Genomic DNA, 115343 nt, shown 5'->3' with positions numbered 1-115343 from the left:
CAACCGCAGGTCATTCTCCGTATTGAAGAAAGTTTCGGGACTGATGGAATCTTTAGGGAATTGATCCAACTGGTCACCACAGGCTGTGAATACCAGCCCGACAAACAATAGATATAGTATCTTTTTCATCTTTACTCTATATTAAAAAGTTAAATCTAATCCGACAGAAATTGTTTTGGATAAGGGATACGTACGGCCGTTGCTATCGGCAATAGGCTGTTCGGGGTCGATATAATCCGTTTCAAAGGGAGTCCAGGTAAACAAGTTCTCCCCGCTCACATATAAACGGCAGCGTTGTACGCCGACCTTTTTCATCCAGACTTCCGGTAATGTGTAACCGATCATCAGGTTTTTTAATCGCAGATAGCCGATATTTTGCAAGTATTTATCGTTTACGGCACCTAACGGGCCGGAAGTTCCTAACGCTTCATATCCCCGTAAAACCGGGAAATAGGCATCTTTGTTATCCTCCGTCCAGATTAGACTATTAAAATCTTTCGGAAGAAATGAATAATAGGGACGGGAATAGGGTCCCCAGAACTTATCCGCATTAGTTCCCGGATACCAGTTAAGCTTTCCTATCCCCTGAAAGAATACAGACAAATCGATATTATTCCAACTGAAATTGGTATTGATGCCATAATTATAACGAGGTTCCGAATTTCCTATCTTTTCCAAATCCCCGTGATCGTCCAGGGTATTCTTCCCTTTATTAATTATACCATCTCCATTGATGTCCACAAATTTGATATCACCGCCGCGAAGTTTGGCCCATTCTCCCGAAGCATTAAAAATCCGGTCTCCAACAGCTGTTTGATCTATTTTCCAGGCGGCCGCCTCTTCATCCGATTCAAAGAATCCGGCTATACGGTATCCCCAGATTTCACCCCATTCTTTCCCTACGTAATTATTTGACAGGAGATTGGTCGGATTATAAAATTTAGTAATCTCCGACTTGGAATCACCCAGCATGAAAGTTGCCCCATAGGTAAAGGGCTTGCCGGCAACATTAAACTGATCTTGCCAGGAGATGCTGATCTCATAGCCTTTCGTCCGTAAGTCGCCCGCATTTTGTTTCGGGGAGCTGGCGCCATAAACAGCAGGTAACGTTTCTCCGGCAATCAGCATGTCTTTCGTATCACGGATATAGGCATCCCCGGTAAATGACAGGCGGTTGTCCAGCAAACTGAAATCAAGGCCGATATTACTCGTGGTTGCCTTTTCCCAAGTCAAATTGCCTGCAATAGGTGCAGGGGCGCTGACCGTTTGCGTTTTATTTCCATCCATGACCCAATTGTTTAATCCCATACCCAGCATGGAGAGGTAAGGATAATAGTTGGCCGAGGTATTGCTGCTTCCAATCAACTGGTTGCCCAACGTACCGTAAGAAGCCCTGATCTTCATATTACTTACAATTTCCTTGGCCGGTTTGAAGAAAGATTCCTCACTGATTCTCCAAGCAGCTGATACGGAAGGGAAAAAGCCGAATCGATTTCCCTTTTTATAACGGGAAGTCCCGTCATAACGACCATTCACTTCCAATAAGTAGCGGTCGTTGAAACTGTAATTCACTCGGAAGAAAGCACCGAACAGAGCGTATTCATAGGATCCTCCTGAAACTTCCACATCTCCGGTTCCAAGGTTCAGGTCGTTCAAATCCTGGGAAAGCAGGTTTTTCCTTGACGCGACAAGTTGGCTATGTTTCTTGTTTTCATAGTTAATACCTCCCATGATCGAAAAATCATGTTTGCCGATGCTATTCGAATAATTTGCGTACGCATTAAAGACATGCATCGGATCCAGCCAACGGGTTTGTTTGTATTTGTCCGTATTATAATTGGGAACGTCCTGCAAAATGCCCGGTTGGATCGAGTATTTAATCACGGTCGAACGATACCAATCATCTGAAATGTATTGGGAATAAGTATAATCAGCATTGATCTTTAAATTTTTGACAGGTTCAAAGACTACTCCCGTTGTAGTAGTCAATTCATGAATCCCTTCCTCTCCTTTCGAATGGCCGTCCGCCAATAAAGCGATCGAACCGTCACCGATTGAATAATTATTTTTTAATGTATTATAGCTCGCTGTTCCGTCCGGATTAAACGGTGCGTAAGCAGGTAAGGCATGAACCGTAATATTGACAAAATTTGGATTTCCACCTCCCTCTTTTCCGTAATATCGATAGCTCTTATCATAATACTGTGTATTATTTGTAATCTTCAGGAAAGGAAAGATCTGGGCATTGATTTTGCTTCGAAAATTAAACGATTGGAATTTATCCGTATTGATTTTCATTACACCGTCTTTCGTATAATAATTACCCGAAAGCATAAAGTTCAATTTTTCATTACCACCACTCACATTTACGTTATGTGACCAGGATGGTTGGTTTTTCGTAAAAAAGGTATTCCACCAGTCGTAATTCCCATAATAATTATATATATCTTTCCCATTCACATTTTTAATGACCGTCCAAGGACGTGAAGGATTTTCCGTTTTGTCATACCGACGCGCCTCCAATTCGGCATAATCTTCTTCGGAATAACGGGTATAAGTATTACCGGTTACACGTAGGAAAGCTTCGTCGTTCAACATGACCGACTCATAACCGTTTGTCATAAAATCCGTGCTTACCGTCGGGCTGGAAGAGGCGAAATAACCACTATAAGTTACGCTCATTTTCCCTTCTTTTGCGCTTTTAGTCGTAATTAAAACAACTCCGAAAGCACCGCGCGCACCATAAATCGCGGAAGCAGCCGCGTCCTTTAATACGGAAATGGATTCGATATCGTTCGGATTCACACGGTTCATGTCTCCGGGGATACCATCAACCAGTACGAGGGGGCCTCCACCGTTCAAGGAAGTTAATCCGCGCACGTTAATCGAACCACCCAGTCCGGGTTCGCCGCCACTGAAAGTAATATTGACATTCGGCATCTTACCTTGTAAGGCCTGGGAGACATTCGATATCGGACGGCTTTCCAGTTCTTTTGCCGTGATCTGTTCCACAGCTCCCGTCAGATTCACTTTCTTCTGTACGCCGTAACCCACAACTACTACATCTCCCAACATTTTTGCATCTTCTTCAAGCACAATGCGGAGCGTACTTTGGTCCTGAATTTTAATTTTCTTAGACTTATAACCTACATACGAAACTGAAATTTCGGATGGAACCGGCAGGGATATTGAAAAATTTCCATCAACATCGGAAGAAGTCCCCGTCGTTGTACCCGGCAGGACGATAGAAGCTCCGATAATAGGTGAATTATTCGCATCCAGCACAATCCCTTTAATGGTCTTGTGTTCTTGTTGGTCAATGTCTTTTGTATAAGAATCCGTTGACTGAGGTTGGAAAACTTCCTGAGATCCGATATCTGCTGTTTTATCGGATCCGGCCTGTACCGGAAGATAACCTGCGCATAACCCTACTGACAACCAACTACTGATTATCATCCTTTTAGTCCTAAAACCCATAATTTTTTTAATTAATAATTATTTACTTGGTAAACCTATCTAACTCGGCAAACCCTATCATACAAGCACCTAAACATTACCCTATGAATTTGCATCCATAGTTTTGACTCGGCAAATGTAAAGGCTAATCATTACGGGGGAAATACAGAATTGTTACATTATCGTTAACAATTTATTCGTTTTTTAACTAAAACATTGTTAAGTACATTATAGACAACAAATACAAATCCGGATATCTTAATTGTAGATTGCCCGTCTTCTCCTTTGTTATTATTTTACATTCTATTTCATTTTGGAGAATAAGTTTTCCGTTTTTCGGAAGTACGGATATTGTTCTTCAAAAATATGCCCGTCACAGTCATATACTTCGGGCAGGAACAATACGAGATGTTAAAGCGCATCCATACTGGGCAAATAAAAAACCGAAGCATGTATTGCTACATGCTTCGGAGTAATTATCAAACTTAGAAATTTAGCAAAAGCTTTTGATCAAACAATCTTTGCAAGCCTTTTTAATCTTTGGTAAAACGGATATCGGCGAGGTAGAGGACGACTTCCTTCGAGGCGTTGTAGGTAAAGGCTTCGCTCGGCTCGTGTCCGATATTGAATACTATGACGCGGTTGCGGCGGTTGGAGGTCGGACCGCCGTCATTTGCCGTCATGTCTATCACATACTCTTTCCAATTATTGCGGATGTCGGTATTTGAAATCTTATCGCAATCGACGCCCCAATTTTCCTGACCATAGATACTCTGATTACCGAAGTTCCACAGATAGTTCATCGGACGAATCCATGGTGCGAGAAAGTTGCCGTTATAGCCCGTCATGTCGTCAGCCTTCGTACCACAGAACATCTTGAAGCGCAGTTTCTTATAGCGCTGATTGTCATAGCGGTATTCTTGGGGCAGACTCATACACATCGACGCCGAGCGCATCTTGATGACGCACCTGTAAATATTCTTGCCGTCACTTTGGATGAGTTGCGAGAGTTGCAGATTGACCGGGTCGCCGTTGACCTTCTCGTTTTGAGAGTCGAACTTGCCGCAGTCGGTCAAGCCGGCGCGCGGCAGGAAGTCGCCCGAATAGTAACTGGTCATTTCCCAATTGTTATCGACCGGCTGCCCTTTGACAAAGAACTGCGGTTCAATGAAAACCTCTTTGGGAAAGATAGGGTCGTCGGGCTGCACCAGTTCCACTATACCCGCACCAACGAGTTTCACAAGGTCGGGATTAGCCTCGAAGTTGAGCGAGTTGGGGATATAGCGGATTTTGGTTATCTGACCCGATTCCACAAGGCTCAGCAGCAGAGGCAGACCTGCTATATTAATATCGGCAGGTTTATCGACCCGGGCCATGAAGGGTTGCCAGGCTCCGCCGCCGCATTGTGTCTTGACGCCATTACGGTCATAGGTCAGCGTTGGCAGCACGTTCTGCAAGCCTGCGCCCGTAAGGTCGAGTTCATGCAGGTTGGGAAAGTAGAGTAGGTCGGCAAACGAGGTTACATGCAGCGGATAGGTCAATTTGGTAATTGCTGCGCATGCGGCTGAAGTAAACGTCGAGACACCGTTAGCCTTCAGGATAACCGGTTCCGAGGGGGTGAAAGTTGTCAAAGGTGAGGGAGTAGTAACGGTTAATGGTTGTGTAACTGTTATGGTATCCAGAATCTTGCCACCTTCGGTCATGATGGGAACGATACGATAGGATATGTCCACCGTTACATCCTCCTCGGATGCAAGATTATTGCATACGAAGAATGTGCCGGTCGTGCTGCCGGTTTGATCAGAGCCGTTCTTGTCCTTGTAGGAGTATGAAAGCCCGTAATATTCGAGAACCGGCGAGTTCAGTCCGTTGGGCCAGTCCACCACCATGGAGGTAGGCGTGATGGTCAGTTTGGGAGTAGAAACACCTATCAGTTCGGCGTCTTGCGAAGTAAAGGGTATGACGGCTACCTCCTGTGGAATAGAGTAGTTGCCAAACTCGTCTTCGGTATAAACCTTGATACGATAAAGTTTCGATTCGGTCAAGCCGGTAACGTTGACCCACGAGAGGACTTCGCCCTGAGGGTATTTCTGACCGTCATATTCGACGATAGTTTGCTTGGCTTTACCCATTTTTAGTTCGCTCGAGGGGATGCGCCCCTGCTTGAGCAGGTCGATTTCAACGCGTTCATAGCCTATCTTTACTAATGCAGTGTCGTAAGAAGCGGGATAGACTACTTCGCCTGCATACTTCTCGATGTTGTCGTATTGACCCGAACAAGATGCCAGCGTTAACACCGCAATCGTTATTATTGATATTAATATTTGCTTCATATAAAATTAATATTGAAGTTTGAATTTATATTTTTTGTCCACTAATTTTCAATAATTTGCACCAATTAAATTAGTATTAATTCGTGGATTCAAGATTTTCGTGGATTCAGTAATTATTTAACTTTTTTGCCGTAGAGGGTAAGTTCGGACATACAGTTGGCTCCTGTGGAGGAATAGTTGTCGTCGAAACAATGCAGCCCTTCGTAGCGGAACCAGCGCGTCGAAACGGTGTATTGCGGATCATTGGGATAGAAGTACGCCTCGTCGCCTGCCTCGCCTGCCTTGACAAACTGCAGTTCATTGGTGAAACTCGGTATGGCTGTGCGCTGAGTCGAAATAGAATCCCATTGCATGGTAGTTTCGTTAAAGACCCAAAGGCGGAACTCACCGCAGTTCTCAGATTGATAGTACTGTCCGCGGCTGACATTATCAAGCCCGCCAGAGTGGCGCTGAACAGTTATGATACGGCTCAGCTGGTAGTAACCGCCAAGGTCGATAATAATATTCCAGGGCATGTTACCATCTTTCGAAAAGCCGGTGCGTCCGCGTCCTGCCGTATGGAAAAAGTTGAGATTATCGCCCCGGTCGATGATACCGTCTATCAGTTTCGACATACGTCCTTCGAGATTGTTGCCGAACATTGCCGGTATGCCGGTATTGATAACCACTCCGTTGCCTATCGTTATTGTCGAATCGTTTGCCTCCGGTATTTTCCAAACCGACTTGTCAAGTTCAATATCTTCGAGCAGGGTTATGTTGCCGTATGACTGATATTCGGTAGCGTTACCGTACTGGTCTTCTACCTTGACCTCTACCGATATGGGGTCTTGTGGGCCAAGTTTAAGACCGGAAATAAACCTGCGCTCTTTGAGTACGTTCGACGAATAAACCTGTGTCAAGTCGCGTTCCTGGCCGTCCTGATTGAACTTGAAATGGATATAGATATTGACGACCTTTTCGAGTTCATTTTCCCAGTCAACAAGGAAAGAGGAGAAACCCGGCTTAACCGTTATCGAGCGCTGCACGCGGGTAACAGCCGATTCGTTAGGTATAACCTGGACTTCGACAGGCTTCGAGCGGTTGCCTGCACGGTCAACTCCATAAAGCCTGACAGTGTGCGGATTGGTATCGCCAAAACCCAGTACGTCAAGCGAATCAAGATAGAACGAAGAAGTAAACAAAAATGTTTTACCCGCATCGTTAGTATATTCGGCGTCAACGCTGAGCAGGTCTTCATCCGTAGGAATGGTATAATGGAAACGAGCGCCGCCATAGAGGGGCTCCCAAGTAATACCGGTAGGCTGTCCGGGAGGCGTCGAATCGTCCAATCCCGGTTCATAGCGGCTTGTTTCCTTGCACGCTCCCAATCCGATCGCCATCATCAATAATAATAATAAATATTGTTTAGTCTTCATATAACATTAATTTTAAATTTTCATCCATTCATCTTTTTATCCAATAATTTTCGTGGATTCGGAGGGGTTACCATCCCGGGTTTTGTATCAACTTGCCGTTAGTATTAAGCTCGTTCAGGTCGATAGGCCAGAGATAGTCGCGGGTGGTAAAGCGCCGATTCTGGATGACACCCAGCACGAAGAAGGTCGCGGCGCTTGAACCTTTGTAGTTCCAGCCCTGTATTGGTGTCGAGAACTCCGTATGGGCTTTCTTGTAGCGCCACATATCCCAGAAGTGGCTACCCTCGAAAGCAAACTCGATCGCGCGTTCTCGAAGGATTATTTCCCTCATGCCCAACTTGGTCTTGTGATAGTCTTTGGTCTTGGCATTGGCTGACGACCATGCTTCTTCGACCGTCGGTATGCCGGCGCGTTCGCGTATCTTGTCAATTTCGTTCCATACCTCTTGGTCCGGAACGTCCTTTATCTCATTCAGTATCTCAGCCTTCATCAGATAGAGGTCTGCCATACGGATAATCGGGTAAGGGTATCTGACAACGCGCTGCCAGCTCGATGAGCGGCTTTCGGGATGAACAAGTTTCTGAATGCCTACACCAGTGCAGAGGAAGTCGGTCGAATTGACGCTCGGATTGTATCCTCCGCTTCGTCCCTGCATCATATAGGTCGGGATAATCTCGAAGTGCGAGCGGAAATAGCCGCCGGTGATGCCCAGATTGGCATAAAAGCGGAGTTCGCGGTGCGTATAGAGATTAATCGTCGTCTCGTTGGGCTGCAGTAATCCGGCTATCGAGGGATAATCGGGGTCTTCGGCGCCTGCAGTGGTTACCACATCATGGCGGGCGTTGTAGTTGAATGAGTTATCCTGGTCTATAGGCAGACCGTTCTCTGTATAATAGCGTTCGGTCATGCGATAGGTCGAAGCCATCCACTGCCATGAAAATCCGGCTGAGTTAAAGTCACCTTCCGAGATACCTACATCGGCAGGAAGACGGATATTAGTGGAGTTCGACAGTTCGCCGTCGTCATAAACGCTGATATTGGAGTTGCCCCATATCAATTCATCGTTCCAGGGGTCGACTATCAGCATGCGCAGGTCATAATAGGTCTTCATCTTCCCGGGATTAAGATTATAGAAGGAAAGATCTTTGGGATAAACGCTCTTGGGATAATGGTAAAGTTTCTTGCCGTTAGCCTCGCAACTCGTTATAGCGTCATTGACGGCTGTCAGCGCATCCTGCCATTTCTCTTTGGTACGAGCCTCGCTGTCGTTAATCGGGAAGTAAGGCTTGTTGTCAACGGGATCGAGAAAATCGTCATAGAAGGCACGGTTACCGCTAAAGAAGGGGCTGGCGCGGAAAAGCAGTATGCGAGCCTTTATAGCCTTTGCCGAAATCTGGTCAACCATACCGAGTTGCAGATTGCCTGAAATTTCTTTTAATCCAGGTATCGCCTCATCTATCAGGTTGATGATATAGTCGAAACAGTCGTCGATTTTCGAGCGTGAGAAGAAGAGTTGATCCGCAGTTGCGTCCGGCATTATTACAACATCTGACAGAATGATAGGTCCGTACTTCTGCAGCAGCAGGAAGTGATAATAGGCTTTGAGGAATTTGGCTTGCGCCGTCCAGTCGGCGCGCTCAACATCTGTCATGTTGCGAGTATCCTTGATATACTGCAGGAAGACATTACACGAACGTATGGCTTCGTAATACCTCTTGCCTCCGCCGCTACCGCTCCAGTTGCCGAGTTGAGGATCGCCGGTCGTTTGCAGACCGCGCATGATGCGTTCGGCACGCAGGGAGCCCGCATTGTCCTGAACAGAAGCATCGATACGTCCGATAAATTCATCGCCTAACGACCACATGGTAGTATGCGTCATGTTGTCGGCGGGAAGATAACTGTATATTTTCGCAAGTCCGTTCCATGCATCTTCTTTTGTAGCAAATATGTTTTCCAGCTTCATCGTATTGTCGGGAACAACTTCGAGATAGTCGGAACATGAACCCAACGATACAGCCGCTAATATTGTCAGTATATATTTATAATATCTTTTCATTTTGCTTATGGATTAAAGATTAGTTAAAATCAAATTTCACTCCTATATTAAAACGCCTGTTAGGCGGATATCCCAGGCCGTTACCGCCCATTTCCGGATCCCAAAGTTTGAAACCGCTGAGTACGAATGCGTTCTCTATAGCTAAATATAGGCGTACATTGGCTATTCTCAATTTATTGAGAGAGGCTATGTTGTATCCGAGTTCCATCGTTTTGAGGCGCATAAATGAAGCGTCACGCAGCCACCATGTGGACTGTTGCGTATTATTACTGATAAGCTGGGTCGAAAGGCGGGGCCAGAATGCATGAGGATTGGGGTTGGTTTCGCTCCAGTGGTCGTCGGCTATCAGGGGTAATGCATTACGATAATAGACGAAGGGGGCTATACCGGTGGGTTTAGGCACAGCTTCGTTGTTGTATACTCCCGAATTGATAAACATCGAGACGCGGGCGTTGCCCTGGAAGAAGAATGAGATATCCCATTTCTTATAGCCTACGGAAAGACCGTAACCATACTGTATTTCCGGGGTAGTAGGATAGCCTATGGCTACGCGGTCATTGCTGTTGACTACGCCGTCTCCATTGACATCCTTATACTTGATATCGCCTGCCATATACTCGCCGAAGTCCTGTTTGGGCGAGTTGGCTATTTCTGCCTCGTCCACAAACAGACGCTCGGCTATTAAGCCCCATTGCTGGCTGTTATTATGCCCTACGCGTTTCAGATACTCGTCAGGATAGTTTTTTTCGTCAAGTTCGACCAGTTTGTTGGTAGCATACGTCAAGTTGGCGCGTGCCTGCAACCAGGTGTCGTTGTTGAAGAAATACTGTGCGTCCATCTGTGCGTCCACACCTTGTGAATTCATCCTACCCACGTTGCCGCTGATGGCCGCCTCGAGACCAGTCGAGGAGGGGAAATTCTCGCGAGTCATATAGATATTGTCGGTATAGGTCTTGAAAACATCCACCTGAAGCTTAATAGCCTCGTTCTTCAACAGGCTCAGCTCTGTTCCCAAATTGTATTTCGTAGAAGTTTCCCATGTTATATTCGGGTTAGCGTAACGAGAAACGTTATAGCCATCGTAATAATTCATGAATGTTTCACCCCAGCGATAGGATGAGCCGCCTCTCAAAGATCCTATTGACACATCCGAGAGGAAGAAGAAACGTCCGCTTCGTCCGGCAATGGCGTCGTTACCGCCCTTACCCCAGGATGCTTTCAACTTCAGGAGGGATATCTTATCCTTCAGGCCTGAGAAAAACTTCTCGTTCGATATCAGCCATGCGCCGGCAACCGAAGGGAAGAAACCGAACATCTTCGAGCCGGAAAATTTCTCGGAACCGTTATAACCCCATGAGAAATCTACGAAGTAACGGCTGTCGTAGTCGTAAGTCAAACGACCCGATACGCCAGCGTTTTTCTCGGGCAAAGTTTCGTAAATACTCCTTGAGTTACCACCGGTGATGAGGTTTTCCTGCATGATTCCTACTATGGTTACGCCTGTATTGTGAACGTCGTTGAACTTCCTGTCCCATGACAGGATGCCTTCGTAGTAATACTTGCCACTGGCATCGCGCGTAGGATTAACGTCGCCAAGATAGGGCTGGCCGCTTGTCGGATTCAAGGGGAACAATGTATGTACGCCTGTTATCTGGTTATAATCTTCAAGGGCGTAATAGTAGGGTATGTAACTACGAGTAGACGTATATTCGCTCCAACTGTCGGCTGCCATCTTGATGCTCAACTTCAGGTTTTTGGTGATAAAGTCGAGATCCTGCTTCAATGTCGCCATCAGGCTCAGATTGGTCTCGTTCTTGTCTTTATATCCGGATACCATGTTAGCATAAGGATTTAACTTGTACGAAGAGCCTACGAGTGTGCTACCGAATAGTATGTGCTCAGCATACATGCGTTCTTCGTCAGGTTCATAGACGGCAGGAAAATCCACCGGATTGGACATCATTATCTGCTGGAACAAGTCGGTAGCGTCAGCCGCCGGTCCCGTGTAACGCTCGAAACGCCCTGAAATACGAGTATCAAGGGTTGTTGTCGGGGTTATCTTAAAAGTAACGTTACTGCGCATCTGAGTGCGCTTGATGTCGATGTTATTGTTGAAATTGTTACGCTTGTCGACTTTCAACAAACCTGTTTCGTGATCGAACGAACCTGCAAGATAATAAGTCGCTACCTTGCCGCCACCCGATACGTTGAGGTTTACCTTCTCGTTCCAGGTCGACTGATTAAACATCTCGTCGTACCAGTTGACGTTGGGATATATCATCGGGTTCTCGCCGCGTATGGTGGCCTGTATCTTCTGCTCGTCGTAATAGTTGCCGAGCAGCGGATTGCGGGTTATCTGCGCCTCGTTATACAGGCGCATGTACTGTACTCCGTCGAGGTACTCGATCGTGCGGGTCGGTTGGGCAAGGTTTGATTCAGCACGGATATTTATCCTTGACGTGCCCTCTTTACCCGACTTCGTTACTACCGATATGATACCGTTAGCGGCGCGAGCGCCGTACATAACGGTTGCCGAAGCGTCCTTCATGACCGAGAAACTCTCAAGGTCGTCGGGATGCAGGCGGGCAAGGTCATCGCTTGTCGATTCGAATCCATCAATCAGTATCAAGGGGGACGCCGAATAACCGAAAGTTCCGACGCCGCGCACGAAGAATGCCGCATTATCGGCTCCCGGCTCGCCGGAGGTCTGATACGAGATGATGCCTGCAATCCTGCCCGCCATAGCGCTTGTCAGGTTAGAGGACGGTACGCGGAGATCGGAAGCTTTGACCGTCGTGATAGACGATACAACGCTCTGCTTCTTCTGCTGACCGAAAGCTACCACAGTTACTTCTTCTAACTCGCTGGCGTTGCTTTCCATGGTAAGGATAATATTGTTCTTGCCATTAAAAGTGTAAGTCAAGTCCTTCATACCAAGAAAAGTAGCCACCAACTTGGTGCCTACCGTAATATTAGGAAGTTCAAAATTGCCATCCCCGTCGGCCATGGCTCCTTTTGTACTGCCGACAACAGTAACAGAAGCGCCGGGTAAGCCCTCGCCCGTATTGTCCAGGACCTTTCCCTTTAGTGTTACTCCGCCTTGCGCCATTAGGGCTACCGAGCAACAGAACATCATCAAAAGACATAATAAATGCCTAATAATACCTCCCTTTCTCGGCGTACAGGAGGTTAACTTTACAGGGATATCCGGATTATAAGGTTGTCCATTTCCTCCGGTGTCACTATCCTTATAGAAAAAATCAATAAAAGGATAGGATGGGGACAGCATGAAAATTTTTGTTTTCATAAATTAGATTTTAAGAGTTTATAATAGTTTCGATCAGGTTACAATCCATTTATTATCATTCTTGAGAAGCCGCTAAGGCCCTATATATGGTATCTGGTATGGATCGGATGGCAAGACTGCTGTTGGAAAACGTTCATGGATATTCACAAGGTTAGCTGATAACAGGTATATCATAATAAATAGATTTAATGTTCCAAAGTAAAGGAGAGAGATGCCTATTACCTATCAATAGATGTAATATAATATCGAAAACAAGACTGATATTATCAGCTTTTATATAATATAATATTATTATTGCAAATAAATTTTTTATTCAGTCTAAATGTTTATTTTTGTGTAAAAACAACTTCTTATATAGAAGTTTATGGAAGAGACAACAGCCAAAAAATGCAATCAGGGCGCCAACATCCGCCGATGGAGAGAATGGCGGAATGTAAAGCAGGAAGTACTTGCAGAGCAAATTGGGGTATCACAAGCCACTCTTTCCGGATATGAAAAACGCGACAAATTGGGACAGAAAACATTAGATAAAATAGCCAAGGCACTGGACATCCCTGTTGAGGCCATAACCGAACTTGAACAAGGCACTTCTATTAGCATCGTATCAAGCACTTTGCATGATAATGCCGGATCAATAATAAATTATCCAACTTTTAATCCCATTGATAAAATCGTAGAACTTTATGATAAACTTTTGCAGTCGGAAAAGGAAAAGGTAGAGATGTTGCAGGAAATATTGAAGGAAAAGAAATGATCTGAAAGGGTATGGTCTAATCTATACTTTATTATATGAGAATAATAGAAACAGGACGTTTGATTCTTCGGCCGATAACGGAAAATGATGCGGAAGCCATATTTGAATATAGCCAAAGCGAAAATGTGGGTCCTAATGCCGGATGGAAACCGCATGCCAATATCGAAGAAACTCATGAAATTATGAAACTCATTTTCCTGGATAAAGAAAACGTTTGGGGAATGGTATTAAAAGAGACGGGAAAGCTATTTGGTTCGATTGGATTAATACCTGATCCTAAAAGGGAAAACGACGGAACACGAATGCTGGGATATGCTATTGGCGAGTATTATTGGGGCAGAGGTTATACAACCGAAGCTGTACGGGCTTTGATAAATTACGGTTTTTACGAATTGGAACTTGATCTTATCTCCGCGTATTGTTACCCCTTCAATGAAAAGTCAAAGCGAGTATTGAAGAAATGCGGATTCGAATATGAAGGTAAGCTTCATCTGGCTGAAAAACGTTATGATGAAGAAATTCTTGATAACGAATGTTATGCAATCAAGAAGCCAATGTCCGCCGAGAATGGCGGAATGTAATATTCGTCGCAACGACAGCCAATAAAATCAAAAGAACTCCCGACCAACGAACCATATCGACAGATTCGCCAAGAATAAAGGCGGAAGACAAGGTTGCAACAGGAAGTTCTGCAGAACTAAGGATAGCTCCGATCGAAACCCCTACCCTCGGCATGCCGATAGAAAATAACAGAGGTGGAATCACGGTGCCCAACAAGGCCAAACTGACTCCCCAGAGATATAGTCCGCCTCCATAAACGCCATTGAAGAAGAATAAAGGAGGAAAAATAACCCATGTAATTATACATGCTCCGGTAATCATTAGGGCACTTTTTTTCAATGCAGGCAGATCATTACCGATACGGCCGCTTGTCATAAGAAAAAGAGCATAACAGGTAGCTGCAAGAAAACCATACGCAAGACCTTCCAAATTGAGAACAATCTCTTCGTTGAATAGACCTCCGGCTAATAATGTTCCAATAAAAATTATCCCGGCTAATAGGAGTTGCTTCTTAGTCGGTTTCTTCCTAAAAACGATCGCTTCAATTAGTATGCTGATCCATAAATATTGCATTAACAATATGATCGCAACGGAAGCCGGTAAAAGTTTAACCGATTGATAATAAAAGATCCCGACCAAACCCGTGAAAGTACCGGCTAATGAAACTTTCCACCATCCCGTTCGTTGTATGATGTCTCCGGTAGAATTTTCTTTGCTTTTTCGTCGTAGACTTACTAAATAGAACAGCCAAAGAATAACCATCCCCGAAAAAGATTGCGTCCCGGTAATTTCCCCCAGCGTATATCCTTGTGCATACGCAAACTTTACAATCGTCGAAAGCAATCCAAAACTGGCAGCTCCGACAAAAACCAATAAACCTCCTGTAATCTTATTCCTTCTTTCGTTCATGACTATATCACACAAAAAAGGATACCCGCCCTCGGATACCCCTTCCATCAATTATTCGTTCGAATAAATACAGACATACCGGCATTTATTCGTTTTGGTCCGACAAAACTAATAACAATTAATCATCAAAACAAATCCGTCCCGTAGAAAAGAATTTTAATAATGGTGATGCTGAAACAAACTAACGAGCAAAAATTAAGCAATTACTAAATATTACCCTTATAAACAAACTCTTATTCAAGCTAAATGTTTATTTTTGCATAAAGAGGAATTCATTATATATATAATCATGGAAGAGACAGCAGCTAAGAAATGCAATCAGGGCGCAAACATCCGTCGATGGAGAGAATGGCGGAATGTAAAGCAAGAGGTACTCGCTGAACAGATCGGAGTATCACAAGCCACTCTTTCCGGATATGAAAAACGGGATAAATTGGAACAAGAGACCTTAGATAAAATTGCCAAAGCACTGGGTATTCCGGTAGAAGCAATTACCGAACTCGAGCAGGGAAGCGCTATTAATATTTTTTCAGGAACATGGAATGATCATGCATCCAATTCCGTTAATTATAATCCAACCTTCAACCCTATTGATAAAATAGCCGAACTTTACGAACGCCTTTTGCAGTCGGAAAGAGAAAAAGTAGAAATGCTACGGGAAATATTGAAGGAAAAAAAATAATCAAATAAAAAAGCAAGGCGGAAAGAGAGTGAATATAAACGAAATCATGGAGTCTGTTTGTGATCATCCGTAAATATTTTCAAATTGACAATCTTAACTTCTTTACCGAAAGAATCTAAAAAGCGCTGTACCACCCTGAAAATCCAGTACACTCAATGGCTTGATTCAGTATACTTCTATGTTGTAATCCAGTGCACTCATTTATAAAATCCAGTACACTGGATTTTTTCCGTATAAATCAGTACCTCAAAAGTTGGACAAAAAACTTTTGAGATGCACTTCGCTTTTCGGACAGCCCCTTATTTTGTGAGAATATCGTTAAAAACTCTTTCGTTCTGGGGAGTATATCAAAAAACGGAACAGAATAATTCTATTGTAAAGTTTTTGTCGAAAAATAATTCAACAATACTTCCAATAGTTCCCGAAAGCGTTTTCATAGAATAGAGATATCCGAAAAACAGTAAATAAAGTAACTTAACGTCATTAAAATTCCAAGCAATATTCATTATATTTACAAGCATCAATCTTAATCTAAAATAGTAAAAAGAAAGAATCATGCAATTTAAAATAAGTTTATTAAACGCCGATTTTTCGTATCCGATATTACCTATAAATTATCAATATCCGCTCTCTTCTGCGTTATATAAAATCATGTCAAAGGGAAATAAGGAATATGCGGAGTTTTTACATGAAACGGGTTATGGCAAGGGATATAAGCTATTTACCTTTTCTCAAATCAATAGCCTATTCAAGCTAAAGGGTGATCGCCTCTTCCTGCAAAGCAATGAACTGACATTTATTGTATCATTTCACCTCCCCCAAGCGATGGAAAGTTTCATCAAAGGGCTTTTCCAATCGGAAACAATAGATATCGCCGACCATACATCAAAAGCAAGTTTTACTGTAAAGTCAATTGAAAGTTTACCTAATCCACTACAGAAATATGCTAATTACGAAATTGTCTCCGTTCCTTTGAGAATACTTTCACCCATAGTCGCAGGTTCGAAGAACGAGAAAGATAACTATTACTTTCTCTCACCAGAGGATCCTCTTTTTCCCGAATCTTTAGTTTATAACTGGCGGAACAAAGTAGCGACATGTTACGATGAAGGGACAGCCCAAACGGCCATCCTTCTTTTGGAAATAATACCAACAAAATATCCCTTCAAATCGCGATTGATGGCCATCAAAGCCGATACTGCCGAAGAAACAAAGATCCGTGGCTGGCTCAATTTCACCTTGAAGGCCACAGGAGAAAAACGATTTGTGGAACTGCTGGTAAATGCCGGAGCCGGTGTATATAACGCGATGGGCTGCGGATGTGTAGAGGTAAATGAATATAAAAAACAAAATATATGATACAGGAACTAATCAATTTTACGGCCAATTTGGATGAGAACTTCAAGGTATTAGGTTCTCTCCCTAAGGAGGGGTTGCATATTTTATTAAAAATTGTAACGGACAATTTGGGGCAAACTAAAATTGATACTACAGACATTGAGTATGAACTTTTCTCAAAAAAACAAAAAGAAGAAGTTTCAGAGTTTTTGAATAAGTGTAAGACTCTTCAACAAAATGCTTGGTGTATCAATACCAACAAATGTCTTGACTTGCCGACAAAAGCCATTCATACCTGTTCTCCTTTTGCTGTTGCATTTAAACGGGAGCATTTGGAAGGTGGTGCAAAATATAAAGCCAATGCAGGTAAGAGAAAGCCACAGATTTATGAACGTTTTGATGCCTACTTCAATAAAGCTCTTGAACTGTTTGAGAATAAAGAAGAATCAGAAAAGTATGAGATATTCAAACAGCTTTTTACTCATAATACATTTTCTATTTTTCTTAAAAGGATAGAAGATAATTTTTCGGGTCAACGTAGTGAATTGGAGTTGGAATTATCCGAGATGAAAGAACAATTAAAAAATACATCTGACAAAACTCTGAAACAAGAAATTAAGGAAAAAATCGTTACCATAGAACAAAAACTTCTTAAAGTGAAGATTTTAGATGACAGCGACTATATTCTTTTCTATCTTGAACTTCCAATAGAAAAATACCTTCAGATACATAATAAGTATTTAAAAGATAATCTTTTTACTGTTCCTAAATATACTATACCTGCTAATGAAAATGGATTAATTTATGGCAGTAGTAATTTTATGAATGGTTTAAATGGCAATATGCCTTTCTTAATGCATCAAACTGCATTGTTTGATATTAATGGGCGTATTTCAAATATTGATGCCAAACTTCTTTATGAATTGCAAAATATATTTTCCAATAATACACTGCCTAAACCATTACCTATATTTATCTATAAAGAAGAATTACAACAAAAAGTTATAGGCATATTCAAAGATAGTGGATTCAAATTCGGATATAAAGAGATCATTGAAAAATTAGCTACAAAGAACAGTGATGATATCAGCAACTATTATCTGCTAAATTGGCAAAACACAAAAGATGGTTTGGTGTTTATGGATTTCGATTTTGTGACCAAATTTGAATATAAAATCTCAGAGCCGATTGCAATACTTAATTTATTTGGCATTAAGGAAAAAGGGGAAAAAGAGTCCAAGCAGTATGCTGTATTAAAAAATATCTTCGAATTTGAACAACAGATATTCAAACCTCTTATTCAAAACAAGGATCATCGTATTGATTACTTTGGAGATTTAAACAAGAAAGACTATGAAAAACTCGATTTAACTTTTACATCTTATTGCAAATACAGAAAAGCCATTTACGATTATATATATAAATCTCAAAAACACACAATTGAAGGTCATAATTTTGATGAAATGGTTTTTAGCTCCATAAAAGATGATATAAAAAACAGTAACGGATATGGGGTTAAAGACAAACTTAATAAATGGTACAGTTTATATGAATATTTCAATACTAATAATAAAATCAATATGGTAAACAAATTAAAAGAATATCAGGACTTTGTGGCTACCATCATTGCCAATGAACCATTGACTGATATAACCGACGAAAAATTTGCCTTTGCAGCCGGGCAGGTTATTGATTACATTTTGAGTAAGAGTAAATCGGCTGACACAAGCTATAATTTACTTGAGCCCTATTTGCAACAATCCAAATGTGAAGAGTTTAAACGAGCTATTGCCAACGATTTCGGTAGATACAAACACGAAAACTTTTCAAAAAAATTTGAGAAAGTAGCCGCTTTTGTTTTGAGCTATGAAACATCTTCTAATCTAAAACATCTATTGCCTCAACTTTTATCTGGAGTATTTTCTAAAAATCAATTATTCAGTAACAACCTATAAAACTTCACAAATATGTCCACCACATTTAATAATCGTGTATATGGCGCAGCCATAATCAAATCAATCAATTCAAATTACAATGCCGACTTTTCCGGCCAACCTAGAAAATTACCTAATGGAACAGTTTATGCAACGGATAAAGCATTAAAGTATTCTATCCGTAATTATTGGAAAAATATTCTGAAAGAGAATGTGTTTTTCTTTAAATCTTATGATGATATGATGAAACCAAGAACCCTTGATGAAAGATATCTTGAATTGTTTAAAGATTTCAAACGAGATATCACATCCGATAAGTATTGCCTGTTTCAATTTGATGGAGATAATATTAAGGGGTTAATACCCAATCAACCCAAATCAAAAAATGTAAAGGACGTATATAAAGGAGTTGATGAAGAAGATGAACTGAACTCTATCAAAGAATTTTTAACAATTCTCTCAACTAAAAAAATTCAAATATCCACTTTGAATAATGTAAACAAAGATAATTTAGAAGAAGATACAAATATCTTTTACATTGATAACAATGGAAAATATGTAAAGGTCTTGGAGGATGAATTTATAGTAAAAAAGGGAGTCGATATGCTCTTAGAAAATATGGGAGGTGGAGTTAATAGAACTTTAACTTTAAAGGACCTATTGTCGTGTTTAGATGTCAGACTGTTTGGAGCGACTTATGCCGGTCAAACTAATATATCAGTTCACGGGACTTGTCAAATTACACATGGATTAAATAAGTTTACAGAAAACGTTATTTATTCCGAACAAATTATGTCGCCGTTCAAAAATTCTAATAGCGCAAGCGCGGATAGTACTATGACTACCTTAGGCACACAATCACGTCTACAGGAAGGTCATTATGTACATCATTTTTCAGTTAATCCCCAAAACATTGAAGAAGATGTAAAACGAACAAATTCAGAAAGTCTTACCCCAGAAGACATTGACAAACTAAAAGAAGGATTAAGAAGAGGAGCAACTTATTATGATTCTGCGGCAAAAGCAGGGACGGAAAACGAACTTCTACTGTGGATTCAATTAAAACCGGGATCAAAACTCGTTCTACCTTCTTTTGTCAGCCTGATTGACGTGAATGAGAACAAGGAAATCGATTTATCTAAAGTAAGCGCTTTGTTGTCGAAAGAACACATAAAAACCGAAATAGAAAAAATAGAGATTTATTACAACAAAGCAAATACAGAGGTATTAGCAGCACCGGCCGGTGCTGAATTTTCAGAACTGTAAATCAAGTGCAAATGAAATTAATATCCTTTGATTTAAAAGCGGACTTTGCCTTTTTTAGAAAACCGGATACAAATGCCACGATTAATTTGTCTTACAATATTATTCATCGACCTGCGGTGTTGGGTATTTTGGGGGCAATTTTAGGACTTGAAGGATACAAAGAAAAAGGTAAGTTGCCTCAATATTACGAAGTATTGAAAGATGTAAGAATTGGAATAGAGCCATTGAATCATGAGATGGGGAACTATGCCAAAACTACTATCAAATATTCCAATACAGTGGGCTATGCCAATAAAGGGACAAATTTTCTGACAGAAGAGCTAACATTGGTAAATCCAGAATACCGAATTTATCTTTTATTAGACGAAGACGATAAATATCAAAAGCAATTGATTAGTTCGATACAGAAAGGATATGCAGAATTTATTCCTTATTTGGGAAAAAATGAGTTTACAGCTTGGTGGAATGCGGAATCCTATAAAGAATATTATTTTACTGAAAAGCCAATTGAAGGTGAAAGGGTAAAAATTAAAAGTATATTTTACAAAAAATATATATTAAAGAATAACACTGAAGCGCCATTCCCAGACTTATTAAACTTTGATGACGAAGAAACTCCATTCATTTATTTTGAAAGGTTACCTAAAGGTTTTGATTTGGCACTAATGCAATATGACATTGCAGAGTTTGCATATTCTAATTATTTAATCAAGAATGCCCAACAACTCGACAATTTACTTTTTATTGATGAACTAAATGCTTATGTCCAACTGCTATAAAACTATTTCAGATATTATTAATAATTTACCTGTATTGAGTAAAACATTACTCAATGCGGGTAATTATTATGCTCACACACCGAAAGAGAATAATGTAGTAAAAGAGACACTTGCAGAACATCAGGGATTGGTTAATAAGTATTTTATAAATCTCGTAAAGCATCATCAATTAGATAAAACTATTGACAAACTTATTAGCGGATTAAAAGCTAATATAGATTTAGCAACAGGTAACTATATCAAATCTCTTTTTGTTGATGCAATTGTTTTCCATGACTATGGGAAAATAAACGAACACTTTCAGTTTGAGAAAATGAATAATGATTCATTTAAAGAATCGACTTTTGATCAAAGCCCAATTAGTTCAAACCATTCCTCATTAAGTGCATTTATTTATCTTGGAAAGCATCTGAATGAAATTGTATTTGACAGGAAGCAAGATCCGTTGCTTGTGGTTTGTTGTTTATTTTTTGCATATGCTATTTTTAAACATCATGGAAAATCTTTCGACGATAATTATGTCTCTACAATTGAATTTACAGAACTAAAAGCAAAAAATAACTGGAAAGAAGTACAGAACTTTCTTACTTCTTATCTAACAACTTATCAATTCAAGATTCATCCCAATATTATCAAACTCATAGGGGACGAAAGATTATTAACGAATAGACCATTTACAGATTATATTCATTCATTTGAACTTTATGCTCTTTGCCGTCTTAATTTTTCCCTTTTAACAGCATCTGACTATCTAGCAACAAATGAATATATGAACTCCTTGCCTGTTAAAGATTTTGGTATTCTTACTAAAGAAAGGATAAGCGAATTATATGACAATGTCAGCAAAAGGGAATGGATTGACAAAGAACAAACAAAGGTAAATTACAACAAAGCAACTTATGACGCTTTAGAAAATTATGAATTTAAGAATCCAAAACAGAAAAGTGGTGAAAATCTGAATGTTCTTCGTAAAGAAATGGCCATTGAGGTTATAAAAAATATAAGACGGCACCATCGAAGTAACCTTTTTTATATAGAAGCACCTACGGGAGGTGGTAAAACCAATCTTTCCCTATTGGTTACCATTGAATTGTTAAAAATATACGAAGGACGATACAAAAAGGTTTTTTATGTGTTTCCTTTTACAACTTTAATCACACAAACCTATGCCGTTATTCGGGATATGTTGGGACTAAAAGAGGAAGAAATTATTGAACTGCATTCAAAATCGGGCTTGAAATCCGGTTCTGGAGAAGACGATAATTATGGAGACAAACGATTGAATTATATTAATTACTTATTTGTAAATTATCCTTTTTGCCTTTTGTCACATATCCGCTTCTTTGATATACTGAAATCAAATGAAAAAGAAGCCAATTATTTGTTGCACCGATTGGCAAATTCTATCGTTGTAATAGATGAATTACAATCGTATAATCCATCACAATGGGATAAGGTTACATACTTTATCAGACAATATGCCGACAAGTTCAACATCAAATTTATTTTAATGTCGGCAACATTACCCAAATTGGATAAATTGAATGTAATTAAGGAGAATGTAAACAATTTTGTTTATTTACTTCCTAATGCAAAAGAGCTCTATTTCAATAATCCGAATTTTGCCGGTCGTGTCAATTTTAATTTTGATTTATTCAATAAAAAAAACCTTTCCCTACAAGAATTAGCCGATAAAATTATCCAATCTTCTATTGATTTTCTTCAATACGATTTTGGTAAAGCAAAGCCTAAAAACAGTGTTTATACTATTGTAGAATTTATATATAAACAGGCTGCGACAGATTTTTATTCAATTATCCATAAGTATAATTTTTTTGATGAAATATTTGTATTATCAGGAACAATACTTGAACATCGTAGAAAAGAGATTATCAATTATTTGAAGAATTCGGCAAATAGGAAAAAGAAAATTATTTTGATAACCACTCAGGTTGTTGAAGCAGGAGTAGATATTGATATGGATTTAGGGTTTAAAGACCGTTCGATAATTGATTCGGATGAACAGCTAGCCGGTCGTATAAACAGGAATGTAAACAAGGAACATTGTACACTTTATCTTTTTAACTACAATAAAGAATCCACTATTTACGGAAAAGATTTGAGGTATGAAATAACAAAAGGACAGATAAAAGAACAGGAATACAAACGAATTATTGAACAAAAAGATTTCGATTCTCTTTACAACAAAATATTTGAAGACAGAAATAAATGGAATGAAAATGAAATGGCAGCGAACTTTAGTGAATATGAGCACTCTATTCAAAAGCTAAAATTCAAAACCGTCAATGACGACTTTAAATTAATTGAACAGCTAAATTTGTCTTGCTTTATTCCGTTGAATCTTCCTACTATAATTAATGGAACGAACGAAAAAAGTTTTGATTTTATATTTAATAATTCGGAGTTACTCTTTCTTGAACAAAACGGTATTTATCCCAACGGACAAAATGAAATCAAAGGAGAAGAAGTCTTTAATTTATATATTAAATCAATTCATAATAAGATTGAATTTACCCAACAGCAGATTAGAAACAAAGTATTGCAAAGTATAATAAACAAGTACACTTTCTCAATATTTGCCAGTCCTACAATAGAAAACGAGTTAGTCCATTTTTATGATAAGGACAAATCGGATTATGGTTATATCTACATAGAAAGATGGGAAGAAATTTATTCAATTGAACAAGGCCTTGATGCTAAAAAATTAGTAGGAATAGAAGAAACTCAATTTTTGTAAAATTATAACCATGCACATTAATGCCACTTTAATCGATCTCTATCATGTTTGCAAGCGCGAATGCTGGCTTCATGCCAACGGAATCAATATGGAGCAAACAAGTGAAACCGTATATGACGGAAAGTTGATTCATGAAACAAGTTATGCAGATAGAAGTCGCAAATACAATGAAATAGATGTCTCTGCACAATACCATGGCATTGATTTGTATGGAAAAATAGATTTTTATGATACCCATAACAGAATTATTCATGAAACAAAAAGGAGCGATAAGGCGGAAAAGGCTCACGAATGGCAGGTGAAATATTATATGTGGTTATTGCAATTAAATGGTATACAGGACGTAAGTGCAATTTTGGAATATCCTCAGTTGCGTCAGACATCTCAGATTGAACTAACTGAAAATGATATAGAACATTTGAAGAATGCAATTATAGAAATAACTCAATTAAAAGACATGAAAGAGTGTCCGCCAACCATTAAGAAACCAATTTGTAAGAATTGTTCCTATTATGAACTTTGCTATATCAACGAAGAATGAAAAAGACTTATTACCTATTCAATCCCGGGCGTCTGAGCCGGAAAGACAATACGCTTAAATTCACGCCGGTGGATGAAAACGGAGTGGAAAGTTCTCCGAAATATATACCAATTGAAGGGGTTTCGGACTTCTTTTGTTTTGGGAGCCTCGATGCGAACAGTGCCTTATACAACTTTCTTGGGAAAAATGGAGTTTCCGTGCATTTTTTTGATTATTACGAGTATTATACGGGTTCATTTTCCCCAAAAGAATACCTGTTGGCCGGGAAAATGCAGATTGAACAAACCAAACGCTATCTCGATAAAAGGAAACGGATGGACATTGCCCGCAGATTTATTCAAGGTGCAGCTTTCAATATGTCGAAAAACCTGAAATATTATATCAACCGTGAAAAAGAACTGACCCCTATTTTGGAAGTAATGAACGAATATACTTCATTGATTGATGGTACAACGGCGATAGACGAATTGATGGGCGTAGAAGGCAATATCCGGCAAACATATTACATGGCTTTCGACGAGATTATTTCAGCTGACTTCAACATGGAAAACCGGAGCAAACGTCCACCAGAAAATGAGATTAACGCGATGATTTCGTTTGGGAATACCTTGTGTTACAGTCTGTGTCTTAGCCAGATTTATCATACGCAACTAAATCCGACCATCAGCTTTTTGCACGAACCCGGATATAGGCGGTATTCGCTTGCCTTGGATATTTCCGAGATTTTCAAACCTTTGCTTGTGGACAGGTTGATTTTCCGCTTATTGAATAAAAAAGAAATACAGTCAAAAGATTTCGATCATCAAATGAACTCTTGTTTATTGAAAGATGCCGGACGTAAAAAATTTGTCCGGGCCTGGGAGGAGCGTATCAACGAAACTTTCAAGCATCCTGTCCTGAAACGGCATGTGAGCTACAAGCATTTGATCAAATTGGAATGTTATAAACTAACAAAGCATATTCTGGGCATGGAGGAATATAAACCTTTCAAATCGAGATGGTGAGATAACAGTAATGGAATAACTGAGTAATAGAGTTATCCAGTTATTCAACCAATTAGTTAATCAATCATTCTATTTATATGTATGTAATTTTGGTATATGATGTTGGGGAGAAACGTGTAGGGAAAATGTTGAAACTTTGCAGAAAATATTTACACTGGGTGCAAAACTCTGTATTCGAGGGAGAGATAACCGAAGTAAAATTAAAGGAACTGACGATAAAAGCAAAAGCCATTATGGACGTTGGGGAAGACAGTATGTTAATTTTCAAAAGTCGAGATGAAAAATGGCTTGAGAAAGAAGTTGTTGGGCTTGAGAAAAATGAGCTGGACAATTTCATTTAGAAACTTGTCAGATTGTTGTCGACTCTCTACCAAAGCGCTCTTTGACATATTGTTTGAGCTTATATAAATATTTATAATATTTATACACAATGGATTATAGAGATAGTCGATGCCCCAGACTTTTCGGGCTATTCGTGATCGACTAATTGAAGTGCTATTTTTCTTGCATCGCATCGATGTTACAGCTATTTTTGACATATATTTGTGGCTGTTCTGCAACGGCTTTTAATCGAACCTTATGGAATTGAAATATCAAATGCAATCAGATGCCTCTGCAGAATTAGGCATCTTTTAATCGAACCTTATGGAATTGAAATGAAAAAAGATATCGAAGGAGGGGAAGTTAAATACACTTTTAATCGAACCTTATGGAATTGAAATCGCTTACCGGACTTCGCATCTTGTTCATCCTGGTATGACTTTTAATCGAACCTTATGGAATTGAAATTTTCTTTTCCTCCATTCTTTTCAATTTATCGCACCCTTTTAATCGAACCTTATGGAATTGAAATCAGTAGCAGAGCCGCAAGCCTCCACAGTAGCAGAGCTTTTAATCGAACCTTATGGAATTGAAATCAGAAGATGGCACAAGTAAATAAATTGGTTCCCTCTTTTAATCGAACCTTATGGAATTGAAATATACATGCATTCAGATTTCTACTAAACTCGGATTCTGACTTTTAATCGAACCTTATGGAATTGAAATCAGATTCTTTCTTTTCACAGAAATACGGTGGAGCCAAACTTTTAATCGAACCTTATGGAATTGAAATCAATCAAACAAATGCAGATGGATCATGTCGATCCGCTTTTAATCGAACCTTATGGAATTGAAATACAGATGTCTTTGCGGGCGTGAATGTTTGGTACGACACTTTTAATCGAACCTTATGGAATTGAAATTGGGCTAAACCTGATAGGTTTGTGGTCGATAAAACTTTTAATCGAACCTTATGGAATTGAAATTTATCGATACAGCCGGCAAGATGCTTGACTACATGCTTTTAATCGAACCTTATGGAATTGAAATTCATGGCGAGTGTAAACAATACCTGTATGATTGAACTTTTAATCGAACCTTATGGAATTGAAATTCGTGGGATATATAATCAAGTCTTGGGCCTAAACCCTTTTAATCGAACCTTATGGAATTGAAATTTCACAAAACCGAAGTCAAGGCCTATCCATCTACCCTTTTAATCGAACCTTATGGAATTGAAATTCGTTAGAGATTTACTCTAACAAATCTTCTAATTCTTTTAATCGAACCTTATGGAATTGAAATATTTAAGTGCCCGAGGGATTGGTAATTATATAACACTTTTAATCGAACCTTATGGAATTGAAATTTGGAGTCAAAAGAAAGGGGTATCCATCCTATTTTACTTTTAATCGAACCTTATGGAATTGAAATTACATGGTGCTTTGCCCGTCTCTTTAGGCTCCTTAACTTTTAATCGAACCTTATGGAATTGAAATTTCCGGGAATATCCTTATCCGAAATATCATGCTTCTTTTAATCGAACCTTATGGAATTGAAATCCTTTTTTTACGAAATACAGGCCATCTGGATCACCGGCTTTTAATCGAACCTTATGGAATTGAAATTTTTTTATCGCCTTGCATGATTGCAAACAATCTAACACTTTTAATCGAACCTTATGGAATTGAAATATTAAAGATTGTAAAACCTTAATTATCAGCTCCACACTTTTAATCGAACCTTATGGAATTGAAATCCTGAGATGTTGTAGGAAATATAACGGCGAATAGCACTTTTAATCGAACCTTATGGAATTGAAATCTGGCTATAAGTCTTCCAGTACAAGCGAACGATATTGCTTTTAATCGAACCATAATGGAATTGAAATGTAACATTTGATTATTGACCGGGCGCAAGCCCATAATCTTTTGATGCAAGATATATTAGATAAAATTGCCGAGGCACTGGATGTCCTGTCCCTATAGGAGCCAGTACTGAATTTGAACAAGATGCATCTATTAGTATTATTAATGCATATGATAACTCAGTCTCCATAAACCATTCTCCAACCTCCAACCCTATTTATAAAATAGTTGAACTTTACAACAGTTCATATGCTGCTGTCAATCATTAGATTCTCAATCTAATTGATAAAATAACAGAACTATACGATCGTTTTTTGCAGACTTCGGTATTGACGGGGACTCAGACCTTTTTGCTTTTTGAAGAAATGATTCAGATGACTGATATCGTTAAATCCGAATTCATAAGCTATTTCTGACAATCGTTTGTCACTGAAATGCAGTTTCTCTTCTATCAATTTTATTTTATATAAGGTCATGTACTCCTGAGGGCTTTGCCCTATCTGTTTCTTGAAATATTCACTGAAATATGACTTCGATATTTTGAAATGTGAAGCGATCGCTGAAATCTTTAACATTTTGGGTTGAAATATATTCAAATGTATATAATCGAGTATCTGCGTTGAGTCGTGATAGATACTTGATTTGTCAGCCAAGGTATTCATTAACGAAATATTCCGGGCAGCTATAGTTATCAGCGAATTAACCAACTGCCTTATTACTTCCAGCTTTTGAGGCGCGTCACTATCCTGCTCCCGGAGCAAGGCTTCGGCAATAGACCGTACCAGCGGTTTATCGACAACATTCTTCAAGATACAACCGGGCAGACGATTGTGATTATGAAAAATATATTCAAGCCGCTGTCGCCATTCGCTGCTTTGCGTCTTAAGAAAACTTTGATTAAAGCGTAGCATGAAGAAAGTTGTCGTTTTCTTTATCTTAAACCCATAGATATCTTGCGGAAAGATAAGAAACAACTTGTTCTCGGCATAAGGAAGACAAAGATCATTTATCATTTGTATGCCTTCCCCTTCAAGAATAAAGACCATCTCGAAAAAGGTGTTCTTGAAAGTGGAAACGATATGTTCACATTCATTTTCCCGGATGCAGGTAATCTCGTAAGGTTGATGCAAATTTCGAATGCTCATACCGTCAAAAATACAAATTATTCCATAATATATACAATAGATTCTTCGTAATTAATCACAATCTTTGTATCCATATCAAAGTATATAGATAGTATGGAAAAGGTTAAGTTAGGCAAAACAGATTTGAACGTTGCCCGTATCAATCTTGTTGGAAACGTGTTTGGGTGGACATTGAACGGACAACAATCGTTTGGGATTTTGGATGCTTTTACAAGAGCCGGTTTTAACTTTATCAACACAGCCGACTCTTATTCGTGGTGGATGGATGGAAACGTAGGCAGTGAATCGGAAAACGATCTGAATAAGAGCGTGCAGGGTAAAGATGCCCGAAAATATTTAAACGAAAAGAGCTTAGCTGTCCTTGCAGCTTTAGATAAGGTTTCGGACAAGCACCAAAGCAAACCGGCAACCATGGCCCTGGCTTGGCTGTTGGCCCAACCCCATATTGCCGCACCGATCGTAAGTGCAACAAGCCAAAGCCAACTGGAAACACTCTTTGCTGTGCCTCAACTTTCACTGGATGCCGAAGATCTGGCAATTTTGAACAATGTGAACAAATAATGAGTATGAAAGTATTTATAATAAATGGCGGACAACAGTTCGCTCATTCCGGAGGCCGCTTTAATGAAACGGTGACCGGATGGACCAGTGATTTTTTCAAAGAAATTGGCGCTGAAGTACAAACAACTGACATCAATAAACCATATCTTCCGGAAGAAGAAGTGAAAAAATATGTTTGGGCAGACCTAATTATATATCATACCCCTGTATGGTGGTTTTCGTTGCCATACAAACTAAAAGAATATATAGATATTGTATTTACCGCAGGACATCAGAATGGCATTTATGAAAGTGACGGGCGTAGCCGCAAAAGTGACAACCCCAAACTTCATTATGGTACAGGCGGTTTGCTTCAAGGGCGGAAATATATGCTGACCACGAGTTGGAATGCGCCTATTGAAGCATTTACCATTAAGGGAGAGTTCTTCGATTTGCATAATGAAGATGAAATACTTATCGGTGCTCATAAATTAAATCAATTTATCGGGTTAACAAAAGTAGACGGATTTCATTTTCATGAAATGGAAAAAGGTGTGACTCCTGAAAAGATAGAACTGGAAAAAACAGCCTATCTAAATCATTTGAAGAGTATTTTTACAGACTAAAAACACCATATATTATGCAAAGATTGATTATTTTATTACTTATCACACTTTCTGTCGTTTCTTGTAAACAAAACACAAACAAGCAGGAAAATGGAGATGAAGCTGAAACAGGATATACTTTATTAAACGCTTATAAAACAAATAACCTTGATTTGAACAACCGGGTCGTAATGGCTCCGATGACACGTTGTAGAGCAGATAATGAAGGACATGTACCCACCGATCTAATGGCAGAGTATTATGCCCAAAGAGCCTCGGCAGGACTCATTATCACAGAGATGGCGATCATTGCTCCTAACGGTTATGGATTCCCTGATATTCCAGGTATTTATACAAACGAGCAGATCGAAGGCTGGAAAAAGATAGCCGATAAAGTACATGAGAAAGGAGGTAAAATTTTCATGCAGATCGCACATAACGGTCGCAGATACGTTGATCCCGAAAGTGAAATCATCGCACCTTCGGCTATCCCATTCAAAGAGGGAGCCGTTGTGCCCAAAGCAATGTCAAAGGTTCAAATCGGACAAGTAGCCGGAGAATTTGCTACGGCAGCTAAAAATGCAATTAATGCAGGGTTTGACGGGGTAGAAATACACGCTGCAAACGGTTATTTGATCAGTCAGTTTTTAGCTAAATCGGCTAATATCCGGACAGACGAATATGGAGGATCGATCGAAAACAGAAGTCGTTTTTTGTTCGAAGTGCTTGACTCTCTTGCCAACAAAGTAGACATGTCTAAAGTCGCTATCCGGATCTCTCCATCCTTAAATGAGTCGGGAATTGTAGATGACGAAGAAACGCAGCCATTACATGAATATGTCGTAAAAAGGCTAAACGATTATAACCTGGCATACCTCCATATTTCAGGAAGAGCGGATAAAATCAAAGGAGAAAAAGAGCAAGCGGCTCATGTATTAAACATTGCCAAACATTACCGCCAGTTCTATAAAGGCACGTATATAATAAACAAAGGTTTTACAAAAGAAACAGCGGAAGCTGCCATTAAAGAAGGTATTGCCGATCTTGTTTCTTTCGGGCATTTATATGTGTCTAATCCTGATTTAGTCGAACGTTTCAGAAATAACTATCCGCTTACCGAGTCCAATCCGAAAACTTTTATGGCAAAAGGAGCGGAAGGATATACCGATTATCCGTCTTATCAGAAAACGAATTAACTAAAGGAGAGAGAAAAAATGAAAAGTATAACAACTATCCTTCTATTTATAGTCGGGTTGCAGAGCCATTCACTTGCTCAAAACACATATCACAGCGATAAATTAGTTCCGGTTGTAACATTCGGAGAGTATAGGGCGATTGGGGTAGGCGTTTCTTCCGATAATCGCCTTTTTGTATCTTTCCCCAGACGTGGCGGAGCATACAAGTATGGTCTGGTTGAAGTCGTTAACGGAGAATTAAAACCTTATCCTGATGAGACATGGAATAGAGATGGCGACGAAACGAACCATTTCGCCAGTGTGCAGGATCTGTTTGTCGATGTCAACGATTTTCTTTGGGTATTGGACTCTAAACCTTCTCCCGGAGGCTCGATCTTTGGAGATAGCCGGGAGAAAGCTCAGGAAGGAGATTTCAAATTGTTGAAAATTAATTTGAAAACAAATAGAGTTGATCGGGTTTATACGTTCGAGGGTTTAGATAAAACCCGTTCAGGCCTGAATGATATAAGGGTTGATCCGGAAAAAGGGTTGGCTTATTTATCCGATCCGGGATTGGCAGCCCTTGTTGTTTTGGATTTAAATACAGGTAAAACGCGCACTGCATTGGAAAAATCGTCCTTTACATTAGCCGATCCGGATATAATATTGTCATATAACGGAACAGAAATGAAAGACCAAAGCGGTAAACCATTCTCGTCCAATGTAAACGGAATAGCATTAACTAAGGATTTTAAGTATCTTTATTTTAAACCGATCAACAAAAACAATCTCTACCGGATAGAAACGAAATATCTTGCCGACGCGTCTCTCACAGACGAAACTTTGGAAACGAAAGTAGAAGATATGGGCGAAGTTGGCGTAACACACGGCCTGGAGGCCGACCGCAAAGGCAATATCTTTCTTACCACTTCCCTGGATTATAGCATCAAATACCTTAGTCCCGATGGGAAACTACATACACTTGTACAAGACTCAAGATTGCTCTGGCCTGATTCGTTTGGGATCGGAACCGATGGATACTTGTATTTTTCCTGTGCTCAGTTACAAAACGAGCCACAATGGAATAATGGTGCAAACAAGTCCCGATTGCCATTTACACTTTATAAAGTTAAATTACCATAAGATAATGGTCTGTCATCAGTAAATAAAATAATATATCGTAATCAGGAAGAAGATCAACGGACAAAAGGCAGATAAAGAAGATGCAAAGCGGTGAAACACCAACAAAGCGTTTAGACAACAAGCTTCTTTTTCTAATGGCAGCAACCACCGGCCTGGTAGTTGCTAATAATTATTATAATCAGCCCCTGTTGGGATTGATGGCCAAACATTTTGAAGTTTCGGAGCTGCAAATAAGCAGCGTACCCATGTTAACGCAAATAGGATATGCGATAGGTCTTTTTTTGATTGTCCCTTTAGGAGATAAGCTTAAACGGAAAAAATTGATTCTATTCGACTTCTTCTTCATTATTGCAGCATTGCTCTCTGCAGCATTTGCCCAGTCACCTATGCAACTAAAGATCGCAAGTTTTTTTATCGGATTAACGTCTGTCGTACCTCAAATCATGGTACCTATGGCAGCCCAGCTGGCTGATAATAACAAGCGTGGTGCAGCCATCGGAACGGTTATGACAGGAATGTTTATTGGTATTCTTGGGTCAAGAACAATAAGCGGTTTCGTGGGAGCACACTTAGGATGGAGTTCGATGTTTCTTATTGCATCAGGCATTATGATTGTTTTATTTATTTGCCTCTATAAGTTTCTGCCTGAAATTCATCCGGACTTCAAAGGGAATTATATTTCGCTGTTAAAGTCTATAATAGAACAGTTCAAGACCTTACCGCAGTTACGGCTGGCAAGTATTCGCGGTGCATTGGATTTTGCTTGTTTCAGCATTTTCTGGACAACACTTGTCTTTCTACTCGAATCGCCTCCTTTTTATATGGGAAGCGACGTTGCAGGCGCAATGGGATTGGTTGGAATTGCAGGTGCGTTAATAGCATCGGTCGTCGGCAGACTTAGCGATCGGATCAGTAAAAATATAATAATTATTATTGGAGTATTCGTCATAATGGTATCATGGGCTATTATCGGACTTTCCGTATCAAGCCTGATTGGTCTTATTATCGGGGCATTCTTCCTCGATCTGGGAATCCAATCTGTCCATATTACCAACCAAACTATAATATTTGAAGGAAATCCCCCGGCACGTAACCGGATTAATACGGTTTATATGGTTTTATATTTTGCCGGCGGCTCTATAGGAACATTCATAGGAGGATATATCTGGTATTATTTCAAATGGGCAGGCATTTCTATTGCCGGTTTTTCACTCGCTTTTATTACGCTTATAGTACACTTAATTGGTATAAAAATCATCGAAAGGAGAAAAGTATAGAGAAATGTAGAACAATAAAATTGATTGAAGATGAAAAAATATCCTCTAATGAATATTGAATTCCGGAAAAACATCAACACACCTCTTTGGAAGATGCGGTGGAATTTTCAGAGAAAAGCAAAATGATTTATCAGTTGAAGAAAGGCCATGAAGAAAAGTCTGTTATATTATTTGTATATTAGCGAGTAATTAATTGAGGGTGCTATGAAACAGTCTATTATACTATTTATATTCAGTTTGTTATTTGTCGGGTCCGGTAATTTATTTGCTATAGAAAGAGGTCATCTACAATCTGTTTCCAGGCAAACGGTAAGCTCAAAAAAAATAGTACCTATAGGTGGTGGGTATACAAAAGATAATTTTCAGGTATATTATCAAGGAGAAATTGTCGAAAAAGCCTCATCTTCTTCTTTTACCTATTTGGGAGATGGCTATGGGAAGGATAACTGGACTGTGTTTTACAGAGGAAGGATCGTGAAAGATGCTTCTTCCTCTTCCTTTGAATGTTTAAAGGATGGATATGCCAAAGATAATTGGAACACGTTCTATAGAGGAAAAGTTCTTGATGAGGCCTCCGCTAATTCATCTAAAACGTTAGGAGGCGGATATAGTAAAGATAATTGGACTGTATTTTATAGAGGGGACGTTGTAAAGGACGCCTCTTCTTCTTCTTTTAAATATTTAGGTGGGGGGTATGGGAAAGATAATTGGACTGTGTTTTACCGGGGGAAAGTTGTGAAAGATGCTTCCTCCACCTCTTTTGAATATTTAAAAGACGGATATGCCAAAGATAACTGGAATGTATATTTTAGAGGGAAAATAACCAGGGGTTATCGTTGAGTCTTATAAAGTATATTCGATTGATTTTTTCACTTCACGTTCCTTTTAAAGCCCTAACCTCGCAGAGAGTTCCAGCATCCGGAGGATTGGCTTGACCGCTTTCTCCCTGATTTCATCTGGTACGGTGACCTCCGGCTGTTCATAACGAAGGCAATTATATAGTTTCGCCATTGTATTCAAGCGCATGAAGCTGCACTCATTGCAAGCACAGGTACTGTCGTTCGGCGGAGCCGGGATAAACTCTTTTTCGGGACTTTTCTTCTGCATTTCGTGGATCACCCCGCTTTCTGTAGCGACAATAAAACGTTTGGCGCCCGAAGTCATGGTGTGCTTCAATAGAGCGGCCGTGGAACCTACAAAGTCTGAGATTTGGATAATCGGCTGCTTGCATTCCGGATGGGCAATAATTTCAGCATCGGGGTATTGCTTTTTCAGTTCCAAGATCTTTTCCAAAGAAAATTTCTCGTGCACGTGGCAAGCACCATCCCATAGCAACATATCCCGGCCTGTAATGCTGTTGATATAGTTGCCGAGATTTTTATCCGGGCCGAAGATCAGTTTGGCATCCTGCGGGAAACTTTCTACGATTTGGCGTGCATTCGTAGAGGTCACGACCACATCGGTTACCGCTTTAACAGCTGCCGAAGTATTGACATAAGAAATAACCGTATAGCCTGGATGCGCCTTGACAAAAGCTTCGAAAGCATCCGCCGGGCAACTGTCCGCCAGCGAGCAGCCGGCATTCAGATCCGGGATCAGTACTTTTTTATCAGGGCAGAGAATTTTAGCGGTTTCCCCCATAAAATGAACGCCGCTCAGCACAATAATGTCCGCCGTTGTCTTAGCAGCCCATTGGGCAAGCGCCAAGCTATCGCCCACGAAATCGGCTACATCCTGTATATCACCCGTCTGGTAATAATGGGCTAAGATGATGGCGTTCTTTTCCTTCCGCAACCGGTTGATTTCCTTCACCAGATCGAGTCCGACGGGAATCGGTTTGTTTACGTATCCTATTGATTGGTCCAACATAGCATGCAATACATTAGTATGATTCAATAATCGAATCCAAAGGTACGGACTTTCATGTAGACTATGGCAATTCTCATCTATTTTAAGATTTCCGCAGGAAAGAGATTAACATTCTCTTTTCTTTTTCAGAAAATAAAGGCGTTGAGGCTCGGGATAATGCTCGATAGCATAACGGAGGGTGGTACGAGGAAGTTCGGTTGCGTGCGCCTCCAGCCACTCTGTAAGCGTATGCCGGTCTTTCTTGCCAATCTCACGCAGCATCCAACCGAGTGCCTTATGCATCAGGTCGTGCGGATGCCCTTTCAGAAGTTCGACGAAGGCCAGGGTGTCACGGAATTCTCCCCGCCGGATAAAGACGATCGTCGAAACAACAGCGATCCGCTGTTCCCAAAGGTTCCGGCTTTCAGCCAGCCGATAAAGGATCGAACGATCCTTATCAATCAGATAGGTTCCCACCACATGCGGACAGGTAACGTCTACCAAGTCCCAGTTATTAATCCGGGTCGTATGATCCAGGTAAAAGGCGAATAAGGTTTTCCGTTCATCGGGTGTCGCCTTCTTGAACTGCTCTGCCAGAATCAGCAGGGCGCAAAGCCTTGCTTCATGATATTCGCTTTCTATCAATTGCTCTAATTCAGCCAACGGTGTCTGCCGGTTCGCCTTTGCTACATTCCGGACCAGAGGAACTACGATCCCGAGGAAGACATCTCCTTCGGCGTATTGCCCGGGGCCGGTTTTAAAAAAGCGCTGCAGGAAAGTTGCTTTTTCCGGATTAGCAATTGAAAGCAACTCATTCAGGATAAAACCGGCTGTCATGGATGCAAAACCCGGGCCACCGGACGGTCTCCTTCGAAGAAACCGACGACATTATCACTCACGGCCTTTGCCATCTCAATCCGGGAAGTAACCGTTTGCGTCCCGATATGAGGGGTCATAACTACATTATCCAACTCCAATAATCCGGGCAGCGGATGGTCTCCGAACTCAAAGACATCCAGCCCGGCACCCCAAATCACTCCTTCCTTCAAGGCCTTCACAAGTGCATGCTCGTCGACCAAAACTCCACGGGCGGTATTAACCAGAATAGCGGAAGGCTTCATCCGTTTCAGTTCCCCCTCTCCTATCAAATGATAAGTTTCCTTTGTACTGGGTGCGTTCAGGGATACAAAGTCGGCCTGTTCCAGCAATTCTTCAAAAGAGACATAGGCTGCTCCCAACTTGGTTTCCTCGTCGAGAGAAAGCCGGCGGCGGTTATGGTAAATGACACTCATTCCGCAAGCGATCGCCCGTTTGCAGAACGCCTTTCCGATACGGCCCATTCCGATAATCCCCAATGTACGCCCTTCAACGGCAACTCCGAGATTTTCCGACAAGCTGACCTTCAGCCCTTGTCCTTTCATCCGTAGCTTACGGTCGTATTCCGTGACCCTACGGGCAGTATCCAAAAGTAAGGCCAGAGCCAGATTAGCTGTCGGAGCTGTTACCGGGCCGGGCGTATTTGCTACGGTTAGTCCTTTTTCAAGAGCATAAGCGACGTCTATATTCTCATAACCGACCGCATAATTCGCGATCAACTGTAACTTTGTTCCCCGGTCAATCAACTCTTTAGTTACCGGAAAGTTAAACATCGAGCACAAAACATCGTAGGCAGGAATTAAGTCCAAAACTTCCTCATACGTAAAACTCTTTTTCTCCGGATAAGTAACCTTATACTTGCTTTCCATCTCCACGAAACCTTCACGGAACATGTTATAGGTAACTAATACTTTCTTCATTTTGATTCCATTCGATATTTATTGCCGACAAAAATAAATAAACGGCTCCTCAATGCAAAGAAGAAATACCACTTTCATCCTTTGAACAAGTATATTTTACAAACATAAGAATTTAATCAAATTGAATTATAAATTCATTCCGTTTATCTTTTTTCCATGCGAATTGTTTGTAGTAGGAGAAGCTGCAAAAAAAGGAGAGGAAGTTCGTATTTTTACCTTTTTTCATAAGGATGGAATTCCAATATAAGAAGCCACCCGTCGCCTCCACTTCCATTTCGGTGTCCTCCTCCTCCCATTTTGTACATCATAGAGAATCTGATGTACTGATTTCCCTTCCGCACTTTTATCATGTCTACCCTTCTCCTGAAATATGGCCACACAATACTAACTCAATATTTGAAGCCGGAGCATTTCCGGTTGAATTTATAACAAGACTGATTCTGATAACTTTGTAAGTACTTCGGTCGTATAACATGAAACACATCCAATGGAGATAGGGTGACCACACAGGATCACCCCTACCCGGATCAATTTATCATTAATATCCTAGATTTTGTACCAAATTCGGATTTATTGCCAACTCTTTCAACGGGATTGGCAACAAATACTGTCTTGCCGGAACACTTCGCGGAAATATTATCTGAATTTTACCCGTGGCATACATTGCAGAGAAGTCAATTGTTCCATCATCCATTACGTCCGGCAATACATCTTTTGGAAAGAACCAGTCGCCATTGTCGTAGTTCTCCAACAATTTGTTCTTGTCCTGCAACATAACATAGAGCGGTCGTTGCAGAGCTGTTTCAATTTGACGCCAACGGATTATGTCGAACCAACGCTTGTTTTCCCATGCCAACTCACTGCGGCGTTCGTAGCGGAGGATGGTCCGCAATTTGGCCTGATTGGTTTCGGTCACCGCGGGATACTTGGTCGTTTCGGTCACCTCGCACTTGTAGGCGCGTGCGCGTACCTGATTGATGGCATTCAGTGTGGAGGCGTCAATTTCATTCAACTCCATTTTGGCTTCAGCGTACATCAACAGGACATCAGCATATCGCATGATTTTGTAACTTCTATCCGTCTGTTTGTCTTCCGTCCATTCCGCACATGCCCCCTTTTTCAAGGCCAGACCGTTGAAAGCTGCCCACTGGTCATTTATCTTTGAGTCCTTATTGGTCACCATTTTGCCGGTAGTGAGATTCAATACTTGTTTTGCTGCCGGACTTGGGTCGTAAATGAATCCGAGGTGTTCCGTACCAAATTCGACAATCGTGGCAGCACATCGGGGATCCCTGTTTTTGAAAGGTTGCGCCGGATTATAGAGCGGTGATTCGTCTATCGGTTTTCCGTCGGTACAGGTAAAGGAACAAAGCAACTCCCACGAAGGTTGGGCTGACGCACTGCCACCCGGGTTCCGGGGATACATGGTAGATATCGTTTCAGCGTCGCCATTCAATGCTGTAGAGCGCGGTATTGTAAAAATCAACTCGTCTGATTTTCTCGTATCCGTCACGAACAACTCGTCAAAATCGGGATGTAAAGAGTAGACGTCTAAATCCATGCAGCTTTTGGCAGCATCACGGCAGGTTGCCCAATCGGAAAACCAGATAGCCGTCCGGGCCTTAAAAGCGTAAGCCGCCCCCTTGGTTACCCGCAGATGCGATTCGGTATCGATATTGGTTACGGGCAGATACTCAATGGCCTTGTCAAAGTCTTCATAAATCTGCTTCAAAATGGTATTCTTGTCTGTCTGTTTCATTTCGTAAGCTTCCTCAAGGGATAGATAATCCGTAAAAAACGGAACATCACCATATAGGAATATTAAATAAGAATAGAAGACAGCTCTGAAGAAACGTGCTTCGCCTTCATATTTAGTTATCAATTCGTTGGCGAGATTTGCATGTTCCAAACTGCCGATGATGGTGTTTGCCCTTGAAATGCCTTTGTATGAATTGAGCCACGTTGTTTCTACATAACTGGTTTCGCTGGTAACGGTTCCGCCTATCCATTCATAAAGGTGATCGCGTTGGCTCCAATCGTCGGTGAAACGATCGCTGTGGAACAGACGATTAGCCTCCCAATACCACAACGATGCTCTATACAAGTCGTTGACCGCCATTTTTATCTCCTGTTCGTTTGTATACCAATTCTCCGTTGAGGCCTCCGAGAGTGGATTCAAGTCCAAGTTCTGGCATCCCGTGAGAAACAGCAGGGTACCCATTATTGTTGATAAGATGAATTTTTTCATTGTCATTATTAATTTTAAAATTTAACCTGTATGCCAAAATTAAATGATCTGGTAATGTATGCATTAATAGCTGTTTCCGGGTCCCATCCTTTGGGATAGTTGTCTATCGAGAAGAGGTCGGAAGCCGAAGCCCATAACCGTACATTGGACAACTGCGCCCGGTTGACAATCTTCTTGGGCAGCGTATAGCCCAGTGTGATATTCTTCAACCGGAAATAAGAACCGTCAATCAGCCAATAGTCAGACATCTTGTAGTTGGTGGTTTCGTATCCCATGGTCGATAAGCGGGGATATTTGGCTTTAGCATTCTGCTCGTCCGTATTGTAATAGCTGAAATAATTGCCATCGAGAATCGAAGGGAAGGTATGTGCACCCGTTGTTCGATAAACCATATCGGCCGTCAGAAGCTTCTTCACCTTGCCAACCCCCTGAAAAACCAGAGACATGTCAAATCCTTTATAGCCGGCATTGATATTGCCACCATAGATATACCTCGGCAATGAACCTCCTAACAGTACCCGGTCGTAGTCGGAACTGATTTTTCCGTCGGGTACTCCGTCGGGACCGCTTACATCCTTATACTTCACATCTCCGACTTTGACGGATGAATGTAGCACAGGAGACGCATCCAGATCTTCCTGAGTCAGAAAAAGACCGTCGGACAGATAACCATACCATTCGGCATACTCACTACCTTCGCGGATGATGGTATTCCCATCAAATACGATGCCCGACAGATTGCCCATGACCGAACGGTAATCGGACAGATTAGCGCTTATCGAATACCTGAAGTCACTTATCTTGTCTTTCCATCCCACTTGTAAGTCCCAACCCTTCGTATTCATGATACCGGCATTTTGTTGGGGATTGTCATAGCCTAACAAATCGGGAATTTCAAGTGCCAACAACATGTCGTGGGTGGTCTTCTTATACCAGTCGAATGTCACAGAGAACCGGTCGTTGAAAAGATTGGCATCCAGACCTACATCGAATACCTCCGTCCATTCCCACGTGATATCCTGTACATTGTAAGTCTGTTGGGCAGCCGACGTTGCGGCGTCAACGCCTCCTGTAGTGTTAACAAAAGCAAGGGCTTCAAAACCGATATTTGCCTGATAGGGATAGTTTCCGATACGTTCGTTACCCAAATTGCCCCACGAACCTCTCAACTTGAGGAAGGAGAGCGGGAGGTCGAGTTTCTTGAAAAACGATTCTTCGCTGGCTACCCAACCGGCCGAAACAGAGGGAAAATAACCCGTACGATAGTCGCGGTGGAAACGTGATGATTGATCAATACGTATATTGGCCTGAAACAGGTACCGGTGGGCAAAATCATAGTTGACTCGTCCGAAGTAGGAACGGTAGGCATTTTCGCTGGCATTGCCCGAACTGGCTAAATAATTATTATTACTTCTGTCTAAATAGGGGAAATTGGATAATTCCATCATGCTACTGGAAGATCCGAGCGATTCGGAAAAAGCATAATAGTCCTCGTAACCGGCCAGCAGTGAGAGGTTATGCATTTTATCAAAGATGGTTGCATAGTTGACCAACAACTGTTTAGTGGTGGTTCGTTCTTCACCTCTTGATTCACTCAGACTGTTATTTTCGTGTCCGGTAATATAGCCTACAAAAAGAGTCGGGTCGTCGATATCATAATAAGGAATCCGTTTAATCATATTTTTCCCTTTATTCAATAAAATCGTCGGGGCATAAACTCCCGTAATGGTTAGCCCCTTGAGGGGAGTGAAGTCCAATGCTATTTTTCCGGTGAAATAATCGCTCCATGAATTGTTAAAGCCTCCGTAATTCAAGCGGGCGTATGTATTGGAACCTTCTCTTGCACCGGTAATACGACCATCCGAGAAAAGGGGAGCGTATATCGGAGAAAGTTTGTATGAAGCTTCCATCGGGTTGACGGTCGCATTTTCAGAAATGCCACGACGATAATAACCGTCAACTGTTGCCGCCAGATACTTGTTGATACGTAGATTGTTGTTTATACGGGCGATAATAGTGGCATACGAACGGTGGTTGTATAGGGCATCTGTCTTTTCATACCCAATGGAGGCCTTTGACTGGAAAACTTTGTTACCATAGTTGATCGACAGATTGTGTTTTTGTCTTGGCGCAAAATCGTTAATAAGATATGATTTCCAGTCGGTAATGGGATAACGGTCGGGATCAAGCCGGTTGTTTTCGGCGTAACTTTCGATGAAGTCCTGACTGTAAGTAAAATATTCACTTCCGGGTATATTGCCACTGTCGTTCCAACTCGTTTCGTTATGCATTTCCATGAAGCGCTTGTAGTCAACTACACCCGGAAAAGTAGTCGCTTGCAAAAAGCCAAGTGTTCCCGAATAATCGATACTCAGCTCCCCCTCTTTGGCGCGTTTGGTCGTTATCAAAATGACTCCTGCCGAAGCTCTGGCTCCATAGATAGAGGCTGAAGCGGCATCTTTTAAGACAGAAATGCTTTCTATGTCATCCACATCCAGACCCAAGCTGCCCTGTATTCCATCCACCAAAATCAAGGGATCGGAAGTACCGATAGTCGTGATACCACGCACCCGGATGCTCGCGCTTGCTCCCGGCATCGAACTGGAACGGGTGACTTGTACACCCGGTATCATACCTTGCAACGCTTGGGATACGCTAGTGGCCTGAATAGATGCAAGCTTTTCTCCATCCACGCCGGCTACCGATCCGGTTAAGTCGATTTTCTTAATAGTACCATAGCCGATGACCACTATCTCGTCGAGAGATTGGGTATCTTCTTTCAATACAATAGTTTCATTTTGTATATCAGAGGCTTTTAACTCTTTAGTAATAAAACCTATATACGAAACTGTAATTGTCGCATTTTGGGGCATTCTTATGCTAAAGCCTCCATTGACATCTGTCGCCATGCCCATGGTAGTTCCCTTTACGACTACCGAAGCACCGATAATTGGTACGTTTTCCGAATCAACGACTTTCCCCCTCAATTCAATAGTGGGGTAATCTCCTTGTTTAGGTAAACTATCTTCTGCAATGATTGTGAATATTTTAGCATCTACTTTCTTATAGGTGAAGTTTGTTTGAGCTAAAGAATGCGTTAGGATTTGTTCTACATTTGCATTTTTTGCATTGAATGCTGGGACGCTGATCCCCTTGAGTTGTTTGGAATCGAAAGTGATAATACAGCCGGATACTGCATGAAGACTTGTTAGCCGTTGGATCAAAGTCTCTGATGGGAATTGTCTGTTTATTGTCTGCCCACATAAAAATTGCGGCAAAAAACATAAGTATCCCAAAAAGAGAATTAATAAGATACATTTTAATTTTTTTCTTCTCATCTTGTTGAATTTTAGTTTATTGTGTTATTATAATCTGTTCATTTTGTAAAAAAGACCTTCCTTGGACTATTTTTTATAGCCCTTAATAATCATATTTGTAATTTATCTTGGAACTTCTATTTTAACCCCGTGAAGTTATGAAGAACGATATATTGTGATATTTTCACCTTTACATGTGTATTTCAAATTATAAATAAGACAAATTGATTTAATCACGCTTTCAGGACTAACCGTTTTGTCATATACGCCATTAATCATTATGTCGGTTAGTGAAGAATCTTCAATTTTCAGGTTAATCCCGTAGAACTGCTTCATCCTTAGAATGAGTTCCCCCGAATTAGCATTATTCAGTACCAAATTTCCCTCTTTCCATGCATTTATATTGTTGAAATCCTTTTGATTTATTTCATACTTATCATTCTGGGTATTATACATTAATTCACTGTTTTTTACTAAAGTCCCTAAAAGTTGATTCCCCTTATTAACATAGACTTTTCCGCTTTGTACGGAAACGACATACAGCCCAATCTCTGCATAGGATTTAACATTGAATGAGGTTCCTATTACTGTTATCTGAAAATCTCCATTATGTATAATAAAAGGTTTATCCGGATTTTTAGCCACATTGAAAAAAACTTCCCCTTCTATCCAAACCTCCCTTTTGTTTTTATTAAAGTTCGATTCATTATACCTTATGTTGGAATTGAGGTTCAAACTTATTGCTGTTCCATCTTCAAGGTTTAAGGTCCTAATTCTACCTTCGTCAGTATAGCAAATATCCTGCGCCCTATTGGATTCTGTTTTGAATATCTGGTGACAAAAAAGTAGGATAACAAAAATCGCAGCAATAGATGCACTATATTTCAATAAACGAAAAGTCTGAAGCTTCTTCTTCTCCTTAGAGATATACTTTGACAGCCTATTATAAACGTTTTTATTGATAATCTTTGATGTTTCATCGGAAATCGGAGATTTATTTCCATTATTAATGATTCGGCTTGATTCATCAACGATTTTCTGGTCTTCTTCATCTGTTTTTCCATTCAAAAAACGGTCGTAAATGTCACTTAAAACATTTAAAAATTCGATTTTTGACTTTAATTTGTTTTTATCCATATTTAGATAATACATAAAACTATAAAATACTTTGTAAATCTGCTTCCATTATAATAGCGTAAGATTTAACTTCAATATCCCCGTAAATCGATTAATTATCTGTTACGATTTTGATGTTTTTCTTCATTGAATATTAACAGGCAGGTGATAATAAAAATGTATTTTTGAGAAAAAATTATTATTGAACGTGATGGTAATATCTGATAAAAAACTGTTAGAGAACATTTCTAAAAAGGATGAATCTGCATTTAAGGAATTATACGACCGATATAGCCAATCCATACTTAAACAAGTTAGTTCAAGGATAAAAGACATAAATGCGATTGAAGATTTGTGTCAGGAGTTTTGGTTATTTGTTTGGACTTCCAGTTCTCTTATTCGAATAAATGAGGAGGGAGACGCTTCTAAATCATTGTTCTATATTCTTTCGAAAAGAATACTTGATTATTATCGTCACATTACTAAAAGCATAATTATTCAGAATGAAAACATAGAAAATGATGTTTCTAAAAACATACAATATTGTCATGTATTCGAGGATTTAGTAGAAAAAGATATTATAGAACTGGTTGATCAATTGGTGAATAAGTTACCCCAATTAGATCAAAAAATCTACCAATTGCGTATAAAGAGAGGGTATTCTATTAAAGAGACTGCAAATCAACTCTCAATCAGTGAAAAGACGGTACAGAGCCATATGACAAAAATAACATCAGAAATACGTTCCCAGCTTACCTTCATTAGTTTATTTGTCAATTCTTCAATTCTATTAAATTTTTATGATTACCTAAATTCATTTTTGTAAATGTCTTTCTTTTGTGCACAATATACTCTTTTTCATGCCAAGGCATAGGCAAAACATGGGCGAGGCAGTACCTTTTTGTTTCACAGGTAGCAAAATCCTACTTTCCACCGGCCGGCAAAAGATCTTTCTCTGGCCGGATGAAGATCTTTTGCCGGCCAGAGAAAATTAAAAAAACAGTGCAAAAAAAACAGATTCTCAACTATAGCCGAATTCGTTTAAAGTTCAAACGGATAAATAGGACACAGATAATGCTTTCAACGTAAGCTTTCTTTATTTTACATCTCTTTTTCACAAAAGAGCTATTTGCATTGCGGCAGATAGATCAACTACTTTGAAAATTTAACACGGATAAAGGTCTATCGGGGGATATTTCATCACCTCTTTAACTTCAAGGCTTATTTTTTGTTTCCATTCGATATTTATTCGTGACAAAAATAAACAAACAGCTCTCCAATGCAAAGAAGAATTACTACTTTTGTCTCTCAATCTTTCAAAAGAAATATATGGTATTAAATTACATCTGGATTGCCTTCTTCCTTATTGCCTTTGTGGTTGCCTTAGCGAAATTGATCTTCTTGGGAGATACCGATGTCTTCACGCTGATTATCAACTCTACCTTTGATTCCGCAAAGATGGGTTTTGAAATTTCTTTGGGATTGACAGGTATTTTGTCTCTTTGGCTCGGGATCATGAAGATAGGTGAGAAGGGAGGCTTAATTCAGGCATTTGCGCGGCTGGCTTCTCCCGTTTTCAGTAAACTTTTTCCGGATCTGCCCAAAGACCATCCGGTAACCGGATCGATCTTTATGAATTTCTCCGCCAATCTCTTGGGGCTCGACAATGCTGCAACCCCTATGGGGCTCAAGGCTATGCAACAATTGCAGGAGCTGAATCCGAAAAAGAATTCGGCGAGTAATCCGATGATCATGTTTCTTTGCATCAATGCTTCGGGATTGACCATCATCCCGATCACGATCATGATGTATCGTGCGCAGATGGGAGCTGCCAACCCTTCCGATGTCTTTCTGCCGATCATGTTGACGACCTTCTCTTCGACGCTGGTTGCGATCGTTGCAGTCTGTGTCATGCAAAAAATTAATATTTTCCAAAAGAATTTACTCCTGTTTTTCGGAGGTCTTCTCGCTTTTATCTTCGGACTTATGTTTCTCTTCAAATCCATGTCGCAAGAACAAGTTACCCTCTATTCCACCCTTTTTGCCAATACAGTACTCTTTACAATTATTTGCGGATTCCTTTTTTCCGGTATTCGTAAAAAGATCAATGTCTATGACGCTTTTATAGAAGGGGCCAAAGAAGGGTTTACAACAGCTATCACGATTATCCCCTACTTGATAGCTATTTTGGTAGGGATCGGCATCTTCAGGGCTTCCGGTGCAATGGACGCTTTGGTAGGAGGGATCCGTTGGTGCGTCGCTTCAGTAGGTTTGAATACAGAGTTCGTAGGCGCCCTACCGACAATGATCATGAAACCGCTCAGTGGAAGCGGCTCCAGAGGAATGATGCTGGACGCAATGAATGTTTACGGCGTCGATTCTTTTGTCGGTCGTCTCGCTTGTATTGCACAGGGATCAACAGATACGGCATTCTATGTCGTCGCGCTATATTATGGAAGCGTAGGCATCCGCAATACCCGATACACCATTCAATGTGCGTTACTGGCTGATATTTCCGGAGCTATTGCCGCTATTCTGGTCACCTATTTATTCTTTTCCTTTTTAATTGCTTAAAAGTATGACGATCACATTCTATGCAGAAGGAGTTAAGCTACCGGCTATAAAGAAAAAAAAGGTCGGTGATTGGATCAAAACAGTAGCCGGAACGTATGGGAAAACTGTGGGGAATATCTCTTACCTCTTTTGTTCGGACGAGAAGATATTAGAAATAAACCGGCAATATCTCCAACACGATTACTACACCGACATCATCACCTTCGATTATACGGATAAAGACCGCATCTCAGGTGACATCTTTATTAGTCTGGATACGGTCAATAGTAATTCCGAAGCCTTTCAAACCCCTTACAACGAGGAACTTCACCGGGTCATTATCCACGGCATCCTCCACCTCTGCGGCATTAACGACAAAGGCCCCGGGGAACGCGAGCAAATGGCCGCCGAAGAAAACAAAGCCCTCGCATTATATGCGTTGGAATAAGTCCGGACTTATTTTCACCCACACATTAAAAATATGCAAGTATATTTCTCTTTACTATATTATTGAAGTTTATCAAGTAAAAAACGAAGCATACTCTTTTTCACGCCAAAGGATAAATCACACCTTCCCTTGCAGCAATTCGTTACGCCCCTTCTTCTAAATAATACTAAAAGAAACCGTACAGACGCGTTTTTTCCCACTTATTTTGTACATTTATCTCTCTATTTAAAGACTATCGCCCCAGAAAATCAGGCATTAGTAAAAACAAGAACATAATGAGCAATCAATTTTCATTGAAAGGAAAAGTCGCCTTGATAACAGGCGCAGCGTATGGGATCGGTTTCGCGATCGCTTCCGCTCTTGCAAATGCGGGGGCCCAAATCGTCTTCAATGACCGCCATAAAGAATCTCTCGAAAAAGGATTGGATTCATACAGGAAAGCAGGTATAGACGCTAAAGGATTCGTCTGCGATGTAACGGATGAAACGGGTGTGAATGAGATGGTCGCACAGATAGAAAAACAGGTTGGCATCATTGATATCCTAGTCAACAATGCCGGTATCATCAAACGCATTCCCATGACAGAGATGAGCGCCGCCGATTTCCGGCAGGTCGTCGATATTGACTTAACCGGCCCGTTTATTGTTTCAAAAGCAGTCATTCCGGGCATGATAAATAAAGGACACGGCAAAATCATCAATCTCTGTTCGATGATGAGCGAACTTGGCCGGGAAACCGTTTCGGCTTACGCAGCCTCGAAAGGAGGACTGAAGATGCTGACCCGTAATATCTGCTCCGAATATGGGAAATACAACATTCAATGCAACGGCTTAGGCCCCGGTTATATAGCAACCCCCCAGACCGTTCCACTAAGGGAAAGGCAACCGGACGGTTCGCGCCATCCGTTCGACTCCTTCATTATCGCTAAGACCCCGGCCGCGCGCTGGGGATCACCCGAAGACTTGCAGGGACCAGTCGTCTTTCTGGCTTCTGATGCCTCCAATTTCGTCAACGGACATATCCTTTATGTCGACGGCGGTATCCTGGCCTATATCGGCAAGCAACCCTAAAAAAAATTCCGCATGAATTTAACCGACAAAAAAGAGTTCCATATAATGCAAAAATACAAACATCTTCTTTTCGATATTCCCCTCTTTTCCGAAATGAAGGCTTTAGCAAATGAATTAAAGAACAAGGGGATAAGATTCGGACTCATCCTCCCGGAAAGCCAAAAAGACACCCCCCCATTGAATAGGACAGACCTTTTCGAAACAGTAATTTATGCGGAAGATCCCCCTATGTCAAATCCGATAATAAAATATATCGAAACAACCGGCGCACATAAAGAAGAGATACTCACTATCGGAAGCACTATTCAACATTCACAATATGCAAAAGCTGCCGGAGTTGATTGGGGATTAGCGCTATGGGAATGCATGTCGGTGAAGCATCTCTATGCTACTTATTATTTCAGCAAACCAGAGGATATCCCATACCTCCTGGCAATGAATCCGGATCCTTTCGGCGAACTTCCTTGGCTGAAATGGGCCATGGAGTTACAATTCATATCACAAGCAGGCACTACCTATTCAAAGGATGCCTTCGATGTAGAGCGCTTCGAAAGACTGAAAGAAATTTCGGCAGAGATAATGAGTTTAAAGACAGGAATTTCAAAAGAACAAGTAAAAGACGTTTTTTGTAATGAAACGGGATTCCAGACACCCAAACTCGATACAAGAGCGGCCATCTTTGAGGATGACAAGATCTTGCTTGTCAAAGAGAAAAACGGAACCTGGTCATTACCCGGAGGATGGGTGGACGTCAATGAGTCCATCAAATCGAATACCATAAAAGAGGCAAAAGAAGAATCCGGATTAGATGTGCTCCCGGTCAGATTGATTGCCATTCAAGACCGAAACAAACATAATTTGCCTCTATATGCTTATGGTATAAGCAAAGCTTTTGTTTTATGCGAAATAGTCGGAGGAAGTTTCACACCGAACGTAGAAACGGAAAGAAGTGAATTTTTCGGCTTGGCCGAACTCCCTCCTCTGGCTCTCGAAAAAAATAATGAAGACCAGATCAAACTCTGTTTCGATGCCTATCATTCCAACTATTGGGAACCTGTTTTTGATTAGTATGGCCTATTAGCAACTATTTAAATTTATAATGTAATCAACTTTGATTGTAGATAAAATGGATAAGATTAAACTATTCGTAGGAATTGCCTTGTGTTCATTCCTATTCTCAGCTAACGCTCAAGTCACCTATTATGATGCCGCCCTCTTCCCTTTGATAGGAAAGATATCAGAAAATACGGAAACCCGTTATGAACGCCTACCTAAGAATTTAAAAGGATCGTGTAGGGAACCTGTATGGAATCTGGGTAAAAATACTTCCGGCCTTGCACTCCGGTTTAAAACAAACAGTACAGCTATTTATGCCAAATGGGAGGTCTTCGGAAATCACATGAATCATATGACGGATACCGGGACCAAAGGGCTCGATTTATACGCTTGGGAAGACGGTCGTTGGCAATTTGTAAATTCAGGCCGTCCACAGGGAAAAATGAATGAGCAAAAGATCATCGCAAACATGCTGCCGTGCGAACGGGAATACATGCTTTTCCTGCCGCTCTACGACGGAATTATGTCTCTTTCTGTCGGCATAGATTCCTTGTCCCGTATAGGACAACCGGACCTGTCAAATTTCCAAACCGGGCATCCTATTATAGTATACGGAACAAGCATTACCCAAGGCGGTTGTGCCTCCCGTCCCGGCATGTCTTACCCCAATATTCTGGACCGGGAATTAAACAGGGAGTTCATTAATCTTGGATTTAGTGGAAATGGGAAATTAGATTATGAAATTGCAGAGTTAATGGCAACCAGGCATGACGCTTCGCTCTTTATTCTTGATTTTATACCCAACGTTACAGCTGAAGAAATTAAGGAAAAAACAAAAACGTTCTTCCAAATTCTCCGTAGGGACAATCCCAATACGCCTGTATTATTCATTGAAACAGCTATCTTCCCCCATTCAGTCTTTGATAAAAGCACTTATGGACTACTCGTGGAAAAGAACAGATTATTGCGTCAGGAATATGAAGGCCTGAAACAATCCGGCGTCCAACATATTTATTATTTAAAAACGGACCAACTGATCGGCCAGGACGGGGAGGCGACGGTAGACGGAGTTCATTTTACAGACTTAGGATTTTACAGAATGGCCCGATCGTTAAAAGAATGCCTGCAGGATATTTTGAAGTAGGGATAGGGAGGCCTCGGCCAGGCATGGAATCGCAAATCGCTTATGCTATAGATTCTCAACCTGACGAGAAAGATAGGCCCCTAGGCTCTGCTAAAGCCTGGGGTTCTCCTATGCGGGTGACACCTGCATAGACAAGTTGCATTTTGACTCGAACGGCCCCATTCACCCCGTAATTATGACAAACAAAGGGGTGGCCCCTATTAAACAACGATTATAAAAGCTGTAAGGCGATCTCTGCGCAAGCTTCGGCGTCTGCCAGCGCATGATGATGGTTGGAAAGGACATAACCGCAATCTTCTGCAACTGTCTGCAGCTGGTGGTTGGGTAAATGACGCAATTGGCGGCGCGATTCGGCCAACGTGCAATAAAAGATATAACCGGGATAATCCATTTGATAAGTTCGGAATACCGCCTTTAAGCAGGATTCGTCGAATCCTTTGTTATGGGCGACTAACGGATAATTCCCGAGAAGGGGGCTTACCTGCTCCCATACTTTCGGGAAGACGGGAGCCTGTTCCGTGTCTTTGCTTGTCAATCCATGAATGCGACTGTTTCCCGGGCTGTAATAAGCCGGTTCCGGCTGGATCAGACTATAGAAACGGTCGGTAATCGAGCCGTTTCTGACGATAACCACTCCTACACTGCATACGCTTGACAATTGTTCGTTGGCCGTTTCAAAATCGATGGCTGCAAAATCCCGTAACATCTTTTTTCTATTTTGATGTGTAAAGGTAGTGAGAATTCGTTATAATGCGACTCAAAGAATAATGATTCCCCGGATTTACGGCTGTGTGCATTAGAATCCGGAATGAACTTCCTGATTGTAGGAAGTATCCGATTCCCGTCTCTTTTCTCCACTGTAAATCCATTCGATCGAATCTTCATAGGTTTTTCCTTTCCGGCGTACAATGGCCCGAATGTTGTTTTTCCCGTCCGCCAAAGTTACATCGTCGATGATATAATGGACGTCTGTGTAGCCTTTACGGATGCCGCTAAGCTCTTTACCATTCAGATAGACGGCCGGGATACCTATATTGGAATAAACGGTAATGGAGGTATGCTTTCTCTCCCGGTCCGTATTGCGGCGTTGGGTCAGATATATTACCGGATCACTGCTCCAGTTGGCCTTATACCAGTAATAGGCGTCTTTTTTGATTTTCCGGTCGAAAGTGATCAATCCTTTCATATTCCGGGCAGGTACTCCTCCACGCGTCCAGAGCGGGCAGGCAAAATCGAACATATTCCATAAATAGGAGGCGATGATATACGGATGTTGGGCTATCACGCTCCATTGGTATTCATGTGTCTTGGTCTGGAATGTTTCCGGATAAAATTCTTTCGTCCAGTTTAAAGCATCCCCCAGGTATTCGGTTTGGTGATGAATATTGGCGTCCGCTCCGTATTCCGTCAGCATCAGTTTTTCGTGAGGATATTTTCTTTCCAGTCCGTCAATCCATGGTTCCATGTCCTGCAATTTTTTTTCATACCAGCCGAAATAACGGTTCATTCCCTGGATATCGGCATTCAAATTAACCGGATGCTCCATGTCTCCGTAACCATTGACCGATACGGTATAGCGGTCGGGATCTTCCGTTTTGGCCAGATCGTGCAGTGACTTTGTCAGTTCTTTGGTATATTCATGCGGGCGATAGACTTCATTGTGCAATCCCCAGACATAAATAGAAGGATGGTTGAAGCTCTGCCTGATCAATTCGCGTAGTTGATTGCGCGCGTTTTCAGCCTCCTGTCCTGTTACACGATTGACAAAAGGTATTTCCGCCCAAATGATCAAACCGAGCGAATCACAACGCGAGTAAAGATAGTCGGATTGCTGGTAATGGGCGAAACGAACGGTCGTGGCTCCAATGTCCATGATGGCGGCGAGGTCGAAATCATGGTTTGCGTTTGTCAGTGCGCTACCCAATCCCCACCAATCCTGATGGCGGGTAACCCCGTACATCGGGTATTTTTCGCCATTCAGATAAAACCCTTTGCCTGCGATTATTTCATAGTTGCGCAAACCCAGTGGCTGGATCATTTCATCGATAACTTTCCCGTCTTTTATCAGATGGGTGACCACTTTGTATAGATACGTATTTTTCCGGCCTTGCCACAAAACCGGGTGTTTTAGCGTGAAGTCCGTCTCGAATGTTTGGACACCTTGCGGCGTCAGATCGATTGGTTGGTCCCGGGAAACTATTTTCTTACCTTCCCGGTCGTAAATCGTATTCCGTAAAATGAGAGGGACTGGCTGTAGCGTTCCGTTGTCCAGTTTGACCTTCAGTCGTACGTCCGCTTGTCTGGAAGATACGTTTTTTTGTGTAATGTAAACACCCGGAGAAGCATTGTCCGTGATGCAAATGTTGCATGAATCCGTCATAATCAGCCATACCGGACGGTAGATCCCACCATAAACTCCAAATAGGACATGGTTGGCGGGTATGATATCCGGGCGTGAGGAATTGTCCGCCTTTACGATAATTTCGTTTTCTCCGGTTTTCAACATCGTTCCGATTTCACAGGAAAAAGCAGCATAAGCCCCCTTATGGGTAGTCACTAATGAGCCATTTACATAAACTTCCGAATAAGACCCTACGCTTTCAAAGCGAAGAAAAACCCGTTTTTCTTTCCATTTTTCCGGCAGATTATATTGTTTCCTGTAATAAGCGGCGCCTTGGTAAAAGTCATTGGCTTGGATCTGCATGTCCTTCGCATTCCAAGTATGGGGAATTTCAACCTTTTCCCAACCCTTTTCCCAGTTCGGAATATTAATTACTAATTCCGTATTTACCGGGGCCTTTTTGAATTCCCATCCGGAATTGAAAGATTCTACCCAACGTCCCTCGGCTGAAAGCGAAGAGCAAAAAAAGATGTTTAAAAGAATGAAGGCAAAGGTCAGTTTATTCATGATGTATGTAATGATTGGAAGGCAAAAATAAAAGAATGGAAACCTCCTTTCGCGTAAAATTATCTCAAATCGATGTAAAATCGTCTCTATTTCTTTATTTTTGCCAGGTAGTATTTTCTTAACAAGATCTTTTAGCAAATGTAACTGCAAATAAGTGAAGAGAAAATTGAAAATAATCATCTGGATATGTTTCCTCCTGTCGTATGGCTTACCGATGCGAGGAGCAACCGACCTCTTCTTTTCACATTTAGGCGTGGAAGACGGATTGTCACAACTTTCCGTGTTACATATTTTTCAGGATTCCGATGGTTATATCTGGTTCGCCACACGCAACGGAGCCAATCGGTATGACGGATACGAGTTTGTAATATACCAGAATGAGGTGAATAATAGTGCCTCGTTAAGTGATAATTATATCCGCCGGTTTACCGAAGACAAACAAAAAAATATTTGGGTGGCGACTTCCAACGGAATCAATTGCATTGACTATAAAAGTAAGGAGGTAACTCGTTTTTACCCTCAATTAATAGATCGGGAATCAACGAACAATGTTATTTATACCTTTTTGAAGCAGGCCGACGGAACGATCTATGCCTTTAACAGCCGTTGGATTTTTCGTTGTAATCCGAATCAAACGGTCGAAAGGATCTGGACGGATGTTCCAATTGAATCTCCGGTCTACTCCGCCGCCCAGGATGAAAAGGGAGATATCTATTTAGGAACGGAGAAGGCGGGGTTATATGTGTTCTCGAAAGATTGGAAGCTGAAGATGCATATTCTTCCGGGGGAAGAGGAAAATACGCTTCCGAAAAGCATGATCTCCACAATCCTCCCTAATGGAAACGGTTTGATATGGATCGGAACGGAGGAAGAAGGAATTTGCCTTTATGACAGGAAGAAGCAGACCTTTACCCGTCTGAATAAGAAGAACTCCGGGCTTAGCAGCAATGGGATAAGAGCTATGATTCCTTACCGGAAAAACACCATTCTGGTCGGTACCTTCGGAGGATTGAATAGTATTGACACCCAAACCCATACAGTTACGCTCGTAGATGGCGGTATGTCGGGAGATGGAGGACTTAGCCATTTTTCTATTCATAGTTTGTTGATGGATAAAGATCATGGACTATGGGTAGGAACCTATTATGGAGTAAATTACCATAGTCCCTATTACAGACCGGCAAAACTGATTACTCCACAGAAATATACCAAGGTCATAGGAAAGGGCGGGGAAGATGCCAATGGAAATATGTGGTTCGCAACCGAGGGGGCGGGCTTGTTTTTTTATGATCCGCAAACCGGACAACAGGAATTGTATCCCATCAAATCGCAAGGAAAAGGAAATTATGAAATGAATATTATTAAATCCGTGCTTATAAAAGGCGATTCGATTCTTTGTTCCACTCATTTTGGCACGGTTTATCTCTTTTCAATCCGGACGAAACGATATAGATTATTATACGATTTCGAATACAATGATATCTGTTCCCTGTATATGGATCGTGAGGGATGTTTATGGATACCGACGAACAGTTCGATGGGCTTAGTGATGGAACACGGAGGTAAGATACAGAATACATTTGAAATGAACGGCGCCACCCGCTCATTTCGAGGCATTACTACGATTCTCGAATTGAAACCGGATCTGTTTTTGTTCGGGACCTTATCCGACAGCCTTTATTTGTATGATCGGGGAAAAAAAACAGTCTTGGAGTTTTCTTCGCGTTTATATAAACGAAATAAAAGTGAGAGACTGGGGGTAATCACAGGTTTATTGAAGGATCAAGACCAGCAGGTCTGGATTTTCACGAGTAAAAACGGAATTTTCCGTATGGATGACAACCTTCGCATGATCAAGCATTATCATAAAGAAGATGGCATCACAGAGAGCCTGATAAGTTCTGTTACGCTTGATAAAAAAGGGGATTTATGGGTCACTGCCGGTTGTCTTTTGTATAAACTGGATAAGAAACAAGACCGTTTTATTTCGATAAAAACAGTGGAGATTCCTCGTTTGGAATTTACCTTATATAGCGGCAATAATGTGGGATCCGACGGTACCATTTATTTCCCTGGAGATAAGGGGATTCTTGCTTTCAATCCGGGACAGAAAGTATTAAATCCAGCTTTGCCGGCGGTCTATGTCACCTCTTTGATGATTAATAATAAAGAAGAAATGCTTGGATTGTCCGACAAGCAACGTCTAACCTTGAAATCCAGTCAGAATAACCTGATTATTAAATATACCGGTATTAATTTCATCCACTCCGAAATAAACCAGTACACCTATAAACTGGAAGGGGCGGATCTCAATTGGCATCCGGTAGGAAGCCGGCGTGAGGCGTATTATAATAATCTGGCTCCCGGTTCATATATTTTCCATTTGAAGGCTGCAAACAATGATGGAGTGTGGAATCCAAAGGAAACGGTTTTATATATTATTATAAATCCTCCGTTTTATAAAACCTGGTGGGCCTATCTTTTGTATATATCCATATTCTTCTTTATTGTGGCCGGTGTTATCAGGCAACAGTGGAAAAAAAACGAACGCGAACATGAAATCCGTTTCAAGCAGATGGAACAGGAAAAATTGAATGAGTTACATGAGGAAAGAATGCGGATGTTCACCAATTTCTCGCATGAATTAAGAACCCCTTTAACTCTTATTATCAATCCATTAAATGATTTAATGCAACATCTCTCTTTTTCTCCTGAAGTCAAAAAGACCTTGCAATTGATGCGGAAAAACACCGGACGTATGCTTTTATTGGTAAACAATCTAATGGATATACAAAAATATGGGGCCGGAAAGACGGATTTGCAAAAGACTCGTTTCGACTTTTCTTCCTTCATACGGGAAATCTATCATTCTTTTGAAAGCATAGCAAATAACCGTGAGATAATATTTCGGTTGAAAAACGAATTGCCGGCTATCTATTATGTACGATATGATGAAAGGGAAATTGAAAAAGCTTTTTTCAACCTGCTTTCCAATGCCTTTAAATATACTCCGTCCGGCGGAAATGTAACCTTGCGTGTCAAAAGCATTCCTCAATCTTCAATCGAAATGCTTCCCCGGTTTCCTTTACGACAAAAACAAACATTGGTGGAGATTAATTATTTATTGGTGGAGGTACTGGATACGGGGAAAGGATTTAACAGTAAAGATACGGAGAAAATTTTCGAACCGTTTTATCATTCTCAGGAAGATATTCACCAGGAGATTTCCGGTAGCGGCATTGGATTGAGCTTAACGCATTCGATCATTCTCCAACATAACGGGTATATATGGATGGAAAGTGAAGAGGGAAAAGGCTCCCGTTTCATGTTTCTCCTTCCGGATACAGAGACGCAGGAGGTGGAAGTGGAAACGGCACCTCTATCCCCCCATCAAACTGAAATAAGCCAAAAGGTGAATCTACTGATCAAAGAATCCGAGATGCAGGACAAGCCGCTTATTATGCTGGTAGATGATAACCGTGAAGTACTGCAATATTTAGAAGAACAGTTAGGCATGGATTACATGATTGTCAAGGCCTCCGATGGGAAAGAAGCCTTACAGAAAATCAAGGAATCATCCCCGCATATAGTCGTCAGTGATGTCATGATGCCGGAGATGAACGGGATCGAGCTTTGCCGGCGCATAAAGGAAGATCCGACAACCTGTCAAATCCCGGTGGTTTTGTTAACCGCTAAATATATGGCCTTGCAAATAGAAGAAGGTCTGGATGCAGGCGCGGACGATTACATTGTCAAACCTTTCCAGCTTTCGATTCTGAAAGCGCGTATCCGCAACCTTTTGTCTTTGCGACAGAAATTGAAAGTTGTTTATGAAGAAGGCCACCTTTCATCAGAGCAATTAGGATTGCCTGACTCGGCCGACGGAGACGAATTTCTTAAGAATTATATCGACATCATAAAAGCGAATCTGTCCAATCCGGAATTAGACATTGTCGCCATCTATGAATCTTTAGGCATGAGCCGCACCAGTTTTTACCGCAAAGTAAAAGCAATAACGGGTTTGTCTCCGATTGACCTTATTAAAAGCATCCGTCTTGAAGCCGGCGCCAGATTACTTCGGGAGTCGCGCATGAATATTTCGGAGATTGCCCAACAAGTAGGTTTCAGTAGCCGTTCCTATTTCGCCCGGAATTTTAAAGAGGCCTATGGTCTTTCTCCGACCGAGTATCAGGATGCATATCATCCCCCCCATTCGTAAATCAAAATTTCAAGTAATTGATCATTTTTATCAAAATGAGATATTTTTATCTTCATTTGGGATTATTTTGCTCGTTTTACAGGCCTTTATTTCATTTTTTTGACACAAAAAACAGTTTAGCTTGATTAGAATTATTTTTTTAATGTTTTAATGTGCGATAAATTATGAGAGACTTTAACAGAAAACGATGCGGTGATTTGCCTCCTGCAGAAAAGGCAAAGCGGAAGGATAAGCATCCTTTTGGATTATTCTTTATTTTAATGGCGTTTATATCTTCTATCCAGATATATGCGCAGAATGTAAAAATTAGCGGTACGGTACTATCGGATGCCGATAAATATCCGATTATCGGAGCTAACGTACTGGTAAAAGGAACTACTATAGGTACTTTTACAGATGCAGATGGAAATTTCTCTATTGAAGCACCGTCAAATGCGACACTGATTGTTTCTTATGTAGGCTATTTGTCGCAAGAGATTAAAATCTCCGGAGCAAAAACGTTAACGGTTACGTTGAAAGAAAGCGCGGTTGGACTGGATGATGTTGTTGTGGTCGGTTACGGTTCGCAGCGCAAATCGGATTTGACCGGTGGTATTACAGCCATTGGGGAGGACAAGTTGCAGATGGTTTCTACCAATAACCTGTTGGATCGGTTGGCCGGACAAATCCCGGGCATGAATGTAACGACAGGGAATGCAAAGCCGGGTGAAGATCAAACATTACGTATCCGGGGTGAAAATTCTTTGTCCGCAGATAACTCCCCGTTAATTGTAATGGATGGTATTCCGTACAGCGGGTCTTTAGGTGATATCGATCCCAATATTATCGAGAATATTTCGGTTCTAAAAGATGCCTCCTCCGCCGCAATCTACGGTTCACGTGGAGCAAACGGCGTTATCCTGATCCAAACCAGGAAAGGTAAAAAGGGAACTCCGACCGTTACCTACAAAGGACAAATCGGGATGCAGCAGGCCCAACGTCGTATTAATATGATGAAGGGAGAAGAATATGTGAAATATACACAGGATTACAACCGGATGAAATACGGCTATACAGGTGACCAGTTGGATCCAAGTGAACTTTTGAATCCGAGTGAACGTCCCAATTATCAGAACGGAATCGAAACGGACTGGCAGGATATTATGTTCCGGAACGCTTTGACCACCGACCATCAAATTACGATTTCGGGCGGAACGGATGCGACGACCTATATGGCTTCCCTCTCTCATTTACAGGAAGACGGAGTAATGGTCAATACGGGATTGAAACGCACCAACCTTGCACTGAATATTACACAGGTCTTCAATAAATGGTTAACCATCGGTATGGGGACCCAAGCTGTCCAAAAAGATTTCGGAGGAATACAGCCGGGACTCGAAGCAGGTTTGAAAATGAGTCCGTATGGTATTTATAAGGATGCAGACGGTCGCTATGTCGATTATCCGATGGACCAGACGCTCTTTCCAAATCCGATGGCGGATGTCAATGCGACAGATGACAAAACGAACCGGAATGTGTTTATCTCTACCTTTGCGGAAGTACAGTTTCCGATTGACGGCTTGTCTTTCCGTACTAATTTCGGTTATAACTACCGCAGTGAATTTGAAGGGGCTTATTACGGAAGAAATACGCTTACCGGCAAGAAGGTAAACGGATATGCCTCCATTTCGAATGTCCATTATTATGATTATACCTGGGAAAATTTATTGAAGTATAATAAAACGTTCGGCAAACATAAGATTGATGCGACGGCATTATTCAGTATGCAGCAAACAAGCAGGCAGGAGTCTAAAGAATCAGGAGAAAGCTTTGTAAACGACGATTCGGAATATCATAACATGGCCGGCGCAGAGAAAAACAAAATAATCACTTCTCAACTGACCGAAACGGCGATGCTCTCTTATATGTTGCGTTTGAATTACTCATATGCCAATAAGTATTTGCTAACACTTACAGGACGTTCGGACGGCTATTCAGCTTTCGGAGAAAACAATAAATATGCTCTCTTTCCTTCTGTCGCAGGTGCCTGGAATATTTCTTCCGAAGATTTTATGGAGAGTAGCTCAGACTGGATGGATCAGTTAAAGTTCCGGTTATCCTGGGGCTCCAACGGGAACCAGGCAATCTCTCCTTACCAGACCTTGGACCGCTTGAGCCTGACGACTTATATATGGGGGGATAATGGCACGACTGTCAATGGAGCGTATCTTCCTACCAACGGAGTCGGAAACCCTAATTTGAAATGGGAGACTTCAAAAACCGTCAATGTTGGTATTGACTTCAGCCTTTTCAACCGGCGCCTTTCCGGTAGTATTGATCTTTATCTTGTTAAAACGAGTGATTTGCTGATGAGCCGTACGGTTCCTTATATGAATGGATATAAATCCATTATGGACAACATCGGAAAGACGGAAAACAAAGGAATCGAAATCTCATTGAATTCGATCAATATGCAGAATGAATCGTTTACCTGGACGTCAAATCTTAATTTTTCATTGAACCGGGATAAAATTGTCGATCTTCGTGGAGACGGGAAAGACGATATTACCAACAAATGGTTTATCGGGGAGCCTTTGCGTGTTTTTTATGATTATAACGTAATCGGAACATGGCAAGAGGACGAAACTTATTATGACAAGAAAACCGGCCATACGATCAGCTGGGATGCAACCAATGGAAAATACCTGAATGAAAACGGGGTGGAATACCAAAAGGGAGCAATTCCTGGTTCTGCCAAATTGCAGGATAACGACGGAGACGGTGTCATTTCTTCCAGTGATAAAAAGATCATTGGTTCAAAATTGCCGAGTTTCCTTCTTTCGTTGGGAAACCGGCTCGATTATAAAAATCTTTATTTCTCTTTTGTGCTGAATGGCGTGTTCGGACAGACAAAAGAACTGCACGATTATAACTTTGATCGTTGGATGCCGACATTCAATTACATAAGCGGCATGGATTACTGGACTCCGGAAAATCCGACCAATGAAATGACTTCCCCCGTCTATATTCCTTATGATAAACATTCGTTTTACAAAAAGGCAAATTATGTACAGGTCAAGAACATCACATTAGGCTATACTTTTACCAAAACGGTACTCCAGGCGGTAGGTATCAGTTCGCTTGGTGTAAATGTGAGTGTAAATAACCTTTATACGTTTAGTAATATTAAGAATGCTTTGAATCTGGAAGATAATAATGCAAATCGGAATATACTGGTAACCTATCCTACGGCACGTTCTTACATGCTCGGTTTAAATCTTACCTTCTAACATTATAATAGTAACTAAAGATGAAAAAAATAATATTACCTGCCATTGCCGCATGTTTATTGGCGGTATGTTCCGGATGTTCCGGATTTCTGGATGAAAAATTAAAAAGTTCATTGGCTCCAGATAATACTTATACGAGTTCATATGGATTCGAAGTTGGAGTGACCGGATTATACGGCTGGGCTCGCTCCGAGTTTAACACGTGGGGAGATGCTACCACGACCCAAGGACAGGCTTGCCCCTATGAAGCCTTCCAAGTTGCAACCGATATTGTCTACACCGGGCATAAGGACGGGTCGTTGGTTCCGTTCGAAAATCTATCCTACACCGCTTCGACTACCTTCGTTACATCTTACTGGAACTGGGCTTATGGCCTCATTGCCTCTGCCAATGAAATTTTGGAATACTCGGAGGGAAATGTAAATTGGGATACCTCTACAGACAAGGCTTATTATCAGGCTGTCGCCCGTTTCTTCCGTGCTTATGCCTATCGTTATCTGGTTTATTTGTATGGAGATATACCTTATGTAGATAAGATAGAGAAAAATTTCCGTGTAGATTTTACCCGTACGCCGAAAGCGGAAGTATTGAGTAAGATGATTGAAGATTTACAATTTGCGATAGACAATTTGCCGGTAGATCCGGATAAGGTGAAAGTCGGGCAGTTGACCAAATGGGCAGCACAGCATTTATTGTCGGAGGTCTATTTGATGTCCGGTGAGTATGCCAAGGCGGAGACGGCTGCTTTGACCGTCATCAATAGCGGATATTTCCACCTGATGACTTCCCGTTTCGGTGTTGACAAAGATCAGGAGGGAGATTCGTTTTCGGATATGTTTAAGGAGTATAACCAGAACCGGACTTCCGGAAATATGGAAAGTATCTGGGTCATGCAGCTTGAATACAATACAACCGGTGGCGGTGGTGAATATGAAGATTGGACAAGAAGAGCATGGCTACCCAAATATTATAATGAAGATGGGTTTGTGTTGGCTGACTCTTTGGGCGGACGCGGATTGGCGCAGATCGTCCCGTTTAAATGGTGGATAGAAAGCGCTGATTTCTTTGCGAAATCCGATATCCGGAATTCGGAGTATAATATCAAGAGAAACTGGTACTATAATAATGTAAACTCCAACAAATATGGGAAGAAAGCCGAATTCACGGATGAAACATGGGCTAAATGTACCTTATTCCCTGCAGTCACAAAATTTTTCTATGGGAAACCGGATAATTTGAGTTATGCAGGAAGCAACAAGGATCGTATGAAATTCCGCTTGGCGGAAACCTATTTGTTGCTGGCTGAAGCCCGTCTGGATCAGAATAATCCGCAAGGAGCAGCCGAAGCAATTAATGTAGTGCGCAGACGTGCGGGGGCTCCGGAGATCACGGCGAACCAAGCTACGATAGATTTCTTGCTGGATGAACGGATCCGTGAATTGGTCGGAGAAGAACTCCGTCGTTTTACTTTAGTCCGTACCGGGAAGTTAGTTGAACGTACCAAAAAATACAATTCTTATAGCAGCAGCATGGATGAGCACAATACTTTGTGGCCGATCCCTCAAACCATTATAGACTCTAATACGGGTGCTGACTTCCCTCAGAATCCCGGTTATTAATATTATAAAAAAAAGAGGCTGTCTAAAAAGCACTGTGCATCCTGAAAATCCGGTGCACTCAATGAATTGATCCGGTGCACTCATTTATAAAATTCAGTGCACCGGATTTTTTCCGTACAAGTCACAACTTTTTGGACAGCCCCTTTTATCAAAATTTATTTTATGACAATTCGTATGATGATAGGTACAGCGCTGATCATAGCCTGTCCCGGTTTATTAAATGCACAAAAACAATCATCCGCCATCTATCATAAAGGGTGGATCGACTTTAATAAGAATGGAAGAAAAGATCTTTATGAAGATCCTGCCCAACCGATAAACAAGCGGGTGGATGACCTTCTTCGTCAGATGACTCTGGAGGAAAAGACTTGCCAATTAGCAACCCTCTACGGATATGGAGCGGTTAGCAACGATTCGCTGCCGACCCCCGAATGGAAAGAACGGGTATGGAAAGATGGCATTGGAAACGTAGATGAACAATTAAACGGCGAATGGAAGAGGACAACTTGGGAGTATCCCTATTCGAATCATCCTGTAGCTATGAATAAAATACAAGCCTTCTTTGTAGAAGAAACCCGCCTGGGGATTCCTGTGGATATGACAAACGAAGGGATCCGAGGATTGAAACATGAGAAAGCAACCTTTTTCCCGGCGCAAATCGGCCAGGGTAGTACCTGGGATAAAGAACTGATACGGAAGATCGGTGAAATCACCGGACAAGAAGCAAAAGCCTTGGGGTATACCAATGTCTATTCTCCCGTCTTAGATATCGCCCGTGATCCGCGCTGGGGGCGTACGGTGGAAAGTTACGGGGAGGATCCTTATCTGGCTGGCGAACTCGGCCGCCAGCAGGTGCTGGGTATACAAAGCCAGCAGGTGGTTTCTACTCCCAAACATTTTGCCATATATAGCGTACCAGCCGGAGGACGCGACGGATGGTGCCGGACAGATCCGCATGCTACGCCGCAGGAGGTACATGAATTACATCTCGAGCCTTTCCGCATTGCATTTCAGGAAGCGGGTGCATTGGGTACCATGTGTGCCATGAATGATTATAGCGGTATTCCTGTTTGTTCGAATCCTTATTTCCTGACGGAGCTTATGCGTAAGCAATGGGGCTTTAAGGGATATGTCGTTTCCGATAGTTGGGAAAAGGAGCAGAACATGGTGTTCTATCATATTGCCGGAACGGTTGAGGAGGCTATCTCCAAAGAAATCAATGCGGGAATAAATATCCGTACCTATTTCCAATATCCCGAAGATTTTATCGTACCGCTTCGGAGCGCCATCCAACAGGGATTGATTACGGAGAGTACGTTGAATCAGAGAGTCAGCGATGTCTTATATGTGAAATTCTGGTTAGGCCTGTTTGATAATCCGTATGTGAAAAATCCCGGAGAAGCAGACCGGATCGTCAACAATGATACACACCGTTCCGTCGCTTTGCGTTCGGCGCGCGAGTCGATCGTATTATTAAAAAATGAGAATCAGATACTTCCATTGTCAAAGGAAAAAATAAAGAAGATTGCAGTTATAGGACCGAATGCCGATGAAACAAAATCCCTCACTTCACGCTACGGTCCTCATGATCCGGACGTGATCACCGGATTGCAAGGCCTGAAAGAATTAGTGGGCGACCAGTGTGAAATTCTATATGCCAAAGGATGTAATGTACGTGATTCTCATTTTCCAGAAAGTGACGTCATGTATTTCGAAATGAATGATAAGGAAAAGAGTGAAATAGAGGAAGCGGTAGACATCGCCCGGAAAGCAGATGTCGCCATTCTGTTTGTGGGAGACGATGATCGAACGATCGGCGAATCGCGCAGCCGCCTGAATCTGGATTTTTCTGGACGCCAGAAAGAACTGATCCGTGCGGTTAATGCTACCGGTACTCCTGTTGTGCTCGTCTTATTTAACGGTCGTCCTATAACTATTAATTGGGAAGACAAGCACATTCCTTGTATCATAGAGGCCTGGTTTCCAGGAGAGTTTTCCGGGAAAGCGGTTGCCGAAGTTTTATTTGGTGAATATAATCCGGGAGGAAAATTATCTGTGACCTTCCCAAAATCAGTAGGACAGATCCCCTGGGCTTTTCCCTTTAAACCGAATTCCACAGGAAAGGGATTTGCAACAGTGTCCGGCGAACTCTATCCTTTTGGTTACGGACTAAGCTATACCTCTTTTGAGATAACTGCGTTAAAAACCGATCGGAGTAAAATCTCCGATGGAGATACACTCTTGGTTTCCTGTACAGTCAGGAATACCGGAAACAGGAAAGGCGATGAAGTGGTGCAACTTTATCTGAACGATGAAGTTTCATCCATATCCCGTTATGAAAAGGAGCTTTGCGGATTCGAACGTGTTACCTTGGAACCGGGTGAAGAAAAAAAGGTGTATTTTAAGGTGAACCGCAGGTCTTATGGAATGTATAATGCAGATAACGTATTTGTTACCGAGCCAGGAAAGTTTACACTCTTTGTAGGAAATTCTTCTCAATCGCTTCCCCTAAAAACGGATTTCTATGTGGAATAAAATACGATTCATCTTAATCTTTTGCCTTTTCCTGCAAATAGGATTTGCTCAGGAATGGCTGGGGCAATCTCGCAAACAAATCCTTTCCGGTATCGAACGGAAGGTGCAGCAGGCGGAGATTTTGCCCGATACGGATTCCCTCCTGAAAATCAACTGTCAGGAAGAAGACGAAAGATGCCGCAAATTCCAGGTATCCTATATCTTTACCTTTGATAGTGACCGATGCATCTCTTATAGGCGGATCTTGCCCTTACATAACTATTGGGCAACGACCTTTCAGGAGCTTGTCTCCCAACAGGAAGCCAAAGGTTCCGGGGAAACACTGGATGTAGACGGCGAAATGCTTTTGACGGATTATGCCTTTGAGGCATATACGTTGCATCTCTCCATTGAAGCGAATCATTTGAACGCTTTGTTTAAAATAAAAGATCAACATAGATAGAATAACAATATGAAACGGAACATGAAACTTACTTGCCTGAACTTGTTTTTTTGCGCTTTCCTTTTTTCCGCCGATCCCATGCCGCTGATGGCGGCATCTGCCGGATCAGCCCTCGAGCCGGTTGCCACCGACTATTGGAGTCTCCAGGAGGTAAGGAACATCTCACGAAAGGTTGCCGACTGGCAAATCAAAGAATTCCCGCAAGATAAATATGCCGTGGAAGAGCCCAAAGGATGGATTGCCGGAGCTTTCTATATGGGTTTATTCGATTGGGCGGAGCTAGACGAAGATGATGCTTACTTTGATTGGCTGAAAAAACTATTCGGACGTCAACAATGGCAGGTAGCGGAAAGAATGTATCATGCGGATGACATTTGCATAGCGCAAGTCTATCTGGACATGTATGAAAAGTATAAGAACGAATGGATGCTTCAGCCTACTTTAGCCCGTACGGAATGGGTGATAAACCATCCTTCGAACGGAAGCATGGACTTGGATTACAAAGAAGCAAGTACGATTGAGCGTTGGAGCTGGTGCGATGCACTCTTTATGGCTCCAGGAGTCTATACCCGCCTATATACGTTGACCAACAACCGGAAATATATGCATTTTGCAGACAATGAGTTCCGTGCTACCTACCATCATCTTTACGACAAGAAAGAACATCTTTTCTACCGGGACAGCCGTTATTTCAGCCAGAAAGAGGCAAACGGGAAAAAAGTTTTCTGGGGACGAGGCAACGGATGGGTGATCGGAGGCCTGGCTGAGATACTCAAAACATTGCCTGCAGAAGATAAGGAATACCGCCCTTTTTATGCAAGTGTTTTCGTTGAATTTTGTGATCGTTTGGCCGGACTGCAGGGTAAGGATGGATACTGGCATGCCAGCCTGCTGGATCCCGAAAGTTATCCGTCGCCCGAAACGAGTGCAACAGGTTTTATTGTTTATGGCTTGGCATACGGGATCAATCAGGGACACCTGCCGGCCGACAAATATCTGCCGATTGTTAAAAAAGGATGGAAAGCCTTAGTGGAGGCAGTGGATGCAGATGGAAAACTGGGTTGGGTACAACCGGTAGGGGCAGATCCTAAAAAAGTAACTTATGATATGACCGAACTGTATGGAACGGGAGCTTTTCTCATGGCAGCCTGTGAGATCTATAAACTGTGTAAATAGCGGATTGGCATCAGATAAAAAACAAAGCTTTTAGAATGTAATCCAGAGAGTTTCGCGAATATTAATTAATTTTGTTATGATAAAACGAAGAAACATTTTCTGTTATTACTATTTATGTTCTTTAGAGTGTATCTGTAATTATCACGAATGCATTCATTTTACCAACGGAATATAAAATGCTGGGTTTATGAAGAAGACAAAAAAGTTGTTGGCCTATTAGGATTTAGGATTTGTGAGAATATAGAAGAAAACAGTCGGTTCGGGGAGATTTCTTTGATAGTCGTAGACCCCGCTCATCTATTGTATAATTGAAAACTTTCGTAATTCTTTCGTTTGTATATTTATCCCAAGCTGCAAATACAAGTAAATGTGAACAATCGATAATTTGACTTTGATTAAAAGCAATATCCTTTATTTTTTCTAATAGGGCTTTATCGGAAATTACAATAATTTTTATATGGCTGTAATCCTGCTGCAGAAGGAGCTAAAAACTTACACCTAAATATAAATCCTCTCTATAATCCAAGATGATTCCAATCTTTTGGGAACGATTTGGGAACAAATCTCCAAAATAAAAAGCCTAATTAATTGATATTCAATTAGGCTTTCATTTTAATTGTACCCAGAGACGATACATAACCTATCAAATAAAAACAATTAAATATTTATATATCAATAATTCTTTACAAGAAGAACTGAACGAAGTCTCAACTGTCGCAAAATTTGTGACAGTTCAACAAGAAGGCAAAAGACAAGTTGAATGTTATAATCTCGATATGGTTATATCTGTGGGATATAGAGTAAAGCATCCAATTCCGTATATGGGAAAATAAGGTATTAAAAGAATATCTTGTAAAAGGATTTGTAGTCAATCAGAAAATAATACCTTAGCAGCTCTTATATTGATGATTGCAGAAAGCCGAACAGAAGAAAAAGATGTGATGGTTAAAGTGATTGTGAATTTGATAAATAGAAATAATTGATAATATGAGGGGAGTAAATTACTATATTTTATTTTTATGGGTGGCATTGGTGCTCTCTGCCACAAATATTACAGGAATATTTGCCCAACAGAGAACATTGGATGTCAACTTTCTGAAAGACGGAAAACTGTGTAATGAAACAATTCTGTTAGATTTTATAAACGAACAAGGCAACATAGTATCTCCTTATATCGAGTCAGTTAGGTTCTCCATTTTAGACTCCACAAACTATATTGATAATAATCCCGATAGAAAACAAGTATACTCAACTCCTGTTAAATTAGATTTCAAGAAAGAAATAGAGCCATATTCTCCTGAATATTATACAGCTTACACAGTATACAATATCAATAAAACTATCGAATATTACAATTCTTTATTCCATAACAAGATAGATTTTAACTCACAAAAGGAATATAAAAACATTGAAATTACACTTGGAGATATTCCTTTTCTTACATCTCCTAAAACATATATATTCGAGGAAAATTCCAATCCTTCGCCCTCTCTTTTTTTTCATGAAATAGGACATCGGGCTTTTTGGCTGCTCGAAGATAGTTTAGGAATAAAATTTAAGGGTTTATCGTACGTACATATGGGTCTATTAGAGTACTTTACTGTCTCTCTAAATAATTCACCTATTGTAGGAGAAGATGCTCTGCCCTCGAAAATGATACGGAATGCCTCGTGGATATATGGTTACCCACCAGCCGACTCTTTAAATATCGAGAATATGCTAAAACTTTTGAAAGATTCGTATCCGCATAAAATTGATGATAAAGAAAGCAATATCGCCAAATATTATAATGTAGCAAGCAATAGCTATAAAGACTATTATCAGAGGTTAGACAATCACAGAGGAGGAATGATTATCGCAGGTACGCTTTGGAGAATCAGACAAAAACTAGGCCAGAATATTGTAGATAAATTAGTAGTTGAAACGACCTTGAATCTAAATGCATACATGAACCAACGGGAGCAGTTTTACAACATTGTTGGTAAAACAGAAAATCTTCCCGATAAAATTGAATGGTACGATATTTATTATGGACTATTACAAAAAGATAAAGAGTTGAATGAATCCAAAGGACAAAAAATAATAACGGAAGAATTTATCAGAACAGGGTTTAATGTAGATAAAGTGCATATCATTGATGATAAATAAGTATTCACAGACAAGAAAATAGCTATTCATCCTAATAATAGACATGAAAAACTTGGGGGTTAAATTAATGAATTCAGCACCTGAACATGTTAAAGAATTAGGCGGAAAAAGATATCCATTGAGATTATAAATACAAACTAGCGTAAAAAATGATATAAAACAATTTGACCATCTGTCTTTTGATGTGGTGTATGTTATATGGAGAAAGTTACATAATCAGTAATAATAATTTCGCACATGCTTATTTTGAACAAATATCTTGAACTCGACGGTATTGCCCAACTAACAAAATTCTTTTTGGAAGAAGGAAAAATAAGAAAGTATAGAAAGAATGATTTTTTTATCCAAAAAGGTCAGAAGAGTAAATTTGTCGGTTTTGTTATAGAAGGATCTTTTCGTTATTTGAATTATACATCAGAAGGAAAGGAACAAATTGTCGGTTATAGTTTTGAAAATGATTTTGTAACTGACTACGGATCTTTTCAGAACCAAACAAATTCAGTTGTTGATATACAAACAATTAAAGATAGCACAATCTACATCATTACTTATAAAGAATTAAACAACTATTATAGTAATTGTAAAGCTAATGATTTTCGGACTAAGGTAGCTGAAACATATCTTACTGATGTATATGACAGACTACTTTCTTTATATTGTGATACGCCTCAAGAGCGCTATATTAAACTGATACATCGCTATCCTGATATTTTGCGTCAGGTCAGTTTAAAGGAAATAGCGTCATTTATAAAAATTACCCCTGAAACTCTAAGCCGAATACGAAAAAAGATATCATCAACAAGTAATCCTTGATTTGGATCAAGGATTTTTTTGTCCGGCTTATTACCTTTGTAAAATTAATATAATATTAGTACCACATAAGTTCAATAAAGATGAAACTCAAAACAATTCAATGGACGCTTTTCATCCTGTTTTCTACTTTTGGTTGGATGTCGTGTGATAAGGATACTAACGAACCTTTATCCTTACACGAAGTGGAGAATAATACCATTCAACTACACTATGGCTCAAAGGGGGGCATTACTATTATAGGAGGAGATGGGATTTACTCTTTTTCCTGCGAGTCGCCTTTGTTAAAAGCGGAGATGACCTACAACAATTACATTTTATTTGAACCATTAGGCGTAGGAGATGCTACCGTTACGATTAAAGATTCATCCGGAGAGTCTTATGTTCTGAATGTAACCATAGCTTATAAAACTGAAAATATTATTGTCTCAAAATTGGATGCTACAGTTGTTGGCGATGCTATGACCGTCGCAGAACAAAAAGAACTGAAAGCAAAAGCGCTTGCAACAATCCCTGTAAAAATTGGTGGTGGTTACAAGTTTGTATATACCGAAGGAGAAGAACAGGATGAGACGGAAGGGGTTGTTTTTATTTATCCTGAAAAGTATGATCAGGATGGTATAAAAGGTACTTTTGAGCGAGTGATTGTCAGGTATGATGATGAAAGTTATTTCTATACTAGCTACACCTTGCATTACAACGATATCAACCGTACATTTATTTTCATGAAATATAGTGAACCGACCGTCGAATCGTTACCATATATGGCTGTTCAGTTTGCCGAAGATCTTAAAGATCAATACAAAACAGATTATCCGAATGTCGAACAGGTCTATACCTCACAGGTGATAGGTGACATGACCATAGAGTAATATTAATCCTTGATTTAAATCAAGAATAGAGTTGTTTTTTTATATCTATCTTTGTTTCATTAGTTTTCAAAAGAATATGTTTTGAAACATCATTTATATAAACGATTACATGCTGACAAACCCATAACCAAACAGATATTGGATATATCGTTTCCTGAATCGTATCATCTCAACATTGTAGAATCAATGCGCATTGTTTCGGAAGGACAAAAAATGCAAGATATCAGGGTAAATGACGCAATAAACTATCTCATGTCGTAAAACAACGAGATGGATGGAAAATCTCTTACCGGTATAAAGCCGAAGGTTATACGGTGTTTGACAAAGGAGCAAAAGCCGGAAATTGGGTTTCATATATTATTCATAAAGCTTTGCCAAAATTCAATATATAATACAAATCGATGTATATGATACAAAAAGCTACAATTCAGGATTTGAATGCTATCCAGAAAATTGTCTATGAAACAATATCTGAGATATATCCTAATTATTACCCTCAGGAAGTTGTTGAATTCTTCCTGAACCATCACAACGAAGAGAATATAGTTCATGATTTGGAAAATGGAGATGTATATTTACTCTCCAATGATGATGAACACATCGGTACAGGAACAATAGTCGAAAATTGTATGAATCGGGTTTTCGTCCTTCCGCAATATCAGGGAAAGGGATATGGAACGCAAATAATGGATTTTTTAGAAGAAAAGATATCGGAAAAACATAATAGCATTTCCCTGGATTCTTCTCTCCCTGCATTTAATATTTACATAAAAAGAGGATATAAGCCAATTGAGTATTATGAAAATTCTGTTGAAAATGGAAAGGTTCTATGCTATCAGGTAATGACAAAAGATATTGAATCTGATAATAATTCAGATTTTAATCTGAATGATCGGATATTCGTTTCTACTTCCAAGACAGAGAATGGAGAAGTTTCAAATGAGACTTGCTTCAAGTTTCACCAGAAAGGGCAATCCATATGGGGTTCATATTCGGGAGGTGATATCGAAAGAGGTACATTAATCGGTAAATTTATTGAATCCGACCAGATCTATTTTACTTATCAACATCTGAATACAAATGGTGATATCCGAATCGGCGAATGTAAAAGTAGGTTGGAAAAGCTTCCGGATACCGGATTACGCATATACAAATCATGGAAATGGCTTAATGGAAATATGTCGTATGGAGAATCTATAATAGAAGAATTAATTTAGATATGGAAATTAATATAAAACTATCTCAAGAAGAAGATTTTGACCAAATATTTGAATTGCTGAAACAACTTTGGCCAAATCAGTCATTAGATAAATTAGCAATGGAACAAATTTATTTAAAAGGACTTAGATCTAACAACCAGACTTATTTAGTTGCAGCCACTAAGGATAACAAAATTATCGGCTTCGTATCTTTATATATAAAGAATAATCTATGGCAATGTGGTAATTTGTCCCATATTGACGAACTTATAGTTGATCAGGATTATAGGAAAAAAGGCATAGCCACCCTTTTATTGAATAAAATAATTGTAGAAGCTAAGAAAAATGATTGTAAAAGAGTGGAATTAGATTCTGCATTTCATAGAGAAGCAGCCCATGAGTTTTATAAAAGAAAAGGCTTTGAAAATAGAGCATATCTTTTTTCAAAGAACATAACTTAAAACTTTATTATAGATACAATTATAATCCGGGATACTATCCTAAATGCTTCTGATAACAAATTCAAACGATAGTTGATATCTAACACTCTTATTTTATTGATAATTATATTTTAAGGATCAATTCCAAAATCCGGTTAGAAGCAAAAAAAGATTCGGATTTACGCTAAATTATTGAGTATACTTCAATTGATCCATCCAGTGCACTTAATTTTGTTCACTCTAAATATCGCATATACACGGAAACCGCGGATGCGGAGTGGTTAAGTGAAATATTGCAGAACCTTGCATCAACATTAGAAGTTGAATTTGGAAGAGGATTTTCTTATAGACAATTAGCCTTTTGCCGTCAATTTTACAGAACATATACGAAAGAGGATGCGTCAAAAGTCATCGCTTATCAACTAAAAAAATTGATAACTATGAATGAACGCAGCCATAACTATGAACGAACGCAATCATAACTATGAATGTGCACATTCATAGTTATGAATTTTTGCAGGATTTCCTTTTGATACCGCCTCCATTCAATTGGTCACAGTATCGTCTTCTAATACAGATTGACAATGAAGATAAGCGGGAATATTATGCATTAGAAGCAGCCAATAATAATTGGACTGGCAGAGAGTTAGAACGCCGGATAAATTCGGGCTTATACGAAAGATTATTGTTAAGCAATGACAAAGAAGCAGTTTGGGCTGTAGTACGCAAACAAAGGATTCCGGAACAACCTTCTGAGATAATTAAAGACCCGATAGTGTTGGAGTTCTTAGGTCTGAAGGGTGATGCCTCTTACTGTGAAAAAGATTTAGAAAGTGCATTAATAACGTATTTACAATCGTTTTTATTAGAACATGGCAATGGCTTTTCATTTGTAGCTAGAAAGAGCAGGACAAATACCAACTGACTATTGACGGAGGAGATGACACGAATTGGTGCAGAAAAAAATATAGGGAATCTCTGGAAGCTTTAGGAATAAAAGCAAGGCACAAACTGGAAACAAGTAAAAAACAAAGCTTTTAGAGTGTAATTCAGTGTGTTTTGCAAATATTAATTAATTTGATCTGCGATAAAACGAAGAGTACAAGTATGTCATAAAGCAGGAAACCTTGCACCTCAAGGAGTTAATAGAAAATGTAATTTTACTTATGAGGGTAATTTACGTGATTTCTATTCTTATGAGAGAATCATTTTTTTAAATCACTGGGTAGATATCCGAATTTTCGTTTAAATGCAGCTGTAAAATGTGCTGGATTTTTATATCCTACCATGAATGCAATTTCAGAGATTGTAAGTTTTCCGTCCAGAATAAGAGTTTTACTACGCTCCATTCGTTCATCAAACAAGTATTTAAATACCGTTGTCCCAAAAACTTCCTTAAATCCTTTCTTTAATTTAAAATCATTGATTCCCGAAAGTCGGGCCAACTCGATCAAGGAACAAGGATCGTCAATTCTTTTGATGATGATCTCTCTTGCATTGTGTATTTTATTTATATCTTCCTGCGACAAAGTTGAAATGGTTAAGGCATATTGTGACATTTCTTTTACCTGCAAAACGACGAGTAAAATCAAATCATTGATTTGAGATTCAATGGAAACTTTTCGTAATACTCCTGATAGTTTCTGTGATGGGTCAATTAATTCTTTAAGAATGTGTCTCATCTGTAAACTGATGGTTGAGTTATTGATAAAAACAGCATTTTCTTTTTTCTGCAGTTTCTCGCCAAACTCTCCCAATACACTAAGGTCATTATTTAGTAATCTTTTCAAAAAAGGGATCGACAATTCGATTTCAAGACAGCGTCTAATTCCTTTTTCAGGGAAGAAAGAAAGCGTTCCGTCCAATTCCTTAAAATAAAAAAAGCTATATCGTCCATTAAGGGTTTCTAAGCAATCACCATTCTTTTGTATATAATGTTTATGACCTTCTAATTCAAAACCAATCTCCAGATGCTCTCCATCTTGCTTGATCTCCATTTCTATCGGTTCTTTGTGTTTAACATCAACGTAATCGATAGATATTCCATTTATTTTTATTTTTCTGAGTGTCCCGGATATGTAATTATAGTCTAAAGAACTGTCACACTCAATAAAAGAATCCTCTATGTGTTCTTTTATATTATAGCTGGCCGGAATATCTTCTGCTAAATACTGGTCGATATCTTTAAAACTATATTTCCGTTTCATTACTTCATTTATATTTATGCAAATATAGAAAATCCGTTTCACGTTGTTGATAATCCCTTAGATGATATTCGGGTGCTATTGCCTCGGCTATTTTTGTAAAAAAAATGGGAATGAGGTTTCTTTTATCAGTTTTGTTTTTGCTCGTTATAAGTCATGGTTTTGCTCAAAATGATACAATAAAAAATATAAATCTGAAAGAAGTATTAGTAACAGGTGCTTCTAAATCAAAAATAATAGAACAACAAGCCATTAAAACAACAGTTGTCGATGTAAAATCTGTCAGTGCGCAAACGGCTAATCTATCGGAACTCATGAATCGGACAGTAGGGTTAAGGGTACGACAAACAGGAGGACTGGGGTCCAGTGTAAATTTAATGATGAATGGATTTGAAGGGAAAGCGATCAAATACTTTAAGGATGGCATTCCGATGGATTATTTGGGATCTGCTTTCAGCTTTTCTATTGTACCTATAAACCAAATTGACCGGATTGAAGTTTATAAGGGAGTTTTACCTACAGCTTTGGGTGCTGACGCATTAGGTGGAGGCGTGAATATAGTAACGAAACAGAGTGTCACTCGCCGGAATTTAGATGCGTCTTACCAATATGGTTCTTTTAACACACATCGTGTATCTTTGCTGACTTCAGCAACAGATGCTTCTGGTAAATTTTTCATTGGTGGAGATTTCTTTTATAATCATTCCGATAATGATTATGAGGTATCTGTGCCGATCGTTGATTCTGAAACAGCTGTGAGCCATCGCGAAAAATTACCTTTATTCCATAATCGCTTTACAAATATATATGGAGAGCTATTTGGGGGTGTCCGTAATCAGAAATGGGCAGATGAACTACGTTTCGGATTAACGTATTTCAATATAGATCGGGATAATAATTATGGAGTGACAATGGATACGCCTTTTGGTAAAGTTGTTAGTGGTGCTCATTCCGTAATTCCGACTATAAGATATCAAAAGAAACTATTTGATAATCGGCTTAAGCTTGATCAGTTCCTTGTATATAATACTTTGTATACAAATTATACCGATACAATAAAAGGGGTCTATGATTGGTATGGCAATTTCACTTCTGTTCCTTCGCGAAATGGAGAAGCAACTAATGATGGAAGTTTGACAAAGCTTCAATATGAGAACTTTATCTCTCGTTCAAATGCCTCTTTTCGTTTACATCCTTCTCATGAGGCGGAATTGAATGTTGTTTATTCGAAAATTACTCGTACCGGATCCAATCCGTTTGGCGATACTTATCCTCAATCTGGAGAGGATGTATTGTCTACTCCTGCCAAATACGAAAAACTTGTATTGGCCTTAGGCTTGAAATCATTTTTCATGGAGGGAAAGTTAACAAACAATCTTTTATTTAAATATTTTAAAGCAAAGGGCAAGGGGTATAGTGGTTCTTATGCTTCGGAAGAAGAAGGTTGGGATAAGCAGTCTACAGACCGTTTTGGTGTAGGTGAAGCTATAAAATATTCCTTTTCCGAATATTCATTTATCCGCATGTCCACAGAGTCAACGGTTCGTCTTCCCGAACAATCCGATTTTTTTGGTGATGGTTCATTCATTGCATCAAATTTTTTACTTAAACCCGAACGTAGTTACAACCTTAATTTAGGAGCGTATTATTCAACACCGTCTTCTCTTACGGCAGATTTGAATTTATTTTATCGACGGACATACGATCTGATTCTTCTGATTAATACCGGAATTCTAGGGAAATACCAGAATGTAAATAAAGTAAAAGGACTCGGGATGGAGTTTGATATTGCATATACTTTTTTCCGTCGATTAAAGATAAACGGTAATTTCACTTATCAGGATTTTCGCCTTTTTGGACAATCGGATGCTGCTTATGAAGATGCACGCCTTCGCAACACTCCTTATTTCTTTGCAAACATAGGAGCTAATATTCTATTCAACAATGTAATACGAAAACAAGACCAGCTTTCTATTTATTGGAATTACGGTTTTGTGCGTGAATATTACTTGAATTATATCCCCAAAGAATATGAACCCGATGGATTTCTAGGTTTATGGGGAAAACCGGGTGTGAATGTAGATGCGTTAATCATTCCTAATCAAAACTTGCACAGTGTAGGATGTACCTGGCAACTGAATCCAGCCGGAACTTTAGCTCTTAGTTTAGAAATGAAAAATATTTTTGACGCTGCTGTATTTGACAATTACCGCATTCAAAATGCAGGGCGCAGCGCTCATGTAAAAATAAGCTTTGCTATTAATTAACATATTATTAATTTAAATAAATTTTCACAATGCGTAAAAATCTAAAAATAAACACTTTGCTCCTTCTGTTTATAACAGGAATATGTTTATCTGCTTGTTCTGATAATGACGATACTCCCACCGTACAAGAAGATACTACCAATTATTATGCTTTGCTAACCGGAGATATGACTACTTCTCCTTATGTCGGCTATGCAACAACTTATACGGAAATACCTTCGGGCAGTATTGACAATGTTAAATCAGGCTCATTAGCTATTCAAACCAATGGGATGCAAAGTTTCGGTAAATGGGTATTTAAACGTTCAAGTCTGGCAAGCCAAAGTAAAGATGATTTGATCAGATATTCTGTCGATGCATCCGGAAATCTCAAAGAAGATGGGCGAATTTCTTCTGGACTGAATTCGAATTATTATATTTACAATGATACTCTTGGTTTCTATCTGGATGCTGATCGAAGTCTCTTAAAGATACAGAAATTTAACCCCTCCAGTATGGAACGTTCCGGAGATATCGATTTGAGTGCTATTCGCGATCAGCAATATGGTTATCAAGATATCGGAACATCCCTCATTGTAGCAAAAGAAGGTAAACTGTATGTAGATATCTTCTCTAATAAAGAGAACGAAAAAGGGAATTTTTTCATTAACGAACCTTTGGGGTTTGTGCAATTGGCTGTGGTTGATATTGCAAGCGGGAAATATGAAAAAACGATTCGTCGTGAAAATATCAGTTATATCGGATATCCCGGAAATGAAAACCAAATGTGGGGTTTGGGAGATGATGGTGCATTGTACTTTTGTTCGCATGGTTTTGGTGCAACCGGAGCGATTAACGGATCTGCGATTGTACGGATTAAAAAGGGAGATACTGATTTCGATAAAGAATGGATTATTAAAGCTGACGATTATACAAAAGGAACATCTTTTGGAACTGTGTGTGTAAAGGATGATAAGTTATATACTTCAATGAGTTCCCAGGCCCTTGCTTTTACTACTTTATTAACTGATGTTTCCTATAGCTATTATGCATTTAATAAGGAAAACATCGCACAAGGTCCGACCAAAATATCCGATATTCCATTAACAACTTATCCTTTCCAGTGCGCACAATCGATAACTGCTATCGATGACAAAGTTTACTTTAGAGTTGTGAACAATGCAGACAAGAACGGATACTATGTTTTGGGTGATAATAATACAGCGACTCAGGTTTTCAATGTTGCTTCCGGAGGAGTTGTATGGGGATTTTGTAAACTTGTAGTAAAAGCAGATTAACCGTTCTTTATTAGTTTACTATTCCGGATTCTTAATAAAGGAGGGTATTAAAAAGGTTCCCAGAAATACGAATAACACTTAGTATCCTCCTGTTATTACATTAATGGATCATTTAATTCGTAAAAAAAAGATTACAAATCATTCAATAAATCAATAACTACTATGCATACAACAGTTAAAATAGTTTTTTACTGGATATTAATCGGAGTCTGTTTTATCCTACACAATTCGTTACATCAGTTTGAAATTTATTATGGAAAAAGCATGGATATTGTAGACGCAGCCGGGGTGATTCCTTTAGGAGTACATATCTTTACAATATTGGTATCAACCTCACCTTTTATCCTTGCTTTATTGTTTTTAAATTTTTCTTCTAAAGGATTATCGTGGGGGGCTTTAGTCTGGAGTATTCTATTTTTGCTTCTGAACGCTGCTCATTTGATAGAGGCCATTGCCGTTGAAAAACCTTTTAATTTGTCTCAAGCCGTTTTATTATCACTCATTGTAATAATCAATGTTTTACTTATCCTGACTTTATGGAAGTATACTAAACCGGGGAAAAAAGAGGAGGCATGACTATTAAGGAATGGGCAAGCCACCAACGCAAATGGTGGGGGAAATGGCATCTTTATTTGGGTTTGATTGCCGGTTTAATTGTTTCTGTTGTGGGACTCACCGGAAGTATTCTTGTTTTTCAGGACGAAATCGATCAAAAGCTGAATCCTGAGTTATTCACTGTCGAGGCGAATGGTACATATAAAGATTATGGAGAAATTCTGCCATTGGTAAAAAAACTTCACCCGGAACTGTCGGCAGAGTCCATTATGATAAATAAAGGGACGACGAATCCAACCTATCGGATTTTGAAAGATGGTTATCAAACGGAGGTGTTTATTAATCCTTATACCGGTGAAATCCTAGATTCTCGTCCTCGTTTTGGCCGTTTTATAGGTTCCGTGATGGATATCCATCGTACTCTAATGATCCCCGGTGTCGGACGTTATATCGTGGGAGCAGCTTCATTGATTTTGTTGATTTTATCGATTACCGGTATTCGTTTGTGGCTTCCTAAAAAGATACGACAGATAAAATCATCACTGACAGTGAAATTTTCGGCCTCATTTACCCAACAAAATCGTTCCTGGCATAATATTTTGGGAGTATTTACTTTTCCGGTAGTATCGATGCTTTCATTAAGCGGATGTGTTTTTGTGCTTAATATATTGATTTTACCGTTGATGTTGATGTTTGCAGGGAGTTCCCCTCAAATATTGATGAATATCTTTGGAGCTAAATCAAATTATTCAGTCGAATATCAATCACTTCCACTATCCAATATTTTGAATTCTTTTCAGAAAGTAGAACCAGAAGCCACTGTTACAGCCATTATATTTCCTAGAGATTCTACAGGTGCATATTTAATTAATGCTCAAAAACCTGCTAAAATGGCTGAAGGACGAAAAGTTCTTTCTACCGTTGATCAATATTCGGGTAAAATTCTTTTTAATTCAGAAACAGATCTGCCTAATATAGTACATGCCTACCTTTCATGGATACAACCTATTCATTACGGTTCGTTCGGAGGGATGATAACACGCATATCGGCTTTGATCGGAGGCTTGATCCCACTTGTATTAACAATTACCGGATTTTTCATTTGGTGGCCGCGATATACGGGTAGAAAAAAATATAGAGAGAAAAATAAAGGTCGAGCACCCAAAGAAAAGGGGGAGCAGGTTCTCCTCGAGGTTAATGTATGGAGGTTCTTTGTCAGTCAATTGAAAAAAGGGATTATATATGCTTTATGGATTTTACCGATTACCTTTCTTTCAGGAGGATTATATGGATTATTGGTTGGAATAGTTTGGCAACCGGCTTGTTTTGCTGTGATATTCTGTAGTTTTTTAGCTACAATCAATTTTGCCGTATCTTTGATAGTACTTCTCTTTAATCTTTTGTTTTTGGTACCATTTAAAAAGGGAAAACGATATATTTTAAGATATTTTGCATGGTCAATGTCTATTTTTATACTGTATTTAATCGCCTATTTTTTCTTTTCCAATATCAATATTTGTAGATTTTGATTTTTATAAAGTTTTCTGTAGAAAAAGAGAGATGTTACTTATTTTAAGTGTCAGTTATATGCTTTCGGTATAGGTTTACAGAACTATTGCTATACTCGTAATCTCATTGTTTTTTTTGTTTAATAAACTGTAGAGGGTATTTCGCTTTACTAGATATATACTTACTGAATCGAACTTGATAGATTCAAGATCTATCAACTTTCGCCTGGGAACAATTTGGAAACATATGAGCAAAGCAAAATAATAATTGATCAATCAATTAGGCTCTCATCCTAATCGTACCCAGAGCAGATACATAACCTATTAAATAACATCCAATAAAAAGAATATAAATTACTATATATTAAATATTTAATCTAATATATAAAATTGAAATTTTCCATTAATTTGAGCGTTTTATGCTATTTTTTTCATCTTTTTACACCCCAATTAAATTATTATTTTACCTTTGCCAATAAGAGTTAAGAAAGAGAATATAACCTCAAGATCTAACTAAGATGGCTAAGATTCAAACAAAAACCAAAGAAAATCCCAAATTACAGCAAAAACTCCATCGTTATTATTCCTCTTAGCCCAACTTTACTAAGTCTTATCGGAGAGAAGCCAAAGAAAGATGACTTTATATTCACACTACCGAGTCATACGGGTTGTTTGAAAGCACTTAGAACGTGGGTAGCTCGTGCAGGAATAGATAAGCATATTACTTGGCACCTTGCTAGGCATTCATTTACTGTTAATCTATTGGGAGAATACCAGACTGATATAAAGACCCGTAGAATCACTTTTAGGAGATAGTGGACTGAAATACACTGAGAAATATACCCGTGCGGTAGATTCATTAAAAGAAAAAGCTGTAAATTCATTGCCGGAAATTGAATTATAGAGATGAACATTAGAAAATACTTACTATTTCTTTTATTTTCTGCTCCAATAATTTCGAATGCTCAAATATTGGATATTAGAAAAGAAATTGACTTAATCACTAAGTCAGAGCCAAACAAACCGTTCAATGGAGTAATTCTTATAGCCGAAAATGACAGTATATTATATAGAAAAAAATTTGGGTATGCTGATTTACAAACGAGAGACTCATTAACATGGGAAAATACATTCATTATAGGCTCAATTAGCAAACAAATCACAGCCGCCTTAGTATTGCAAGAGGTCGAGAAAGGAAATATAAGATTAGACAACCATATTTCCGCCTATTTGCCTGATTTATCGCAAGAATGGAAAGATACAGTTACAGTCCATCAATTATTGACTCATACTCATGGTATTGTATCTATAGATGAACCCTTAAAATTTGTTGCAGGTACTAATTTCGCCTATTCACAAATTGGGTATCAGTTATTAGCTAATATATTAGAGAGAATTAATAGTGATTCCTTTGCAAATATAACCTCTCGCCTTTTTAAGAAATGTGGAATGAATAATACATCTCATCCGATTTTACATAATGGCTCTCATCTTGTAAAATGCTATACGGAAGATAAACCCGGAGATATTCAGGAACAATGTCCTGATAGTGTTTATGTCCCTGCCGGCGGGTTTATTTCAACAGCAGATGATTTATTGTTATGGAATAAGAATTTGTTTCAAAAGGATTTATTAAAGAAAGAGACACTAGAGATTATGGTTTCTCCATATAAAAATGCGACTAGAAATCATCCTATATTTGGATTAACTTTATACGGCTATGGCATAACAATTGATAGTACAAATGACTTATTACAATTAGGACAAACCGGGTATTTGCCATATTTTGTTTCTATGAATTATTATTTTCCCGAATTTAAAACAAGTGTAATTGTTCTAGAAAACATAAGCTATGGGAATAATTTAAAAGATACATTCTTTCATCATACTCAAATTTTAAATGTTGTCAGAGATTATCTAAAAAATAAAAAAGACCTAAATGAATAAAGGTGAAATAATAATATATCAAACACCTGATGGTAGGACTACATTAGATGTTCAATTAGAGCATGATCACTTGTTATCGTAGTGAAAGGAGAAGCTAAAGTATTGTTTGAAGACAAAACTCAGATAATAGCAGAGAATAATTCTTTTATTGTAGATGGTAACAGACCTCACTCTGTTTGGAATAATACTTCTGAAACAACTATAATGATTGGTAATAATTTGAAGATATGGCGAAAGAAATAATTGAATTTAGACGGACAAATTCTGAAAACGAAGATTTTCTAAAACTGGTTATTGAGCTGGAAAAGCATTTGACAAATGCCGACGAAGAGGCTCATTCTGAATGCAAACGATACAATAACCTTGAAACTATAAAACATGTCGTTATTGCATACATTGGCGGAACAGCAATTGGTTGTGGAGCAATCAGAGAATATGATGCAGATACGATTGAAGTAAAAAGAATGTTTGTATCCATAGCTGCAAGGGGACAAGGTGTCGGAACTAAGCTGTTGATAGAATTAGAAACATGGGCAAAACAATTAGGATTCAAAAAAAGTATTTTAGAGACCGGGAATATGCTGCCCGAAGCTGTAAGATTGTATAAAAGGAACAATTATGTTCAGATTCCTAATTATAGGCAATATAAGGATATGGAAAAAAGTATTTGTTTCGCAAAAGAACTGTAAGTCAATAAACGTTAGAATCTTAATAATTTATACAATAATAAAGCATGTTACAGTATTTTGAAACTCAAACCATAAATATAGAAAGACATGTTTTTAAGACAATTTCAATATGCTGAAGATAATTATATGTTAGCTTATTGGACTAGTGATCCTAAAATTCTATCGCTATATTCCGAGCCAATATGTATTGCAAAAGAAGAAGTGGGTTAGATGGATAGGACTTTTAACAAATTGATAATTCTGAAAAGTATGCAAAAAAAGAAAGTATTAGTGTTTCTAGCAAAGGGATTTGAGATAATGGAATTTAGTGTTTTTGTAGATATTATTGGTTGGGCTAGAGTTGATTATGGACATAATTTATTCGTTGATACATGTAGCTTTACTGAAAAAGTTATAAGCACTTTTAATGTACCTGTAATGGTAGATAAAACCATTGGAGAAATAAATGTTGACGAATATGACGCCTTAGCAATACCTGGTGGGTTTGGGGAATTTGGTTTTTATGAAGAAGCATATGACGAAAGACTCCTAAAATTAATTAAGGAATTTAATGCAAAAGGTAAAATTATTGCAACAGTTTGTACTGGAGCATTCCCTTTAGGAAAAAGTGGAGTTCTTAAGAATCGGAAAGCAACTACTTACCACTTAAAAGACGGATATTGGCAAAAAAAGCTGAAAGAATTTGGAGTGAATATTGTGAATGAGCCAATCGTAGTTGATGGTAATATTATTACGTCTTATTGTCCTGCGACAGCTCCAACTGTTGCATTCGAATTATTAAAAATGCTGACCTCAGAAGAAGAAATGGCAGTAATAAAAAAAGCTATGGGATTTGATCAAGGATAGAAGAGAATGATTAGGTAAATGGGATCAACCCGAAATGTTTCAGTCATGCTTCAGTAATAAAAATAAAAAAGAGCTATAATCAATTAAGATTCAGCTCTCTTTATCATTTACTTTCGTACCCAGAGCCGGTTTTGACAAGCCCAAAATAAGGAAAACATATAAGATTGAAAAAGAACTATAATTATTTGATATTTAGTGATTAACGATTGAATCTGATTGATTGTGTTTGGATGCTATTTGAGTACTTTTCCAAAAATGCGGACAAATTGCGGACACGGAGATCGTATTTTTTCGAGGAATAATCTTACCTTTGAAGAAATGTTTTTTGCTATGGCTCAGACGAATTATTATTTAGGTAAAGCGGTTAATAGTGCAGGAGAATCGGAAATAAACTTGCGACTATACGTGTCTCGGGATATTCGTATTCGGGCAGCTTCCGGCATTTGGGTTGACCGCAAGCGTTGGGGAAAGAAAAATGACATCAATATTCCTTTAATACAGGGAGAAGAAAGAGAGCTATTACTTGAAAAACGCTCTAAACTCAAAGCTCTGACCGATTATCTCGAAAATATAATAAACACAAGCGAGGACAAGAGTACAATAGATAGACCTTTCATTGAAAAACAAATAAAGAAGTTTCATAAGCCTACTCGCAAATCTGTTGCTCCAACTGAAGAATCCTTCTTTGATGTGATGGGAAGATATCTTTCCACTCACAAATTATCCGTAGCACGCCAAAAGAATTTCAAAGTAATAATGCGAAGTTTACGCCGTTTTGAGTTATTCAAGAAAAAAGAAGGACATAGAGGATTTAAGATGTCATTCGCCAACTTATCAGTAGATCTGTTACACCAGATTGAGGACTTTCTTGGTAACGAAAAAGATGCGTTCCTGAAATACCCTGATATTTACGAAGAGATTCCATATTCGACTAAAGTAGCGGTTAAAACACCAAAAAGAAAACGTCCACCTCGGCTGGATGAGAACGGTAATGAAATTCCTAAAGGTATGCCTAAGCCTCGTGGACAAAATTCAGTCGCAGATATGATGCTCCGCTTCCGCAGTTTCATTATTTGGGCAAATGATAACGGGTATACATCCAATAATCCGTTCAAACATTTTACTATCGGAGAAATCGTTTACGGGACACCCATATATATTACTAATAGGGAGCGGAACAGGCTTTTGGAAACTGATTTGTCCGATAACAAAGAATTGGAAACCCAGCGTGATATTTTTGTTTTTCAATGTTTAATAGGCTGTCGGGTCAGTGATTTGTATAAAATGACTTATAAAAGTATTATCGATGGCGCTATTGAATATATTCCGAGAAAAACAAAAGAGGACAGGGCGATAACAGTTCGTGTACCGTTAAATGATACAGCCAAACGACTAATAACCAAGTATCAGGATTATGAAAGAGGAAGTCTTTTTCCATTCAATACGGAGCAGGACTATAATCGCAAAATAAAAGAAGCCTTTAAGAGAGCCGGACTTGACCGTATGGTTACGGTTCTTGACCAACAAACCCGTGAGGAAATTCAAAAACCTTTATACGAGGTGGCTTCCTCTCACATGGCGAGACGCAGTTTCATTGGGAATATCTATAAAAAAGTCAAAGATCCGAACCTGGTAGGAGCTTTAAGTGGCCATAAAGAGGGTAGTAAAGTTTTTGCACGATACCGGACTATTGATGACGACATGAAAAAAGAATTAATCGGTATGTTGGAATAAATAACTACTTTTGTGTTAAATTTCAGAGTATAATATGATTACAAGAGAGGAAATAAAGGCTCTATTGAAAGATATTGAAAACGAACGTGTAGAAAGAACAATATCAACAAAAGATACCGATAAATTTGCAAGGGCTGTTTGTGCCTTTGCAAATGACCTGCCTAATAAAAGACTTCCGGGTTATCTCTTTATCGGAGCTTATGATGACGGTTCATTGAGTCGGTTAAAGGTGACGGATGAGTTATTGAGGAATTTGGCAGGATTACGTTCTGATGGAAATATAACGCCTCAACCGGCATTGATGGTCGAAAAGTTTTCATTTCCTGATGGCGATATCGCCGTTGTCGAAGTAAAACCGAGCAAGAATACTCCCGTGAAATATAAAGGAACGGTGTATATCCGTATCGGGCCGAGACGGGGAGAGGCAAACGACGAAGAATTAAGAATTTTGAGGGAAAAGAGCGAAATAAAATCACAAACATTCGATACCTCTCCATGTTTACATACCACCATTGATGATCTGGATTTAGACCTGTTCAAATCTGAATATCTCCCCAAAATGGTAAATGCTAACATATTAAAGGGAGATAAACGGGAAATAAAACAACAGTTGGCATCCCTAAAGCTATTCGATACGGTCCAAGACTGTCCGACTGTTGCCGGTATCCTCCTCATCGGGAAAGACCCTTCTCATATTCTTTTTGGCTCCTATATTCAGTATGTCGAATTTGCCGGAAAAAGCATAACATCCAAAGTGCTGAATGAAAGGCAATTTTCAGGGAACATTATCACACTGTTGAAAGAAATAGATTACTTCATCAAATATACCATTCAGAAGCAACGTCCGGTGTTCGTCACGGTTTTACGGGAAGAAATGAAGATCAATTATCCGTATGAAGCAATAAGAGAGTTGGCTATGAATCTTATCATGCACCGTACGTATGAGACGAATGCTCCGGCTCGATTTTATGAATATTCCGACCGGATTGAAATGGATAATCCGGGTGGACTTTACGGTAAAGTACAACCGGAAAACTTTCCTCATGTAAATGATTACCGTAATCCTGTTATTGCTGAAGCGATGAAAGTACTTGGATATGTAAACCGTTTCAACAGGGGAATAAGTATGGTACAGGAACAGTTAGAAGCAAACAAAAACGGCTTGGCCATATTTGACTTTAAAGATATTACTACATTCAAAGTAACGGTGATGAGCGCCGATCCTAAACTAGAAGGAAAAGTAAGTGGTGCAGATGAGGCAAAAAGTGGTGCAGAAAATGGTGCAGAAACAAAGAGAAATGTTTCTGATAAACAGCTGGTTGTAGGAGATGAACATAATGATCATCTAAGTCTTGGTGCAGAAAGTGGTGCAGATGAAGCAGAAAGTGGTGCAGAAAACATAGGGCATGGCACAGATGATACAGATCGTGATACAAAAAATGATACAGATAAATTGACCTCACGAGAGGCTGAAATCGTTTTACTAATAAAAAATGATAATTCTATATCAAGGAAAAGAATAGCCCAAAAATTAAGTATAGGTACAACTACTGTTTATAGATACATTGAATCTCTTAAAGATAAAGGTATTATTGAACGTATTGGAGGAAACAAAGGCGGTTACTGGAAAATAAAATAATTCTACAGTCATGGATTATCGTAAAATCAATAGCCATATCATTCTACTCCTGATAGTTTCTATTGTCGGTTTGACAATAGCTATGGTAGGCAGATTGATTGTCCTTGAAAAAGGAATTGATACAGGTACGGCAAATTTGACCTTTGTGATTATCCTTGGTATGTGCGTTATTGCGTATCTGATTATCCTGGCAACATTGTCTCATGTTATTGTCCCGTGGATTATGAAAAAACTGCCGAATAAAAAGAACACGGCTTCAACAATCACAGATGATAATGTTTCCAATGAAACAACGTTTGACGGAACAAGCTGTAGTCAAAAAGGAAAAATGCCGGAGCAATCCATAGAAGAAATAAGGAAAGACGCTGAAAAGCGCCATATAGAAAAGCAGAATGCCAAAATCAATCTTTTTATTGAATATTCGCATGTAGCGATGGCTCCTTATATAACGGACGACGAATTATTACGGCTCGATAAGTACATCGAGTATTATGCAAGAGAAGAGCCTTTACCCGATAATCTCATCCCGATCAAACCCAATAAGTTAAAAAATCCCGATATGTTTCATTTCGGTTGGAACATGACCCATTATTTCGACCATAAGAAACAAGATGTCGTTCCGTGGCTTCAGCAAGTTTTCATCGATTTGCAAGATCTTGAATATTCCTATGTAAAAGGCAAACTTCACGACTATCAAACCAAGAAACATATCATACCCAATATTGACGATATTCCCAAATATTTAGCGGAACACAATAAGTAAAAACATTCATTTTCGGAGATAATGGAGAGATTTTCGAGAGATTTCAAGTGATTTGAATCTCTGAAATATCTCTCTTTTTATTTGCCTCGGATTCAATTGAGTCCGGAAGCAAATTATTGTATAACTAAAAAAAATTCCGATTATGAACTATCGTGATTTATTGAATTCCGGGGCGAATGTGAGTGTAACACTCAAACTGGAAGATCTGCGGGAAATCTTTAGAGAGATGGCGGGCAGTCTTAAGTCCGTACCCAAAGACCCACCACCCGAAGAGTTCCTAAGCCGTAAAGAGGTTTTATCTATTCTTAAAATTGATTCTTCTACTTTGTGGAGTTGGGAGAAAACAGGTTACATCAAATCATTCCCATTTGGAGGACGAAAGCGGTACAAATCTGTAGATGTCGAAGCAATACGCACCGGTAGGAAAGGAGTACGTCATGGAAGATAAAGAAAAATATATCCGTGTCGGGACAACCTTGTATAAAATTGTTCGTCGTCCGCTGATCAGTGGCGATTATATTGAAGAGAAAATCCTCTGGAGTTATGAAGCGCTGCGTCAAGATTATGGAAAGAATAATCTCCCCGAAATTGAAAAATACGATGGCTTTTGCATTATTCCGAGCCATATAGACTACCAACAGGTTTATGGAACTTTTCTTAACCAATATGAGCCTGTCAATCATACGCCTTGCGAGGGTGATTTTCCTTATATCCGGCTATTTCTGGAACATATTTTTGAAGAACAGATAGAGTTGGGGTTGGATTATATTCAACTTTTATATACCCGGCCAACACAGATACTTCCCATTCTTTTACTGGTTTCCAATGAAAGGGAAACAGGCAAAACAACGTTCCTGCGATTTTTGAAAATAATTTTCGGAAAGAATGCCACATTCAATACGAATGAAGATTTCAAAAGTCAGTTCAATGCCGATTGGGCAAACCGCTTGTTGGTTCTGGTCGATGAACTTCTTCTGAATAAGATGGAAGACACCGAAAAGATAAAAAACTTATCAACCGCTGGCGACTATAAAATCGAGGCCAAGGGAAAAGATCGCCGGGAGATTGAATTCTTTGCCAAATTCGTTCTTTGTTCCAATAACGAAAAGAATCCGATTATTATTCCGAAAGAAGAAATTCGTTTTTGGGTTCGCAAAGTCAAACCGGTTGAAAAAGATATAACTTCTCTAAGAGAGTTGATGACAAAAGAAATTCCCTGTTTCCTGTATTTTCTTATGAACCGGAAGCTATCTACCCAAAACGAATCCCGTATGTGGTTTAAACCCTCATTACTGGAAACCCCCGCCTTGAATAAAATCAAGAAGTATAATTCGAGTAAAGTTGAGATTGAAATGGCTTCCTATTGTGCCGACGTTATGGAACGCCTCGAACTAAACACATTTCATTGTTGTCCGAAAGACTTTTTGGATATTATGCGGAATGCCGGACTGAAAACGGATATTTCTCAAATCCGAAGCATTTTGAAAGATAGTTGGGGGCTTCGTTCTGACCGTAACAGCGACTATACTTTTTATTGGGTTGGTTTTGACGGGGAGATACATCCAATGAAAAGAAAAGGACGGTATTTGGAGATAGAGAAAAATTTGGTGGATAAAATCCTGTTGTAATGTTTTCTTCTTATCGCTAATTAGCTAACAATCAAAAAGAACATAATAGCAACAAAACCGCAACAATCATACAACAAAATCGAAATTGTCGGTAACCATCAACAACGAAAACGTCGTTTGTTGTGTATATGTTGAGCCTATAATTTAGTGGAATACTGTAGAATATCCCAACCCTACAACAAATCAACAAAAATAGAAATATGCAAGCAGACAATATAAAAAACATACCCATCCGGGATTACCTGAAAAATCAGGGAACTTATCCTGCAAAAGAATATTCCGGTTACGGAATGTATAAAAGTCCGTTCCGTGACGAACGCACGCCGAGTTTCAAAGTCGATTACAACCGGAACCTATGGTGCGATTTCGGAAGTGGTGAAGGCGGAAGCATCATCGATCTGGTGATGAAACTGAACAAATGCCCGTTCATTGAAGCAATTGAGCAATTGAAAAACTTTTCATCCATTCCCGAGAAAGAAGAACAACAATCTTTTTCCTTTCATCGGAATCCTGAAAAGAATAACGGGATCATCCTGATAGAAGAAAAACCGGTGGAACACCCCGGACTGTTGGAGTACCTGCAAAGCCGAAAGATTGATTTAACCATCGCAAGGGAACATTGCCGGGAGGTACATTATCAAACCGGGGGACGGGAGTACTTTGCCATCGGTTTCGCCAACGATGCGGGAGGGTATGAAATACGCAACCCCTCTTTTAAAGGCTGCATAGCGCCCAAGGACATCACCCACATCCGGCAGGACGATAGAAAGGAAACCTGTTTTCTTTTCGAAGGCTTTATGGACTATCTTTCCCTGCTCACTATCCGGCAGCAACTCAATCTGGAATATCCAAGTTCCAACTGGCACGACAATATCATACTCAACTCCACGGCCAACCTGCAAAAAGCATTGCCATTATTAGCGGACTACGGACAAACGTATTGTTTCCTTGACAATGACAAGGCAGGGATGACCGTTTTCAGGGAACTGCAAAAGGAACTGGGTTACCGTGTGCGTGATTCCTCACACCACTATTCAGGGTACAAGGATTTGAATGAATATTTGTGCGCAGGGAAGCATTTGAAACTCCGCCAAGCCCTAAAAAAGCCAATCCAAAAACGAAAAAAAGGACTGGGAATTTAATGCTGCAAAAAATGGGATGTATCATGTTTTTTGGAGTAGCAAGTTTATGTTTTGGTAGTACCAAAACCCACTTGCTCCCCTAAAAGGGAGAAATAATCCCGCTGGTCTGGAATTGAAAATCATGATAAAAATTAAAAGTATGAATGCTATAAAAAAAGGAGGCCGCCCTGCCAAGAAATTGGGAGAAAAACGCAGGTACACGGTCAGCGTGAAACTGGACACGAGGGAATACCTTTCGCTCAAAACAAAAGCCAATTCTGCGGGAATTACCCGCAGCGAATTTATCCGGCAGTCCATATCCCGGAGCGTAATCCGTTCCCGGTTAACCCCCGAACTGAACACTCATATCCGCAAACTGTCCGGCATGGGGAACAACCTGAACCAGATCGCACGGAAGGCAAACGCCGGGGGATATACCAACGCACGGAGCGAATACCTCTATCTGGCCGACAAGATTGACAACGTAATAGAAGATATCCGGGATGATGGCAAAGATCGTAAAGGGTAATTCTTTCAAAGGTGTAGTAAACTATATCATGGATAAGGAGAAAGAGGCTCAAATCCTCGATGCCGACGGATTACGGATGAAAGACGTTTCGTCCGTCGTTGTGAGCTTCGTAACGCAGGCAGGGATAAATGGTAGGGTATCGAAACCGGTCGGGCATATCTCCCTTGATTTCTCTGCACAGGACAAAAGGAAGCTAACCAACGAAGTCATGGTGAAGATCGCACATGATTATATGAAGCGCATGGGTATCAACGATACGCAATATATCATTGCCAGGCATTTTGACAAGGAACACCCGCACATCCACCTTGTCTTCAATCGGGTTGACAACAACGGCAAGACCATTTCCGACAGTAACGACCGTTACCGGAGCGAGAAGATCTGCAAGGAATTGACACGGAAGTATGGCTTATACTATTCCACCGGCAAGGAGAACGTAAAGCAGCACCGCCTACGTGAGCCGGACAAGACCAGATACGAGATATACGAAGCCCTTAAAACTTCCGTCCCCAGATGCAAGGACTGGAAACAGTTGATACGTGAACTTGACAGGGCAGGAATTAAAACGGAGTTCAAAACCAAAGGGAATACCAGCACCGTAGAGGGAGTACGGTTTAGAAAGGGAGAGTACACGTTCAACGGCTCGAAAGTGGACAGGATGTTCAGCTATTCGAAAATCGACTATCAATTGAAACAGAACGCCAGACAGTCCATACAGCAGAATCAGGCACAATCCCAATCGGCAACAGTAAATACGGGAATAGAATCCATCGCATCGGGATTAGGAGGACTGTTTGACATCCGACCGGCAAACGGGAACAATGACGATCAGGAATATCTGTACCGGCAATCGAAGAAAAAGAAGAAACGCAAATATGGACGGCAGATGTAATCTGCACGGGGTGATAAATTAGTATTTCAATGTATCAAAGCAATAATACAACAAGATATCATTATAATATTACGGAAAAAATGAAAAATATAGACGTAAATGAGATATACACGCTTTTTGAAGAAATCAGGGAACTTGTAAAGGCAGGGAATAGGAACAATACCGCCAGTCAACCTGAAATTGAACTGCCGGACTTGTCGGCCATAGACGAATTATCCTACAAACTGGATGAAGTGATTGGAGAAATCCGCAAGCCGGTAAGGACGGAACACCACCATATTTTCAGTATTGCTTCCAATAAAATATTTTATGGAGTAATCGGATTATGTATCTTGTGCCTGTTTCTTCTTTTCACCGCATTCTACCAGCGAAAAGAAATCGCCACCTATAAGGATAACGATTTAAAATACCGCTATATTCAAATGAAGGGGGAAATCACACCTGCAGATGTAATTGCTCTAGACAGCATTTTCGAGAATCGGAGGGATAGCGTGAGAGTTATCCGTAAACAAGTGGAAACTTTTGAAGAAAAAGTGAAACAACGAGCAAAACTGATTGAACAGGAAGAGCGTTTGCAGGAGGCGAAAGAAAGATTGGAGGGAAAATCGAACTTATCGGATGTCAAAATGAAATATAAATATGCAATAAATTTGTTTTGTGTTTTATATTGCTGATTTTCTGAAATGTATGTTTTATTATAAGATTTGATTCATACTTTTTAATTGGAAAATAATTCTTAATTTTGTAGAATAGACTTGTTATATTTTTTTAGAAATGAACGGAGAATCGCTAACGCCTCATAACGTGATAATTACCCAATTAAAGCAACAACTACCCGAAGTCTTTACCGAAGGGAAAATTGATTGGGAAAAATTAAAGGTGACACTCGGAGAGAATATTAATTTCTCCAATGAACGCTATGTGCTGAACTGGGCTGGTAAAAGTGAAGCATTCCGTGTAATGCAAGAACCCAGTTATCAAACGCTCATTCCGGTTGAAGAGGACTCTGTTGATTTCTATGGAACTGAAAATATCTTTATCGAAGGTGAAAATTTGGAGGTGCTGAAAGTATTGCAAAAAAGTTATTTCAGCAAAGTGAAAATGATATACATTGATCCTCCATACAATACGGGTAATGATAGTTTTATTTATCCTGACCGTTTCTCGGAAACTAAAGAAGAATATCAAAAACGTGTAGGAGATAAAGATGATGAAGGATATATGACAAGTGAAGGGATGTTCCGACGCAATAGTCGAGAGAATGGGCAATACCATAGTAATTGGCTCAATATGATGATGCCACGCCTTTATTTAGCCAAAAACTTGTTGCGAGAGGACGGCGTAATTTTTGTTTCCATAGACGATAATGAAGTTCATAATCTCCGTTTGTTGATGAATGAGATTTTTGGGGAGGAGAATTTTCTTGTCACTATTACTCGCCGTACTAAATCAGGTGGAGGTAGTGCGTCTCATCATTTTGCTATAGAAAATGATTTCTTAATTGGGTATTCAAAAAACAAAGATAGTTTAGGGAAAGTATTTGTTCCATATGAAAAAGAATATGCTAAGAGATATGCATATGAGGATGAGTCGGGTAGGTACTTTTGGGATACTATGGAAAGATCTTATACTGCAACAACCCCATACAAAATAGAGGCTCCGGATGGTCAATTGTTAGAAGGAAATTGGTTCAGAAGTGAAGAACGTTTTTTAGAAGATAAGAAGACTGGGGATATTAGGTTTGTTAAGAAGAATGATGGATCTTGGTCAGTTCAATTTAAACAAAGAATGCCATTAGGGAAAAAAATACGTTCTATTTTTAGTGAGAATGAGTTTAAATCCAGTCAAGTAGATTTAGATGGATTAGGAATGAACAATATTTTTTCTTTTCCAAAACCTGTATATTTGATCCAGTATATTGCAAGAGGTTTTCTACAAGAAAGTGATCTTATTCTTGATTTTTTTGCAGGTAGTGGTACTACTGCTCATGCGGTTATGCAGCTTAATAAAGAGGATGGAGGCAATCGTAGATTTATTTGTGTTCAAATGCCCGAACCCTGTGAAGAGAAAAGTGAAGCATATAAAGCTGGTTATAATACAATAGCCGATATTGCCAAAGAACGTATCCGCCGTACCGGAAAAAAAATACAGAAAGAAATTGCCGAAGAAAACCGGAAAAATAAAGAAAAACTTGATTTCGACAAATCAAATGAAGATATAAAATTGGATACTGGTTTTAAAGTATTCAAGCTATCCGTGAGCAACTTCAAGCAATGGAGACAATCCCGACTTCATGATTCCCAAGAATTAACAGACCAACTAAAATTATTTATCGACCCTATTGCAGAAAATGCGATAATTCAAGATATGGTGTATGAACTTTTGCTGAAAAGTGGGAAAGACCTGAACAGTCGGGTAGAAAATAACGATGGTTATTATTTAATTGACGGCAACGAACTGGCATTTATTCTGGAAAAGGTGAATGAACAGATAATCATGGAGGTGTTGAGCGAATACCCTAAAAAAGTTATTGCTCTTGACCGTATTTTCAATGGAAACGACCAACTTAAAACCAATACCGCCCTGCAAATGAAAGATGCAGGGGTGGAATTTAAAACGATATGATTATGAAAGAGATATTTGAAAAAGTAGACTTTGATCATATTGAAGTAGATGAAAGATGGTGTTTTAAAAATGTACGTTCTACTGAACAATGGACGCATGGGTATCATAGATATCCGGCAAAGTTTTTGCCGAATATTGTGAAAAAACTAATTGAGGAGTATGCAATTGATGACAGTATGATTGCTGATATTTTTGCCGGATGTGGAACTACACTTGTTGAGGCAAAAATTCATGGGAAACCGTCGATAGGAGTTGATATTAATCCTGTTGCAAAATTAATTACTCAAGTTAAAATTCGTCCATTACTTCCGATGGATTTGCACATAGCCTATGAGAATCTCCTAAATGTTTTTGACACCTTCAATGATGCCGATTTTCGGTATAATGAGACTCACGAACGAATTGATTATTGGTTTCGACCACAAGAGAAAGTAAAAATAGCTTTTTTGTATAAAGTAATTTCTGATATAGATGAGACTGACTTTAGGGATTTCTTTCTGGTATGTTTATCAAATATATTGAAAAACTCTTCTCGTTGGTTACAATCGAGTACAAAACCCCAGATTGATTCGAATAAAATCCCTTCAGAACCTTTTGAGGCTTTTAAGCTACACTGTAAAAAAATGATCAAGCAAAATGCAAGCTATTATAAAGAACTGCATAGTAAGGGTTTTCTGAATACATCATGCCAAATAAAATTACAAGATGCAAGAAATACTTCACTACCTAGTGATACAATTGGTACGATTATTACTTCTCCTCCCTATGTTACGTCTTATGAATATGCCGATATACATCAGCTAACAGGGTATTGGTTTGATTATATAGAAAACTTATCTCTATTTCGAAAAGAGTTCATTGGAACTTTTTATTCAAACAGCCAAGTGACGGAGACAACTAGTAGTATAGGACAAGAAATTATTGATGATTTGGTTGTAAAGGAAAAAAGGAAAGCATGTGAAGTCGCCAATTATTTTAATGATATGTATAATGTGGGTAAGGAGATGTTCCGAATTCTTAAACCCGGGGGACACGCTTGTATTGTAATTGGAAATACGATGTTTAAAGGGGTTAAAATTAAATCTGCAGAAGTATTTTTTGAAATGCTCATAGATGTGGGATTTTCAGAAGAGAAAATAATAAAAAGAAGTATTCCGTACAAACTCATTCCGGCTATACGTGATAAAACAACAGGGAAATTTACTACATTAGATAATAAGAATAGTAAGTTGGTATATCCTGAGGAGTATATTTTGATTTTAAAGAAATAAATATATGGCTATAATACAACAGGATAGTATGCCCTTTAGGCCTTATGCAAGGCTTATGAATATTATTGGAGACCAACTGATTACAGACAAGAAAGTCGCTGTAATTGAAATAATAAAGAATAGCTATGATGCAGATGCCAAGTCGGTAAAAGTCAGGTTCATAAATATGCAAAATGTTAATTATAATGATTTGCCGATTGAAGACCAGGCTTATATTGAAATAGAGGATAATGGTGTAGGGATGTCATTGGATATTATTCAGAATGTCTGGTTAAGACCCGCAACGCCTAATAAATTAGATAAGAAGAAGAATAAACAATTAAGAACACCTCTTGGAAGAATTATTCAAGGTGAAAAAGGTATAGGGAGATTTGCAATCCATAAGTTAGGAGAGAAAATTCATTTATATACAAAAGCAGAAAATGAAAATGAGATTAAGTTAGAGATGAATTTTTCTGAATTTAATCCGGAAAATAGTAATTTGTTTAATCAACGAGCTACAGAATATAAATTGCTAGAAGATGTTTCAAATAATTGGTATGTAAATGATCCTCCTGAAGTAATAACGTCAAAATCAGGTACGATTATTAGAATATATAATCTGAGGGAGCAATGGACAGAGAGAGATTTTGAGGAATTATATAAAAATATACAACGTTTAATACCTCCTGTTGATGATAATGCCAAAAATTTAGGTGTTAGCTTTATAAGTGACTTTAATGTTGATTTGTATAAAGAGGGTAAATTATATACGAGAGAGGATGTAATGACTTTCAAAGACGTCATAGAACGGGCGCAATTTACAATGATAGGAAAGGTTGATAATGATGGAGTTTTGGATTTTAAGTATAAATCAACAGTTCCCTTGCGTAAAATAGATAAAACTATTGATTTATTTGATCAGAATGATTTAGACAATAATAACTACTCTTTAGTCGGACTAAAATGGTTCATCGATAATGGACGGAAACCGAAATGTGGCCCTTTTAGTTTCACATTTTATGCCTTTGATTTGAAAAAACCAGACAAAACTATTCTAAACGAAGATCTAAAGACTTTTATCAAGGAAAATTTCGTATTCGTGTTGAGGGATGGGGTTCGTGTTTATCCATATGGAGAAAAAGGGATAGACTGGTTAAACTTAGATAAACTTCGTTCTACTTTTAGGGCAGGCCAATTTATTAGCTACAATGATTTAACTGGCTTTATTTATATTAGTCAGGAAAATAATCCCGATTTGAAGGATGCGTCCAACAGACAAGGGATTGTAAACAATGGCGGACGATTTGATGACTTCACCAATTTAGTTACTGCAGTAACAGAAATATTTAATACAGAAATAAAAATAGATAAGCTTAAAGGGGAAATTCAAAGAAAGACGTTGTTAAACAAATCAAAGAGTTTTCTGCAGGATTCTTTTGATCAATTGCAGAAGTCATTGACTAAAATAAACGATACAAAAACATTATCCCTTGCAAATAAATTTATAGACACGTATCAAAAACATTTATCTGTTATGGAAGGACGTATGGAAACGGTAGAAGATTTAGCTGGCTTAGGCATGGCAGTGGAAAAATCTTCTCACGATTCTTTAAGGCTTCTCTCTTTAATGAGGCAAAATATCAAAGATTTTAGGAAAAAGGTAGAGAAGAATGATTATCAGCAAGAAGAATTATTATCTATATTATCAGAATTGGATGAAAGTGCAGCTATTGTATATGATGATATGCAGTTGATTCAACCGCTTTTCAAGATTCAGAGAAAAACCATAAAAGAAATCTCTATATCTGATAGCATAGCCAAAGTTATTAAGTACTTCAGAAATGATATTGATGGAAAAATATCGCATGACATCAAGCAATCAATTGGGGATTTATTTATCAAAACCAATGCGGGATTAATTTTACAGGTATTAATTAACCTTGTGGATAATTCTATCTATTGGTTGAATAAATCAGGAACACCTAATAAACAATTACATTTTTTGATTAATTCATCCGAAAAAACCATTATCGTTGCTGATAATGGTTCTGGAATAAGAGAGGATATTGCTCCCTTAGTTTTCGAAGAATTCTTCTCCATGAAATCGAATGGTCGAGGGTTGGGACTGTATATTGTCAGGGAACTTTTATTAAGAATCAATGCTGAGATAGCAGTTTTAGAGAACCCCAAAGATAAAATCCTTTCAGGAGCAAACTTTATTATTAAATTTAATGAGGAGGATAAATAATGAATGGTGTAATATTATATGCTGATGACGATGTCTTGAATGATGGAACATATGAGAATAAACTTTTTCAAAAATTTAATAGGAGCCTTGACTATTCTATCCTTCCAATAACAAATATATCAGATCTTGAGAAAACGATATCATCTATTTCCACTTTTCGAGCCTTACTACTCGATTGGACTTTTAAGAAACCAAGCGAAGATGAGGAGATGCCGGAAATGAATGAGAATCCGTTAGATATTTTAAGGAGTAAAAAAATATATTCTCTTGTGTATATATATTCGAGAGAAGAGTTGGCAAATGAACTTCAAGAAGAATTAAAAGGGATATTTGGAACTGAAAAGATTTATTTCGAGAAGAAAGCAAGTGATTTTGATGAAGAGCAAGAATTTGCAAAGATTTGTAGCGAAATAGCCTCTTTCGAAGATAAGAATAAACATATGGAAATTCCATTTATTTGGAGTCAAAGTATAAATCAATCAGTCCAGATGATTTTTTCTGAATTGGAACAAGCAGATCCAAATTGGATAAGTGAGATTAAGGACACTGCGAAGGAAGATAAATCAGACCCTGTTTCTGAGGTGATAAATATATTTCACAATGTTTTAAATGAATCTTTGATTCAAGATACAGTTCTTCGAGAAATATTAGAAAAAGATCAAAATCCTGTTAATGGATCAACAGAAGAGAGTGCTGCACGTTTGTATTATAGAATTTTTTATTCAAAATTGAATGAAAATGCTCCAATAATGACAGGAGATATATTTAAATTTGATGATAACGAATATGGTCTTTTAATAACTCCAGAGTGCGATATTACAGATACAGAAAAAGAATTTTATGAATTCTTGATTATTATGAAGGATAAGTCAAAGGAATATCAGGATGAGAAGAAAAAGAAATTTATCAAAGATCAGAAGTCAGTAAAATCGATATTTAATAATGGCATTATAAGTCGACATATATTACCTTCGTTTCCATTTGATATTCAACAGTATGATGCAGTTGCTTTGATTAATTTTATATCAGCATTTGTATCTAAGAATAAAAATGAAATAAAGGAATATCGGACAGAGTTTAAACTTAATTCACCCTATATCCATCAATTAAGACAAAGGTATATAGCATTTTTGGGAAGATATGGTGTTCCTGCCATTCCTGACAGTTTGAGAACTTATAATTTAAAGTAGATGAAACTTCATTTCGAGTCCAATCTTCAGTATCAACTTGATGCGATAAGTTCGGTTATCCGACTCTTCGAGGGGCAGCCAATCGATTATTCTACTCTGGAATTTGGGGTAAAAGAAGATAATGCATTGAATTTTATTGATGGTATTGCCAATCGTTTAATACTTTCCGAAGATCAGATTTTAAATAATCTGCAAATAGTGCAGAGTGAAAATCAAATTCCAATATCTAAATTTTTAGAAGGAATGAACTTTTCGGTTGAGATGGAGACAGGAACAGGAAAAACCTATGTGTATCTCCGTACCATATATGAACTATACAAACAATATGCTTTTAAAAAATTTGTAATTGTCGTTCCTTCTGTTGCTATACGAGAGGGTGTTCTTAAAAATTTGGAAATTACCCATGAGCATTTCCAGAATTTATATGATAATGTTCCTGTGAATTTTCGTGTGTACGATAGCACAAAAATATCATCATTACGAGGGTTTGCAACAGGTAATAATATTGAAATTATAATTATCAATATTGATTCTTTCGCTAAGGATGAGAATATTATCAATAAACCGAACGACCGTTTGAACGGACAGATCCCTGTTGAGTTTATCCGTGCAGCGAATCCCATTGTGATTGTAGATGAGCCTCAAAATATGGAGACCGACAAACGCAAGAAAGCGATTGAGAATCTCCATCCGCTTTTCACGTTACGTTATTCCGCAACCCATCGCAACCTATATAATCTGATTTATAATCTGAATCCTGTAGTGGCCTATGATTTAGGATTGGTAAAACAGATTGAAGTAGAATCAGTTATCGAAGAAAATTCTTCTAACGATGCTTTTATTTCAGTTGAGAGTATTACTGCTGCTAAGACCAAGGTAACAGCAAAAATATTCATAAACATAAACACCCTGAATGGTGTGTCAAAGAAGGCCATCAATGTTAGGGCAGGAGATGATTTATATATTCTCTCCAATGAAAGAGAAGTCTATCGAAACGGTTATATAATTGAAGAGATTGATGCTGCAAATGGGTGTATAACACTCTCGAACGGAAATATCCTTTACAAAGGAGCGGTACAAGGAATCCTGACCGATGAGCTGATGAAATTCCAGATGCGCAAAACCATAGAAGAACATTTAAAGAAAGAATTAAAATTAAAACCAAAAGGAATAAAGGTTCTGTCGCTCTTTTTTATTGACCGGGTTGCAAATTATAAAGAGTATTTGCCTGACGGTAATTCCTCGCAAGGAAAATTTGCACGGTGGTTTGAAGAAATTTATGCTGATTTAATATCGAAACCCGTATTTAGGTCTCTTGATGATTATCAGATTCAAGAGATTCACAAAGCTTATTTTTCCCAAGATAAAAAAGGAAAACTGAAAGATACATCTGGTGAAACGCAGGCTGATGATGATACGTACAGCCTTATAATGAAGGAAAAAGAGAAACTTTTGAATGTTAATAATCCGCTCCGCTTTATCTTTTCTCACTCCGCTTTACGTGAAGGATGGGATAATCCGAATGTTTTTCAAATATGTACACTTAATGAGACAAAATCCGAAATGAAAAAGCGGCAAGAAATAGGCCGTGGATTACGTTTAGCGGTTGATGCAGAAGGGCGACGTATTTATGATCCGAATATTAATCGCCTAACTGTAGTCGCTAATGAATCTTATAGTGATTTTGCCAAAGCATTGCAACAGGAAATCGAGGAGGATTGCGGGGTAGCATTTGAAGGTCGGATTAAGAATAAGCGTGAACGTACAGCGGTAAAATATCGCAAAGGTTTTGAAGCCGATCCCAAGTTTTTGGAAATATGGGAACGTATTAATAAGAAAACAACATATCGAGTGTATTTTGATACCCCGCAGTTGATTATTACGGCCTCAAAGGCAATAAAAGATTTACCAACCATACTTCCACCTTCCATCCGTTCTACCAAGGTTAATGTATTTATGACTGATTCCGGAATAGAGACCTCTTATCTTGGAGACAAAGTGGAGCATTATGGTAACTTTAGATGGGAGATTCCTGATGTATTAGGGTATATTCAAAGCAAGACAGAGCTTACACGCAGCACACTACTACAAATACTTGAAAGATCGGAAAGGATAAACGACATTCTTATTAATCCTCAATTGTTTATGGATTTGTGCTCGCAAGCTATTCGACGAGTTCTGTCCGATTTAATGATAGACGGTATAAAATATCAGAAAATAGGTAATTCAGAATATGAAATGAGATTGTTTGAGGAACAGGAATTAGAAATATATCTGAATGATTTCTCTTTTAAAGTATCAGACACATCCAAGACGCTTTATGAGGAATATATTCCTTTAGATTCAACAGTGGAAAGTCAGTTCGCAAAAGATTGCGAGAGTAGTGAGCAAGTGAAATTTTATTTTAAGCTACCAAGATGGTTTACCATACCCACCCCAATTGGAAGTTATAATCCTGATTGGGCAATTGTTTTCGAGGGTAACACAAAGGTATATTTCGTGGCTGAAACAAAAGATACGGGAACCAAATCTGTAGATTTATCGAAACTCCATAAAAGCGAACAGTTGAAGATAAAATGTGGTAAAGCTCATTTTAAACAGTTTGATGATGTAGAGTACAAAGTTATAACTAAAGTTAGTCAACTAGTCAACTAGCCCATATATTTGATTAACAAACTAAGCAATTATATTAAATGACGGAATCTCTTAAATATACACCAAGCGCCAGAGAAATTGTACGTTGTCTTATATCGGAATATCCTTGGCTTAGCTTAATCAAAAATCAGGGAAAGAAATATGATCCTATTTTGGACTATTTGATAACTGTTGGAAAAGAAAAAGAATCTCAAGATTCAAGTTATGAATCGAAATATCAATCAAAAGTAATTTCAGAAATAACAGGTATCAAAACTTCAAACATAAAAAAGTTTTTACAGGAAGCATATAACGATATCTTAGAATTAAACTTGTCAAATCCAGAGTTGTTTTGTAACGGTGGAAAATATTTATATCGTTTCTCATTTAGTTATCTCTCGTACTACTATTACAGTTTTTTCCATTTATGGCTATCTGCTCCTCTAAATTTATTTGAGAGTTTTGACTTTCCATTTATTTACGCAAAAGTAAAATGTGGGTACTTTTGGATAGAAGATATAGTACACGAACAAGAATATGGAAGAAGTCTCGTAACAGTCACATTAAAGGGTGGATACCCTAATTTGTATAGGAGTTTATTGTTGTCTAAAGCACAATTTACTGATGAAATTCCTCTCGATGATATAATAAATCTCTCTGAATATCAAATTGAAGAGAAATTGAAAAAATATGCAAAGCAGCAAAAATTATAAATGTCCGAGTTTTTAAAAGGAGAATTTTTTTGGAGTTCTCGGCCAACAACCTAATAATATTACTCGCTATCTAAATCAATTGAGGTGAAAAATAATGAAAAATTCGACAGCTTGAAAGTGGAACGATCTATAACTTGTCAAAAATGCGGACAAATTGCGGACACGGAGAGAAAAACAAAAACGCTAAATCTTCTATTATCAAAGATTTAGCGTTTCAAAAAAGTACCCAGAGCCGGGATCGAACCGGCATGGAAGTGAATCCACTGGTGTTTGAGACCAGCGCGTCTACCAATTCCGCCATCTGGGCATTTTTCAAAAAGGTGACGCAAAGGTAGGGATATTTTTTTACTATACAACACCCCGTACGAGAAATTTTATTGGGAATCGGATCGCTTTTTTCATTTCGTTAAAAAGACTTACGACTTAATCTATTTCGGAAAAGTACATGCTGATTAATGGCAAAAACTTATCTTTGCATTATCTAATTTCCGAATAGAGCGTGTAAAAGAATATGTTGAAACAACAGCTACAACAGAAACTGCAACAAAAACTTTCTCCACAGCAAATCCAATTAATCCGGCTGCTGGAATTACCAACCATGGAGATGGAGGAACGCATCAAACATGAACTTGAGGAAAATCCTGCTCTGGAAGAAGGAAAAGAATCTTTGCCGGAAGACGGCGCCGACGACTATGCGGCGGATGACTTTCCGGACAATAATCCGGACGGGGAAACAGGTTCCGACATCGACCTCTCGCTTGGTGATTACCTGACGGAAGACGATATCCCCGACTATAAACTAAGGGAGATCAGTGGAAAAGGGAGTACAAAGGAGGAAATTCCTTTCTCTATCAGCCAATCTCTCAACGAGTTTTTGCTTCAGCAGCTCGGCCTTCGGGAACTTTCTGAAAAGGAGACCAAAATCGGGGAATATATTATAGGCAATATCGACGACGACGGCTATCTGCGTCGTAACTTACCGGCCATTGCCGACGATCTCGTTTTCCTGGCCGGGCAGGAAGTCAGCGAAGAGGAAATCCAAAAAGTGCTGGAGGCTATCCAGGATTTCGAACCTACCGGAGTAGGCGCCCGGAATTTGCAGGAATGCCTCCTTATCCAACTGGAAAAGCAGGAGCAAACTCCTTCTAATCAGTTGGCCAAAAGAATATTGCAGGATTATTTCGAAGAGTTCACCCGTCGTCATTACGATAAAATACTTAAAGGACTCAATATCGATGAAGAAACGCTGAAGGCGGCCATACAGGCTATCGTTTCCCTCAACCCTAAGCCGGGAAACAGTTGGGGAGGTACGATGGAAACCGCTATGAGCCAAATCATACCCGACTTTATCGTCGAATCGCATAACGGCGAGTTGATTCTGAGCATGAACAACCGGGGAGTACCGGATTTACGGATCAACCCCGAATACAAGACAATGTTTCAGGATTATACCGGAAACAAGGCGAATCAAACAAACGATATGAAAGACGCGGTTCAGTTTGTGAAGCAAAAGCTGGATTCGGCGCAATGGTTCATCAACGCAGTCAAGCAGCGGCAGGAAACCTTGCAACGCACGATGGAAGCCATCATCCGCCTCCAGACCGACTTTTTCCTCACAGGCGATGAAGCCAGGCTCCATCCGATGATCCTGAAAGACGTCGCAGAGCAGACCGGCTACGACATCTCGACAATTTCCCGCGTCAGCAACAGCAAATACGTACAAACGAACTTCGGCGTCTATCCGCTGAAATACTTTTTCTCCGAATCTACCCAGACGGAGAGCGGCGAAGAGATATCCACCCGCGAAGTAAAGAAAATCATGAAAGAATGCATTGATGCCGAAGACAAGCGTAAACCTGTTACAGATGAGGAACTCGCCCTTCGCCTCAAGGAAAAAGGATATGTAATCGCCCGGCGTACCGTTGCAAAATATCGTGAACAATTAGGCATTCCGGTTGCACGCCTCAGAAAAGAAATATAATTTTGTGAAATGACATACCTTGCAAAAATAATCTCTTGGGTCTTCCATCCATTGTTGATGGCAACTTACGGTATAATATTGGCACTATTCAATACCTACCTGCTTTTTTTACCGACTTCCATGAAATTACTAGTGATAGGCGGGGTGTTCTTTATTTCCGCGTTTCTTCCGGCTTCCTTGATTCTTTTCCTGATAAAAAGCGGAGCTGCCAAAGATACGGAACTGACCGACCGGAATGAACGGGCTGTCCCCTATCTGATCATCATTGCATCCATCATTCTCTGCATCTTTTTCCTATACCGGCTGATGGTTCCTTTCTGGCTTCTGTCTGTATTGGGAGGAGGATGCGTCGCCCTGATACTTGCCGTTTCCATCAACTTCTACTGGAAAATCAGTGCTCATGCGATCGGAATCGGCATTTTGACGGGCGGAGTAATGGGCATTTCCCAGATTCAGGCTTTTAATCCCTATATAGCCTTTATGCTGTTGTTCCTGATTGCGGGAGCTCTCTGTACTTCCCGCATCTATCTGAACAAGCATACACCGATGCAAACTTATACCGGTTTTTGCCTTGGATTTGCTTGTCCTTTTATTTCCTCTATATGGAGTTATAATCATTTTTTCATTAAATAAAAACCAGACAATATGAATTTCCCAGCAGAATTAAAGTACACAAAGGACCATGAATGGATCCGTATCGAAGGAGACATAGCTTATGTAGGTATCACAGACTATGCTCAGAAAGAATTAGGTGAAATCGTTTTCGTCGATGTCACCACCGTAGGAGAAACCGTAGCCAAGGAGGAAGCATTCGGTACCATCGAAGCCGTAAAGACCGTATCCGACCTTTTCATGCCGGTAACCGGTGAAGTTTTAGCTTTCAATACCGCTTTGGAAAACAAACCCGAGTTAGTAAACGAAGACGTATATGGCGAAGGTTGGTTGATCAAAATTTCCATTGCAGACGCAAAAGAATTGGAAACGCTGCTTTCGGCAGAAGAATATGAAAAATTAATCGGATAATGACAGCACGCGTAAGCATCATCATGGGCAGCACCTCTGACCTTCCGGTAATGGAGAAGGCTGCCCAGTTTTTGAATGACATGGAGGTTTCTTTTGAAATGCATGCCCTCTCGGCACATCGCACGCCTGAAGAAGTCGAATCTTTCGCCAAAAATGCCAAAGGAAGAGGCATTCAGGTTATTATTGCAGCAGCCGGAATGGCGGCGCACCTCTGCGGAGTCATCGCCTCCATGACGACAATACCCGTCATCGGCGTACCCATCAACTCTACGCTGGACGGGATGGATGCTCTGTTGGCCATCGTACAGATGCCTCCGGGCATTCCGGTCGCAACCGTTGGAATCAACGGAGCACTGAATGCCGGTATCCTGGCCGTACAAATCCTTTCCGTAGGCGATGAAACGCTTCAAAAGAAACTGGAAGATTACAAACTCAATCTGAAAAAGAAAATCGTGAAAGCAAACGAAGAGTTGGCTAAGGTTTCGTTTGAATACAAAACAAATTGATTTTCAGATTATATATAGTAAATTAAAAATCAAAATCCTTGGACTTGTTTAATTACACACGGCGCCCCGCCTCGGTCGTACAGATCGGAAAGATCCCCTTGGGAGGGGATTACCCGATCCGGATCCAATCCATGGCCAATGTCTCGACAATGGATACGGAGGCCTCTGTCCAGCAGGCAATCCGCATCATTGATGCAGGCGCCGACTACGTTCGCTTTACAGCTCAAGGGGAACGGGAAGCCCGGAACCTGAGAAATATACGAAAGGGACTGGACCTTCAAGGCTACCGGACGCCTTTGGTAGCGGATATCCATTTCACTCCCAAAGCGGCCGATATCGCCGCCGAAGAAGTAGAGAAGGTGCGTATCAATCCCGGTAATTACATCGACAAAGTCAAGACATTCAACCATCAAGAATATACCGAAGAGGAATATGCGGCCGAACTCCAGAAGATACGGGAGCGTTTCGTACCGTTCCTGAATATCTGCAAGAAGAATCATACCGCCATCCGGATCGGAGTTAACCACGGTTCGCTTTCCGACCGGATCATGAGCCGTTACGGAGACACGCCGGAGGGGATGGTCGCCTCCTGCATGGAGTTCCTGCGTATCTGCCGGGAAGAAAATTTCCCGGACGTCGTCCTATCGATGAAAGCCTCCAACACCGTCGTGATGGTGCAATCTGTCCGCCTGCTGGTGCAAACGATGGATGCGGAAGGAATGCATTATCCGCTTCATCTTGGCGTAACCGAAGCCGGAGACGGTGAAGACGGTCGCATTAAGAGCGCAATAGGTATCGGCGCCTTGCTCTCGGACGGCATCGGAGACACGATCCGCGTCTCCCTCAGCGAAGAACCGGAGGCCGAAGTGCCGGTTGCCCGCAAATTGGCAGACTATATCCGTACGCGGGAAGAATTGCCCAAAATCGTTGCCACTCAGGCCCCAGGCTTCGATCCTATCCGTCCGGGAAGGCGAAAAACCCGAAAAGTGGGGATCATTGGCGGCGGACAAGTGCCGGTCGTTCTCTCAGACCGGACTTCCGGCGATTTTGTGTTCGACCCGACAGCCAATCCGGACTTCCTCTACATAGGGTTGGAAGATCCGGAAAACCTGCCGGATCAGTTCCGCCTCATTGTGGATGCCTCCGCATGGAAAGCCTTACCGAATGCTTTCCCTCTTTTCCATACTTCGGAGATCGAAGCAATGGAAAAGACTCCCGCTCCGGTGAAGTTTATCCGCCTGACCTACGCTGACTTGTCCGATTCCACCTTGGAGATACTGAAAAAAGACCGGACATCAGTCGTCCTCCTCACGACCTCCTCTTCGAACCGTGTGGGCGAGGCGCGAGCTTTCATGCACCGCCTGCTCATGACCGGATGCGATGTCCCTGTCATCCTGCAGCACGAATACCGGGAAGAAGATAAGGAGTCGCTTCAGATCAAGGCCGGCGTAGATTATGGAACACTCTTTCTCGATGGATTCTTGGACGGTGTTCTGCTGACCAATGAAGGAACAGAGCCCAAACTGACCGATAATTATTCTTTCGCTGTCTTGCAAGCCGCCCGTATGCGAGTCAGTAAAACGGAATATATCTCCTGCCCAAGTTGTGGGCGGACGCTTTTCAACCTTCAGCAAACTGTTTTCCGTGTCAAAGAGGCGACTTCACACCTGAAGGACCTGAAGATCGGAATCATGGGATGCATTGTCAACGGTATAGGCGAGATGGCGGACGCCGACTACGGATACGTGGGGGCAGGCCGCGGACGCATCAGCCTCTATAAAGGGAAAGAATGCGTTCTCCGAAATATACCGGAGGAAGAAGCTGTCGAGCGTTTGGTTCAATTGATCAAGGAACAGGGCGATTGGCACGATTAAAAGCTTTCAACAACTCTATAAAATCCATAGTTATGAATGAGTTCATTCATAACTATGGATTTTTCACCTTTATATAACCTTGAAATTCATCCTCCTCTCCATCCCCTTGCGAAAAGTAAGCCTTATATTTTTTTAAGTTTGCTTGGTAGAGTTTTGCTACAATCCCTCAAGCAAATGCGCCATTCAAACTACAGTTTTATTATCTTTGCCTCCTAATAGACTTAATAACAAGAAATGAAAGTAAAAATAGTAAACACCTCGCATCATCCGCTGCCGCAATACCAAACGCCTCTGTCCGCCGGGATGGATGTCCGCGCCAACCTTACCGGACCGGTCATGCTCCAACCGATGGAACGGAAGTTGATTCCAACCGGGCTTTTTATCGCACTTCCCCAGGGGTATGAAGCGCAGATGCGCCCCCGTAGCGGATTGGCCCTGAAACACGGAATCACCCTTCTGAATACGCCGGGGACGATCGACGCCGACTACCGGGGAGAGATCGGGGTGATCCTGATAAACCTATCGGACAAACCGTTTGTTATTAATGATGGAGAGCGTATTTGCCAGATGGTGGTCGCTTCCCATAGCCGGATAGAATGGCAACCGGAAGAAGTCCTGGACGAAACCGAACGCGGAGCCGGAGGGTTCGGACATACCGGTAAATAATCCATAAAGAATATATATGTTAAAGCAAACCCTGTCAGGATGTATCGTTGCAATCATTGTGCTGTTCGGGACTATCCGTCCCGCACAAGCTGAACGTGTGGATAAAGAACAACCTTCAAAGGCTATATCGCTCGATCCGGCGCAGCAACGGAAATTCGACTATTTCTTCTATGAAGGTCTTAAGCTACGGAACGCAGGAAAATTCGATGCAGCCTACGCCGCTTTCGAGCATTGCCTGACGATCGATTCGACCGCTTCTCCCGTCTTGTTCGAGTTATCCAACTTCTACGTACAGATGAACAAGCCGGAAAAGGCGGTGGCTATGCTCAGACGAGCCGTTGCCAACAGCCCGGATAACTATACCTACCGCCTGTCTCTCGCTTCTCTCTCGCTGAACATCGGAATGTATGGCGAAGCGTCGGACGAATACCGGGAGTTGGTGAAAGACCATCCGGAAAAACCGGAATTAAATTATTTCCTTGCGGAATCCCTAACGCAGGAAGGCGAGATAGGGGATGCCATCGACGCCTATAACGTCCTCGAGGATGCCATAGGCATGAACGAGGCGATTAGTATGCGCAAGTTCAAACTATACAACACGCTGGAGAAACCGGAAGAGGCCTTTAAGGAGCTCGACGCGCTCGTAGCGAAATATCCGATGGAGGCCCGCTATCCGATTCTGATCGGAGACTTATACCTGGAGAAAAACGATACGGTCAAGGCATTGTCTTATTACAAGAAGGCGCATCAGATCGATCCGGAGAATCCTTACTATACCGTTTCCATGTCCAATTATTACGAACATATAGGAAACAAGGAAGCAGCGGAGACACAGATCCGGAACGCCTTGCTCAACGACAAGCTGGATGTGGAAACCAAAGTCGCCATCCTGGCCCGTTATATCCAACGCCTGCAGCAGGGCAAGAACGAGACGGAAAGCGCCAATACGCTCTTTAAAACACTTTTGGAGCAGCATCCGGAGGAAACAGAACTAAAGTTGATGTATGCTTCCCTCCTCGCGTCGCAAAACAAAACGGACGAGGCGCTTTTCCAATACCAGGTGGTCACCGAGATGGAACCGGAGAACTCGGCCGCATGGATGCAACTGCTGAACCTGTTGATGAAAGCCGACCGGATGGAGGAAGTACTTAAAGTCAGCGAGAAATGCCAGGAACTGTTTCCCGACGCTCCTGAGTACTATTTCTTCAAGGGAATCGCTTATTTCCAAATGAATAAATATCAGGAATCGCTCGATACGTATTACGCAGGGCTGAAAGTTATCCCGGTTGAAAACAAACCGCTCCGTTCCGATTTTTACGGACAGATCGGGGATATTTACTTCCAGATCAAGAAACCGGAAGAGGCTTTCAAGGCTTATGATGAAGCGCTGAAGCTGAATGAAAATAATGTAGTGGTGCTGAATAATTACAGTTATTACCTTTCCCTGGAAAAAAAGGAACTGGATAAGGCGGAGCGGATGAGCGCCCAATGCATCAAGCTGGAACCGAATAACGCCACATATTTGGATACTTATGCCTGGATCTTTTTTGTACAAGGGAATTACTCCTTCGCACGGATTTATATCGAGAAAGCGCTTTCGGAAGATAAGACAAACAGCCCTGAGCTGCTGGATCACTACGGGGATATTCTCTTCAAAATCGGAGAGAAGGAGAAAGCTGTGGAACAATGGAAAAAAGCGAAGGAGTTAGGGAAAAAGAACGCTCTATTAGACCGGAAGATTGCTGAAGAAAACTATATAGAACAATCCGATGAAAAGAAATAAGCAATATCAACGAATAAGACTGTATGCCGGACGGGTAGTCCTTCTTTTCGGCCTTCTTTCCTTTATCCTGACCGGCTGTAAAACGGCGAAGAAGATTGAAACCATACAGCCTGTGGTAGAAAAAAGGGAGGCTGACGTGTTCTTCGGGCTGATGGTTGAAAAGGCTTTCCAATATCAAACGCTGAATGCCCGGCTGAATGCGGAGATTAAGTTGCCGGAAAAAGAGCTGAACTCGCGAGTCAATCTGAAAATGATCAGGGACAGCATCTTCCAACTTTCGGTGCAACCTTTCCTTGGCATCGAAGTATTCCGTTTACAGGTCAGCCCCGGGCGGGTCCTGTTGATCGACCGGCTGAATAAACGTTATGTAGATGAATTGTATGAAAATATAAAGGGAAAGACGCCGGTCGATTTCAATTTCTATAACCTACAGTCGCTCTTTACTAATCATCTTTTCCTTCCGGGAAAACAGCAGATCTTGCCGGAACAATATTCCGAGTTCGGATTAGACCAGGAAGGAAGCACTTACACGATCGAGGCTAAAGACAAAATGGGCTTGCTCTATACTTTTCAGGCGGACGGGGAAGAGAAACTTCTTTCCACCCAGGTACGCGACAGTCGTGAAACTTATTCCCTGCAATGGAATTATGCCGATTTCCAATTGATCGGCTCACAGCCTTTCCCCATGCGGATGGATGTGCAATTGCTGAAAGGCGGGGTTCCCGCAGGAAAGACGATTCTGAATTATTCGGATGTAGAAACCAATACGCCGGTCCAGATTGACTTTGAGGTTCCTTCCAAATACGAACGGATAACAATCGACCAATTTATAAAATCCCTTTCCAAAAAGAAAAAATGAAATACGTTTTAATCGTCCTATTTTCTTTTTTCCTGTTCAATGCTTCTGCCCAGCAATCCGAGAGATTGAAGCAGCTGGAAGCCCAGCGCAAAGAAGCGCTGAAAGATATTGAAGAAACAAGCCGGCGATTGAAAGAAACACAGGCTACGGCAAAAAACTCGCTGAACCGGCTCAACCTGCTGGCCCGCCAAGTGATGTCGCGCCGCAATGTAATCGATTTATTAAACAAAGAGATTAATTCTCTTGATGACCAGATTTTTGCGTTACGAAAAGAAGTAGACGAGCTACAGGTTGATTTAAATAAAAGCCGCACCAATTATGCCAATTCAGCGCAAAAACTATACCGCCGCCATACATCACAGGATAAGTTGCTTTTTATCCTCTCGGCGGAGAGTTTCATACAGTCTTTCCGCCGCATGCGCTACCTGCGCGAGTATGCGGAATGGCAGAAAAAACAGGCCCGTGAGATCATCGAAAAACAAACACAGATTAGCCGGAAGCAGACCGAATTGGAGAAGAGCCGTTCAGATAAACAACTCTTGCTGGCGACACGTGAACAGGAGCGGATGAGATTGCAGGGCGAAGAGAGCGATCAGAAAGCGGAAGTACAGCAGTTAAACAAACAGCAAAAGGAACTTCAGGCTGTCCTGAAGAAAAAGCAGCAACAGGCGAACGCCCTCAACCAGGAAATCGAGCGGTTGATCGCAGAAGAAATCCGCCGTGCGGAGGAAGAGGCGGAAACCGCCCGGAAAAAAGCGCAAGCCGACGGGATAGAGGAAAAACCCGAGGAAAAACGCCAAGCGGAAACCAAGGGCGGATATGCCATGACACAAGCCGAAAGGAAACTGTCAGCCGACTTCGGAAGCAATCGCGGGCGCCTGCCTTACCCTGTTTCCGGACGGCACACAATCGTATCCCAGTTCGGAGAGCAACAGCACCAACAATTGAAATACGTACGAACCAATAATAACGGAATCGACATTGAAACGACACCCGGCAGCGACGCCCGGGCAGTATTCACCGGCGTGATAACCCGTATTTTCGTCGTTCCCGGTTATAACAACTCCGTTATTATCCGCCACGGAAATTATCTAACGGTCTACAGCAACCTGAGCCAAGTCTATGTGAAAGTCGGGGACAAAGTAAAGACCGGCCAGTCTATCGGAAAAATCTTCGTGGATAGTGAAGAAGGCAATTCCACCATTCTCCATTTCCAGTTATGGAAGGAGAAAACCAAATTGAATCCGGCTCCCTGGCTGAATTAATGTTTGGAATGCTTGTGGAAGAGGCGGGAACGGAGGGCTTCCCAATCTCCTGGTGTCGGAAGCAATTCCCGGGCGGCCGTACGGGTTTGGCGCATAAAAACAAGCAGGGAAAAAAGAAGCATGCAGATATAGGCAATGCTGGAAGTAAGGGCCGCTCCGGGAATACCCTTCGCCGGAATCAGGAAACAACCGATCAATAAAAGTGTACCGAGGCCGAGAAAAGAACAGGCGGCGCAGTATTTTATCTTTCCACAGCCAATAAAGTAGTGCGCCAGGATATTATTCCCTCCGAAAGCCACGATACCTACGGACAAGAGCAATATAATCTCACGGATTCCCTTAAATTCGGCAGAGAAAAGATACTTCGTATAAATCCATTCGGGAACCAACAGGATAATCCCCATGACCAGAAAAAGGACGCAATAAGTCAATTTAAATAACTGAAGCGTGATGCGCCGTTGTTCTTCTGCATCCTTCGTCTTGGCAATGCTACTATATTCAATGAGACTCACCCCCCGGCTGATATTCCAGGCGCTCTCCGATACCTTGGTTCCGGAGTCCAACAGTCCTACCCCTCCCAGCCCGCTGAATCGTTCCACCATGAAATAATTCAGTCGCGTCGTCAGTCCTTCCGCCAGGCTCTCCATACTGCTCCAAAGACCATAGACAAACATCTCCTTAAGTATCTTTCCGAAAGAATCCGGCTCCGGATACCCTGCCTTCCGGCTCTTATGGGAAAAAGAGGAAGCCAATAACAGGATACTCAACAACAGGGCCGTCCCGTTCGTTAGGAACAAGGCATTCACATACGAAGAAACCTCTTTTGCCCCGGCTACGAAATAAAAGAAAAGCAAGAAAACAAACAGACCGCCTCCCTGTACGGCCATCGTCAGATTGAAGGCGGCGATACGGTCTTCTCCCAGGAATACCCGTGAGTTGACGCCCACCAACGTCATCAAAACAGCCAGTCCATAAACCAGCCACCCATACCCTTCCGGAATCATTCCGAGGAAAAACATAATCCCGCAGGCTATAGCCGACCCGACGAACGACCAGCCGGCCGCCGGCCAAAACACATACCCCAGAGGATAGCGGTTCATAAAATAGACAATCGTATTACCACATAGAACACTGTTGAACATGACGGCAATATTCGCGGAAGCATAGATCAACCCCACTAATCCGAGCCCTTCCTTTCCCAAGATTTTTGCATTGATAAAAATCAGGAATAAGTTCAGGAAGGCAATCAGGTAACGGGTTCCGACGGTTCCGAGAATTTTCCTCAACATCCTGTCAGAGTTTCAATCCGTCCAGCAGACGGACATACGTATCAATCGCCTCCCGGATCTCCGTGAGGCGGATATATTCGTTTGCAGAATGTGAACGGGCGGAATCTCCCGGTCCTATCTTTACGGAAGGGAAAGGCATCAAAGCCTGGTCGCTAAGCGTCGGAGAACCGAAAGGCTGCTTTCCTAAAAGGATAGCCCGTTGCACAAACGGATGCTCCAACGGAGTCTGAGACGAATTCAAACGGGTGCTCCGGGGTTTCACTTCACAACCGACTTCCTGCCGGATCAGTTCGCAGAGCGTTTCATTAGAATAAAATTCGTTGGAACGGATATCGACCGTAAATTCGCAACGATCAGGTATTACATTATGCTGCGTACCGGCATGAATCATCGTGACGCTCATTTTGACCGGTCCGAGGAAGTCGCTTTCTTTCGGAAAATGATACGAATTAAACCAGTCGATCTCCTTCATAGCCAAGGTAATCGCATTGATTCCTTCGTTGCGGGCGGCATGCCCGGCCTTGCCGATGCAAGTACAATCGAGCACCATAAGTCCCTTTTCCGCCACGGCCGGTTGCATCCCGGTCGGCTCCCCTACTACTCCGAAGGCAATCGAAGGCAATCTCTTCAAGGTCAGTTCGATCCCTCCCCGCCCCGAAATCTCCTCCTCACAAGAAGCCAGGAAGATTAAATTATAGGATTGCGGCCTCATCGTCAATAAGGTAAAGGCTGCATAAAGCGAAACGACACTGGCGCCGGCATCATTGCTTCCCAAGCCGAAAAGCAAATCTTCCCCGTTCTCCTCCGGGAGAAAAGGATCTTTCGACCAACCGCTAACCGGCTTAACCGTATCGATATGTGAATTAAGCAAAAGCGTCGGCTTCTTCGAATCGAAATCAGGAGATACGATCCAGAGGTTATTCCCTTCCCGTTGTACCTTCCGCCCTGAAGCCTGCCAGGCAGCTTGCAGGAAGTCCGCTACTCCCGCTTCCTCCCGGCTGAAGGAAGGACGGGAAATCATTCCCTTCAAGAGATCGATCGCTTCGTAGTAATATTCCATTATTCAGGCAAATTAGTTCGGTTCAGTAATTTCTCAACATAAACCCGGTCGTGCGTCAACTGTGTACTTAAATCCCGGATCGAGTCAAACTTTATATCTTCGCGTACATAATAAATGAACGAAACGGTAATCTCTTTCGTATAAAGATCCCCCTCAAAGCCCAGGATATTGACTTCAATCGAAAGATCCGGACCGTTACGGACCGTCGGCCGGTTGCCGATGTAAAGCATTCCCTTATAATATCTTTTGCCGACCTTTACCCAAACGGCATAGATTCCTATGCCCGGCAAAAGTTTCTGAGGCTCTTTCAGCCGGAGATTCGCCGTGGGGAATCCGATGGTACGCCCTAACTTCCGCCCGTCGACCACCTCTCCGCAGAGTGAATAAGGATAAGTCAATAACCGGTTTGCCGTCGAAACATCACCTTGTTTTATTAAATTCCGGATCATGGAAGAACTTACCTCGGTCTTTCCCCCGTCATAAGGCGAAGCCTTCACCACATCCATTCCACAAGCCGTACCGTAGGCGACATAATCCTCAAAACCCTCCAGGCGGTTATGCCCGAAGCGATGGTCATATCCGATCAGCAGGATGCGGACGTGCATTTGCTCCGATAAGACATCCGTAATAAAGGCTCGGGCGGACAAGTAAGACAATTCCAATGTAAAATCAAGGACGATACAATAATCCACTCCCGTTTCCGCCAGCAACTCCAGTTTTTCTTCAAACGAATTCAGTAATTGGGGATGGAAATCAGGATGCACAACTGCCCGGGGATGGTTCGGAAAAGTAATGATAGCCGTAGGCAAACCGCGGGCAACTCCTATCTGTTTCAGTTCCTCTATCAGGAACCGATGCCCCCGGTGCACCCCATCGAAAAAACCGATGGTTGCCGCCAGTTCTTTTCCTTCCAGGGCTTTTGTGTCTTTCGTTACGATCATGATTTCCTTATTCAGCTACAAATGTACATTTTAATTTTTAATCTTCTCCGGCTCCATTTCACAACGCATAAAGAAGAATAAAAAATTTATGATTTTAGTAAAGGTCACAATGAATAAATCCAGTATACTGAAATTCATCAACCAGTATACTGGATTTATTATGCTGGATACGATGCGGATAATTATTGAAAATTTATATCTTTGAGATAAAACAGGAACACACTAAAAATGAGAAGAAAAATAAAACTTATGCTGGGGGCATTCTTGTGCCTGAACTGCGTTTTCGCTCAACATCCAAAACTGTCGCTCGATCTGCAAGAGGCGGAATGGTTTAAAGAAGCCAAATTCGGATTGTTTATCCACTGGGGATTATATTCCATCCTCGGAGGAACCTACAACGGCCATACTTTGCCCGACCCTTCCCTGCCTCAGGG

90 protein-coding genes, 1 tRNA gene, 3 pseudogenes and 1 CRISPR repeat array (2 of these 95 only partly in view) are annotated in these 115343 nt (G+C 40.2%); of the genes and pseudogenes, 73 read left to right on the top strand and 21 right to left on the bottom strand.

Translation table 11 applies throughout. The annotated features are described in order from the left end of the window. The 6 genes from BQ8014_RS01495 to BQ8014_RS01470 all read right to left on the bottom strand — a co-directional run. Positions 1 to 129 carry the 5' portion of a RagB/SusD family nutrient uptake outer membrane protein gene (locus BQ8014_RS01495; protein WP_080902807.1) on the bottom strand. 1617 nt of this gene lie to the left of the window's left edge, so the window shows 129 of its 1746 coding nt (coding positions 1-129); the start codon lies at positions 127 to 129; the stop codon falls past the left edge of the window. 12 nt (positions 130 to 141) lie between these two features. Further along, on the bottom strand, positions 142 to 3456 hold the full coding sequence (locus tag BQ8014_RS01490; protein ID WP_200814324.1) for a SusC/RagA family TonB-linked outer membrane protein: 3315 nt from the start codon (positions 3454 to 3456) through the stop codon (positions 142 to 144). 533 nt (positions 3457 to 3989) lie between these two features. Further along, positions 3990 to 5789 (bottom strand): DUF4998 domain-containing protein, encoded by a 1800-nt coding sequence (locus BQ8014_RS01485; protein WP_080902805.1) that lies wholly within the window; start codon positions 5787 to 5789, stop codon positions 3990 to 3992. Positions 5790 to 5902: 113 nt separating this feature from the next. Continuing rightward, positions 5903 to 7204: a DUF4959 domain-containing protein gene (locus BQ8014_RS01480; protein WP_080902804.1), complete on the bottom strand. Its 1302-nt coding sequence runs from the start codon at positions 7202 to 7204 to the stop codon at positions 5903 to 5905. Positions 7205 to 7271: 67 nt separating this feature from the next. After that, on the bottom strand, positions 7272 to 9260 hold the full coding sequence (locus BQ8014_RS01475) for a RagB/SusD family nutrient uptake outer membrane protein (RefSeq protein WP_080902803.1): 1989 nt from the start codon (positions 9258 to 9260) through the stop codon (positions 7272 to 7274). Between the two features lie 19 nt (positions 9261 to 9279). Then, complete coding sequence (locus BQ8014_RS01470) at positions 9280 to 12567, bottom strand: SusC/RagA family TonB-linked outer membrane protein (RefSeq protein ID WP_080902802.1); 3288 nt, start codon at positions 12565 to 12567, stop codon at positions 9280 to 9282. A gap of 364 nt (positions 12568 to 12931) precedes the next feature. On the opposite strand from BQ8014_RS01470, the gene BQ8014_RS01465 reads away from it, so the two are divergent. Together BQ8014_RS01465 and BQ8014_RS01460 are read left to right on the top strand one after the other, a co-directional pair. Further along, the gene (locus tag BQ8014_RS01465; protein WP_080902801.1) at positions 12932 to 13321 is read left to right on the top strand and encodes a helix-turn-helix domain-containing protein; all 390 of its coding nucleotides are present in this window, start codon (positions 12932 to 12934) and stop codon (positions 13319 to 13321) included. Between the two features lie 35 nt (positions 13322 to 13356). Beyond that, the gene (locus BQ8014_RS01460; RefSeq protein WP_080902800.1) at positions 13357 to 13902 is read left to right on the top strand and encodes a GNAT family N-acetyltransferase; all 546 of its coding nucleotides are present in this window, start codon (positions 13357 to 13359) and stop codon (positions 13900 to 13902) included. On the opposite strand, the gene BQ8014_RS01455 is transcribed toward BQ8014_RS01460, so the two are convergent. After that, on the bottom strand, positions 13865 to 14791 hold the full coding sequence (locus tag BQ8014_RS01455) for an EamA family transporter (RefSeq protein WP_080905749.1): 927 nt from the start codon (positions 14789 to 14791) through the stop codon (positions 13865 to 13867). The genes BQ8014_RS01460 and BQ8014_RS01455 overlap by 38 nt on opposite strands. 289 nt (positions 14792 to 15080) lie before the next feature. Between BQ8014_RS01455 and BQ8014_RS01450 the strand changes: the two genes are divergently transcribed. The 9 genes from BQ8014_RS01450 (at position 15081) to cas2 (ending at position 25434) form a co-directional block, all read left to right on the top strand. Then, positions 15081 to 15473 carry a helix-turn-helix domain-containing protein gene (locus BQ8014_RS01450; protein ID WP_080902799.1) on the top strand — a complete coding sequence of 131 codons (393 nt, stop codon included), beginning with the start codon at positions 15081 to 15083 and terminating at the stop codon, positions 15471 to 15473. Positions 15474 to 16028: 555 nt separating this feature from the next. After that, complete coding sequence (cas6, locus tag BQ8014_RS01445; protein WP_080902798.1) at positions 16029 to 16832, top strand: CRISPR-associated endoribonuclease Cas6; 804 nt, start codon at positions 16029 to 16031, stop codon at positions 16830 to 16832. Then, positions 16829 to 18766: a hypothetical protein gene (locus BQ8014_RS01440; protein WP_080902797.1), complete on the top strand. Its 1938-nt coding sequence runs from the start codon at positions 16829 to 16831 to the stop codon at positions 18764 to 18766. The genes cas6 and BQ8014_RS01440 overlap by 4 nt, the downstream gene beginning before the upstream one ends. A 12-nt stretch (positions 18767 to 18778) precedes the next feature. Further along, complete coding sequence (locus BQ8014_RS19465) at positions 18779 to 20011, top strand: type I CRISPR-associated protein Cas7 (RefSeq protein WP_080902796.1); 1233 nt, start codon at positions 18779 to 18781, stop codon at positions 20009 to 20011. An 11-nt stretch (positions 20012 to 20022) separates the two neighbouring features. Beyond that, a complete protein-coding gene (cas5b, locus tag BQ8014_RS01430) occupies positions 20023 to 20790 on the top strand; it encodes a type I-B CRISPR-associated protein Cas5b (protein WP_080902795.1) in 768 nt (255 codons plus the stop codon). Beyond that, the gene (gene cas3, locus BQ8014_RS01425; protein ID WP_234997955.1) at positions 20774 to 23548 is read left to right on the top strand and encodes a CRISPR-associated helicase Cas3'; all 2775 of its coding nucleotides are present in this window, start codon (positions 20774 to 20776) and stop codon (positions 23546 to 23548) included. Before cas5b ends, cas3 begins: the two co-directional genes overlap by 17 nt. A 10-nt stretch (positions 23549 to 23558) precedes the next feature. Next, the gene (cas4, locus tag BQ8014_RS01420; RefSeq protein WP_080902793.1) at positions 23559 to 24089 is read left to right on the top strand and encodes a CRISPR-associated protein Cas4; all 531 of its coding nucleotides are present in this window, start codon (positions 23559 to 23561) and stop codon (positions 24087 to 24089) included. Then, a complete protein-coding gene (gene cas1b, locus BQ8014_RS01415) occupies positions 24086 to 25093 on the top strand; it encodes a type I-B CRISPR-associated endonuclease Cas1b (protein WP_080902792.1) in 1008 nt (335 codons plus the stop codon). The genes cas4 and cas1b overlap by 4 nt, the downstream gene beginning before the upstream one ends. Positions 25094 to 25170: 77 nt before the next feature. Then, entirely contained in the window at positions 25171 to 25434 is a 264-nt protein-coding gene (cas2, locus tag BQ8014_RS01410) for a CRISPR-associated endonuclease Cas2 (RefSeq protein ID WP_080902791.1), read from the top strand. A 222-nt stretch (positions 25435 to 25656) separates the two neighbouring features. Then, positions 25657 to 27305: a CRISPR direct-repeat array (repeat unit 29 nt; unit sequence CTTTTAATCGAACCTTATGGAATTGAAAT). Positions 27306 to 27581: 276 nt separating this feature from the next. Here the strand turns inward: cas2 and BQ8014_RS01405 are convergent. Further along, a complete protein-coding gene (locus BQ8014_RS01405) occupies positions 27582 to 28427 on the bottom strand; it encodes an AraC family transcriptional regulator (RefSeq protein ID WP_080902790.1) in 846 nt (281 codons plus the stop codon). A 93-nt stretch (positions 28428 to 28520) separates the two neighbouring features. On the opposite strand from BQ8014_RS01405, the gene BQ8014_RS01400 reads away from it, so the two are divergent. The 6 genes from BQ8014_RS01400 (at position 28521) to BQ8014_RS01380 (ending at position 34007) form a co-directional block, all read left to right on the top strand. Then, positions 28521 to 28988, top strand: coding sequence for an aldo/keto reductase (locus tag BQ8014_RS01400; protein ID WP_080902789.1), 468 nt, complete (start codon positions 28521 to 28523; stop codon positions 28986 to 28988). 5 nt (positions 28989 to 28993) lie between these two features. Continuing rightward, positions 28994 to 29593, top strand: coding sequence for an NAD(P)H-dependent oxidoreductase (locus BQ8014_RS01395; protein ID WP_080905748.1), 600 nt, complete (start codon positions 28994 to 28996; stop codon positions 29591 to 29593). Between the two features lie 14 nt (positions 29594 to 29607). Then, positions 29608 to 30768, top strand: a complete 1161-nt coding sequence (locus BQ8014_RS18935) for an alkene reductase (RefSeq protein ID WP_087880476.1) — start codon at positions 29608 to 29610, stop codon at positions 30766 to 30768. Positions 30769 to 30786: 18 nt separating this feature from the next. After that, positions 30787 to 31890, top strand: a complete 1104-nt coding sequence (locus tag BQ8014_RS18930) for an L-dopachrome tautomerase-related protein (RefSeq protein ID WP_087880475.1) — start codon at positions 30787 to 30789, stop codon at positions 31888 to 31890. Positions 31891 to 31970: 80 nt separating this feature from the next. Then, the gene (locus tag BQ8014_RS01385; protein ID WP_200814319.1) at positions 31971 to 33167 is read left to right on the top strand and encodes an MFS transporter; all 1197 of its coding nucleotides are present in this window, start codon (positions 31971 to 31973) and stop codon (positions 33165 to 33167) included. Positions 33168 to 33371: 204 nt separating this feature from the next. Then, entirely contained in the window at positions 33372 to 34007 is a 636-nt protein-coding gene (locus BQ8014_RS01380) for a DKNYY domain-containing protein (RefSeq protein WP_080902787.1), read from the top strand. Positions 34008 to 34052: 45 nt separating this feature from the next. Here the strand turns inward: BQ8014_RS01380 and nadA are convergent, their stop codons facing one another. From nadA to BQ8014_RS01350, 6 genes are all read right to left on the bottom strand, one after another. Beyond that, positions 34053 to 35036, bottom strand: a complete 984-nt coding sequence (gene nadA / locus BQ8014_RS01375) for a quinolinate synthase NadA (protein ID WP_080902786.1) — start codon at positions 35034 to 35036, stop codon at positions 34053 to 34055. Between the two features lie 105 nt (positions 35037 to 35141). Further along, a complete protein-coding gene (locus BQ8014_RS01370) occupies positions 35142 to 35852 on the bottom strand; it encodes a DNA alkylation repair protein (RefSeq protein ID WP_080902785.1) in 711 nt (236 codons plus the stop codon). Further along, on the bottom strand, positions 35849 to 36811 hold the full coding sequence (locus tag BQ8014_RS01365; RefSeq protein ID WP_080902784.1) for an NAD(P)-dependent oxidoreductase: 963 nt from the start codon (positions 36809 to 36811) through the stop codon (positions 35849 to 35851). The genes BQ8014_RS01370 and BQ8014_RS01365 overlap by 4 nt, the downstream gene beginning before the upstream one ends. A gap of 538 nt (positions 36812 to 37349) precedes the next feature. After that, positions 37350 to 39059, bottom strand: a complete 1710-nt coding sequence (locus BQ8014_RS01360; protein WP_080905747.1) for a RagB/SusD family nutrient uptake outer membrane protein — start codon at positions 39057 to 39059, stop codon at positions 37350 to 37352. Positions 39060 to 39073: 14 nt separating this feature from the next. Beyond that, positions 39074 to 42397 carry a SusC/RagA family TonB-linked outer membrane protein gene (locus BQ8014_RS01355; protein WP_080902783.1) on the bottom strand — a complete coding sequence of 1108 codons (3324 nt, stop codon included), beginning with the start codon at positions 42395 to 42397 and terminating at the stop codon, positions 39074 to 39076. 135 nt (positions 42398 to 42532) lie between these two features. After that, positions 42533 to 43513, bottom strand: coding sequence for a FecR family protein (locus BQ8014_RS01350; protein WP_160150003.1), 981 nt, complete (start codon positions 43511 to 43513; stop codon positions 42533 to 42535). A 190-nt stretch (positions 43514 to 43703) separates the two neighbouring features. On the opposite strand from BQ8014_RS01350, the gene BQ8014_RS01345 reads away from it, so the two are divergent. The 7 genes and pseudogenes from BQ8014_RS01345 to BQ8014_RS01320 all read left to right on the top strand — a co-directional run bounded on the left by BQ8014_RS01345 (position 43704) and on the right by BQ8014_RS01320 (position 49763). Then, positions 43704 to 44318 carry an RNA polymerase sigma factor gene (locus BQ8014_RS01345; protein WP_080902781.1) on the top strand — a complete coding sequence of 205 codons (615 nt, stop codon included), beginning with the start codon at positions 43704 to 43706 and terminating at the stop codon, positions 44316 to 44318. A gap of 503 nt (positions 44319 to 44821) precedes the next feature. Continuing rightward, entirely contained in the window at positions 44822 to 46066 is a 1245-nt protein-coding gene (locus BQ8014_RS01340; RefSeq protein WP_080902780.1) for a nucleoside recognition domain-containing protein, read from the top strand. Positions 46067 to 46070: 4 nt separating this feature from the next. Then, positions 46071 to 46493 (top strand): rRNA maturation RNase YbeY, encoded by a 423-nt coding sequence (gene ybeY, locus BQ8014_RS01335; protein WP_080902779.1) that lies wholly within the window; start codon positions 46071 to 46073, stop codon positions 46491 to 46493. Between the two features lie 275 nt (positions 46494 to 46768). Continuing rightward, the gene (locus tag BQ8014_RS01330) at positions 46769 to 47563 is read left to right on the top strand and encodes a gluconate 5-dehydrogenase (RefSeq protein WP_080902778.1); all 795 of its coding nucleotides are present in this window, start codon (positions 46769 to 46771) and stop codon (positions 47561 to 47563) included. A gap of 12 nt (positions 47564 to 47575) precedes the next feature. Further along, positions 47576 to 47893: pseudogene (locus BQ8014_RS19600) on the top strand (hypothetical protein); the annotation flags it as partial. Positions 47894 to 47998: 105 nt separating this feature from the next. Next, positions 47999 to 48631 (top strand): NUDIX hydrolase N-terminal domain-containing protein, encoded by a 633-nt coding sequence (locus BQ8014_RS19595; RefSeq protein WP_234998100.1) that lies wholly within the window; start codon positions 47999 to 48001, stop codon positions 48629 to 48631. Between the two features lie 58 nt (positions 48632 to 48689). Continuing rightward, a complete protein-coding gene (locus tag BQ8014_RS01320; RefSeq protein WP_080902777.1) occupies positions 48690 to 49763 on the top strand; it encodes an SGNH/GDSL hydrolase family protein in 1074 nt (357 codons plus the stop codon). Positions 49764 to 49974: 211 nt separating this feature from the next. Here BQ8014_RS01320 and BQ8014_RS01315 read toward each other — a convergent pair whose 3' ends face one another. Further along, on the bottom strand, positions 49975 to 50469 hold the full coding sequence (locus BQ8014_RS01315) for a 3'-5' exonuclease (RefSeq protein ID WP_080902776.1): 495 nt from the start codon (positions 50467 to 50469) through the stop codon (positions 49975 to 49977). Positions 50470 to 50559: 90 nt separating this feature from the next. Next, complete coding sequence (locus tag BQ8014_RS01310) at positions 50560 to 52671, bottom strand: glycoside hydrolase family 2 protein (protein ID WP_080902775.1); 2112 nt, start codon at positions 52669 to 52671, stop codon at positions 50560 to 50562. 166 nt (positions 52672 to 52837) lie between these two features. Between BQ8014_RS01310 and BQ8014_RS01305 the strand changes: the two genes are divergently transcribed. From BQ8014_RS01305 to BQ8014_RS19835, 15 genes and pseudogenes are all read left to right on the top strand, one after another. Further along, on the top strand, positions 52838 to 56890 hold the full coding sequence (locus tag BQ8014_RS01305; protein ID WP_234997954.1) for a hybrid sensor histidine kinase/response regulator transcription factor: 4053 nt from the start codon (positions 52838 to 52840) through the stop codon (positions 56888 to 56890). Between the two features lie 164 nt (positions 56891 to 57054). Continuing rightward, positions 57055 to 60159, top strand: a complete 3105-nt coding sequence (locus BQ8014_RS01300) for a SusC/RagA family TonB-linked outer membrane protein (RefSeq protein WP_080902773.1) — start codon at positions 57055 to 57057, stop codon at positions 60157 to 60159. Between the two features lie 20 nt (positions 60160 to 60179). Continuing rightward, positions 60180 to 61778, top strand: coding sequence for a RagB/SusD family nutrient uptake outer membrane protein (locus BQ8014_RS01295; RefSeq protein ID WP_080902772.1), 1599 nt, complete (start codon positions 60180 to 60182; stop codon positions 61776 to 61778). 162 nt (positions 61779 to 61940) lie between these two features. After that, the gene (locus tag BQ8014_RS01290) at positions 61941 to 64313 is read left to right on the top strand and encodes a glycoside hydrolase family 3 C-terminal domain-containing protein (protein ID WP_080902771.1); all 2373 of its coding nucleotides are present in this window, start codon (positions 61941 to 61943) and stop codon (positions 64311 to 64313) included. Further along, positions 64303 to 64755, top strand: coding sequence for a hypothetical protein (locus BQ8014_RS01285; protein WP_080902770.1), 453 nt, complete (start codon positions 64303 to 64305; stop codon positions 64753 to 64755). The genes BQ8014_RS01290 and BQ8014_RS01285 overlap by 11 nt, the downstream gene beginning before the upstream one ends. 87 nt (positions 64756 to 64842) lie before the next feature. After that, positions 64843 to 65931 carry a glycoside hydrolase family 88/105 protein gene (locus tag BQ8014_RS01280; protein WP_234998099.1) on the top strand — a complete coding sequence of 363 codons (1089 nt, stop codon included), beginning with the start codon at positions 64843 to 64845 and terminating at the stop codon, positions 65929 to 65931. 147 nt (positions 65932 to 66078) lie between these two features. After that, positions 66079 to 66243 carry a GNAT family N-acetyltransferase gene (locus tag BQ8014_RS19985; RefSeq protein ID WP_369808772.1) on the top strand — a complete coding sequence of 55 codons (165 nt, stop codon included), beginning with the start codon at positions 66079 to 66081 and terminating at the stop codon, positions 66241 to 66243. Between the two features lie 566 nt (positions 66244 to 66809). After that, positions 66810 to 66914, top strand: a pseudogene (locus BQ8014_RS19980) (cytochrome C biogenesis protein CycH); the annotation flags it as partial. A gap of 4 nt (positions 66915 to 66918) precedes the next feature. Then, entirely contained in the window at positions 66919 to 68079 is a 1161-nt protein-coding gene (locus BQ8014_RS01265; RefSeq protein WP_080902768.1) for a hypothetical protein, read from the top strand. 237 nt (positions 68080 to 68316) lie between these two features. Further along, complete coding sequence (locus tag BQ8014_RS01260; protein ID WP_080902767.1) at positions 68317 to 68892, top strand: Crp/Fnr family transcriptional regulator; 576 nt, start codon at positions 68317 to 68319, stop codon at positions 68890 to 68892. A gap of 80 nt (positions 68893 to 68972) precedes the next feature. Beyond that, complete coding sequence (locus tag BQ8014_RS01255; protein WP_139785047.1) at positions 68973 to 69761, top strand: hypothetical protein; 789 nt, start codon at positions 68973 to 68975, stop codon at positions 69759 to 69761. A gap of 407 nt (positions 69762 to 70168) precedes the next feature. Then, a complete protein-coding gene (locus tag BQ8014_RS01250) occupies positions 70169 to 70978 on the top strand; it encodes a GNAT family N-acetyltransferase (protein WP_087880531.1) in 810 nt (269 codons plus the stop codon). Between the two features lie 2 nt (positions 70979 to 70980). Next, positions 70981 to 71421 (top strand): GNAT family N-acetyltransferase, encoded by a 441-nt coding sequence (locus BQ8014_RS01245; RefSeq protein WP_080902764.1) that lies wholly within the window; start codon positions 70981 to 70983, stop codon positions 71419 to 71421. A 272-nt stretch (positions 71422 to 71693) separates the two neighbouring features. Continuing rightward, entirely contained in the window at positions 71694 to 71882 is a 189-nt protein-coding gene (locus BQ8014_RS19840; protein WP_369808771.1) for a DUF1016 N-terminal domain-containing protein, read from the top strand. 2 nt (positions 71883 to 71884) lie between these two features. After that, positions 71885 to 72325 (top strand): PDDEXK nuclease domain-containing protein, encoded by a 441-nt coding sequence (locus BQ8014_RS19835; protein ID WP_255376287.1) that lies wholly within the window; start codon positions 71885 to 71887, stop codon positions 72323 to 72325. A 280-nt stretch (positions 72326 to 72605) separates the two neighbouring features. On the opposite strand, the gene BQ8014_RS01230 is transcribed toward BQ8014_RS19835, so the two are convergent. Then, on the bottom strand, positions 72606 to 73607 hold the full coding sequence (locus tag BQ8014_RS01230; RefSeq protein WP_080902762.1) for a helix-turn-helix domain-containing protein: 1002 nt from the start codon (positions 73605 to 73607) through the stop codon (positions 72606 to 72608). Positions 73608 to 73711: 104 nt separating this feature from the next. Here BQ8014_RS01230 and BQ8014_RS01225 point away from each other — a divergent pair, with 104 nt between their 5' ends. The 24 genes and pseudogenes from BQ8014_RS01225 (at position 73712) to BQ8014_RS01115 (ending at position 101662) form a co-directional block, all read left to right on the top strand. Further along, the gene (locus BQ8014_RS01225; protein WP_080902761.1) at positions 73712 to 75871 is read left to right on the top strand and encodes a TonB-dependent receptor plug domain-containing protein; all 2160 of its coding nucleotides are present in this window, start codon (positions 73712 to 73714) and stop codon (positions 75869 to 75871) included. 29 nt (positions 75872 to 75900) lie between these two features. After that, the gene (locus BQ8014_RS01220; RefSeq protein ID WP_080902760.1) at positions 75901 to 77148 is read left to right on the top strand and encodes a hypothetical protein; all 1248 of its coding nucleotides are present in this window, start codon (positions 75901 to 75903) and stop codon (positions 77146 to 77148) included. A gap of 264 nt (positions 77149 to 77412) precedes the next feature. Then, positions 77413 to 77724 (top strand): hypothetical protein, encoded by a 312-nt coding sequence (locus tag BQ8014_RS01215; protein ID WP_139785046.1) that lies wholly within the window; start codon positions 77413 to 77415, stop codon positions 77722 to 77724. Next, the gene (locus BQ8014_RS01210; RefSeq protein ID WP_080902758.1) at positions 77721 to 79232 is read left to right on the top strand and encodes a PepSY-associated TM helix domain-containing protein; all 1512 of its coding nucleotides are present in this window, start codon (positions 77721 to 77723) and stop codon (positions 79230 to 79232) included. Before BQ8014_RS01215 ends, BQ8014_RS01210 begins: the two co-directional genes overlap by 4 nt. Positions 79233 to 79733: 501 nt before the next feature. Next, positions 79734 to 80115, top strand: a pseudogene (locus tag BQ8014_RS19580) (tyrosine-type recombinase/integrase); the annotation flags it as partial. A 2-nt stretch (positions 80116 to 80117) separates the two neighbouring features. Beyond that, positions 80118 to 81158 carry a serine hydrolase domain-containing protein gene (locus BQ8014_RS01200; RefSeq protein ID WP_080902757.1) on the top strand — a complete coding sequence of 347 codons (1041 nt, stop codon included), beginning with the start codon at positions 80118 to 80120 and terminating at the stop codon, positions 81156 to 81158. Positions 81159 to 81239: 81 nt separating this feature from the next. Beyond that, entirely contained in the window at positions 81240 to 81401 is a 162-nt protein-coding gene (locus tag BQ8014_RS19975) for a hypothetical protein (protein WP_160150002.1), read from the top strand. Next, complete coding sequence (locus BQ8014_RS01195) at positions 81386 to 81847, top strand: GNAT family N-acetyltransferase (protein ID WP_080902756.1); 462 nt, start codon at positions 81386 to 81388, stop codon at positions 81845 to 81847. The genes BQ8014_RS19975 and BQ8014_RS01195 overlap by 16 nt, the downstream gene beginning before the upstream one ends. 249 nt (positions 81848 to 82096) lie before the next feature. Beyond that, a complete protein-coding gene (locus BQ8014_RS01190) occupies positions 82097 to 82693 on the top strand; it encodes a DJ-1/PfpI family protein (RefSeq protein WP_080905745.1) in 597 nt (198 codons plus the stop codon). Between the two features lie 318 nt (positions 82694 to 83011). Next, on the top strand, positions 83012 to 84427 hold the full coding sequence (locus tag BQ8014_RS01185) for a site-specific integrase (RefSeq protein ID WP_234997952.1): 1416 nt from the start codon (positions 83012 to 83014) through the stop codon (positions 84425 to 84427). A 34-nt stretch (positions 84428 to 84461) separates the two neighbouring features. Beyond that, positions 84462 to 86066 carry an RNA-binding domain-containing protein gene (locus BQ8014_RS01180; RefSeq protein ID WP_080902755.1) on the top strand — a complete coding sequence of 535 codons (1605 nt, stop codon included), beginning with the start codon at positions 84462 to 84464 and terminating at the stop codon, positions 86064 to 86066. A 10-nt stretch (positions 86067 to 86076) separates the two neighbouring features. Continuing rightward, positions 86077 to 86829 carry a hypothetical protein gene (locus BQ8014_RS01175; RefSeq protein ID WP_080902754.1) on the top strand — a complete coding sequence of 251 codons (753 nt, stop codon included), beginning with the start codon at positions 86077 to 86079 and terminating at the stop codon, positions 86827 to 86829. Positions 86830 to 86971: 142 nt separating this feature from the next. Beyond that, entirely contained in the window at positions 86972 to 87277 is a 306-nt protein-coding gene (locus BQ8014_RS01170) for a helix-turn-helix transcriptional regulator (protein WP_080902753.1), read from the top strand. Beyond that, a complete protein-coding gene (locus BQ8014_RS01165; RefSeq protein ID WP_080902752.1) occupies positions 87267 to 88457 on the top strand; it encodes a primase-helicase family protein in 1191 nt (396 codons plus the stop codon). Before BQ8014_RS01170 ends, BQ8014_RS01165 begins: the two co-directional genes overlap by 11 nt. A 200-nt stretch (positions 88458 to 88657) precedes the next feature. Then, positions 88658 to 89599, top strand: coding sequence for a toprim domain-containing protein (locus BQ8014_RS01160; protein WP_080902751.1), 942 nt, complete (start codon positions 88658 to 88660; stop codon positions 89597 to 89599). A 139-nt stretch (positions 89600 to 89738) separates the two neighbouring features. Continuing rightward, the gene (locus BQ8014_RS01155; protein ID WP_080905743.1) at positions 89739 to 90107 is read left to right on the top strand and encodes a MobC family plasmid mobilization relaxosome protein; all 369 of its coding nucleotides are present in this window, start codon (positions 89739 to 89741) and stop codon (positions 90105 to 90107) included. After that, entirely contained in the window at positions 90082 to 90999 is a 918-nt protein-coding gene (locus tag BQ8014_RS01150) for a relaxase/mobilization nuclease domain-containing protein (RefSeq protein WP_080902750.1), read from the top strand. Before BQ8014_RS01155 ends, BQ8014_RS01150 begins: the two co-directional genes overlap by 26 nt. A gap of 80 nt (positions 91000 to 91079) precedes the next feature. Next, the gene (locus BQ8014_RS01145) at positions 91080 to 91673 is read left to right on the top strand and encodes a hypothetical protein (RefSeq protein ID WP_139785045.1); all 594 of its coding nucleotides are present in this window, start codon (positions 91080 to 91082) and stop codon (positions 91671 to 91673) included. 100 nt (positions 91674 to 91773) lie between these two features. After that, complete coding sequence (locus BQ8014_RS01140) at positions 91774 to 93624, top strand: site-specific DNA-methyltransferase (protein ID WP_080902748.1); 1851 nt, start codon at positions 91774 to 91776, stop codon at positions 93622 to 93624. A 2-nt stretch (positions 93625 to 93626) separates the two neighbouring features. Continuing rightward, a complete protein-coding gene (locus tag BQ8014_RS01135) occupies positions 93627 to 94895 on the top strand; it encodes a DNA methyltransferase (protein WP_160150001.1) in 1269 nt (422 codons plus the stop codon). A gap of 4 nt (positions 94896 to 94899) precedes the next feature. Beyond that, entirely contained in the window at positions 94900 to 97125 is a 2226-nt protein-coding gene (locus BQ8014_RS01130) for an ATP-binding protein (protein ID WP_080902746.1), read from the top strand. Then, positions 97125 to 98315, top strand: coding sequence for a hypothetical protein (locus BQ8014_RS01125; RefSeq protein ID WP_080902745.1), 1191 nt, complete (start codon positions 97125 to 97127; stop codon positions 98313 to 98315). The genes BQ8014_RS01130 and BQ8014_RS01125 overlap by 1 nt, the downstream gene beginning before the upstream one ends. Further along, positions 98316 to 100970, top strand: a complete 2655-nt coding sequence (locus BQ8014_RS01120; protein WP_080902744.1) for a restriction endonuclease — start codon at positions 98316 to 98318, stop codon at positions 100968 to 100970. Between the two features lie 38 nt (positions 100971 to 101008). After that, positions 101009 to 101662: a hypothetical protein gene (locus BQ8014_RS01115; RefSeq protein WP_080902743.1), complete on the top strand. Its 654-nt coding sequence runs from the start codon at positions 101009 to 101011 to the stop codon at positions 101660 to 101662. A gap of 223 nt (positions 101663 to 101885) precedes the next feature. Here the strand turns inward: BQ8014_RS01115 and BQ8014_RS01110 are convergent. After that, positions 101886 to 101969, bottom strand: a tRNA-Leu gene (locus tag BQ8014_RS01110). Between the two features lie 204 nt (positions 101970 to 102173). Here BQ8014_RS01110 and rpoN point away from each other — a divergent pair. The 9 genes from rpoN (at position 102174) to BQ8014_RS01065 (ending at position 111619) form a co-directional block, all read left to right on the top strand. Then, the gene (gene rpoN, locus BQ8014_RS01105; protein ID WP_080902742.1) at positions 102174 to 103643 is read left to right on the top strand and encodes an RNA polymerase factor sigma-54; all 1470 of its coding nucleotides are present in this window, start codon (positions 102174 to 102176) and stop codon (positions 103641 to 103643) included. A 9-nt stretch (positions 103644 to 103652) separates the two neighbouring features. Beyond that, complete coding sequence (locus BQ8014_RS01100; RefSeq protein WP_080902741.1) at positions 103653 to 104276, top strand: hypothetical protein; 624 nt, start codon at positions 103653 to 103655, stop codon at positions 104274 to 104276. A gap of 12 nt (positions 104277 to 104288) precedes the next feature. Then, positions 104289 to 104666, top strand: a complete 378-nt coding sequence (gene gcvH, locus BQ8014_RS01095) for a glycine cleavage system protein GcvH (RefSeq protein ID WP_080902740.1) — start codon at positions 104289 to 104291, stop codon at positions 104664 to 104666. After that, positions 104666 to 105172, top strand: coding sequence for a 5-(carboxyamino)imidazole ribonucleotide mutase (purE, locus tag BQ8014_RS01090; RefSeq protein WP_080902739.1), 507 nt, complete (start codon positions 104666 to 104668; stop codon positions 105170 to 105172). The genes gcvH and purE overlap by 1 nt, the downstream gene beginning before the upstream one ends. A gap of 38 nt (positions 105173 to 105210) precedes the next feature. Then, positions 105211 to 107046 (top strand): 4-hydroxy-3-methylbut-2-en-1-yl diphosphate synthase, encoded by a 1836-nt coding sequence (locus BQ8014_RS01085; RefSeq protein WP_080902738.1) that lies wholly within the window; start codon positions 105211 to 105213, stop codon positions 107044 to 107046. 234 nt (positions 107047 to 107280) lie between these two features. Then, positions 107281 to 107712, top strand: a complete 432-nt coding sequence (dut, locus tag BQ8014_RS01080; RefSeq protein ID WP_080902737.1) for a dUTP diphosphatase — start codon at positions 107281 to 107283, stop codon at positions 107710 to 107712. Between the two features lie 16 nt (positions 107713 to 107728). After that, positions 107729 to 109495 (top strand): tetratricopeptide repeat protein, encoded by a 1767-nt coding sequence (locus BQ8014_RS01075; RefSeq protein WP_080902736.1) that lies wholly within the window; start codon positions 107729 to 107731, stop codon positions 109493 to 109495. Further along, positions 109482 to 110354: a lipoprotein insertase outer membrane protein LolB1 gene (locus tag BQ8014_RS01070; RefSeq protein WP_080902735.1), complete on the top strand. Its 873-nt coding sequence runs from the start codon at positions 109482 to 109484 to the stop codon at positions 110352 to 110354. Before BQ8014_RS01075 ends, BQ8014_RS01070 begins: the two co-directional genes overlap by 14 nt. Beyond that, complete coding sequence (locus BQ8014_RS01065; protein ID WP_080902734.1) at positions 110351 to 111619, top strand: murein hydrolase activator EnvC family protein; 1269 nt, start codon at positions 110351 to 110353, stop codon at positions 111617 to 111619. The genes BQ8014_RS01070 and BQ8014_RS01065 overlap by 4 nt, the downstream gene beginning before the upstream one ends. Here the strand turns inward: BQ8014_RS01065 and BQ8014_RS01060 are convergent. The 3 genes from BQ8014_RS01060 to BQ8014_RS01050 are packed head-to-tail and all read right to left on the bottom strand — an operon-like array spanning position 111616 to position 114909. Further along, positions 111616 to 112908, bottom strand: coding sequence for a lipopolysaccharide biosynthesis protein (locus BQ8014_RS01060; protein ID WP_080902733.1), 1293 nt, complete (start codon positions 112906 to 112908; stop codon positions 111616 to 111618). The two genes, BQ8014_RS01065 and BQ8014_RS01060, sit on opposite strands and share 4 nt — an antisense overlap. Before the next feature lie 4 nt (positions 112909 to 112912). Further along, on the bottom strand, positions 112913 to 113968 hold the full coding sequence (locus BQ8014_RS01055) for a M20 family metallo-hydrolase (RefSeq protein ID WP_080902732.1): 1056 nt from the start codon (positions 113966 to 113968) through the stop codon (positions 112913 to 112915). Then, entirely contained in the window at positions 113968 to 114909 is a 942-nt protein-coding gene (locus BQ8014_RS01050; RefSeq protein WP_080902731.1) for a riboflavin biosynthesis protein RibF, read from the bottom strand. Before BQ8014_RS01050 ends, BQ8014_RS01055 begins: the two co-directional genes overlap by 1 nt. A gap of 228 nt (positions 114910 to 115137) precedes the next feature. Here BQ8014_RS01050 and BQ8014_RS01045 point away from each other — a divergent pair, with 228 nt between their 5' ends. Then, positions 115138 to 115343: the 5' end (the start) of an alpha-L-fucosidase gene (locus BQ8014_RS01045; protein WP_080902730.1), read on the top strand. 1153 nt of this gene lie beyond the right edge of the window; 206 of the gene's 1359 nt are visible here — the first part of the coding sequence; the start codon lies at positions 115138 to 115140; the stop codon falls past the right edge of the window.

It is taken from the genome of Parabacteroides sp. Marseille-P3160, from assembly GCF_900162725.1.
Classification (GTDB): Bacteria; Bacteroidota; Bacteroidia; order Bacteroidales; family Tannerellaceae; genus Marseille-P3160.
Note: the sequence above shows the minus strand (reverse complement) of the source record. Positions and strands in the feature narration are given on the sequence as shown.

Bases quoted from the DNA above. Each gene is read 5' to 3' on its own strand.
- BQ8014_RS01130 (WP_080902746.1), top strand. From the start codon at position 94,900: ATGGCTATAATACAACAGGATAGTATGCCCTTTAGGCCTTATGCAAGG.
- cas6 (WP_080902798.1), top strand. From the start codon at position 16,029: ATGCAATTTAAAATAAGTTTATTAAACGCCGATTTTTCGTATCCGATA.
- BQ8014_RS01210 (WP_080902758.1), top strand. From the start codon at position 77,721: ATGACTATTAAGGAATGGGCAAGCCACCAACGCAAATGGTGGGGGAAA.
- cas5b (WP_080902795.1), top strand. From the start codon at position 20,023: ATGAAATTAATATCCTTTGATTTAAAAGCGGACTTTGCCTTTTTTAGA.
- BQ8014_RS01490 (WP_200814324.1), bottom strand. From the start codon at position 3,456: ATGATAATCAGTAGTTGGTTGTCAGTAGGGTTATGCGCAGGTTATCTT.
- BQ8014_RS01200 (WP_080902757.1), top strand. From the start codon at position 80,118: ATGAACATTAGAAAATACTTACTATTTCTTTTATTTTCTGCTCCAATA.
- BQ8014_RS01315 (WP_080902776.1), bottom strand. From the start codon at position 50,469: ATGTTACGGGATTTTGCAGCCATCGATTTTGAAACGGCCAACGAACAA.
- BQ8014_RS01345 (WP_080902781.1), top strand. From the start codon at position 43,704: ATGGTAATATCTGATAAAAAACTGTTAGAGAACATTTCTAAAAAGGAT.
- BQ8014_RS01220 (WP_080902760.1), top strand. From the start codon at position 75,901: ATGCGTAAAAATCTAAAAATAAACACTTTGCTCCTTCTGTTTATAACA.
- BQ8014_RS01350 (WP_160150003.1), bottom strand. From the start codon at position 43,513: ATGGATAAAAACAAATTAAAGTCAAAAATCGAATTTTTAAATGTTTTA.
- BQ8014_RS01135 (WP_160150001.1), top strand. From the start codon at position 93,627: ATGAAAGAGATATTTGAAAAAGTAGACTTTGATCATATTGAAGTAGAT.
- BQ8014_RS01475 (WP_080902803.1), bottom strand. From the start codon at position 9,260: ATGAAAAGATATTATAAATATATACTGACAATATTAGCGGCTGTATCG.
- BQ8014_RS01140 (WP_080902748.1), top strand. From the start codon at position 91,774: ATGAACGGAGAATCGCTAACGCCTCATAACGTGATAATTACCCAATTA.
- BQ8014_RS01300 (WP_080902773.1), top strand. From the start codon at position 57,055: ATGAGAGACTTTAACAGAAAACGATGCGGTGATTTGCCTCCTGCAGAA.
- BQ8014_RS01170 (WP_080902753.1), top strand. From the start codon at position 86,972: ATGAACTATCGTGATTTATTGAATTCCGGGGCGAATGTGAGTGTAACA.
- BQ8014_RS01330 (WP_080902778.1), top strand. From the start codon at position 46,769: ATGAGCAATCAATTTTCATTGAAAGGAAAAGTCGCCTTGATAACAGGC.
- BQ8014_RS01255 (WP_139785047.1), top strand. From the start codon at position 68,973: ATGAAACTCAAAACAATTCAATGGACGCTTTTCATCCTGTTTTCTACT.
- BQ8014_RS01260 (WP_080902767.1), top strand. From the start codon at position 68,317: ATGCTTATTTTGAACAAATATCTTGAACTCGACGGTATTGCCCAACTA.
- BQ8014_RS01245 (WP_080902764.1), top strand. From the start codon at position 70,981: ATGGAAATTAATATAAAACTATCTCAAGAAGAAGATTTTGACCAAATA.
- BQ8014_RS01395 (WP_080905748.1), top strand. From the start codon at position 28,994: ATGAAAGTATTTATAATAAATGGCGGACAACAGTTCGCTCATTCCGGA.
- cas2 (WP_080902791.1), top strand. From the start codon at position 25,171: ATGTATGTAATTTTGGTATATGATGTTGGGGAGAAACGTGTAGGGAAA.
- BQ8014_RS01160 (WP_080902751.1), top strand. From the start codon at position 88,658: ATGCAAGCAGACAATATAAAAAACATACCCATCCGGGATTACCTGAAA.
- BQ8014_RS01355 (WP_080902783.1), bottom strand. From the start codon at position 42,397: ATGAGAAGAAAAAAATTAAAATGTATCTTATTAATTCTCTTTTTGGGA.
- BQ8014_RS01400 (WP_080902789.1), top strand. From the start codon at position 28,521: ATGGAAAAGGTTAAGTTAGGCAAAACAGATTTGAACGTTGCCCGTATC.
- BQ8014_RS01290 (WP_080902771.1), top strand. From the start codon at position 61,941: ATGACAATTCGTATGATGATAGGTACAGCGCTGATCATAGCCTGTCCC.
- BQ8014_RS01050 (WP_080902731.1), bottom strand. From the start codon at position 114,909: ATGATCGTAACGAAAGACACAAAAGCCCTGGAAGGAAAAGAACTGGCG.
- BQ8014_RS01470 (WP_080902802.1), bottom strand. From the start codon at position 12,567: ATGAAAACAAAAATTTTCATGCTGTCCCCATCCTATCCTTTTATTGAT.
- BQ8014_RS01455 (WP_080905749.1), bottom strand. From the start codon at position 14,791: ATGAACGAAAGAAGGAATAAGATTACAGGAGGTTTATTGGTTTTTGTC.
- BQ8014_RS01360 (WP_080905747.1), bottom strand. From the start codon at position 39,059: ATGAAAAAATTCATCTTATCAACAATAATGGGTACCCTGCTGTTTCTC.
- BQ8014_RS01480 (WP_080902804.1), bottom strand. From the start codon at position 7,204: ATGAAGACTAAACAATATTTATTATTATTATTGATGATGGCGATCGGA.
- cas3 (WP_234997955.1), top strand. From the start codon at position 20,774: ATGTCCAACTGCTATAAAACTATTTCAGATATTATTAATAATTTACCT.
- BQ8014_RS01115 (WP_080902743.1), top strand. From the start codon at position 101,009: ATGACGGAATCTCTTAAATATACACCAAGCGCCAGAGAAATTGTACGT.
- purE (WP_080902739.1), top strand. From the start codon at position 104,666: ATGACAGCACGCGTAAGCATCATCATGGGCAGCACCTCTGACCTTCCG.
- BQ8014_RS01065 (WP_080902734.1), top strand. From the start codon at position 110,351: ATGAAATACGTTTTAATCGTCCTATTTTCTTTTTTCCTGTTCAATGCT.
- BQ8014_RS01280 (WP_234998099.1), top strand. From the start codon at position 64,843: ATGGCGGCATCTGCCGGATCAGCCCTCGAGCCGGTTGCCACCGACTAT.
- BQ8014_RS01250 (WP_087880531.1), top strand. From the start codon at position 70,169: ATGATACAAAAAGCTACAATTCAGGATTTGAATGCTATCCAGAAAATT.
- nadA (WP_080902786.1), bottom strand. From the start codon at position 35,036: ATGTTGGACCAATCAATAGGATACGTAAACAAACCGATTCCCGTCGGA.
- BQ8014_RS01370 (WP_080902785.1), bottom strand. From the start codon at position 35,852: ATGACAGCCGGTTTTATCCTGAATGAGTTGCTTTCAATTGCTAATCCG.
- BQ8014_RS01405 (WP_080902790.1), bottom strand. From the start codon at position 28,427: ATGAGCATTCGAAATTTGCATCAACCTTACGAGATTACCTGCATCCGG.
- rpoN (WP_080902742.1), top strand. From the start codon at position 102,174: ATGTTGAAACAACAGCTACAACAGAAACTGCAACAAAAACTTTCTCCA.
- BQ8014_RS01145 (WP_139785045.1), top strand. From the start codon at position 91,080: ATGAAAAATATAGACGTAAATGAGATATACACGCTTTTTGAAGAAATC.
- BQ8014_RS01195 (WP_080902756.1), top strand. From the start codon at position 81,386: ATGGCGAAAGAAATAATTGAATTTAGACGGACAAATTCTGAAAACGAA.
- BQ8014_RS01340 (WP_080902780.1), top strand. From the start codon at position 44,822: ATGGTATTAAATTACATCTGGATTGCCTTCTTCCTTATTGCCTTTGTG.
- BQ8014_RS01175 (WP_080902754.1), top strand. From the start codon at position 86,077: ATGGATTATCGTAAAATCAATAGCCATATCATTCTACTCCTGATAGTT.
- BQ8014_RS01185 (WP_234997952.1), top strand. From the start codon at position 83,012: ATGTTTTTTGCTATGGCTCAGACGAATTATTATTTAGGTAAAGCGGTT.
- BQ8014_RS01215 (WP_139785046.1), top strand. From the start codon at position 77,413: ATGGATATTGTAGACGCAGCCGGGGTGATTCCTTTAGGAGTACATATC.
- BQ8014_RS01055 (WP_080902732.1), bottom strand. From the start codon at position 113,968: ATGGAATATTACTACGAAGCGATCGATCTCTTGAAGGGAATGATTTCC.
- BQ8014_RS01070 (WP_080902735.1), top strand. From the start codon at position 109,482: ATGAAAAGAAATAAGCAATATCAACGAATAAGACTGTATGCCGGACGG.
- BQ8014_RS01365 (WP_080902784.1), bottom strand. From the start codon at position 36,811: ATGAAGAAAGTATTAGTTACCTATAACATGTTCCGTGAAGGTTTCGTG.
- BQ8014_RS01385 (WP_200814319.1), top strand. From the start codon at position 31,971: ATGCAAAGCGGTGAAACACCAACAAAGCGTTTAGACAACAAGCTTCTT.
- BQ8014_RS01295 (WP_080902772.1), top strand. From the start codon at position 60,180: ATGAAAAAAATAATATTACCTGCCATTGCCGCATGTTTATTGGCGGTA.
- BQ8014_RS01230 (WP_080902762.1), bottom strand. From the start codon at position 73,607: ATGAAACGGAAATATAGTTTTAAAGATATCGACCAGTATTTAGCAGAA.
- BQ8014_RS01100 (WP_080902741.1), top strand. From the start codon at position 103,653: ATGACATACCTTGCAAAAATAATCTCTTGGGTCTTCCATCCATTGTTG.
- BQ8014_RS19465 (WP_080902796.1), top strand. From the start codon at position 18,779: ATGTCCACCACATTTAATAATCGTGTATATGGCGCAGCCATAATCAAA.
- BQ8014_RS19985 (WP_369808772.1), top strand. From the start codon at position 66,079: ATGCATTCATTTTACCAACGGAATATAAAATGCTGGGTTTATGAAGAA.
- BQ8014_RS01465 (WP_080902801.1), top strand. From the start codon at position 12,932: ATGGAAGAGACAACAGCCAAAAAATGCAATCAGGGCGCCAACATCCGC.
- BQ8014_RS01440 (WP_080902797.1), top strand. From the start codon at position 16,829: ATGATACAGGAACTAATCAATTTTACGGCCAATTTGGATGAGAACTTC.
- BQ8014_RS01460 (WP_080902800.1), top strand. From the start codon at position 13,357: ATGAGAATAATAGAAACAGGACGTTTGATTCTTCGGCCGATAACGGAA.
- BQ8014_RS01060 (WP_080902733.1), bottom strand. From the start codon at position 112,908: ATGTTGAGGAAAATTCTCGGAACCGTCGGAACCCGTTACCTGATTGCC.
- BQ8014_RS18930 (WP_087880475.1), top strand. From the start codon at position 30,787: ATGAAAAGTATAACAACTATCCTTCTATTTATAGTCGGGTTGCAGAGC.
- cas1b (WP_080902792.1), top strand. From the start codon at position 24,086: ATGAAAAAGACTTATTACCTATTCAATCCCGGGCGTCTGAGCCGGAAA.
- BQ8014_RS19835 (WP_255376287.1), top strand. From the start codon at position 71,885: ATGAATGTGCACATTCATAGTTATGAATTTTTGCAGGATTTCCTTTTG.
- BQ8014_RS01180 (WP_080902755.1), top strand. From the start codon at position 84,462: ATGATTACAAGAGAGGAAATAAAGGCTCTATTGAAAGATATTGAAAAC.
- BQ8014_RS01285 (WP_080902770.1), top strand. From the start codon at position 64,303: ATGTGGAATAAAATACGATTCATCTTAATCTTTTGCCTTTTCCTGCAA.
- BQ8014_RS01310 (WP_080902775.1), bottom strand. From the start codon at position 52,671: ATGAATAAACTGACCTTTGCCTTCATTCTTTTAAACATCTTTTTTTGC.
- BQ8014_RS01165 (WP_080902752.1), top strand. From the start codon at position 87,267: ATGGAAGATAAAGAAAAATATATCCGTGTCGGGACAACCTTGTATAAA.
- BQ8014_RS01075 (WP_080902736.1), top strand. From the start codon at position 107,729: ATGTTAAAGCAAACCCTGTCAGGATGTATCGTTGCAATCATTGTGCTG.
- BQ8014_RS01190 (WP_080905745.1), top strand. From the start codon at position 82,097: ATGCAAAAAAAGAAAGTATTAGTGTTTCTAGCAAAGGGATTTGAGATA.
- BQ8014_RS01485 (WP_080902805.1), bottom strand. From the start codon at position 5,789: ATGAAGCAAATATTAATATCAATAATAACGATTGCGGTGTTAACGCTG.
- BQ8014_RS01265 (WP_080902768.1), top strand. From the start codon at position 66,919: ATGAGGGGAGTAAATTACTATATTTTATTTTTATGGGTGGCATTGGTG.
- ybeY (WP_080902779.1), top strand. From the start codon at position 46,071: ATGACGATCACATTCTATGCAGAAGGAGTTAAGCTACCGGCTATAAAG.
- BQ8014_RS01225 (WP_080902761.1), top strand. From the start codon at position 73,712: ATGGGAATGAGGTTTCTTTTATCAGTTTTGTTTTTGCTCGTTATAAGT.
- BQ8014_RS01450 (WP_080902799.1), top strand. From the start codon at position 15,081: ATGGAAGAGACAGCAGCTAAGAAATGCAATCAGGGCGCAAACATCCGT.
- BQ8014_RS01380 (WP_080902787.1), top strand. From the start codon at position 33,372: ATGAAACAGTCTATTATACTATTTATATTCAGTTTGTTATTTGTCGGG.
- dut (WP_080902737.1), top strand. From the start codon at position 107,281: ATGAAAGTAAAAATAGTAAACACCTCGCATCATCCGCTGCCGCAATAC.
- BQ8014_RS19595 (WP_234998100.1), top strand. From the start codon at position 47,999: ATGAATCCGGATCCTTTCGGCGAACTTCCTTGGCTGAAATGGGCCATG.
- cas4 (WP_080902793.1), top strand. From the start codon at position 23,559: ATGCACATTAATGCCACTTTAATCGATCTCTATCATGTTTGCAAGCGC.
- gcvH (WP_080902740.1), top strand. From the start codon at position 104,289: ATGAATTTCCCAGCAGAATTAAAGTACACAAAGGACCATGAATGGATC.
- BQ8014_RS01320 (WP_080902777.1), top strand. From the start codon at position 48,690: ATGGATAAGATTAAACTATTCGTAGGAATTGCCTTGTGTTCATTCCTA.
- BQ8014_RS01155 (WP_080905743.1), top strand. From the start codon at position 89,739: ATGAATGCTATAAAAAAAGGAGGCCGCCCTGCCAAGAAATTGGGAGAA.
- BQ8014_RS01125 (WP_080902745.1), top strand. From the start codon at position 97,125: ATGAATGGTGTAATATTATATGCTGATGACGATGTCTTGAATGATGGA.
- BQ8014_RS01150 (WP_080902750.1), top strand. From the start codon at position 90,082: ATGATGGCAAAGATCGTAAAGGGTAATTCTTTCAAAGGTGTAGTAAAC.
- BQ8014_RS01120 (WP_080902744.1), top strand. From the start codon at position 98,316: ATGAAACTTCATTTCGAGTCCAATCTTCAGTATCAACTTGATGCGATA.
- BQ8014_RS18935 (WP_087880476.1), top strand. From the start codon at position 29,608: ATGCAAAGATTGATTATTTTATTACTTATCACACTTTCTGTCGTTTCT.